The following is a 92,327-nucleotide window of genomic DNA, read 5'->3' as shown; positions in this document are numbered from 1 at the left end:
GCCCCCCCCCCCCCCCCCCCCCCCCCCCCCCGGACCGGGTGCGGTGGGTCTCTTCCCCCCCCCCCCCCCCCCCCGGTCCGCTCGCCGAACCCAAGGCGGCCGGCGGGCTCGACGGGTCCAAGGTCTGTGGGGACGGCTGCCACATGCGCGCGAAAGAGGGGAGCTGACGCGGGTCCGTCGTCGGTCGGCCGGTGGAAGGCGGGCAGCGAACACAAGTGAGCCACGGGGCGGTGGATCACCTCTCAGCTCGCCGGGAACCGCCGAGTTCCCGCAACGACCGAGGGCCCCGCGGGAAGAGCCGGCGAGGTGACCCAGACCCGCGCCCTCATCGACAACATCCCGCCACGGTCACATGCCCGGGCCGCCCACAGCGCCCCCTGCCCTGCTCGGGACACGAGCAGGCGGCATCCGCTGAACTGCGGTCGCACATTTGGTCACTTGCCCTCGGTCGGCCCGTGGCCCGTCGGATGCCCGTCCGACGAGAGTGAGGCCGCTGCGGTCGAGCGGGCGTACTCGGTGGGAGTCTGACCGTAGTGCTTCTTGAAGGTCCGGGTGAAGTGGCTGCTGTCCGCGAACTGCCAGTGTGCGGCGAGTTCCGAGATACTCAGGCGACCTGACGGCGCGGTGAGGGCGAGCCGGGCCTCGTGCAGTCGCCGGTGGCGGATGTAGGTGGTCACCTGCTCTCCCACGGCGGCGAATGCCCGGTGCAGCGTACGGACGGAGACATTGAGTTCACGAGCGAGCATCGCAGGAGAAAGTTCGGGATCAGCGAGCCGACGGTCCGCGAGGTCCTTGGCCGCCTGGGTGAGCGCGGGGGCCAGCCGGGGTTCCACATCGTCGAACCGGCCCTTCGCCACCGCCTTGGCCAGCTCGATCAGCGCGCCGTGGGCGGCTTCCACACCGACCCGGCCGAGGTCGGCCACAGTTGTCTGGATCATGCTGGCGAAGGCCGTCAGCAGGCGTATCTCGGCCGAGTCCGCCGGGCCGGTGACGGCCCGGTTCCCGAGCAGGGGTTTGAGCTCGCCGGGGGGCAGGACGAAGAACTTCGCCGTGAGGTGCGCCGTCGTCTCGAAGGCCGTCAGGCGCCCGACGTGCCGGACGAGGAACTGCCCGGCCGGTACGGTCTGCTCGCCGTAACCGGGCGGGCCGCCCAGAGTCCATGCGCCGCGCCGCACCACGTACATTGCCACCAGATCCTGATCGCCGCCCGGGGCGTCCGCGGTCCGGGTCGCCGACGCGGCGTGAAGATCGGCGATCGCCGCGCCGTGCACCTTGGCCACGCGGCCCTTGACCCGGAAGTCACCGACCGTGTCCGGGGTGAAGGCCGGCAGTTGGAAGACATCGTCGCCGACCTGCGTCTCCCACCCGCGCCGGAAGGCGTCGTGTCCCCGCGGTGCGGCGCCCGGGGCGGTCGAGTCCACCGAGAACACCCCGCGCGCGTCGTCGTCCTCCGCTCGCGTACCGTTCATCACTCTCCGATCCCCCCACGGCGTTGTTTCGACGCCATCCATCCCGCGGTGCTCGTGTTCCGTGCGGACGTCGCCGTGGTTCATGTGGGCGCTGTGCCAATCCTCCTACAATCGGCCCGCAGGGCAGCGGTCGAGGGGCACGGCTGACGCGTTGTCAGTCAGCGGGATGAGCTGATCGCCCGCGTTGGTCGCGGGCTGCTCACTCGTGAAGGCGCGAGGCTGTCGAAGGTTCGTCGGCAGTGGGCGCCGACTTGAGGGCCCCCACCGCCTAGTGCCGCGACAGGCAACGTTCGCCCCGTCGCGACGCCCGGCACGCTCCCCCACTGCCGTAAGGGCGTGGGAGGTGCCCCCACTCGCCGCACCAGCCGAAGACCCGAGTACGTCCAGTACGAGGGCCCTGGCCGGCACTCCCCCAGCCTCCGGCCGGGGGGACCCCCAGAGCACGCACCGGACGCCGCTCCTTCACGGGCAAACGTTGCCTGCCACGGCACTAGTGGTGGGGAGGCGGCGCTGTCAGACCCCTGTGCCACTCTGCGTGTCATGACCTCAGTCAAGGATCCAGAAGACTTTGTGGGTGTCACGGACCCCGTTGACACCCTGTTACGGCGATGTGTGGATCACATCAACCGCAATCGCGAGGTGTGCACGGTCAAAGCAGAATGGTTCGCCTACATAGGGGAGTTGACGCTGGATGGGACGGTTACCTGGTTCGGGATGGGGCGCGGCGGCTGGTATCACGACGGACTGCCCGCAGGACTGAGCAAGGCTCCGGTGTACGCGGGCTTCCACTGGTGCCGGGAGGACGACAAGCCTCCAGTCGCCCGGGCCGACATCGTCGTCGTGCCGCTGGCGGACGCCGCCCGTATCGCGGCGGCCGACTGGGGGGATGGATACAACGGCTACGAACCGGCCCCGCTGGACGGATACGCCGTCCTGTGCAGCGACCCGTTCGACCCGAAGCGGGCCGGCGAGGAAGGCGCCGAGGCCCATCTCCGCGACGCCAAGTGCGTCATCGCGGCCGGCGACAGGGAGGGTCGCCAAGCCAACTACGCCGAGATCATCACCGATCCGGACCGCGGAGGCAACGCCCTGTTCTTTCCTGTCGAGGGGGAGGAGAGGGACGGCTACTCGGCAGTGGAGCCGGACGGAACCGTTGTCTGCCTCGCTTTCATCGACTACGACTTCGACTAGCGGGCGGCAGGGTGACCACAGGCAGCACCGTCGTGAGTGTCTTGCTCCCACTCACGGACGGAGGCTACGGCTCTCCACCGACATCCGCGAGCGGCCCTGCACGGCTGTCGATCGTCGGCACGAGCCAGCTCCTTCGACGGACCCGAAGCCCTCGCACGCCTTCACCCGGGCAGCGCGCCGGGTGGGCTGATCCCTTCTTCCGCCCCGTCAACACCACCGACGCGGCGTCGCGGTTGACCCGATCCTGCCGCGCCCACGCCTCGGTCCGGGCGGCGAGCGCCAGGTAGTACCGGAAGTGCCCGGGCCGGCCTTGTCCAGCACTGCGGCGCGCACGGGTCGGATGCCGGGTCCGCGCACCAGTCGCGGCGCGTGGCCCAAAGCCCCCCTTGCAGCCGAGCCACACACCCCTGTTGGTACCGCCCGCCCCCTCTGTGTGGAGAGGCGGCGGTGGTCACCTGGGCACGCGCAGCCTATGCGCGCCGCCGGCCGGCCACGGTCTTGACGTCCGGACGGAGATATCGTCGACGGAATCCTCGTCACCTGTCGGATTCCGCGGAGGCCCTTCGTCGTCCTCGTGAAACACCCGAAAGGAGAACGGTCATGGAGTACGTGTTGTTCGTCGCCACCGACCCCGCCGGGGAACCGACCGACGAGAACCCCCAGGCGTGGGTCGAGCAGTGGAACGACCGCGGCATCCGTGTCGAGGGAATGCCTCTCAAGCCGGTCACCGAGACCAGGACGGTCCGCGTCCGCGGCGACCGGATGCTGGTCACCGACGGCCCGTTCGCCGAGACAGCCGAGTGGATCGCCGGATACGACCTCATTGAGGCCGCCGACCTCGACGAGGCGATCGAGGTCGCTGCGTCGCATCCGATGGCGACCGGCGGACGCATCGAGATCCGGCCGGTCGAACCGCTCGACCTCGGACCGGGCACCGAGAACGTCCCGCATGAGGGCGACGCGCCCGCCTCTCGCTTCCTCGGGATCTTCCGGACGGACCCGAGTGCGCTGTCCGATGCCCCCGACCCCGCCGCGGTGGCCGAGTGGGTCCGCGAGGGCCTCGCGTCCGGCCACTGTCTCGGCGGGCGGCACCTGCATCCCGTCGAGGACGCCACCCTCGTGCGCCGCCGCGCGGGGGAACTGCTGATCACCGATGGCGCGTACACGGACGTGCGGGAGTGGGTGTCCGGGATCGTGTTCGTCGACGGCGAGTGGGAGGAGGCGATCGACTACCTCTCCCGCTCCCCGATGGCGCGGTCCGGGATCGCCGAGTTGCGTGAGTTCTGGACGGACTTCTCGTGAAAACCGGGCCGGCGGAGGTGCGGGCGGCGCTCGCCGAGGCGTACCGCGGCGAGTGGGGCGTCGTGTTCGGCACGGTCGTGGGCATGACCGGGGACTGGGAGCTGGCTGAGGACTGCGCGCAGGACGCGTTCGCCCGCGCCCTGCCGGCCTGGGAGCGGGACGGCGTACCGCACCGGCCGGGGGCATGGCTGGTGACCGCCGCGAGGCACCGCGCCCTGGACGTGCTGCGCCGCCGGACGGCCGAGCGCGGCAAGCTTGCACAGGTCGCCGCGATCGAGGCGGTCCGCGAGCCGCAGCCGCCCGGGGACGAGCGGCTGCGGCTGGTGTTCACCTGCTGCCACCCGGCGCTCCCTCTCGAATCCCGGGTGGCACTGACCCTTCGCGCGGTCAGCGGCCTCACCACGCGCGAGATCGCCCGCGCCTTCCTGGTCGGCGAGGACACCGTGTCGCAGCGGATCCTGCGGGCGAAACGCAAGATCGCGACGGCCGGGATCCCCTACCGGGTGCCGCCGCCCGGGGCGCGCGCCGAACGGCTGGAAGGGGTTCTCGCCGTCATCTACCTCGTGTTCACCGAGGGGTACGCACCGAGCGACGGCACGACCGTCCGCGACGTGCTCGCCGAGGAGGCCGTCCGGCTCGCCCGGCTCGTCGCCGCCGAGGCGCCACAGGAGCCGGAGGCGCGGGGGCTGCTGGCGCTGCTGTTGCTCCAGCATTCGAGGCGCGCCGCCCGGCTCGACGCGGACGGCGGGCTGGTCACGCTGGAACGCCAGGACCGGATGCGCTGGGACCACGCGCTCATCGCCGAGGGCGTGGCCCTCGCCGGTGAGGCGGTCACGGCGGGCGGCCCGTACGCGCTCCAGGCCGCGATCGCCGCGCAGCACGCAATCGCCCCGGTCGCGGCCGCGACCGACTGGGTGGCGATCGTGGCGTTGTACGACCGTCTCCTCGCTCTGCGAAGCAACCCGGTCGTGGCGCTCAACCGCGCGGTCGCTGTCGGGATGCGCGACGGCCCGCAGGCGCAGCTGGACGCCGTCGAAGCCCTCGGCACGCCTAAACAGCTGGCCGGGAACCACGCGGTGGCCGCCGTCCGCGCGGACGCGCTGCGCCGCCTCGGCCGCGTCCGCGAGGCGGCGGAGGCGTACCGGGCGGCGGCGACGATCGCCCCGAGCAGGGCGATCGCTGGAGAGTACGCGCAGCGGGTCGCCGAGTTGGGGCGGGACGCTTGACGATGCTTCGGCACATGTCGCCGCGCCGTTGGCGGATGCCCGCCCCGCGCACTGCCGGGTGGAGGGGGACCCGCTCGTCGCAGGTGCGATCGTTGCCCCGCTGGTGTGCGTCACCCGCGGGCCGCGCACAGGTCGGACGGCGTCGGGGACGTAGCGTTTGTGTGCAGGGTGTGAAGGAGGCGGGTACGGCAAGAGGTTATCCGCTGCTGTGCGGGAGTGGTGGGTGGCGTCTGAGAGGGTGGTGGGTATGGACATCGATCGCAGGAACAACGTCACCGTCACCGGCAATCCGCAGGGGCGGACGGTGGTGCTGGCGCACGGGTTCGGCTGTGATCAGAACATGTGGCGGCTCACGGTGCCGGCGCTGGCCGAGGACTACCGGGTGGTGATGTTCGACTACGTGGGATCGGGCCGTTCGGATCCGGCCGCGTTCTCGGCGGAGCGTTACGCCTCTCTCGACGGCTATGCCCGGGACGTGGTCGAGGTGTGTGAAGCGCTGGACCTGCGTGACGCGGTGTTCGTGGGGCACTCGGTCAGCGCGATGATCGGGGTGCTGGCCGCCGGCCTGGCTCCGGAGCGCATCGGGGCGCTGGTGATGGTCGCTCCGTCACCGCGTTACATCGACGACGAGGGCTACCGGGGTGGATTCAGTGCGGAGGACATCGACGAGCTGCTCGGCTCACTGGAGTCCAACTATCTGGGCTGGTCGGCGGCGATGGCACCGGTGATCATGGGGAACGCGGAGCGGCCCGAGCTCGGTGACGAGCTGACGAACAGTTTCTGCGCCACCGATCCGGAGATGGCGCAGGTCTTCGCCCGGGCCACGTTCCTGTCGGATTCGAGGGACGACCTGAAGCGGGTGAGCGTGCCGACGCTCGTGCTGGAATGCACCCAGGACGCCATCGCGCCCCGGGAGGTCGGCGCCTTCGTCCACCAGGCGATCCCCGGCTCGACGCTGATCACCCTCGATGCCACCGGGCACTGCCCGCACCTGTCCGCGCCCGATGCCACCAACGGAGCGATCACCGGATTCCTGGCCGGCCTGCGCTGATGTACCCGACCGGGCAGCAACCCGACCCGCAGAGCACCGGCGACGACAAGACGGCGAATGCGGCGTTCGCCGCGCTGCTGGAGGACAGCGCCGAGGAGTTGTACGAGAGCGCGCCGTGCGGATACCTGTCCACGCTGATGGACGGCACCATAGCGAAGATCAACGGCACCCTGCTGCACTGGCTCGGTCGGGAGCGGGACGCGGTGGTGGGCAGGATGCGGTTCACCGACCTGCTGACCGTGGGCGGCAAGCTTTACCACGAGACGCACTTCGCGCCGCTGCTGCGCATGCAGGGCGAGATCGGCGGCATCGCCCTGGAGATCAGACGGGCCGACGGCGGACGCATGCCGGTACTGGTCTCCTCCATGGTCAAGCAGAGCGGCAGTGGCGAGCCGTTGCTGATCCGTACCACCCTTTTCGACGCCCGCGACCGCCGCGCTTACGAAGCCGAACTCCTGCGGGCCCGGAAGGAAGCCGAGGAAGCGCGCAGACAGGCGGAGGCCGACCGAGCCCGGCTCCAGGACGCTCTGGCCGTGCTCCAGCAGTCACTGCTGCCCGACTTCCTCCCGGTCGTGCCCGGAATGGAGACGGCCGTCCACTACCGCACCGCCTCCCCCGACCGGCTCGGCGGCGACTTCTACGACCTCTTCCCCGTCGACGGCAAACGCTTCGCCTTCTTCCTGGGCGATGTGTGCGGCAAGGGCCCCCAGGCCGCCGCCGTCACCTCGCTGACCCGCTATACGCTGCGTGCCGCAGCCCTGCACGACCCTGACCCCGTCTCCGCCCTCTCCACCCTCAACAAGGTGCTGCACGCGCGCTACACCGGTGGTGATCCGCGCTATTGCACGGTCGTCTTCGGCATCGTCGAACCCGATTCCGTGACCGGGCAGGCCGCCGTCCGCATCGCCTCGGGCGGCCACCCGTCGGCCCTCGTCCTGCGGGCCGACGGCACGGCCGACTTCCTGCCCACCCCTGGCGGCTTCCTCGTCGGCGCCCTGCCCGACGCCCGCTTCGCCACCGCGACCACCGTCCTCGCACCCGGCGACACCCTGCTGCTCTACACCGACGGCCTCACCGAGGCCCGCACCAGCGAGGACCGCGGCAGCCTGTACGGGGACGAGGCGCTGCGAGACTTCACCGCCGAACACGCCGGCCGGTCCCCGCAAGCCGTCGTCGAGGCCCTGACGGGCCTGTTGGACGACTTCGGCGACAGACTCGACGACGACACCGCCCTGCTCGCCCTCGGCGTTCCCGCCCCCGGCCCCGGGACCGGAACCGCCGAATGAGCCCGGGCTGAAGATCACCGCCCGGGACGCCACGACCGGTCCCGTCCTGGAGATCACAGGCGGAATCGACTGCACCACCGCCACCGAACCGCGGGACCGGCTGACCACGCTCACAGCCGGGCCGGCGCCACGTCCTGGCCCTGACCGGCCCGGAATGCTGCGACTCCAACGGCATCAGCGCACTGATCGCCGCCCGTGATCTCGCCCACGCCGCTCGGGCCGACCACCCGCTCGCTGTGGTGGCCGCCCACATCCTGCGCGTCGTTCCGCGGCCGGCGCTCCCAGCTGCGCGGCGGGCGGTTCCGCGCCGGGCACGGCGGAAAGGAGCGGCAGCCTCCGGGCCGCTATGAGGTCGCGCGCACCGCGGCTTCGGTCAGGGTGGTCGCCGTGTGTACGGCGCTGGCGACCGCGGTCTGTGGATCGAGCCCGCACAGGTCGGTGAGCGTGAAGAGCGCCTCCGCGCTGACGACCACGGCGAGGTCCCGCTTGAGCTGGGTGAAGCCTTCCGGATCCGTCGTTCCCAGCGTGCCTTCGAGGGGGGCGAGCGCGTGGTCGATCAGGCCGAAGCGGATCCCGGGGCGTGCGGACGCTGTCGCGGGCTGGGTGATGGTGGCCGAGATCATCGCGCGCACCGATCCCTGGCGGCCGAGTATGCCGCGGAGCAGGAACTCGCAGGCGAAGGCGACGCGTTCGACGGGGTCGGCGGAGTCCGCGACCGGCGCGAGCGCCTCGGCCGGGGCCGGCCAGACACCGGCCAGGGCCTCGCTGATCAGGGAGGGCAGATCGGGGAAGTACCGGTAGGCGGTGGCCTCCGAGACCAGGGCCGCGCGGGCGATCTCCGGCATGGTCACCTCGCCGCCCGTGTCGATGAGTTCACGGGCGGTCTGCACGATCGCCGTACGCGTGCGCTTCTTCTGGTTGGTGCGGCCGGTGTCGGTCTGCGTCGTCGCCATCGATGCGTCCTCATTTCCTGCCTGTGCACATCCCGGAACATCCCGGCACACTTTAGCACGGTCGGCCCTCGTTATGAGAGTGCACTTGCATAACGGTGGCCAACCCTCTAGTTTCGTTCCCGAGGGTTCGTGAGAGCCCGCTCTCACAAACGAAGGGCATGGCCATGAACGGCACGAGCGAGGAGCCCGCAGTGAACGAGGTATCGGTGGTCGGTCCCGACGACGGCGAGACGATCCGCCTGGGCCCGACGCAGATGCGCATCCTGGAGGACGGCAGCACCACCGGGCACCGTCTCGGCATCGGTGAGATCACCATCGCCCCGCACACCCAGGGCCCGCCCCAGCATCGGCACGCCCAGCACGACGAGGGCTTCTACGTCGTCTCCGGCACCGTGCACTTCACCGTCGGCGAGGCGACCCACGTCGCCCCGGCCGGCACGCTCGCGATGATCCCGCCCGGCGCACCGCACACGTTCGCCAATCCCGGCGACGAGCCGGCGGTGATGCTCAACACCTTCACGCCCGACCTGTACGTGCAGTACTTCCGCGACCTGCGGGACATGATCGCCGGCGGCCAGGAGCTGAACCCGGAGTCGACGATCGCGGTGATGAGCCGCTACGCCACCGTCCCCGCCACCGACTTCGCGTAACGCCCCGCCGACTACGCCGCCTTCACCCGTAGACCGCCCAACCTCCGCGCAGAACAGTTCACTTGAGGAGCACTTCCGTGATCAGCACCACGCACACCGTCACCCTCGACGAGGGCGACCTCGACATCACCGTCGACCTCCACGGCGAGAAGGGGCGCCCCTTCCTGCTCCTGCACGGCGGTGGCGGCCCCCAGACCGTCACCGCGTTCGCCGCGTTCCTGTCCGAGCAGCGGCCGGCGAGGGTCTTCGTCCCCGTCCACCCCGGCTTCGGCGCCACCGCTCGACCCGACTGGCTGACCGACGTCACCGCCCTGGCCCAGGCGTACATACGGCTGCTCGACGTGCTCGGCCTGGAGGACGTGGCCGTCGTCGGCAACTCCATCGGCGGGTGGATCACCGCCGAGATCGCCGCGCTCGGCAGCGAGCGGATCACGAGCGTCACCCTCATCAACGCGGTCGGCGTCGACGTCCCCGGCCACCCCGTCGCCGACACCTTCTCCCTCACCCCCGTCGAGCTGTCCCGGCTCTCCTTCCACGACCCCTCGAAGTTCCGCTTCGACCCCAGCTCGCTCTCCGACGAACAGCGCGCGGTCATGGCCGGCAACCGCACCGCGCTGCAGATCTACGCGGGCCCCGACAGCATGGCCGATCCCACCCTGCGCGAGCGTCTGGCCAAGGCCACGGTGCCCGCCCTGGTCGCCTGGGGAGAGAGCGACCAGGTCGTGGACGCGGACTACGGACGGGCCTACGCGGCAGCCATCCCCGGTGCCCGGTTCGAACTGCTGCCCGGCACCGGTCACATGCCCCAGGTGGAGACCCCCGAACAACTCCTGCCCGTGGTGTGGGACTTCGCGGACGCCTACGCCACCACCCGGCCCACCGACTGATCCGGGGCCACCACATGTCCGTAGCCCTGCAAGCACCCGAAGCGTCAGAACCGCCTGAACCGCCGGAGACATCCGGGCCACGCGAGCCGACCGGAGGGCACGCGTCGGCCGAACCCGCCCTCCGGCGGCGGCAGTCGATCGTTCTGGCCGTGTGCTGCCTCAGCGTGCTGCTGGTCAGCCTCGACACCACCATCCTCAACGTCGCGCTGCCCGCCATACAGCGCGACCTCGACTCCTCGGTCTCCGGCCTGCAGTGGACGCTCGACGCCTACACCATCGTGCTCGCCTCGCTCCTGACCCTGGCCGGCTCCACGGCCGACCGCGTCGGGCGACGGCGGATCTTCCGGCTCGGACTCCTCGTCTTCACCGGCGGGTCGCTGCTGTGCAGCCTGGCGCCGACGCTTGGGTGGCTGGTGGTCTTCCGGATGGTGCAGGCACTGGGCGGCTGCATGCTCACACCGGTCGCCATGGCCATCCTCACCAACTCCTTCACCCAGCCCCGCGAGCGAGCGCGCGCGATCGGTGTATGGGGCGGGGTCGTCGGCATCAGCATGGCGGCCGGACCGATCCTCGGCGGCGCGCTGGTGCAGTCGGCCGGCTGGCGGTCGGTGTTCTGGCTCAACGTGCCGATCGGCCTGGCCGCGCTGCTTCTCGCCACGCTGTACATCCCCGAGTCACGGGCGCCTCACGCCCGCCGTGCCGACCCAGTGGGCCAACTGCTGGCCATCACCTTCCTCTGCACCCTCACGTACGCCATCATCGAGGCGCCGGACCAGGGCTGGACCTCCCCGCCGATCGTGGCGTGCCTCATCACGGCCACGGGCGCGCTGGTCGGCTTCGTTCCCTACGAGAGCCGTCGCACGGAACCTCTCATCGACCCCCGCCTGTTTCGCAGCGCGTCCTTCAGCGGGGCCACCGCCACCGCGGTCCTCGCCTTCGCCGCACTCGGCGGTTTCCTGTTCGCCAACACCGTCTACCTGCAACGAGTCCTGGGCCTGAGCGCCCTGGACGCCGGCCTGCACCTGCTGCCGATGGCGGTGCCGGCCCTGGTGTGCCCGCCGCTGTCCGGGCGGATCGTGGGCAGCCGCGGCCCGCGGATCCCGCTGCTGCTCGCAGGGGCGGGCATCACCGCCAGCGGACTGCTGGCCGTGCTCGCCACCCGCTCCTCCCACCCCTCCTACACACTCCTGTCCCTGACCTACGCGCTGTTCGGCCTCGGCTTCGGCTTCGTCAACGCGCCGATCACCCATACGGCGGTCTCCGGCCTGCCGCGCGCCCAGGCCGGGGTGGCCGCCGCCATCGCCGCGACCAGCCGCCAGGTCGGCTCCTCGCTCGGCGTCGCGGTGATCGGCGCCACGATCGCCGCTGGGACACGCCCGGCGGCCTGGTGGATCATCGCCGGCTGTGGCCTGGCCATCCTGGTCCTGACCGCGCTGACACGTCCCACCGCCGGTGGCGCCGACTGACGGTGCGAAGCCCAACCGGAGGGGGCCAGCGCGGCCCCCGGCTCGCGCCGGTGCCGCGCGGCGGGGCCCGGACGGGCGCGGCGAGGGCGAGCGGCACGGGGAACCCCACCCGCCAGGGGTGACCCGGCACCGTGAATGTGTCGGGGAGGCGCAGTGCTCAAGCGCGCACGCTGTGAATCGTCGAGGAAGCATGGAAGAGCGGGGACGGCACGCTGCGGCTGATCGTCTTCCTGGGAGCGGCCACCTGCGCACTCACCCTCGGTGGTGGCGCCTGGCTCGCGGGCCCGCTGCAGCGGTGCTGAGGCGTGATCCAGATTTCTCGGAGTTCGGCGGTCTGAGGTTGTCGAGAGCGTGCCACCGGCTCCGTCCCAGGGACATCAGCGGCCACCGCCGGCCGCACGCGGAAGAAGGAGAAGCCAGCATGGCGATTCAGCGGATGGACAACGTCGGCATCGTCGTCGAGGACATGGATGCCGCCATCGCGTTCTTCGTGGAACTCGGTATGGAGCTGGAGGGCAGGGCGGAGGTCGAGGGCCTCGTCGCCGACCAGTGCACCGGACTCGACGGCGTCCGCTGTGACATCGCGATGGTCCGGACCCCGGACGGTCACAGCCGGCTCGAGCTGTCGAAGTACCGCAGCCCCGCGGCGATCAGCGCCGGGCCGCGCAACAGGCCGCACAACATCCTGGGCACGCACCGCGTCATGTTCGCCGTCGACGACATCGAGGACACCGTCGCCCGCCTGCGCCCTCACGGCGCCGAACTCGTCGGCGAGCTCGCCCGGTTCGAGGACAGCTATCTGCTCTGCTACGTCCGCGGCCCGGAGGGCATCATCGTCGGACTGGCCGAACAGCTGCGCTGAGAAGGAGAAACCGAACCGCGTGATACTCCAGCAGCGTTTCGCCATCCGGCCTGGTGTGGCGGGTCCAGGACGCCGTCTCCGCTCGGTGTCCGGGCTGGAGAGGGGCTGTCACGCTTCGGCGAGCAGTACCCGCGGGGCGACGGCGGTCTGGTCGTCGCACGCCGCGATGTGCACCACGGCCAGCCCCGGCTGGTTCACGCGCGCTTCGAGGTGAGGCGACGGCGTGCAGGACATGGCCGGCGCGGAGTCGGACGTCTGCAAGCCGTCCGGTGAGGACACCGTGCGCTGCACCTACACGGTGGCCGTCACCCGCGCCGAAGCCGACGGGTCCCCGCGCGGCCGGTGGCACCTCGCGGTCCTGGCTACCGCGCAGGACGGCGACACGACACTGGAGGCCGAGGCCGCCGACTTCACCGCCGCGTGATCCATGCGTGCAGGTGATCCTGGCACGTGGGTGCACCTGTGCACCATCGAAGGCCTCGTGCCGACGTGGAGGGAGGTCTGCGGACGGTCCGCGATCTCCGGGACCGTCAACAGTGGTTCGATGGCCGGGCAGCCATCGACGCGAACCAGCGACTGCTGGACCGTGCCCCGGCGTCGTCCTCGGGGTCCTCGCAGCCGGGAAGGTGTCCCGCACAGCACAGCACAGCACAGCACCGCCCCGGCCCGGCGCATGGAGCCGCGTCCAGTGCGGCGAACGTCCCGTTCTCGTGCCGGCCCGGCGGTTCAGGACACACTGGAGGGAGCCGACCGACGGCGACGAGGGTTTCCGAATGCTTGCTCACCTTCCCGGCACGTGACGAACTCCGCCCCGCCGTCCCGCCCCCGTGAGCCGCCAGGAGGCACCGCCCATGACCGTCCGCAGGATCGTCCCCGACATCCAGGTCGGCTCCGAGCAGGACATGTCGTCCAACCGTGACTTCTACGGCCTGCTCGGCCTCGAGGAGGTCATGAACCTGGGCTGGGTCATGACCCTCGCCTCCCCGGCCAACCCCACCGCCCAGATCAGTTTCCTCACCGGGGAACGCACGGCGCCCGTCGTCCCCGACCTGAGCGTGGAGGTCGAGGACGTCGACGCCGTGTACGCGCGGGTGCTCGCATCGGGCGCGGAGGTCCTGCGGGATCTGCGGGACGAGGAGTGGGGTGTACGACGGTTTCTCGTCCGCGATCCGAACGGGCGGGTGGTGAACGTGCTGGGCCACCGGGCCTGACCGCGCCGTCGGCTCACTGGCTGTAGAAGTACCGCGTCCCCTTCTCGAGGAAGTACGAGGCGTACACGCGGCCGAGGGCCGGCTTGCCGCGGTACATCCCCACGTACTGGCGCGCACTGTCGACCACGACGGGCCGTGTCATACAGGCGAACTTGATCCGCTGCTGCGCCTCCGCCCACTGCACGGCCGCCGGATCGACCCGGTCGCTGACCAGCAGCGGGAAGGCGCCGACGCCGTTCTGCAGGCCGACGGGCAGTCCGCCCTTGGTGTCCTTGGCGTACTTCATCACCTGGTCGGTGAAGGCGGAGACGACGGGCACCGTTATCTCCTCCACCGCCGCGGCCACGGTGAACAGATGCAGTTTCGTCGCCATCCAGCGCATCCGGAACTCGGCCCGCCGCCCGACGAGCACGGGCACCCCGGCCCAGTCCTCCCACCGCGTGGCGCATCCGTCCTCGGCCAACCTGCCCTGCACGAAGGCCAGATAGGCGCCCGGTGCCGAGTGCTGTTGCTGCTGTGCGTCCATGCGCGGATCCTAAGCGCCCATGCGGCGTGCTGAGCCGCGCGGGGGGAGGAGAGTCAGGCCCCCGTCGAGGCGTACACCCACCTAGGCCGCGGGCCCCGAACTCGCCAGGGCCTCCGACAGTTCCGAGGCCACCTGCTGCAGTACGGGGACGATCCTGTCCGTCGCCGCCTCCGTGACCCGGCCCGCCGGGCCGGAGATCGAGATGGCGGCGGCGGTGGGGGAGTCGGGCACCGAGACGGCCAGGCAGCGGACGCCGATCTCCTGTTCGTTGTCGTCGATCGCGTAGCCGGCCCGGCGCACCTCCTCCAGAGCGGCCAGGAAACCGTCGGGAGTGGTGATCGTCTTGTCCGTCGCGGCGGGCATGCCGGTCCGGGCGAGCAGGGCGCGTACCTCGTGGTCCGGGGTGTTGGCCAGCAGGGCCTTGCCGACGCCCGTGGAGTGCGGCAGCACCCGCCGGCCGACCTCGGTGAACATGCGCATCGAGTGCTTGGACGGCACCTGCGCCACGTACACGATCTCGTCGCCGTCCAGCAGGGCCATGTTCGCCGTCTCGCCGGTCTCCTCGACCAGCCGGGCCAGATAGGGGCGGGCCCAGGTGCCGAGCAGTCGGGCCGCGGACTCGCCGAGCCGGATGAGACGGGGGCCCAGCGCGTACCTGCGGTTGGTCTGCTGGCGGACGTACCCGCAGGCCACGAGGGTGCGCATGAGGCGATGGATGGTGGGCAGCGGCAGCCCGCTGCTCGCCGAGAGCTCACTCAGCCCGACCTCGCCGCCCGCGTCCGCCATCCGCTCCAGCAGGTCGAAGGCGCGCTCCAGGGACTGGACGCCCCCGCCGGCGGAGGACTTGGCGGAGTCGGTGGTGCTGGCGCTGGACGTCGGCACGGCGCGTTCCTTTCGGGCGGGCGGGAAGGGCAGAAGCCTACCCGTCGGCCGGTCTACGCCCGGTTGGACGTACCTGCGTTCTGCTTGTTGGAAGTTTAATTCCGCCTTATGGAAACGTCCAGAGTCGCCGCCGCGGGCGCACTGTGGAGAAGTGTGCCTCTTGACTGGGGTGCGGGTGGGAGTGAAGACTCCTTCAACAGAAAGTTGAATTCCGTTACGTGGAAGTTACTTCCGTTTCCCGGAAGTAACGGCGCGGCGGCGGCAGAGAGGGGTCCCGGTGTCCGACGTCAGCGGCGCAGAACTGGTGCTGCGCTCGACACGCGTCATCACCCCGGAGGGAACGCGGGCCGCCTCGGTCGCGGTCGCCGGGGGCACGATCAGGGCCGTCCTGCCGTACGACGTCCAAGTGCCGTCCGGCGCGCGCCTGGAGGACCTCGGCGACGACGTCCTGCTGCCCGGCCTGGTGGACACGCACGTGCACGTCAACGATCCCGGCCGGACCGAGTGGGAGGGCTTCTGGACCGCCACCCGCGCGGCGGCCGCCGGCGGCATCACCACCCTCGTCGACATGCCCCTCAACTCCCTGCCGCCGACCACGACGGTCGACCACCTCCGTACGAAGAGGGCCGTCGCCGAGGAGAAGGCGCACATCGACGTCGGCTTCTGGGGCGGCGCGCTGCCCGGCAACGTCGAGGACCTCCGCCCCCTGCACGAGGCGGGCGTCTTCGGCTTCAAGGCCTTCCTCTCGCCGTCCGGTGTGGACGAGTTCCCGCACCTCGACCAGGACGGCCTCGCCCGCTCACTGGCCGAGATCGCCTCCTTCGGCGGCCTGCTGATCGTGCACGCCGAGGACCCCCACCACCTGGACGCCGCCCCGCAGCGGGGCGGCCCCCGGTACGCCGACTTCCTCGCCAGCCGCCCGCGCGACGCCGAGGACACCGCGATCGCGCACCTCCTCACGCAGGCGAAGCGGCTGGGCGCGCGGGTGCACGTCCTGCACCTGTCGTCGAGTGACGCGCTGCCGCTGATCGCCGCCGCCCGGACGGAGGGCGTCCGCGTCACCGTCGAGACCTGCCCCCACTACCTCACCCTCACCGCCGAGGAAGTCCCGGACGGGGCCAGCGAGTTCAAGTGCTGTCCACCCATCCGCGAGGCGGCCAACCAGGACCTGCTGTGGCAGGCGCTCGCGGACGGCACCATCGACTGTGTGGTCACCGACCACTCGCCGTCGACCGCGGACCTCAAGACGGACGACTTCGCGACCGCCTGGGGCGGCATCTCCGGGCTCCAACTCAGCCTGTCCGCCGTGTGGACCGAGGCCCGCAGACGGGGCCACGGTCTCGAGGACGTGGTCCGCTGGATGTCCTCCCGCACGGCCGACCTGGTCGGACTGGACCGCAAGGGCGCCATCGAGGCCGGCCGTGACGCCGACTTCGCGGTCCTCGCACCCGACGAGACGTTCACCGTGGACCCGGCCGCCCTCCAGCACCGCAACCGGGTCACGGCGTACGCCGGCAAGACCCTGTACGGCGTCGTGAAGTCGACCTGGCTGCGCGGCGAACGCATCGTCGCCGACGGCGAGTTCACCGAACCGAAGGGCCGACTGCTCACCCGTACCCCCTGATCCGCCCCGCCCCCGCACCCGCAGCGGCCGACTCCCGAAAGGCAGACCTGATCACCGTGACGGCGACCGAAAGCTTCACCGGAGACGCGCACCCCTACGGAGGCGGTGACCCCTACGCCGACTACCGCACGGCGGACTTCCCCTTCACCCGGCACGCCGACCTCGCCGACCGGCGGCTGGGCGCCGGCGTCATCGCCGCCAACGACGAGTTCTTCGCCGAGCGCGAGAACCTCCTCGTGCCCGGACCGGCCGCGTTCGACCCCGAACGCTTCGGGCACAAGGGCAAGATCATGGACGGCTGGGAGACCCGGCGCCGCCGCGGGGCCTCGGCCGAACACCCCTGGCCCGCGGCCGAGGACCACGACTGGGCGCTGGTGCGCCTGGGCGCGCCCGGTGTGATCCGCGGGATCGTCGTGGACACGGCCCACTTCCGCGGCAACTACCCGCAGGCCGTGTCCGTGGAGGGCACCTCGGTACCGGGCTTCCCCTCGCCGCAGGACCTGCTGTCGGACGAGGTGAAGTGGACGACGCTGGTGCCGCGCACCCCCGTGGGCGGCCACGCGGCCAACGGGTTCGCCGTCTCGCTGGAGCAGCGCTTCACGCACGTCCGCGTCAACCAGCACCCCGACGGCGGCATCGCCCGCCTGCGGGTGTACGGCGAGATCGTTCCTGACCCCCGATGGCTGGCGGCGCTCGGCACCTTCGACGTGGTCGCTTTGGAGAACGGCGGCCGGGCCGAGGACGCCTCGAACCTCTTCTACTCCCCGGCCTCCCACACCATCCAGCCGGGCCGTTCCCACAAGATGGACGACGGCTGGGAGACCCGCCGCCGGCGCGACCACGGCAACGACTGGATCACCTACCGGCTGGTCGCGCAGGCACAGGTCCGCGCGGTCGAGATCGACACGGCGTTCCTGAAGGGCAACAGCGCGGGCTGGGCCTCGGTGTCGGTCCGGGACGGCGAGGACGGCGACTGGAGCGAGCTTCTCCCGCGCACCCGCCTCCAGCCCGACACCAACCACCGCTTCGTCCTCCCGGCCCCGGCGACCGGCACCCACGCCCGCCTGGACATCTACCCCGACGGCGGCATCTCCCGCCTCCGCCTCTTCGGCTCCCTCACCGAACAGGGCGAATCCGACCTGCGGACCCGCCACCGGGAACTGGGCGGCTGACAGCGCCTTCCACCCCGCCGGGCGTCTGAGGGAACGCAGGCGGCGCCCTCCAGTCCGTCCGGCGTCCGAGGGCGCGGCCGTCCAGGCCGCCGACGGGGGCGCGGGGGCGGAGCACCGGGGACGGGAAGGGCCGGCGGGGGGCGACCCCGCTCCCCACGCCCGTTCGGGTACCGGCACGTCCGCCCGGAACTCTTCCCTCCGCTTCGCACGTTCTCCTCTCGTGACACTTCGGCAAGAGATCGTCGGCAACGCCATGCAGATGGCGATCGTCAACCTGCACCCCGGCCAGACCGTCTACTGCGAGGCCGGCAAGTTCCTGTTCAAGACGACGAACGTGACCATGGAGACCCGCCTGTCCGGCCCGTCGAACAGCGGCGGGCAGGCGCAGGGCGGCGGCATGGGCGGCATGCTCCGCCAGGCCATGGGCACGGCCATGCAGGCCGGCCAGCGCGCCCTGGCGGGGGAGTCGCTGGCCTTCCAGTACTTCACCGCGCAGGGCGGCGAGGGCACCGTCGGCTTCGCGGGCGTGCTCCCTGGGGAGATGCGTGCCCTGGAGCTGGACGGCACGCGCGCGTGGTTCGCGGAGAAGGACGCCTTCGTGGCGGCCGAGTCCACCGTCGACTTCGGGATCGCCTTCCAGGGCGGCCGCACCGGGATGAAGGGCGGCGAGGGCTTCGTCCTGGAGAAGTTCACCGGACACGGCACGGTGATCATCGCCGGCGCCGGCAACTTCATCGACCTCGACCCGGCCGACTTCGGCGGGCGCGTCGAGGTCGACACCGGGTGCGTCGTCGCCTTCGAGGAGGGCATCCGCTACGGCGTCCAGCGCGTCGGCGGACTCAACCGCCAGGGCCTCATGAACGCCGTCTTCGGCGGCGAGGGTCTCTCCCTGGCCACCCTGGAGGGCAGCGGCAGGGTGATCCTCCAGTCCCTCACCATCGAGAGCCTCGCCAACGCCCTGCGGAAGGCGCAGGGCGGCGACAAGCAGGGACCGACCGGCGGCCTGTTCTCGACGTCCTCCGGGTGACGGACGGCGCGGGTCCGCCGACCGCCCCGCTTGACGGACGGCGCGGGTCCGCCGACCGCCCCGCTTGACGTACGGCGTGGGTCCGCCGACCGCCCCGCTGGTGGCGGCACCGTTCGCGCCACCACGGCGGAGGCGGCCGTCGGCGGCGTCCGCCGCGCCGGGCTCCCCACCCAGGCGTACGACACGCCCGCCCTGACCGGCCGCGGTGGCTGAGCCGCGGCCGGTCGGGCCGAGGCCGTCGGGAACGGCACGTCGGGCCAGGGGCGGATCCGAGGTCAGCGGGCCCCGCGGCTCTCGGCGACGGCGAACAGCGCGAACGCCAGCACCACGAGGACGAGGCTCGCGTAGACCTCGTGACCGTCGAGGAACCCGAACCGCCGCACGAGACCCAGATGCCAGTGGGTGAACGCGTCCAACAGCCCCAGCACGCCCTGCACCAGGGCGATGAATCCGAGTAGTTCCAGCAGCTGCTTCATGGACAAGACCCTCGCCCCACGGTCCCCCCGCACGCAGTACTCCGAGGGTGCGGCACGTCCGACGGACGTATCCGGGACGCCGGGGCGCTCACGCCGAAAGTCGACGGCGCCGCGACTTCGGTCGCGGATCCCGCTCACAGGGGGGTGACACGGGCCGCCACTGCATAGATTTGCCGACCGTGAGGGAAGACGAGACCACACCGTCACGGCCGGTGCCGGCGAACGCGCCGGTGCCCCTGCCGCGCGCCGAGCCGCAGCTGCGCAGCTGGCTGCTGCCCTCCGCCGTGGTGCACGCGCTCGACCCCGAGACCGCGCGGTCCGGGCGACGGCCCCGGCGCACCGCGCGGGACTGGATCGTCGACTTCTCCTGCTTCTTCCTGGCCGTCGCCATCGGCCTGGTCGCCGCCGACGCCCTGTCCGACGAGCACGGACTGTCGCCGGCGCTCGCCGTCACCGACCAGCTCGTCGGCGCCCTGGCCTGCGGCGCGGTCTGGCTGCGCCGCAGATGGCCGTTCGGCCTCGCCGTCGCCATGATCCCGGTCGGACTCGTGTCGAACACCGCGGGCGGCGCCGGCATGGTCGTCCTGTTCACGCTCGCCGTGCACCGGCCCTTCCGGTACGTGGCCTGGATCGGCGGGGTCTCCCTCGCCCTGATCCCGCTGTTCTACTGGATGCGCCCCGAACCCGACCTGCCGTACGTGGTGGCCGTCGCGCTCACCGTGCTGCTCACCCTCACGGTCATCGGCTGGGGCATGCTCGCCCGCTCGAAACGGCAGCTCATGCTGAGTCTGCGGGACCGGGCCCGGCGCGCGGAGACGGAGGCGCGGCTGCGCGCCGAGCAGGCCCAGCGGCTCGCCCGCGAGGCCATCGCCCGCGAGATGCACGACGTGCTCGCCCACCGTCTGACGCTGCTGAGCGTGCACGCGGGCGCCCTGGAGTTCCGGCCGGACGCGCCCCGCGCGGAGGTGGCCCGGGCGGCCGGAGTCATCCGGGAGAGCGCGCACGAGGCGCTCCAGGACCTGCGGGAGATCATCGGCGTCCTGCGCGCCGCCGGGGCCGACGACGCGGGCCGGCCGCAGCCGACCCTCGCCGCGCTGGACGCGCTCGCCGCCGAGTCCCGCGAGGCCGGCATGAAGGTCACCCTCGACAACCGCGTCACCGACCCGGCCGGCGTCCCGGCCTCCGTCGGCCGCACCGCCTACCGCATCGCCCAGGAGGGTCTCACCAACGCCCGCAAACACGCCCCCGGCTCGGAGGTCACGGTCCGGGTCACCGGCGCCCCGGGCGACGGGCTCGTCATGACCGTGGGGAACCCTCCGCCGGACGGCCCGGTGCCGCCCGTCCCCGGCTCCGGCCAGGGCCTGATCGGCCTGACCGAGCGGGCCACGCTGGCCGGCGGCCGGCTGGAGCACGGCCCGGACGCGGACGGGGGCTTCCGCGTGTCGGCCTGGCTGCCGTGGGGGGGAGCGGGCCGTGAGAGCGCGCCACACGCCCCAGCCGAACCCGCCGCGCACCCAACTCGCGTGCCCCGCACGTGATTACGTGGGCCCATGACTGCGATCAGGCTCCTCCTCGTCGACGACGACCCGCTGGTGAGAGCCGGCCTGTCCCTGATGCTGGGCGGCGCCGAGGACATCGAGATCGTCGGGGAGGCCGCCGACGGCGCCGAGGTCGAGGCGCTCGTCGACCGCGCCCGCCCGGACGTCGTCCTCATGGACATCCGTATGCCGTCGGTCGACGGTCTCACCGCCACCGAGCGGCTGCGCGGGCGGCCGGACGCCCCGCAGGTCGTCGTCCTCACCACGTTCCACGCCGACGAGCAGGTGCTGCGGGCGCTGCGTGCGGGCGCCGCCGGATTCGTCCTCAAGGACACCCCGCCCGCCGAGATCCTCGCCGCGGTGCGCCGGGTCGCGGCCGGTGAGCCCGTCCTGTCGCCGGCCGTCACCCGCCGGCTGATGGACCACGCGGCCGGCACCGCCGCCGACACGCGCCGCGCGCGGGCGCGGGAGCGCGTCGCCGCCCTCAACGACCGCGAGACCGAGGTCGCCGTCGCGGTCGGCTGGGGGCTGCCCAACGCGGAGATCGCCGGCACGCTCTTCATGAGCGTCGCCACCGTCAAGACTCACGTCTCCCGCATCCTGGCCAAGCTCCACCTCAACAACCGGGTGCAGATCGCCCTGTTGGCCTACGACGCGGGACTGCTGGAGGAGACCGGGGGTGAGCCGTCGTAGGACCGGTCCACCGCACTTCGGCACGGGGCGACTTCCCTGGCGAGCAGGGAAGTCGGGGAGTCGGGCCCGCCGCCCGTCAGCTCCCGTCCGGGAGTTCCGCCGGCCGTACGGGTCTGCGTTCACGGCGGGAGACCTCGCAGGCCTCGGCGATCCGCAGCGCCTGGAGGGCCTCGCGGCCGTCGCAGGGGTTGGCCCGCTCACCCCTCACCACCTCGACGAACGCGTCGAGTTCGGCCTCGTAGGCGGGTCCGAAACGCTCCAGGAACCCGGTCCACGGCTTGTCGGCGGCGGGCGGGCCGGTCGGCTCGGTGGACGCGATCGGCGTCCGGTCGTCCAGGCCGACCACGATCTGGTCCAGCTCCCCGGCCAGCTCCATGCGGACGTCGTAGCCCGCGCCGTTCAGCCGGGTCGCCGTCGCGGTGGCGAGCGTGCCGTCGTCCAGGGTGAGGACCGCCGCGGCCGTGCCGACGTCCCCCAGCTCACGGAAGAGCGCGGGCCCCGCGTCGGACCCGGCCGCGTACACGTCGACGACCTCGCGGCCGGTCACCCAGCGGATCACGTCGAAGTCGTGGATCAGGGTGTCCCGGTACAGGCCGCCGGACGCGGACAGATAGGGGGCCGGGGGCGGCGCCTGGTCCGAGGTCATCGCCCGGAGCGTGTGCAGCCGGCCGAGCCGCCCCGAGGCCACGGCCTCCCGGGCGCCGGTGTACCCGGCGTCGAAGCGGCGCTGGAAACCCATCTGGAGGACGGTTCCCGCGCTCTCGACCTCGGCGATCGCCTGCAGCGTGCCGGGCAGGTCCAGCGCGATGGGCTTCTCGCAGAACACCGGCAGCCCCGAGCGTGCTGCCCGACCGATCAGTTCGGCGTGCGCCGACGTGGCCGTCGTGATCACCACCGCGTCCACACCCCACCGGAAGATCTCGTCGATGCCCGGCGCCGCCGTCTCGCCGAGCCGATGGGCGAGTTCCTGGGCCCGCGAGGGGGCCGCGTCGGTGAGGATCAGGGAGCCGACCTCACGGTTGCGGCTGAGATTGTTCGCATGGATGGTGCCGATCCGGCCCGTTCCGATGACTCCGATGCGCATGGGACCAAAGTGCGGGCCGACCCGCCACGCTGTCAATGCGTATGTCCTGACAATCGGACTACACGACTTCCCGTCAACCAACCGCGCGGCTACGCTCGGCCCGTGCCGAAACCACAAGTGGACCCGACCGTGACGCTCGAACTCTCTGTGGACCGCAGCAGCCCGGTGCCGTTGTACTTCCAGTTGTCCCAGCAGCTGGAGGCCGCGATCGAGCACGGAAAGCTGACCCCCGGCAGCCTTCTGGGCAACGAGATCGAGCTCGCGGCGCGGCTCGGTCTGTCCCGGCCCACCGTCCGCCAGGCCATCCAGTCGCTCGTCGACAAGGGCCTGCTCGTACGCCGCCGCGGTGTCGGCACGCAGGTCGTGCACAGCCAGGTCAAGCGCCCGCTGGAGCTCAGCAGCCTCTTCGACGACCTGGAGGCGGCGGGCCAGCGTCCCGCGACGAAGGTCCTGGTCAACACGGTGGTGGCGGCGACCGCGGAGATCGCCGCGGCCCTCGGTGTGGCCGAGGACAGCGAGGTGCACCGGGTGGAGCGGCTGCGGCTCTCGCACGGCGAGCCGATGGCGTACCTGTGCAACCACCTGCCGCCCGGACTGCTCGACCTGCACACCGCGCAGCTGGAGGCGACCGGCCTGTACCGGCTGATGCGCGGCGCGGGCATCACACTGCACAGCGCCCGCCAGTCCATCGGCGCCCGGGCGGCGACCGCGGCCGAGGCCGAGCGGCTCGCCGAGCAGGAGGGCGCCCCGCTGCTCACCATGCAGCGCACGACCTTCGACGACACCGGCCGCGCGGTCGAGTTCGGCTCCCACACCTACCGTCCCTCGCGCTACTCCTTCGAGTTCCAGCTGCTCGTACGGCCCTGACCGCGTCGCCGTGCGGCCCTGGGGGCGTCTTGCGCGTGCGGCCCCGACGGCTCCGCCGTACCGCCCTGAGCGTCTTGCGCGCACGCCCCTGACCGCGTCGCCGTACCGCCTTGGCCGCTTCGCGTGCGGCCCCGACCGCTCCGCCTCCACGGCCGCGAGGACCATTCGCCCCGACCGGGTTCGTCGCAATGTCCGGACAATGCGCCCGAAGTGCCGCCGACGCGCACGGTTCACGCCGGTTCGCCCGGGCGGGGGGCCCGGCCGGTGGGCGGAAACCAGCCGGACGACCCCGGTCACGAGTTGAACACCACAGGCCGGGGCGCCCGCAACCGCGCCACCAGCCACAACACCCCCACCGCCCACGGACATCCCGTGCCCGCCTTCGCTCCCCGGCACGGCACCCCCCACGCGCGTGAGGCAGAATCGGGCCTGATGAGCACCTACGGCAACTTCAGCGCCCCCATCGGCTCCCGCCGCGCGACAGCGCTCCGCACGGTCGGCACCCGGGAACGCCGCTCCCACCTGACGGCACCCCGCGTGCCCACCGTCGGCATCGACATCGGCGGTACGAAGGTGATGGCGGGCGTCGTCGACGCCGACGGGAACATCCTGGAGAAGCTCCGCGCGGAGACCCCGGACAAGTCGAAGAGCCCCAAGGTCGTCGAGGACACCATCGTCGAACTGGTCCTGGACCTGTCCGACCGGCACGACGTGCACGCCGTGGGCATCGGCGCGGCCGGCTGGGTCGACGCCGACCGCAACCGCGTCCTGTTCGCACCCCACCTGTCCTGGCGCAACGAGCCGCTGAGGGACCGCATCTCCGCCCGGCTGGCCGTCCCCGTGCTCGTCGACAACGACGCCAACACCGCCGCCTGGGCCGAGTGGCGCTTCGGCGCCGGCCGCGGCGAGGACCACCTCGTCATGATCACGCTGGGCACCGGCATCGGCGGCGCGATCCTGGAGGACGGCCAGGTCAAGCGCGGCAAGTACGGCGTCGCCGGCGAGTTCGGCCACATGCAGGTCGTACCCGGCGGCCACCGCTGCCCGTGCGGCAACCGCGGCTGCTGGGAGCAGTACAGCTCCGGCAACGCCCTGGTCAGGGAGGCGCGGGAGCTGGCCGCCGCCGACTCCCCGGTCGCCTACGGGATCATCGAACACGTCAAGGGCAACATCGGCGACATCACCGGCCCGATGATCACCGAGCTGGCCCGCGAGGGCGACGCCATGTGCATCGAGCTGCTCCAGGACATCGGGCAGTGGCTCGGCGTCGGCATCGCCAACCTGGCCGCCGCCCTCGACCCGTCCTGCTTCGTGATCGGTGGCGGCGTCAGCGCGGCCGACGACCTGCTCATCGGCCCCGCCCGTGACGCCTTCAAGCGCCAGCTCACCGGCCGCGGCTACCGCCCCGAGGCCCGCATCGCCCGCGCCCAGCTCGGCCCCGAGGCCGGCATGGTCGGCGCCGCGGACCTGGCCCGGCTGGTCGCCCGCCGCTTCCGGCGCGCCAAGCGGCGCCGGGTGGAGCGCTCCGAGCGCTACGAGCGGTACACGGAGGCCCGCCGCACCACCCAGGAGTCGCTGTGACGGCCTCGCTGCCCCGCCAGGCGGCGCCCCCGAGCGAGCCGCCCCGGCCGGAGGGCCACCGGCACATGATCCGACGTCGGGCGATCACGCTGCTCATCATCGGGCTGCTGATCGGCGTCCCGGCCGGCTACCTGCTGATCTCCGCCGAACAGAGCCGGGACAGCGGCAAGGCCAAGCAGGACAAGTACGCGGCGACCGGCCTCACCCCGGCCTGGCCCTCCAAGGTGCAGCGCCGCCTCTACCAGGTGCCGATCCCGCATCCGGCGGACATGGTCGCCTACTACGAGACCAACAACTGGAAGACCAGCCGTCTCTACGTCCAGTTCCGCACCACCAACGCGGGCCTGGACGCCTTCCTGACCGGCATGGGCGCGCGCCGCGCGGACCTCCGGCGGGACAAGATCACCATCGGCGCCCGCGACCGGAGCGTCAGCGGCTGGTCCTTCACCGGCCCCGGCCGGTGGTGGGGCCTGGTCCACGCCCAGAAGAACCCGGCACCCACCCAGGACGTCATCCTGAACCTGGCCAACCCGACGTACCCGATGGTGTACGTCGTCTCCCGCACGGTCCCCTGACCGGTGGCCCCCGCTCGTCGCCGGAGCCGATTGTCAGACCCCGCCCGTAGAGTCGAAGACGTCTGATGCGATCGGCGTGCGGGAGGTGACAGGGCGTATGAACGACGGGGCGGTGGCCGACGAGACGTCCGTTCCCGTGCGCCTCGCGGCGGTCTTCCTGCCCGCGCCCCTGCCGCGCGAGGGACGCGTGGTGTTCTGGGACCCCGAGGGCGGACCGCTGCCCGGTGACGGCACGGAGCACACGCGGCTCACCGTCGTACGCCGGCACGGCACGGCGGTCCGGCGCGGGCCGGCGCCCGCCCTCACGCTCGGCATCGAGGAGGCGCTGCCCCTGCTCGTGCGCGCCCGCCGCGACCGGTCCGCCCACCCCGCCACCGCCTGCTGGGGCGCGGCCGCCCTGCACGCGCTGCGGCTCGCCGCGCGCGGCCGGCTGCTGCCCGGACTGACGGCCACCGGTCACGACGCCTGGCGGGCCGGCCCGCTGGACCCCGACGACATCGCGCACCTGCGGGCGGTCGCCGCCGCGCTGCCCCCCGAGGGCCATGCCGTCCCGCTGCCCGGCCCGGGACCGCTGCGGCTGCCCGAACCCGTCGCGCTGATGCGGTCCTTCCTGGACGCCGTCGCGGACACCCTGCCCCGCACCCCCGCCGCGCCGCACGCCTCCGGCCGGCCCTTCGCGGACCGCCGACCGCAGCGCCTGCCCGATGCCCAGGACTGGGCCGCGGAGGTCGCCGCCGGCATGGACGCGGGCGTACGGATCTCGCTCCGCCTGGACCTCGCGGCGCACGAGCTGTTCGACGGCGGGGACCGCGGCGACGGCGGCGAGGGCGTCCGCAGCGCGGGCGCCGCGATCGTCCAGGTGCACAGCCTCGCCGACCCCACCCTGGTGGCCGACGCGGCCGCGCTGTGGAGCGGCTCGGCCGACGCCGCGTTCGGCCCGCGCGCCCGCGTGGACGCGGCCCTCGCGGTGCGCCGCGCGGCCCGCGTGTGGCCCCCGCTCGACCGGCTAGGCGAACTGGACGTACCCGACGTACTGGCGTTGTCCGAGGAGGAGTTGGGCGACCTCCTCGGCGTCGCGGCCACCCGGCTCGCCGCCGCCGGGGTCGCCGTGCACTGGCCCCGGGACCTCGCGCAGGACCTGACCGCGACCGCGGTGGTGCGGGCCGCGCCGGGCTCCGCGACCGACGGCACGGGATTCTTCGAGAGCGAGGAACTCCTCCAGTTCCGCTGGCAGCTGGCCCTCGGCGGCGACCCGCTCACCGAGGGCGAGATGGACGAACTCGCCGAGGCCCACCGTCCCGTCGTCCGGCTGCGGGACCAGTGGGTCCTGGTCGACCCCGCCCTCGTCCGCAAGGCCCGCAAACGCGAACTCGGCCTGCTGGACCCGGTCGACGCCCTGTCCGTCGCCCTCACCGGCAGCGCGGAGGTCGACGGGGAGACGGTGGAGGCGGTACCCGTCGGCGCGCTCGCCGTCCTGCGCGACCGGCTCACGGCCGGCGTCCGGCCCGCCGCACCGCCGCCGGGCCTGAACGCCACCCTGCGCGACTACCAACTCCGCGGCCTGGCCTGGCTGGACCTCATGACCTCCCTCGGCCTCGGCGGCTGCCTCGCCGACGACATGGGACTCGGCAAGACGATCACCCTCATCGCGCTGCACCTGCGCCGGGCCCGCCGGGAGCCCACACTGGTGGTCTGCCCGGCCTCGCTGCTGGGCAACTGGCAGCGGGAGATCACCCGGTTCGCGCCCGGTGTCCCCGTCCGCCGCTTCCACGGCCCGGACCGCACCCTGGAGGACCTCGCCGGAGGCTTCGTCCTCACGACCTACGGCACCATGCGGTCGGCGGCGGTCACGCTGGCCGGGCACGACTGGGGCATGGTCGTCGCCGACGAGGCACAGCACGTCAAGAACCCGTACTCGGCGACCGCGAAGGCGCTGCGCACCATCCCGTCCCCCGCGCGCGTGGCCCTCACCGGCACACCCGTCGAGAACAACCTCTCGGAACTCTGGGCCCTGCTCGACTGGACGACCCCGGGACTGCTCGGCCCGCTGAAGTCGTTCCGTGCCCGGCACGCACGCGCCGTGGAGAACGGCGAGGACGAGGAGGCGGTCACCCGGCTGGCCCGCCTCGTCCGCCCGTTCCTGCTGCGCCGCAAGAAGTCCGACCCCGGCATCGTGCCCGAGCTGCCGCCCAAGACGGAGACCGACCACCCGGTCCCGCTCACCCGCGAACAGGCCGCGCTCTACGAGGCGGTGGTGCGCGAGTCGCTGCTGGCCATCGAGACGGCCCAGGGCATCGGCCGCCGGGGCCTGGTGCTGAAGCTCCTCACGTCCCTCAAACAGATCTGCGACCATCCCGCGCTGTACCTGAAGGAGGAGGACAGCGCGGCGCGCGGCGACAGCCTCGCCGCCCGCTCCGGCAAACTCGCCCTTCTCGACGAGCTGTTGGACACCCTGTTGGCGGAGGACGGCTCGGCACTCGTCTTCACGCAGTACGTCGGGATGGCCCGTCTGATCACCTCCCACCTCGCCACCCGGGCGGTCCCGGTGGACCTCCTGCACGGCGGGACCCCGGTACCGGAACGCGAACGCATGGTGGACCGCTTCCAGGCCGGCGCCACGCCGGTGCTGGTGCTCTCCCTCAAGGCGGCCGGCACCGGCCTGAACCTCACCCGCGCGGGGCACGTCGTCCACTTCGACCGCTGGTGGAACCCGGCCGTCGAGGAACAGGCCACCGACCGCGCGTACCGCATCGGCCAGACCCAGCCCGTGCAGGTCCACCGGCTCATCACGGAGGGCACCGTCGAGGACCGGATCGCCGAGATGCTGGAGGCCAAGCGCGCCCTGGCCGACGCGATCCTCGGCTCCGGCGAGTCCGCCCTCACCGAACTCACCGACCGTGAACTCACCGACCTCGTCTCGCTGCGGAGGGACGCCTGATGTCCGGGCCGGCCGACGAGGCACGCAGGGCGCTGCAGGCCGCGCGCGAGCGCGGCGACCGGGCGGTGGACGCGGACACGGACACCGCCGGCGCCGACCGCCCGGCCGGCGCTCCCGTCCCGCACGAGGGCGACCCGCCGCGCCCCACCGAGCATGAGCCCGCCCGGCCGGGCGACGCGGCCCGTGCCGCGCTGCGGAGGGCCGTCACCGCCAGACGGGAGGCGGCGGCGAGCGGAGACCCTGCGCGGGACGCGCCCGCCGTCACCACGGGTACTCCCGGCGCCGAGCCGGACCGGTCGGGCGCGACGCCGGGAGCCGCCATTCCGGCCGCACCCGCCACTTCAGCCGCACCCGCCATTCCGGCCGCACCCGCCACTCCGGCCGCAGCAGCCACACCGGACACCGGTGTCGGCCGCCCGGGGGAGCGCCCCGCGGACGTGGCCCGCGAGGCTCTGCGCGCGGCACGCGGCGAGAGCCGGGCGGCACGACGGGCCGGGGAGCGCCCCGCGGGCGCGGGGGAGGTGGGCACCGGGAGTGCGCGCGGGGGACCGGGCTCATGGACGGAGGCGGATGCCGACGTGCCTGCCAGGGCTGTTGGGGCAGGGGGCGGCGAGGCCGTCGAACGTGATGGCGGCGGCCGGAGTGCCGGTGGGGAGCAACGTCCGGTCCGGCCCGCTGCCCGGCCGCGCGGGGGTGCGCGCCGGACGCGGGGCCGTACGGCCGACGTCCGGGGCCGCGCGGTACGGGAGTTGCTCGGGGACGCGTTCCGCATGCCCGACGACGAGGGCGAGACGGGGGAGGGGTTCGCGGGGGTGGGAGGTGCCGGTGGCGCCGGACACGCGAGCCGTGAACCGGGCACCGATGAGCCGACCGGCTCCGGCGCGCCGATCACGCCGGCGCCTGCCGCGCCTGCCGGTACGCGTGGTCCGTCCGCCTCGGCGACGCCTGACCCGGGAGGACCGGAACCGACGGCCACCGGCGCGCGGGTCGGAGCCAACTCGCCCGCCGCGCCAGCCACCCCGGCCGGGACCGGCGCCACCGTCGCACCGGACACCCCGGCCGGGGCCGGCGCCTCTGCCGCGCCCGTGTCCCCGTCCGTCGCGGTGGACGCCGCTCACGCTGGACATGACGTACCGGCCGCCGACCCGGCCGCGCCGGAGACACCCACAGCCACGGCACCCCACGTGAGCGCTGTGACGACTGCCGCCGCTGAGCCCCCCGCATCGACAGCTGCCGCCCCCACCCCACTTCCCGCCCCGCAGTCCATGGCCGCCCCCGGCCGGGACGGTGAACTGCGCCGCACCTTCGCCGCGTTGCCGGGCGGGCCCGTGCCGGGTGGGCGGTTCGCGGAGACGTGGTGGGGGAACGCGTGGGTGGCGGCGTTGGAGGAAGGCGCACTGGACGTCAAGCGGCTGGTGCGCGGCCGGACGTACGCGGAGCAGGGACACGTGGACGCGATCACGGTGACGCCGGGACTCGTGCTCGCCTACGTACGGGGCAGCCGTCCGAGGCCGTACCGCGTGCAGGTGCGGCTGCGCACCCTGGGGGACGCCGGCTGGGAGCGCTTCCTGGATGCCGCCGCCGACCGGCCCGGGCACATCGCCGCGCTCCTCGACAAGGAGCTGCCGCCCTCCCTGGCCGACTGCGGGGCACCGCTGCTCCCCGGCCCGGGCGATCTCGAACCCCGGTGCAGCTGCCCCGACTCAGGGCACCCCTGCAAGCACGCGGCGGCCCTCTGCTACCAGACCGCGCGCCTGCTCGACGCCGATCCCTTCGTGCTGCTCCTCCTGCGCGGGCGCGGGGAACGCGACCTGCTCGACGCGCTGTCCCGGCGGAGCGCCACCCGTGCGGCCCGCGCCGCCCAGGAGCAGGAACCCGCCCCGCTCCCCGGCGTCCGGGCCACCGACGCGCTCGCGCCACGGCAACTCCCGCCTCTGCCGAATCCGTTGGCCATGCCCGTACACCCCGGACAGCCTCCGGTGTACCCGGCGGCCCCCGGCGGCCCGGACCCCTTCGCGCTGGACCAGTTGGCGACCGACGCGGCCGCCCGTGCCCACGCCCTGCTCGTCACCGGCCGCGACCCGGTGGGGGAACTGACGCTGTGGCAGGACGCGGTACGACTCGCCGCGGCCCGCCCCGGTTCGGGCCTCACCGCCGGCTCCCGCGCCCTCTACTCCTCGCTCGCCTCCGCAGCCGGCCGCACCCCGGCCGAGCTGGCGCGGGCGGTCGCCGCCTGGCGGCAGGGCGGTCTGGAGGGCCTCGACGTCCTCGACGAACCGTGGGACCCGCCGGCCGGACGCTTCGACCGGGCGCGCCCGCTTCTCTTGGCCGCCGACCTCCCCGCCTTCCGCCCGTGGCGCAACCACCTGACCCACCCGCGCGGCCATGTCCAACTCCGCCTGGGCCGCGACGGCCTGTGGTACGCCTACGAGTCCGAGCCGGGCCGCGACGACTGGTGGCCCCGTGGCTCACCCGACCTGGACCCCGTCGGCGCGCTGACGGGCCTTGGCGCGGCGAACGACCTCTGAGACGGGCCCCGGCCACGAACCCGGTTCCGTCATTCACCCCACCGACATCAGGCGGCGAGAGGGCACGTCGGTGAGGCCGGAGGCCCGCAGGCCCGGGCACGAGTCGCCGCGCAGTCGACGCGCCAGGAGAACAGGCGGACAGGAGGCCAGGGAGGGCCGGGGAGTCAGGGAGCTCGGGAGGCAGGAAGCCGGCGGCCAGGAAACTGGGGACGCCCAGGAGGGGGGCGGTCGTCGCGTGATCACCGGCGGTGAGCAGAGCGCCCCGCGCCACCGCCCGGCACCCGCCGTTCCCCCGGTCCGCTGCCCGCCGGGCGGTCGGGAAGCGATCGTATACTCGCCTCGGAGGTGCTGTGGTGCGGCATGCAGGTGACGGTGACCCGGGGGTGGAGGCGGCGGTGACGCCGGTGACACGGGCCGAGGAGACCGCCGAGGTGCCCGGTGTGCTGCCCGAGTCGCTCACCCACTTCATCGGCTACCTCCTGCGCCGGGTCTACGCGCAGTTCTCCGCCTCCGGCGACTCGGGCGAGAGCGACTCTCGTGACTTCCTCGTCCTCGACGCCCTCACCGGGCAGGACTGGGCGTCCCAGCTCGACCTGGCCGAACGCCTGGGCATCAACCGCACGATCATGGTGTCCGTCATCGACCGGCTGGAGGCCCGGGGCGAGGTGCGCCGCACCCGCAACCCGGACAACCGCCGCCAGTACGTACTGTCCCTCACCGACGAGGGCCGCGGCGCCGTCGAGGCCAGCCGCCGGGCGGTCGCCGAACGCGACGCGCGGCTGACGTCCGTCCTGACACCCGAGAAGACGGCCCGCCTCGACGAACTGCTGGCACGGCTGCTGCCCGAGTCGGCGCAGCCCTTCGTCCAGGGCACCGAGTACCTGGTCGCGCAGGCCCACCTCCGGTTGCGCCGGCTCGGCGACGACAAGCTGGCCGGCACCGGGCTGCGGGTGCGCCACTACGGTCCACTGTCGGCGCTGGAGACACAGGGCCCCTGCGCCCAGCAGCGCCTCGCGGAACTCCTCGCGATCTCCGGGCCCGCCGCCTCGCAGCTCGTCGACGACCTGGTCAAGCAGGGGCTGGTGCGCCGCGGACGCGATCCGTACGACCGCCGCAGGTACGCGCTGGAGATGACCGACACCGGGCGCGAGGCGCTCGCCGTCGTCGCCCGGGCCGTCGACGGGCTGGCGGCCGACGTGGCGGACATGCTGGGCCCCGGCGGCGAGCCGGAACTGCGTGCCCTGCTGCTGGAACTTCTCGGTACGACCCACTCCGGAGCGGCGTTCACCGAGCGGCCGGAGGCCGCCACCCGCTAGGGTCTCTCGTTCCGATCAGGCCGTGATCGCGGGCCCCGGTGCCTGATCCAGCCTGATCCAAACGAAAAACCACTGGCCGCGGGCTCGACACCGGGTGGCGGGGTGGAACGCCGGTCGCGCGTGGCGGGGGCGGTACCGGGTGGCGGGGTGGAACGGACCGGCCAGGCCCTTCGGTACGGCCGTGAAAGCCGATCCACCCCCGGGCGACCGGGTGGATCAGTTCTTCACGGCGACCGCGGCGAATCCGGCGGTGTCCTCCCGGTTGGTCTGGTAGTCCGCGTCGGCCGCCCGCTCCTCCTCCGTCTCCCACTCGTTGACGGACACCACGCCGGGTTCGAGTACCGTCCAGCCCTCGGTGGCGACGAACCGGGCGATCTCCGAGCGGGAACGGGAGGCCAGGTCGACCCGCAGGTTGGTGTACAGCTCGTCGACCGCGGCCCGCACCGGTGCGGAGACGTAGTCGGGGCTGGAGTGGGTGAGTGCGACCAGGCTGCCCGGGGCCAGGGCCTGCTTGTAGCGTTCGACGGCGCCGTAGGGGTCGTCGGCGTCCACCACGAAGTGCAGCAGCGCGCCGAACAGCACCGCGACCGGCTGGGAGAGGTCCAGCAGTTCCTTGGTGGCCGGGGCGGACAGTACGGCCTCCAGGTCGCGGAAGTCCGCGTCGACGTACGCCGTGCGGCCGTCGGAGACCTCGCCCAGGATGCGGCGGGCGATGTCCCCGACGACCGGGTCGTTGTCGACGTAGACGACCTTCGCCCCGGGCGCGACCTCGTGTGTGGCGGCGGCGGCCGGGATGCCGCTGCCGATGTCCAGGAACTGGCCGATGCCGCGCAGGGTGGCGGTGCGCACCGCCCGGTTGAGGAAGCGTCGGTTGGCGCGCGCCCCCAGCGGGCCGCCGGGCAGCAGCTTCACGATGCCGTCGGCGGCGGCGCGGTCCACGGGGAGGTTCTCGGAACCTCCCAGGAAGTAGTCCATGATCCGCGCGGCGTGCGGAATCTGTGCGGGGGTCTGGGTCTCGGGCATGTCGACACGTCCTTGGTGAGGGGTCGGGGAGTTCCAGCCGGGATGTCGGGCGGGGAGCCCGCGACCGGGTGGAGCGGAGCACGGCACACAGAAAAAGCGACATCCGACCGGTGATCACCGGTGGACATCGCCTGGGTCGTGCTGTGTCAGGGCAGAAGGGCTCCGGGAAAAGCGTGACATGTACATGGAGTCGGTGTCAACGGACGCTCTCCGTCCGCCTGGAGGTGCCCCTGCCGTTGCCCGTCGGGCGAGCCCGGCCCAGGTGCTTCGTCGCCGGCCGCTCGACCAGCGCGTACAGCAGGTAGGCGAGGGCGGTGGTGACGGCCCACGCCAGCAGGCACAGCCCGAGGGTCTCGGCGAATCCGTAGGGGCGGTGTCCGGCGAGGTAGGTGCCGCCGCCGATCAGCACGGTGGCCTGCAACAGGTAGAACGCGAACGACACCTCGCCGAGCCACTTCGTGACCGGTCCGCGGAACGGCGAGCGCTCGCCGCGCACGTCGGCGACCGCGGCGGCGGCGATGAGCAGACCGAGCGGAGCCGCCCAGACCGCGGACAGGGCGTACAGGTAGGGCACTTCGAGTGCCACGCCGTACGCGACGAAGCACAGCGGCACCGCCTGCCACAGGCGCACGCCCACCCACCGGTCGGTCAGCACGATCCGGGCGAGCAGCATGCCGAGCACGAACTCCAGCATCCGTACCGGCGGCAGCTGGTACACGAACCAGTTCTGGATCTCGCTCGCCTGCCAGCCGGGGACGCGTATCTCGCCGGGCAGCACGGCGTAGGCGAAGGCGGGTACCGCGGCGACGGCGGCCAGGAACAGCACGGTCACCGTCCACAGCCGCCCGGGGGAGATCGTCTTCACCGCGCGGTGCAGCAGCGGGAAGCACAGGTAGAACAGGAGCTCGCAACCGAGCGACCAGCTGGGGGTGTTGACGCTGAACGACACCGCGGGGTCCCAGGACCAGGTCTGCACGAGCAGCAGGTTCGGCAGCCAGTGCTGCCAGGCGGTGGTGGCCGCGCCGGCGAAGACCACCAACGACACCGCGAAGGTGACCAGGTGGTTGGGGTACAGCTTGGCCAGGCGCCTGCGCATGAACCGGCCCGGGGTGTCCTCGGGGCGGGCCGACCAGGTGAGGATGAACCCACTGAGGATGAAGAAGAACGACACCCCGAGACCGCCCGCGACGCCGAACAGCCGGGCCGCGTGCTGCGCGGCCCGCCCGCTGAAGGGGCTGAGCTGGGGACTGGTGACGTGGTACAGGAACACGGCCGTCGCCGCGTAGAACCGGAGCCCCGTCAGCGACGGAAGCCCGGCGAGTGACGGCGCCCGCCCGAACCGGCCGGGCGTCACCGCTTGGGGGACCTGGGTGGAGCTGGTCATGAGTCTCTCCTTCGTACGACACGCAGGGCGCAGGACATGCAGGGCAGGACACGCAGGACATGGAGAAGCCGCTTCCACGGAACGGGGAGCACCGCACGGCAGGCCGGAAAGCCTGCCGTGCGGTGTCGAGGCCACAAGGCGGCACCAGACGTCACAAGACAGCGCAAGACGTCACAAGGAAGCGCAAGGCGTCACGGTACTGATCAAGGCGAGGCGCGGTAAGGCGAGTTGGTGCGAGGGCGCGGAAAGGGAAGCACCGAGAAGCGACAGCGGGCGACGAGAGCGAAGAGAGCTGTGACGGACGGCGAGACGTCCCGGCCGGCCCCGGCAGAAGGGGGAGGCATGCGGCGGGGCACACATCGATCGCCGCAATGAGCGTGACAGCCCCCCTTCACGGAAGTCAACCCGTCGCGGGGGCCGCCCGGTTACGCTTACGCGGCCACCGCCGGGCGCCGTCCGTGAAGCAGATGGCGGAGGATCTTCGCGGCCCCCCCCCACACCCTGGGACGGTAATACCGCGTCGACGGCCGGAACAGGCTCCTGCTGGTGCATCAGCGGAGCGCGGACCTGACGCCGACTCAGCAGAGGTGAAGCCGGAGCCGGTGAGCACCCCTGACGACTCACCGCCCCCCTGCACGGGCTCGTTAGCATGACCGCATGGTTGCCAGTGACGCCCACAAGCCCGGGGGAGGACGACAAGCTGTGTCCCGCGACGCCGCTGAAGTCGAATATGGTCACGTCGCGTCAGCGCGTGGAGAACGCCGTGCGGACGGGCTACCCGACGTATCACCGGGCGACCACGCGGGGGAGGGGGCTCACTCGGTTTCCGCTCTGGTGGAGCGGGTGGCCGACCTGGCCGAGCCGATCAAGCCGAGGTTGCGCGGCTGGCTCCATGCCGGAATGGTGCCCACCGCACTGATCGCAGGCATCGTGCTCGTCTGCCTGGCCCGTACCCCGCAGGCGGTCCTGGCCTGCGCCGTGTACTCGGTCACCGCCTGGCTGCTGTTCGCGACGAGCGCCATCTACCACCGCGGCACCTGGGGACCGCTCGGCGAGGCTCTTCTGCGACGTCTCGACCACGCCAACATCTTCCTGATCATCGCCGGCACCTGCACGCCCCTGGCCGTGCTCCTCCTTCCGCCGGACCAGCGGTCCGTGCTGCTGTGGATCGTGTGGACGGGCGCCTTCGCCGGCATCGCGTTCCGGGTCCTGTGGGTCGGAGCTCCGCGCTGGCTGTACACACCCTGCTACCTGGCCCTGGGGTGGGCGCCGGTGCGCTACCTGCCCGACTTCCTGCACACGGGCGGAGCGGCCGTGGTCGTCCTGATCGTGGCCGGCGGTCTTCTCTACAGTGCGGGTGCCGTGGTCTACGCCCTCAAGCGGCCCAACCCCTCGCCCCGCTGGTTCGGCTTCCACGAGGTCTTCCACGCGCTGACCGTGGCGGCCTTCACGGCGCACTACACCGCCATCTCCCTCGCCGCCTACTGACCCCGCGAGGTGTTCCGGCCCGCGCCGCTCATCGCCCACGTCGCCGCGCACCGGCCCGCGACCGGCCGGGCGGTCGCCGAGGCATCGCCCCGCGCGCGACAGCCGTCCGCCGTCCGGCAGGCGAGTTGGCTGCTTTCCTGGGGTGTGACGTCACCACCGCGACGGGCCGTGGCGACGCCACCTTCCGTGACGTGGAACGCCGACCGGCCCGGCGCGTGGAACGCCACACCTCGCGGCGGCTCACCGTGGTGGGCATCGGTCCGGACACCGCCGCCGCTTTGCCGATCCCAGTCGGCGACAACCCGCAACGCCTGGGCAGTGAGACGTCCTTCGCCCCGCCGTGCGGGGTCAGCCCTGTCGCGGTCGTTCACCTTCGGTCGGCGGTCGTCCATGAGGCGTTCATGGCCGCCCTCTCACTTGCCGACAATCAGGCGGCTGACGTCACCGTCCCGAGCGGTAGCGCTGAGGACGTCGTGCAGGCACCGCCCTCGTACTCCCAAGCCTGGCCCGGATCGAGTGGTTTGTCGGCCGTGGAGACCGCGCGCCCGGCTCGGTCCGCGGCGATGAGCACGCTCGCGGTCAGCGGCGGGGCGTCGTAGTCGGATGCGGCCGCCATCAGACGGGCCGCCGCCTCCGCCCCGGTTTCGGGCGGAACGACGAGCAGATCCCAGCGTCCGGTGCCGTAGGAGAGCAGCAGCAGTTTGTTCGGGTCGATCTCCGGCGTGAACCAACCGACCTTCACGACATGGCCGTTCACGGGCACCTTGTGCGGGATGACCGGCCAGTGCTCGGGGTTGACGGCGATCCGGGTGATGCGGCCCCACACGGGGTCCAGCGCATCGGTCAGTGCGGGCAGTTCGCGCAGCAGGTCGCGCGAGCGCGGCCACCAAGCGCCGTCCAGGAGTCCACGGGAGGGGCCGTCCGTCTTCAGCGCGAGACGGACGGGAAGGGCTACGACGGGTGCGAGCCGCGGCAGGGTTGCTTCGAAGGTCGCGGTCATGATGCGGACCCGTCTCCGGGCCGCCCCTGGGGTCACGGCCCGGGTTTCATCTCTCGCCGAGGACGACCCGGCGTGGAAGCCGGTGTGCGAAGTGCCCTCGGTGTATCCACCCTACTCCCCCCGCCACTCGCCACGGTGCCGTCGTACGGCGGGAGTGGACCGACGGGAACCACGGGCCGTCGTGGGCGATCAGACCGGTCCGGCCACACGCCCCGAGTGCCAGGGGCCGCCCGCCGATCGCACCCACCAGGGCCAACTGGCGGCCCCGCCGCACACCTGCGTCGGCGCGGCCACTCCCTCTCAGTGGGACTCCCCGGGCTGCCGGACGACAGACGGGAAGGTGACCGGTGCGACTGGCAGCGGCGTCACTTCGTCGTCCCGGGAGCTGTTCACGATCGACCGGACCGTCATCCAGGCATCGGGGGCCGGCCGGTGTCTCGGCGGCCACCGCACACTGCTCGGATGCGCTGGAGCGGCTGTGCCGAGCGGCAGGAGTAGGCTCAAGACGTCGAGGGCACGTCGTACGCCGGTGTCCGCACCGGCCTCGTCCTCGTCGCAGGAGAGATGTGGACCGCTCAGGTCCGGTCCGGGGTCCGCTCATGACATCGAAAGCCCCACATCGCCCACCCCGTCCCGAGGCCGCGCACGAGCCGAGCGGGCAGGGGCAGGTGGAGGTCCGCCTGGTCTCCGCGGACCCCGAAGCGGCCCGACGGGTCGCGGAGGCGCTCCGGCTGATGTTCACCGGAGATGAGCAGCGCAGCTACCCCGCGGGCCCCTCGGGGACGGGCACGCGACTGCACCTCACACTGGACGCCTCGCGCGCCGCCGGTCCGCTCAGCTCCTGGCTCGACTCCAGCAGACCGCCCGTCGATCGCGCCCACCTGGGCGAGACCGTCTGACGGCCCCGCCGCCCGCCCTCCACGCTCCAGCCGGCGCCAAGCCCCTGTAACCCCCGTATCCGCCGCCCGCGCGACGCGCATCAGTTCTCAGCGATGCCGGACGCACTCACCGCCGAAGACGCAGCCCAAGACCCCGGCCGCACCGACGTCACCGAGGTCAAGGACCGCGCATGTCCCTCCATACCCTCCGCATTCTCCGGCCCCGCCCCCCGTCCGCCGTTCTGCCGGAAGGCACCACACCGTCCCCGGAGTACGACGGGAGGGCAGCCTTCCCGCGCTTCCCGCGCTTCCGGCGCGAGGGGACGGCTGGCGAACTCGCCGTCGGCGAGCGGCGGCCCCCGGCGATCACGGCGTTGATCGTCTTCCTGCCCTTCCCGGCACTCGGTCCGGCCGTCCGGCGGCTGTGGGGGCGTCTGATCCGTCCCGCGGAGGGCGTGCCCGGCGCGGTGCCCCACACCGTCACGGGTCTCGGCGTCAGGGTCGGCTTCCGCCGGCGCCACGCCGACCTTCGGTGCCGGGTACGGCGTCGACCGGGTCCGGCTCGACCCGTCCGCCGTCGTGATCCGCCCCTCCGGCCGCCTCTGCCGGGTCAGGGACGTGCGCTGACCCACCCCCAAACGTGTCCCCGCCCGCCGTGTGAACCCGAGCGACCGCATCCCCTCCAGGAGTTCCCATGACACTCGCCCCTCCGCCCCTGCTCTCCTCGTCGTCCGCCGTACGCCTGCGCCTGGTACCCCAGTCGGTACAGCTCCGCATGCCCAGGCGCATCGACGGTGCCTGGTGGCCCCGCTCGTCCGACCTGGCGTCCGAACTGCCCGGGCTGCTGGGCGGACTGCCGCACGACTGGGGACAGATCGCCAGCGTCCTCGTGGACGAGGCCGTATGGTCCCCGTTCCCGGGCCGGCTGCTCGTCGCCAACCAGGTGGTACGCCTGCGCCGGACGACGACCCAGCGCTCCCCGTCCACCATCTGCCTGCTGGCGCCCGGCCGGGGCCGGTGGGACCTGCTGGTGGTGCCGCCCGCGGCCTCGGACGCGGAGGCCGGGCGGCTCATGGAAGGTATGGCCACCGCTTTGAAGGAAGGCGTGGGGTCGGGAGTCACAGTCCGTTGACGGTGGCCGCCGGACCCCCGGGTCCGCGGCCCTCCCGGCGCGGGTCCGGGGGTGTCGTCACCGGACCCTGCTGGGCGGGCGTCCCGCGCCCGGTCCTGGCGGGCTCCACGTGCCGGGTCCTGGCGGGCTCCATGTGCCCGATCCTGGGCCGGCCGCACCGCCGGGCGTGGAGTCCGTTCGGACCGTCGGCGGAGTACGCTGGTGTTACCGAGGGTATTTCGTGCATCGGCTTCCACGTCGTTGTCACTTTCGGCGAATTGATCACGCCGGGCCGGTTCCGACCGGCCCGGAGCAGGGTTCGCGTCATGACTACGACCGTTTCCCTCACGCCGATCCTCGGAAGTACGCCCGCCTTCACGTCACCGCGGACCCCTTCCGCGCTCCTCGGGTCCTCGCCGACGGCCGTGCTCGGTCCGCCGCGCTTGCGGACCACCGGGGGCCCTACGAACCGCCCGGACCGGCGGGCCGCCCCGGGTGCAGTGCCCTGCGGCGGGCAGGCGCAGCCGACGCCCGTCCTGGCCCGTCGGCTGATGGCCGCCGGCGGAGACTGTGGGCGAACCTCGCACGCGGACCGGCTGATGAGGGACGCGGCGCGCCTGCGCACGGTGCCGGAGACCGGCCCGGCCGTCCGGGCGACCTGGGACTCCGAGGAAGACCACGAAGTCCGCGGTCCGGCAGCCCGCCCGCAGATCCCGGCCGTTCACGTTCCACCGACGGCACGGTGAGAGCCGTGGGAACCCCGGCGGCCACCACGGCCGCAGTCGGCAGAGGAAGGGTCGGCGCACCCGCGAGCGAGGGAGAAGGAGTCGCCATGAACACCGTAAGGCTCCTTGCGGACACCAGCAGCGAGCCGGTGCTTCCCGGCACCGCGGTCCTGCGGATGGAGACGACAGCGAAGCGCACGGGGACGTTCGACGGCGCGTGGTGGCCGCGGACACGCGATTCCAGGAGCCAGTTGTCGGGTCTCCTCAGCGCGCTGACGGCTCGCCTCGGCCTCATCGCCCGCGTGGGCCTCGACGCGAGCGACTGGGACGAGACGCCGGGCCATCTGTTCGTCGACGGGCACATGGTGCGCATCGACTGGTCCGCCGTGAGCGACAACACCATGATCGTCACCCGTGGGGACCAGGACCACTTCCTGTTCCTGGTGATCCCACCGGGGGCCCGTCCCGGGCCCGCGCACGCCGCGATGGAGATGGCCGTACAGGAAGACAACGCCGTCTCGGCCGAGCGGATTCTGGCCGCCACCGGCATCACCCGGGCCGACCGGACCGGCGTACCGCAGCGTTCTCCCGGCTGAGCCGGGCCGACACACCAGAGCCTCAACAGCAGCCCCAGACCCCGGCCGCGCCTCAGACGACAGGCCGGGGTCCTCCCGTGCCGTGTGCTTCCCGGACCGCTCGGGTCCGGGACCGTCATCGACAGAAGGAAAGTGAGAACCATGGGTGTTCTGATCACCGTGCTGGCGGTGTGCGCCGTGGCCGGGTTCGTCCTGCTCGCCCTGAGCCTGCGCAACGTCCAGCAGTACGAGAAGGGCGTCGTGTTCCGCTTCGGGCGGCTGCTGCCGGACATCCGCGGGCCGGGCCTGCGCGTCATCCGGCCGATCGGGGACCGGATGCGGAAGGTGTCCGTACAGACCGAGGTCCTCGGCATCCCGCCGCAGGGGTCCATCACCGCCGACAACGTGACGCTCACCGTCGACGCGGTCGTCTACTTCAAGGTCATCGACCCCGTCAAGGCCCTGGTGAACGTGCGCAACTACCCTGCCGCCGTCTCCCAGATCGCCCAGACGTCGCTCCGCTCGGTCATCGGCAGGGCCGACCTGGACACGCTGCTCTCCGACCGTGACCACATCAACGCGGAGCTCAAGAAGGTGATGGACGCCCCCACCGAGGAGCCCTGGGGGCTGCGCATCGAGCGCGTCGAGATCAAGGACATCGCCCTTCCGGAGTCGATGATGCGCTCGATGTCGAAGCAGGCCGAGGCCGAGCGGGAGCGCCGTGCACGGGTCATCGCCGCCGACGGAGAGTTCCAGGCGTCCCAGCGGCTGACCGACGCCGCCGCGACCATGGCCGACACCCCCGGAGCACTCCAACTGCGCCTGTTGCAGACCGTGGTGGACGTCTCCGCCGAGAAGAACAGCACCCTCGTGATGCCGTTCCCGGTGGAGATGCTCCGCTTCTTCGAGCACCAGAGCAGGGACGGTGACGGCGAGTCCGACGGACGGCGCGTGCGCCGGAGCGACGGGCACGCGGCGCTCTCCGCGGGGGCCGTGATCCCGGAGCCCGCCATGCCCGTACCGGCCCTCGCCCCGTCGGTCTCGCTGCCCCAAGAGCGGGCCGGCGGCCGCGCGCAGGTGGCACGGGAGCGGCGGGACAACTGGCCGACGCGCCGGGACGCCGAGGAAGCCCTGAGCGGTTGACCGTTCCGGGCCGCCCGGGGTGACGCGATCGTCCGGTGCGGTGCGGTGCGGTGCCGCTGATGGCCCCGGTGACAGCTGTCACCGGGGTCGCAGCGGTCCGGGGTGGCTGAAGCGGCCGGCCCGCCGTTGGATGCGGTGCCGGCGGGTGCGGCGGCGTACCGGTGGATGTGCGGCTCGCGCGTCGGCGCGGGCGTAGAAGACGTGTTTCGCGCCCTCGATCAGCACCAGGTAGAGCACGACCATCAGGGCCAGGGTGAGGAGGAGTCCGAGCGGCAGGGACTGGAAACCGAGCGGCCCCGCGAGCGGGGACATCGGCAGCGCGACGGCGACGGCGACGACACCGATGGCGCTGAACAGCAGGGGGCGGCTGGGCCGGCTGCGGTAGAACGGCACCCGGCGGGTGCGGATGGCGAAGACGACCAGCGCCTGCGTGGCGAGGGACTCCACGAACCAGCCGGAGCGGAACAGTTCGGCACCGGTGTGGAAGACCTGGATCATGATTGCGAAGGTGAGGAAGTCGAAGAGGGAGCTGACGGGTCCGAAGAAGAGCATGAAACGCCGGATGAAGGCGATGTCCCAGTGCGAGGGCGCGCGCAGTTGCTCCGGGTCGACGTGGTCGGTGGGGATGGTCAACTGCCCCGCGTCGTAAAGAAGGTTGTTGAGCAGGATCTGCGAGGGCAGCATCGGCAGGAACGGCAGCACCAGGGAGGCTCCGGCCGCGCTGAACATGTTGCCGAAGTTGCTTGAGGTGCCCATCAGGACGTACTTGATGGTGTTGGCGAAGATCCGGCGGCCCTCGGCGACGCCGTCGGCGAGTACGCCGAGGTCCTTCTCCAGGAGCAGGACGTCGGCCGCGTCCTTGGCCACGTCGGTCGCGGTGTCCACGGACACCCCCACGTCGGCGGCGTGCAGGGCCAGCGCGTCGTTCACGCCGTCGCCCAGGAACCCGATGTCCCGGCCACGGCGCCGCAGCGCCCGTACGACCCGTGCCTTGTCCTGGGGCGAGACGCGGGCGAAGACGGTGGTGGTCTCGGCCGCCCTGGTCAGCTGGTCGTCGTCCAGCTCCCCGATGTCCCGGCCGGTCAGGGCCCGGCCGGGCGGCAGCCCGAGGTCGACGCAGACCTTCTGGGCGACGAGCGCGTTGTCGCCCGTACAGATCTTGACGGTGACGCCGAGGTCGGCGAGGCGGCGCAGTGAGGCGGCGGCACCGGTCTTGGGCGGGTCGAGGAAGACCAGGAAGCCGGCCAGGCACAGCCGGTGCTCGTCGGCGGCCGTGAGGGACGTCTGCCCGTCCGCGTCCCTGGTGGCCACGGCGACCACCCGGCTGCCGGCCGCGAAGTGCTCCTGGAGGACCGCCGCCGCCTTGTCCGGTACGTCGCCGCAGTGGGCCAGGACCGCCTCGGGCGAGCCCTTGGTGACGAGCAGGCGGCTGCCGTCCGGACGCTCGACGAGCGCGGAGCCCAGCTGCCGGTCGTGGTCGAAGGGCAGCAGCGCGAGCCGGTGGTGACCGGCCGGGGGCGTGCCCGTGGCCTGCCACAGCGCGACGTCCAGCGCGTTGCCGCCCACCTGGTCGAGGTCGCCCTCGGTGGCCAGCAGACCAAGCTTCAGCACCGTGTCGGAGAGTGCGCCGGCCGGGTCGAGGGCCGCCTCGAAACGGATGCGGCCCTCGGTGAGCGTGCCGGTCTTGTCGGTGACCAGGACGTCCATGTCGCCCAGGTCCTCGATGCACACCAGCCGCTTCACGAGCACCTTGCGCCGAGCCAGCTGCCGTGAGCCGGTGGCCAGGCCGGTGCTCACCACGGCGGGCAGCAGTTGCGGGGTGATGCCCACCGCGATGGCCAGCGAGAAGAGCAGCGCGTCGAGCAGCGGCCGGTGCAGCAGGACGTTGATGACGAAGATCCCCGTGGTGAGGGCGGCGGCGACCTTGAGGAGCAGCATGGAGAAGCGGCGCAGCCCCGCCTGGAAGTCGGTCTCCGGCTGCCGTTCGCCCAGCCCCAGCGCGATCCGCCCGAACTCGGCACGGCCCCCGGTGGCGACCACCACTCCGGTTGCGCTGCCCCCGTGCACCACCGTCCCCATCAGCGCGCAGGAGGTCAGCTCGGCCAGTGCCGCCCCCGCGGCGACCGGCTCCGGGCTCTTCTCGGCGGGGGCGGACTCCCCGGTGAGGACGCTCTCGTCGCAGGCGAACGCCGTGCACTCCAGCAGGCGCAGGTCCGCGGGGACCACCTGCCCCAGCGTCAGCCGTACGACTTCGCCCGGCACGAGGCCGGTCACGTCGACCTCGGTGGCCGCGCCGCCGCGGATCACCACGGCCGTGTGCCGCACCCGCGAGTGCAGGGCCTGTGCCGCCTTCTCCGCCCGGTACTCGTTGACGAAGCCCAGCGCCACGCTCAGCACCAGAATCCCCGCGATGATGATCGCGCCGGTCCGCTCGCCGAAGAAGTACGAGACCCCGGCCGTCACCGCCAGCAGGATCAGCAGGGCGCTGCGCAACTGCCGCCCGAGGACCGCCAGGACGCGGACGTGGTGCGTGCGTACGGCGTTCGGCCCGACGGCCGCGAGCCGCTCGGCCACCTCGCCCCCCGACAGGCCGTCGGGGCTGCTGACGAGCGCGGCCAGCACGGCCTTCGCGTCCTCGGCGGCGGCGTCCCCCAGCCGCAGCTCCGCCGCACGGGTGGTCACTGACTCCAGTTCCATTCGGCGACCTCCGGCAGGTCAGCCCCGTGGACGCGGATCCAGTCGTGATGGCGGTAGCGGACATCGACCATCCGCTGCCGCAGCGCCGCCGCGCGGACGGCGAGACCGGGCACCCGGTCGATGACGTCCATGACCAGCCGGTAGCGGTCGAGGTCGTTGCGGACGACCATGTCGAACGGGGTCGTGGTGGTGCCCTCCTCCTTGTAGCCGCGCACGTGCAGGTGCGGGTGGTTGGTGCGGCGGTAGGCGAGCCGGTGGATCAGCCACGGATAGCCGTGGTAGGCGAAGACGACGGGCTTGTCGGGGGTGAACAGTGCGTCGTACTCACTGTCGGGCATGCCGTGCGGATGTTCCTCCGCGGGCAACAGCCGGGCGATGTCCACGACGTTGACCACCCGTACCGCGAGTTCGGGCAGGTGGCGGCGGAGCAGCGAGGCCGCGGCCAGTACTTCCAGGGTGGGTACGTCGCCCGCGCAGGCGAGTACCACGTCGGGCTCGCCGGGCTCGGACTCGGTGCCGGCCCAGTCCCAGATCCCGGCGCCGCGGGCGCAGTGCGCGCGGGCGGTGTCGAGGTCGAGCCAGTCGAAGCACGGCTGCTTGCCCGCGACGACGACGTTGACGTAGTCGCGGCTGCGCAGCACGTGATCCGCCACGCACAGCAGGGTGTTGGCGTCCGGCGGATAGTAGACCCGCACGACTTCCGGCGACTTGTTGAGTACGTGGTCGACGAAACCGGGGTCCTGGTGTGAGAAGCCGTTGTTGTCCTGGCGCCACACGTGCGAGGTGAGCAGGTAGTTGAGGGAGGCGATCGGGCGGCGCCAGGGGAGTCGGCGGGCGACGCGCAGCCACTTGATGTGCTGGTTCGCCATGGAGTCGACGATGTGGACGAAGGCTTCGTAGCAGGAGAACAGGCCGTGCCGGCCGGTGAGGAGATAGCCCTCCAGCCAGCCCTGGCAGGTGTGTTCGGAGAGGATCTCCATCACCCGTCCGCCGCGCTCCAGGTGCTCGTCAGTGGGCAGTACCTCGGCCTCCCACGCCTTGCCGCTCGCCTCGTAGACGGCCTGGAGGCGGTTGGACGCCGTCTCGTCCGGGCCGACCAGCCGGAAGTCGCGCCGTTCGCCGGAGTCGGCCATCACCTGCGCCAGCAGGTCGCCGAGGACACGGGTCGGCTCGTGCGCCGTCGTGCCGGGCTTGTCGACCGGGACGGCGAACCGCTCCAGGGGCGGCAGGGACAGGTCGTGCAGCAGCAGACCGCCGTTGGTGTGCGGGTTGGCGCCCAGCCGGTGCGCGCCGTCGGGGACACAGGCCAGGACCTGTTCGCGGGGGCGTCCGTGCTCGTCGAACAGGTCCTCGGGCCGGTAGGAGCGCAGCCACCTCTCCAACTGCCGCAGGTGATCCGGGTTCTCGCGTACGGCTGGCAGCGGCACCTGGTGCGCTCGCCAGGTGCCCTCCACCGCGACGCCGTCGACCTCGGCGGGCCCGGTCCAGCCCTTGGGCGTGCGCAGGACGATCACCGGCCAGCGCGGACGTTCGGTGGCGCCCTCCGTGCGGGCGGCGCGCTGGAAGGCGGCGATGCGGTCCAGGGCCTCGTCCATGGCGCGGGCCATCGCCTGGTGGACGGCGCGGGGGTCGTCCCCGGTCACGTGGAGGGGCTCGTGGCCGTATCCCCTGAGCAGGGCGTCGAGTTCGGGCTCCGGTATCCGGGCCAGGACCGTCGGGTTGGCGATCTTGTAGCCGTTGAGGTGCAGGATCGGCAGGACGGCACCGTCGCGTACCGGGTCGAGGAACTTGTTCGCGTGCCAGGAGGCGGCCAGCGGGCCCGTCTCGGCCTCACCGTCGCCGATCACGCAGGCCACCAGAAGTCCCGGATTGTCGAACGCGGCCCCGTAGGCGTGCGAGAGGGAGTAGCCCAGCTCGCCGCCCTCGTGGATCGATCCGGGGGTCTCGGGTGCGACATGGCTGGGGATGCCGCCCGGGAAGGAGAACTGCCGGAAGAGGCGGGCCATGCCGGCCGCGTCCCGCGTGATGTCCGGGTACGTCTCGGTGTAGCTGCCCTCCAGCCAGGAGTTCGCCACCACGGCGGGCCCGCCGTGACCGGGCCCCCAGACACAGATCGCGTCCAGGTCTCTTGCCTTGACGACCCGGTTGAGATGGGTGTGGACCAGGTTCAGTCCCGGCGAGGTACCCCAGTGCCCGAGCAGCCGCGGTTTGACGTGCTCACGCGCCAACGGCTCGGTCAGCAGCGGGTTGGACATGAGGTAGATCTGCCCGACGGCCAGGTAGTTCGCCGCCCGCCAGTGGGCGTCCAGAGCGCTCAGCTCCTCCTCGTCGAGGCGGTCCGGGCAAGCGGCGGTGCCGGGAGTGTCCAGGGAGCTCTCGGGAGGAGGACCAAGTGGCATGACGAACCTTCTTGTAGGTGCCTGATCAGGAACTTCCGGAACTGAGACCGGGAAGGTGCTCTGTTTCGTCGATGAAGGCGCGGGCGACATCGGCCAGTCGGCGGTTGTGGGAGCGGGCGTAGGCGCGCAGCGTCGTGAAGGCCCGTTCCATGTCCGTGTGGCGGCGTTCGGCGAGCTTTCCCTTGGCCTGTTCGATCAGGACGCGGCTGTTGAGGGCGGTCTGCAACTGCTCGTTGAGGAGCGTGTCGCGCTGGGTGGTGCGTTGTTGCAGCAGGCTGATGGTGGCGACGTCGGCGAGGGCCTGGGCGAAGGGGGTGGCGGCGGGGCTGATGGGCGCCGGGGTGGTGTGGAAGAGGTTGAGGGCGCCGACGACCTCGTCGCGCAGGCGCAAGGGCAGCGCCTGGACGGCGGTGAAGCCGCCGCGTTGGGCCTGGGCGGTGAACAGGGGCCAGCGGGCGGTCTCGTCGCGCAGGTCGGGAACGGAGACCGCGACTCCGGTGTGGAAGCAGTCCAGGCAGGGTCCTTCCTGGTTCTGGAGCTGGAAGAGTTCCAGGAGGCGCACCCGTTCGTCGGAGGCGGCCATGACGCGCAGCACTCCGTCGCGGTCGGCGAGCAGGACGCCCGCCGCGCTCGCGTCGAGCAGGTCGACGCAGCGGTCGGTGAGCATGCGCAGGAAGTCCATGAGGTCGAAGTCGGCGACGAGACTGTCCGCCAGCTCGACGAACGTCCGGGCCATCAGCTGTTCCTTCATCGTGCACACCTCTGTGTGTGGGGCGTGAGCATCAGGGCTCCTCGTCGGGGGGTCCCGCGTCCGGCGGTCGGATGTCGGGCGGTGTCGTGTCCGGGGGGATGCGGAGCCGGTGGGCGACCACGTCGGCGGCGACCACCGAGATCGGCGTCCCGTGGGCGTAGGCGTGGGCGCGCAGCCGGATGAACGCCTCCTCGACGCCGAGGCCGAGCTGGACCATGAGGATGCCGGTGGCCTGGTCGATCTCGGCCCGGTGACCGCCCAGGTCGTCGATGGACGCGGCGTCCGGCCGGTCCGTGTCGGCCACGTCGGTGGTGAACGCGCCGCTGTCGGGCAGGACGCCCGTCTCGCTGATCCGGGCGTCGAGCAGGAGCAGCGTGGCAGTGTCGGCGAAGGCCATCGCGTCGGCCACCTCGTCCGCGTCCAGCTCGACCGAGCTGCTGGAGTACAGGTCGAGTACGCCGGGGCTGATGGCCCCGGTCTGCAGAGGGAAAGCGAAGACGGCCCTGGCTCCGGCTTCCAGGGCCGCGTCGGCGAACACCGTCCAGTTCCGCTGGAGTTCACCGGCCAACAGGTCGGGGCACAGGACCGTCGAGCCGAGGACATAGGCATCCACGCAGGGTCCCTCGCCCAGGGTGAGCTGGAGTTCTTCCAGCTGCTGACTGACGGAGTCGGTGCTGCACAGCGGATGACTCGCCCGCCCGCGGGACATCGCGGACACTCCGGCCCCGCCGACCGGCAGCGCCGCCACCGCCGCCGTACACACGTCGAGGACGCCGGCCCGGGCGCCGCGCAGGGCCGCCTGCTCGGCCACGAGAGCCTGGATCCGCGCCGACCGGCTGCCGGGGATCACGGTGACCACCGGATCAGGAGGGGAACCAGCGCCAGGAACACGGCGCCCTCGGCCGGCTCGCGGACGTTTCCGGCGTCCTTCCGGCGCCAGAAGCGCGGGGAGGCCACGATCGGCTCGTCGCCCCGGTCCGCCAAGGCGGCGCCAGGTGATGCCTGGCGCTCGGAGAGGAGTGGTTCCCGCAACCGTCGGGCCTCTTCCCGGTGCCGCCCGTCCGGGTGAACCTGCGGCCCGGCGAAGGCGCAGCCGCCGGAGATCCGGCCGACGGCGGGCGAGAACGCTGCGTCGAATCCCGGCCACCCCAGGCCGCCTCGGCGCAGGCCACGGGGCGCTGGGGCGGTTCGGCGGAGCGGCCGGTGCCACCGTCCCGGGGAAGATCCGCGTCCGCAGACCTCCACGGCCGCGGTCTCCGCGGTCACCATGGCGAATCCGGGCTGCTGCACGGCGACGGCGAGACGTCCCAAACCTTCCGGGCTCCGCTCGCGAGCCTCTTCGCCGAAGGCCGCGGCGCGGGACTCCGCGACGGACGCACGACATCCCGGCGGGAACCGACGGCCTGCCCGTGGCAGGGCCGGCGCAGGCACATCGCTTCCACGGCCCGTTGCCCGCCGTCTTCCCAGCTCGACGGCTGACCGCGGGCCGGCGGGGCCGTCACGGCGCCACCGCCCGCCACAGGGGACGAGAGCGGCGCGAGCGGACGCGAGCCCTGTCGGCGGATGGACAGCCGCAGAGTGAGCATGACACCTCTGTTCCAGCCGTTCATGTGTTCTCGGGACCGCTACCGGGCACCGAACGCGGTGCGCCCGGGCTTTCCACCCGGCGGGGTGCGACCGAGGTCGGGGCGTACGAGGACGTGAGTGGGTCACCAGGTCGGGGTTCCGCGCTCCTGGGCTCGGAGCCCGACAGGGATCTCCTCGAAGATGCGACGGGTCCGGACGGGAATCCACTCCCGTGGCATCGTGGTCAGCAGGCCGTGCGTCCACCGGGGTCCTGGGCGTCCGCTCACCAGCATAGTCCCCGGCCCTTCGCCGCGGTGGGTCCGAACGGGCCGGAATCCGGCAACCGGGCGGCCGAGGAATGGCGTGGGAGACATCCGGGGCGAGCAAAAGGTGACATCTGGTCCTGGTGGGGGGGCCGGGCAGGGCGGCGCCCGCCCGGGCAGCCTCCCGGCGCCCTGTTCCCGCGTGCGGATGAAGCCCCCAGCCCCGCAACCATGGCACGGGCCCGCCTCCGGGCGCCGGCACGGTCCCCCGGCCGCCCCCACGGCGGCGACCCGTCGCGGTCAGCTGAGGGGGGAGGAGGCCGGCAGGTCCTGGTCGGCGGCCCAGGAGGCCAGGATGCGCAGCCGCTCGTGGGTGGGGGAGCCGGGGGCGGCGGTCCAGACGGTCAGGTTCTGGTCCGGGTCGGTGTTGGCGGTGAGGGTGTCCCAGTCCAGGACGAGTTCGCCGACGACCGGATGGTTGAGGGTCTTCGTGCCCACGGTGCGGGCGGCGACGTGGTGTTCGCCCCACCAGCGGGCGAACTGCTTGTCCCGCATGGACAGTTCACCGACCAGCTCGATCAGCCGGGGGTCCTCGGGATACTGGGCCGCCTCCATCCGCAGCTGGGCGACGGCGATGTGGGCGGAGGCGTTCCAGTCGGCGTACAGGGTGCGCATGGCCGGATCCGTGAAGATGATCCTCGGGTAGTTGCGGTGCTTTTCCGGGACGCGGGAGAAGTCGGTGACCAGGGCGGCGGCCAGCGCGTTCCAGGCCAGGATGTCACCGCGCCGGCCCTGCACGACGGCGGGCGTGGCGGTGAGGTCGTCCAGGACCCGCTGCAGTTGCGGCTGGACCTTCTGGCGGCCGCGCCGCCGGGCGCGGGTGGTGGTCTTGCCGGCGAGCTGGAAGAGGTAGCCCCGCTCGTCGTCGTCCAGATGGAGCACGCGGGCGAGGACGTCCAGCACGGGCGCCGATGCCTGCATACGGCCCTGTTCGAGCCGGGTGTAGTAGTCGGTGCTGATGCTGGCGAGCTGGGCGACCTCCTCGCGGCGCAGTCCTTCCACCCGGCGGGGCCGGTCGGTCTCGGGCAGTCCGACGGTGCGCGGGCTCAGCTCGGAGCGGCGCTTCCTGAGGAATTCTCCCAGCTCGTTGAGGGGGATGTTGGCGGTCATGCTGCCCAGCATGGCATTGATTCCACCGGGGGAAGGGGGGAGGAATCACTCCCAGGATGTTCCCCTCCCGGGATGAATTCCTCCGCTTTTCGCGCTTGCCCTCGCGTGTGAGGCTCGATGTCGAGCAGCCGGTCCCGACCCGGCTGCGGCACACCGATCCCCGCACCGAAGGAAGCACCCCATGCGCGGAGCAGTCATCTACGCCCCCGGCGACGTGCGCTTCGAGAACCTCGACGACCCGAAGATCATCAATCCGACCGACGCGGTGATCCGCACGGTCGCCACCTGTGTGTGCGGCTCGGACCTGTGGCCGTACCGCGGCGCGGAACCCATCGGTGACCCGCACCCGATGGGGCACGAGTACGTCGGCATCGTCGAGGAGGTCGGCGGCGAGGTCACCAACGTCAGGCCGGGCCAGTTCGTCGTCGGCTCCTTCGCCACCTCGGACAACACCTGCGCGAACTGTCGTAACGGCTGGCAGTCCAACTGCCTGCACCGCGAGTTCATGAGCACCTGCCAGGCCGACTACGTGCGCATCCCCAACGCCCACGGCACCCTGGTCGCCACCGACGAGCACCCGGACGCCGCGTTCGTGCCCGGCCTGCTCGCCGTCTCCGACGTGATGGGCACCGGCTGGTACGCCGCCCTCGCCGCAGAGGTCAAGCCCGGCTCCACCGCCGTGGTGGTCGGCGACGGCGCGGTCGGCCTGTGCGGCGTCATCGCCGCGCGCGAGCTCGGCGCGGAGCGGATCATCGCCATGAGCCGCCACGCCTCCCGGCAGAAGCTCGCCCTGGAGTTCGGCGCCACCGACGTCGTCAGCGAGCGGGGCGAGGAGGGCGTCGCCCGCGTCAAGGACCTCACGGGCGGCATCGGCGCCGACTCCGTGCTGGAGTGCGTGGGCACCGCCGAGTCGATGCGGCAGGCCCTGCACGCCACCCGCCCCGGCGGCAACGTCGGCTTCGTCGGCGTCCCCCACGACGTGCAGGTCGACGGCCAGGAACTGTTCTTCTCCCACGTCGGCCTGCGCGGCGGCCCCGCACCCGTACGCCGCTACCTGCCCGACCTCATCGACCGCGTCCTGTCCGGCCGCATCAACCCCGGCAAGGTCTTCGACCTCACCCTCCCCCTCGACCAGGTCGCCGAAGGCTACAAGGCCATGGACGAACGCCGCGCCGTCAAGACTCTCCTCACGCCCTGACCCCACCCCCTGTGACCGGCCGCGCCTGTCCCGCCCACAGAAGTGAGACGAGAAATGCCTGTAGCAGACAACTACATTTTCGACCTGGACGAGAACGTCACCCGCAAGGCGGTGTCGTACGAGAACAGGTACGGGATCACCATCTCCGCGGACCTCTACCGGCCGAAGGGCTTCGACTCCTCCCGGGAACACCCCGCGATCATCGTCGGCGCGCCGTACGGTGGCGTGAAGGAGCAGGGCCCGGGCATATACGCCCAGAGCCTGGCCAAGCGCGGCTTCGTGGCCCTCGCCTTCGACCCCTCCTACAACGGCTACAGCGGCGGCGACCCGCGACACGTCTCCTCCGCCGACATCTTCACCGAGGACTTCCATGCGGCCGTCGACTACCTGGGCACCCGTGACTTCGTGGACCGGGACCGTGTCGGCGTGATCGGCATCTGCGGCAGCGGCGGCTTCGCACTCAGCGCCGCCCAGGTCGACCGGCGCATCCAGGCGGTCGCCACGGTCGTCATGTACGACATCGCCCGGATCGCCTCGGAGGGCTGGCAGGGCTCCCTCACCGCGGAGGAGCGAGGCGCCATGCTCGACGCGATCGCCGAGCAGCGGTACGCGGACTTCGAGGCCCACGCCCCCGCCCTGACCCCGCGCGGCGCGCCCATCGGATTCGACGAGAACACCAACCCGGTCGGCCGTGAGTTCGGTGAGTTCTACTCCACCCCGCGTGGCTACCACCCCAACTCCATCACCCAGTTCACGCTGACCAGCGGCATGTCGCTGATGAACTTCCCGCTGCTGTCGAAGATCGAGTGGATCTCGCCGCGGCCCATCCTGTTCGTCGTCGGCGAGAACGCCCACTCGCGGTACTTCAGCGAGGACGCCTACGAACTCGCGGCTGAACCCAAGGAGGTCCACGTCGTCCCGAACGCCGGCCACGTCGATCTGTACGACAGGACGGATCTGATCCCGTTCGACAAGCTGGAGGAGTTCTTCAGCAAGAACCTGGCCTGACCGCACGCCGCCCACCGCCGCACCGGACGGCGCGGGGCGCACACCGTCACCGGCCCTCGGCCCCCTCCCGCCCCCACACCGCCGGGCCGCATCACCGGCAGCGCGGACGCGGGCGCGAGCCACCGCCTCACGCAAGGAACGACGAACCCCATGACGACCTTCGCGCTCATCGGCGCCGGCCCCGGCCTCGGGCTGGCCACCGCCCGCCGCTTCGGCGTCGCCGGCCACGCCGTCGCCCTCATCGCACGCAACGCCGAGCGCCTGGAGGAGATGACCGCCGAGCTGGCCCGCGACGGCATCCGCGCCCGCGGTTTCACCGCCGACGTGCTCGACACCGCGTCCCTGACCACGGCCCTGCGCGCGGTCGCGGCCGACCTGGGGCCCATCGAGATCCTGCAGTACAGCCCGGTGCCCCGCGCCGACTTCATGAAGCCGGTCCTCGACACCGGCGCCGACGACCTCGACGCGCCCCTCGCCTTCTCCGTCAAGGCCCCTGTCACCTGCGTGAACGCCGTCCTGCCCGGCATGCGCGAACTCGGCCGCGGCACCCTGCTGTTCGTCAACGGCTCCAGCGCCGTACGACCCAACCCGAAGGTCGCCGGCACCTCGGTCGCGTTCGCCGCCGAGAGCGCCTACGCCCGCATGCTGCACGACGCGCTCGCCCCGGAGAACATCCACGCCGCCCAGCTGATCATCCCGGGCGCGATCCGGCCCGACGCCGAGAACAGCAGCCCCGAGGTGCTGGCGCGGCGTCTGTACGACATCCACCAGCAGCGTGACGGCTTCCGTCACTACTCCGAGCCCCTGCCCGACTAGTCACCGGACGACGCCGTGAACCTGGCACCCCTTCGCGTTCTCGCGCGCGTGGTCCCGGCCGCCGCCCTGCTGCTTGTGGCCACCGCCTGCACCAGCGGTTCCCCTTCCTCCTCCTCTCCTTCCGAGCCCGCGTCGCCGCAGACTTCGACAGCTCCGGCCGCCATCGCCTCACCCGGCAGGACAACCGCCATGAACATCCGCCTCACGCTCAACGGCCACCACGTCGCGGCCACCCTGAACGACAGCGCCACCGCCCGCGACCTCGCCGCCCAGCTCCCGCTCACCCTGCCCCTGCGTGACTTCCACCAGGCTGAGAAGACCGCCGACCTGCCGCGGAAGCTGTCCACCTCCGGCGCCCCGGAAGGCGCCGACCCCAGGGTCGGTGACCTGGCGTACTACGCCCCCTGGAACCAGCTCGCCACCTACTACCGCGACGCCCCCCACGCGGCCGGCCTGGTCCCCCTCGGGCGCATGGCAGACGGCGGCGCCGAGCAGCTCGCCACCGCTGACGAGATCACCATCGAAGCCGCGCCCTGACGCGCACCACCGCTCGCGCCGCACGGGAGGCCCCGCAAGAAGGTGGGAGGAGATCCTCCCCTTTTCGCACAGTTCGGTCCGTGGCACCGTCGAAGACGTGGCCGCGCCGTCCGCAGTCAGCGGCAACAGCTTCCGCGGCCCCCTGATCCGCCGATTTCCACGCAAGGAGAGACCACACGTATGCCTTCCGCGTCCGGGACCACTCCCGGCAAGCTCCCCTTCGTCGTCTGGGTGCTCGCCGCCGGCACGTTCCTGATGGGGACCACCGAGTTCGTCGTCGCCGGCCTGCTGCCGGAACTGGCCGGTGACCTCGGAGTCAGCGTCTCCCACGCCGGCCTGCTGATCACCGCCTTCGCCATCGGCATGATCGTCGGTGCGCCGACCATGGCCATGGCGACACTGCGCCTTCCCCAGCGCCGGACACTGATCCTTGCCCTGTCCGTGTTCTGCCTCGGACATCTCGTCGCCGCCCTCAGCACGTCCTTCGCGATCGTCCTCCTCGCCCGCGTCGTCACCGCCCTGGCCACCGGAGCGTTCTGGTCGGTCGGCTTCGTCGTCGCCACCACCGCCGCAGGACCGCGCAACGCGACCCGCGCCACGAGTGTCATGATCGGCGGGCTGACCCTGGCCAACGTCGTCGGCGTGCCGATCGGCTCCTTCGCCGGCCAGTTCACCGGCTGGCGCGGCCCCTTCTGGGCCCTGGCCGTCCTCTCCGGGCTCGCCGCCGTGTTCATCGGCCGCTTCATCCCGGCCCAGGAGCAGCGCGTCGAGGTGTCCCTCCGGGCCGAGGTCCGGGCTCTGCGGCAGGGCCGGCTGTGGCTGGCGCTCGGCGCCGCGATGCTGATCATGGGCGGTGTCCTGGCGACGTACACCTATGTCACGCCGCTGCTGACCGACCGCGCCGGCATCCCCGCGGACGCCGTCCCGCTCGTCCTCATCGCCTTCGGCGTGGGCGCCCTGGGCGGCACCACCGTGGGAGGCCGCCTGGGCGACCGACGCCCGATGGTCACCACCATCACGGCCGCCGCGGCCACCGCCCTGGTCCTGCTCCTGATGATCCCGCTGTCCGGCAACCCGGTGACGGCCACCCTCCTCGTCTTCCTCATGGGTCTGACCGGCTTCACGGTCAACCCGGTGGTCACCGCCCTCGCCATGCGCTTCGCGGGCGACGCCCCCACTCTCACGTCGGCGTTGACGACCTCCGCCTTCAACACCGGCATCGCAGCCGGCTCGGCGATCGCCGCCACGGCCCTGGACTCCTCCCTCGGCCTGACCGGGCCGCCCCTGGTCGGCACCGTCATCGCGGCCCTGACGCTGCTGCCCCTGATCGCCCTCGCCGTCCACGGCTCTTCCCGCAAGGGCCGGATCGTGGCCCGGAGCAGCGTTCCCACGCACACGCGACACGACGAGCCCTCCCAGGTGCCGGCGCGGCACTGACTCAAGCCCGGATCCGCGTACCGCCGACACGTACCCGACGACGTACCAGCGAGCGAGAGGACTCATCCCATGACCACGAGCAACGCGGCCTTCACCGGCAAGGTGGCCTTCGTGACCGGAGCCGGCTCCGGCATCGGCCGCTCCACCGCCGTCGCCTTCGCCCGCGCGGGCGCCCGCGTCGCCCTCGCCGACCGGTCCCCGGACGGCCTGCGGGAGACCGCACGGCTCGTCGAGGAAGCGGGCGGGCAGGCTCTGGCCCTCACCTGTGACGTCACCAGCGAGGCCGACGTGCGATCCGCGCTGGACGAGACCATTCAGGCGTTCGGACGACTGGACGCCGCCTTCAACAACGCCGGTGTCGAGCAGCCGGTCAAGCCGGCCGCGGACATCGCGAAGGACGAGTGGGACCGCGTCATCGGGGTCAGCCTGACCGGGATGTTCCTGTGCATGAAGCACCAGATCCCCCTGATGCTCCAGCAGGGAGGCGGCGCCATCGTCAACGCCTCGTCGGGCGCCGGCGTCAAGGGCTTCAAGGGACAGGCCGCCTACGCCGCGGCCAAGCACGGAGTCATCGGCCTGACCCGCTCGACCGCCCTCGACTACGCGGCGTCCAACGTCCGGGTCAACGCCGTCTGCCCCGGCATCATCGACACCGAGATGATCCAGCGCTTCGCCGAAAGCACACCCGGAGGACGGGACGCCCTGATCGCGGACGAGCCGGTCGGACGCCTCGGCACGCCGGAGGAGATCGCCGGCGCCGTGCTCTGGCTCTGCTCGGACGCCGCCTCCTTCACCACCGGCCACGCCCTGGTCGTCGACGGCGGCCAAACCGTCTGACGACGGTTCCTGGCAGGGCGCCAGTGCCGCCGCGGCCCATCCGGGCAGCCCGACCCCACTGGCGCCGCCACGCCTGTGCACGCGAACGGAGACCACGACGTGAACCCCGCATACGACTTCACCGGCCAGGCCGCCCTCGTCACCGGAGCGGGCGCCGGCATGGGCCTGGCGACCGCCCGCGCGTTCGCCGCGTCCGGAGCCGCCGTCGCCCTCACCGACGTCGACGAAGCGGCCCTGGACGCAGCCGCGAAGGAACTCACCGACGCCGGCCACCGAGTCCTCGCCCTCACCTGCGACGTCAGCGACGAGGACCAGGTCGCCGCCGCCGTCGACCGCACCGTGGAGACCTTCGGCCGCCTGGACCTGGCCTACAACAACGCCGGCATCCAGATCCCGCCCAGCGACGCGGCCGAGGAACCCGCCGAACGGTTCGACCGCGTCAACGCCATCAACCTCCGCGGCGTCTGGGCCTGCATGAAACACGAGCTGCGGCACATGCGCGCCCAGGGCAGCGGAGCCATCGTCAACTGCTCCTCCCTCGGCGGCCTGGTCGGCCTCCCCGGCCGGGCCTCGTACCACGCCTCGAAACACGGGGTCATCGGCCTGACCGCCAGCGCCGCCCTCGAATACGCCCCACGCGGCATCCGCATCAACGCCGTCTGCCCCGGCACCATCGACACCCCCATGGTCAGCGACATGATCGCCAAGGGGGAACTCGACCGCGCCGAGGCCGAGGCCAACCAGCCGATCAACCGGCTCGGCACCGCCGAGGAGATCGCCCAGGCGGTCCTGTGGCTGTGCAGCCCCGGAGCCGGTTTCGTCGTCGGTGTCGCCCTTCCCGTGGACGGCGGCTACGTCGCCCGCTAGGCAGTACAACGGCCCCCGCACCCGCGAGCGGTAGCCCCGGCAAGGGGGGGAGGAAAGTCTCCCTGCCACGAGTGTTGCCGGTGGTGCAAGACTTCCCGCGAGACCGGCCCCCTGTCGAGGTGAGCGGTCACCGATGCCCGTGGTGGCGACGATCCGCCTGCTGTCCCTCTGTTGGTGGCGACCATCCGCCTGCTGTCCCTCTGTCGTGCACGACAAGTCCGTCCGTGATGCGAAGGCGTACGTATGTCTGCTGAACTGCCTGAATTCGACGCTCCTCCCCCCACCGGAGCCGGCACGTCCTCATCGGCGCCGACTCGGCGCACCTTCATCGCCACCAGCAGCGCAGTCGGCGGTGCCGTGGTCGCAGGCGGTGTGATCGGCGGGACGGTCCTCGCCGACGCGGAGGAGGCGAGCGCCGCGCAGGCGCCGCCCTCCAGCCGCGTCTCCCTGACGGTCAACGGCACCCGCAGGACCGTGACGGTCGACAACCGCACCTCGCTGCTGGATCTGCTGCGTGAGCACCTCGGCCTGACCGGCTCGAAGAAGGGCTGCAACGCCGGAGCGTGCGGGGCGTGCACGGTACTCGTCGACGGGCAGCGGCACAACGCCTGTCTGACGCTGGCCGTCCGTCTGGAGGGCGCCGAGGTCACCACCATCGAGGGACTGGCCGACGGCGGCGAACTCCACCCGCTGCAAAAGGCGTTCATCGATCAGGACGCCTTCCAGTGCGGCTACTGCACCCCGGGTCAGATCGTCTCCGGGGTGGGTTGCATCCAGGAGGGTCACACCGGTTCGCCGGGGGAGATCCGGGAGTGGATGAGCGGCAACATCTGCCGCTGCGGCTGCTACGTCAAGATCGTGCGCGCGGTCGAACAGACCGCGGGCCGGAACTAGGGAGCGGCCGCCATGCATCCCTTCTCCTACATCCGGGTCTCCGACACCGGTGAGGCCCTCGAAGCCGGTCACGCAGGCGGGCGTTACATCGCCGGGGGCACCACCCTGGTCGACCTGATGCGCGAGACCGTCGAACGCCCCCACAGCCTGGTCGACCTCAGCGGCCTGCCCTTGCGCGAGGTCACGGTGACCGAGCGCGGGGGACTGCGCATCGGCGCTCTGGTGACCATGTCCGAGGCCGCCGCCCACGCGAAGGTGCGCACCCTGTATCCCGTCGTCTCCGAGGCGCTGGAGCTGAGTGCCTCGGCTCAACTGCGGAACATGGCGACCATCGGCGGCAACATCATGCAGCGCACCCGGTGCACCTACTTCCGCGATGTGACCGCCGACTGCAACAAGCGCGAGCCCGGCTCCGGTTGTGCCGCGCTGCACGGCGTCAACCGCACCCACGCCATCCTCGGGACCTCCGCGTCCTGCGTGGCCGCGCACCCGTCCGACGCCGCCGTGGCCTTCGCCGCCCTGGAGGCCCGGGTGCACCTGCTGGGCCGGGACGGGGCACGCCAAGTCCCCTTCCCCGACTTCCTGTTGCGGCCCGGCCGCACCCCGCAACTCGAACAGGCGCTGCGTAAGGGTGAGTTGATCACCGCCGTGGAGATCCCCGCTCTTCCGCGCCCGCTCAGGTCCGGCTACCTGAAGGTGCGTGACCGGCAGTCCTACGAGTTCGCCCTGACCTCGGCGGCCGTCGCGCTGCACGTACGCGGCGGGGTGATCCGCGAGGCCAGGGTCGCCGCCGGGGGAGTGGGAACCGTGCCCTGGAAGCTGCCCGCCGTCGAGCGGCACCTCGTCGGTGAACGCCCCTCGCAGGCCCTTTGGCGGGCCGCTGCCGCGAAGGCGGCGGACGGCGCCCGTCCCCTCCAGCACAACCGGTTCAAGGTCGAGTTGCTCAAGCGCACTGTCGAACGCCAGCTGCGCGTCGTAGGAGGTACCGAGTGAGCCCCCAGCCGCAGGCAGCCGTGGGTGCGCCGCTGTCCCGGGTGGACGGCCGGCTCAAGGTCACCGGACAGGCGTTGTACGCCGCCGAGCACGACGTCGACGGAGCCGTGCACGCCGTCATCGTCGACGCCGCCGTGGGCCGGGGCCGGATCACCGGCATCGACACCCGCGCCGCACAAGCCCAGCAGGGCGTGCTGAAGGTGATCCACCACCGCAACGCGCCGAAGCTGCCGTACCGCGACAACGCGGGGTCGAACAACCCCGAGGGCCGGCGACTCCGCGTCTTCCAGGACGACCGGGTCCGCTTCCACGGTCAGCCGGTCGCCGTCGTGGTGGCCACCACCCTGGAGGCCGCGCAGCACGGCGCGAGCCTGGTCAAGGTCCGCTACGACGCCGAGCAGCCTTCGACCGACCTCACCGAGGCCGAGCCGGACAAGCCGACGAACTACGCGCGCGGCGACGCCGAAGCGGCCCTGCGCTCGGCCGCCGTACGACTGGACCTGACCTACCGCACGGCGCGCAACCACCACAATCCGATGGAGCCGCACGCCACCATCGCCCGCTGGGACGGCGGCAGGCTGACCGTGTGGGACAAGACGCAGTGGGTGGTGGGCACGCAGACCGAACTCGCGGCGGTGTTCGGCATGGAGACGGACGCGGTGCGCGTCATCTCGCCGTTCGTCGGAGGCGGTTTCGGCACGGCGCTGCGCTGCTGGCCGCACGTGGTCGTCGCCGCGCTGGCCGCCCGGGAGACGAAGCGTCCGGTCAAGCTCGTGCTGAGCCGCAAACAGATGTACCTCGGCACCGGGTTCCGGCCCTCGTACGAATACCGCCTGCGTCTCGGCAGTGACCGGCGCGGCCGTCTGACCGCCGCGGTGCACGAGCTGGACGCCGAGACGTCGTCGTACGAGAAGTTCACCGAGTCCATCCTGGCGGCCGGACAGATGCTCTACAGCATGCCCAACGTGACCCAGCGGTACCGGACGGTGCCGCTGGATCTGCCCACGCCGTTGTACATGCGCGGTCCCGGCTTCCAGACGGCCTCCTTCGTCATCGAGTCGGCCATGGACGAACTCGCCCACAGGCTCGGCGTCGACCCGATCGAGCTGCGCCGGCGCAACGAGCCGGCGGAGGACGAGTCGTCCGGGCTGCCGTTCTCCACCCGCCGGCTGCGCGAGTGCTACACCGTCGGCGCCCGCGAGTTCGGCTGGCACCGCCGCGATCCCGAGCCCCGCTCGACGCGTGAGGGCGACTGGCTGATCGGCAGGGGCATGGCCGCCGGCGTATACGACACAGCGCGTGCCCCGGCCCAGGCCCGGGCCCGCCTCGACGCCGACGGCACCGCACTGGTCGAGGCCGCCGCCACCGACATGGGCCCCGGCACGTACACCTCCCAGACCCAGGTCGCCGCCGACGCCCTCGGACTGACCGTGCGCACGGTCACCTTCCGGCTCGGGGACTCCCTCTACCCGCCGACCCCACCGCACGGCGGCTCGATGACCATGGCCAGCGTCGGCTCCGCCACCCTCGACGCCTGCGACAAGGTCCGCCGCCAGGCGATCGAACTGGCCGTGGGGGACCGGGAATCACCGCTGTACGGCGTGCCGGCCGACGCTGTCGTGGTCCGCAACGGCCGACTGCACGAGAAGAACAATCCGGCCCGCGGTGAGACGTACCGGCGGCTGCTGGCCCGCAACGACCGCCCCCACCTGGAGGCGCACGGCTCCTTCGCGCCACCGTCGGGACCGGAGCGGCACTCCTTCTACGCCTACAACGCCACCTTCGCCGAGGTGGCCGTCGACGCGACCCTCGGTCTGGTGCGGGTCCGGCGGGTGCTCGGCGTGTACGACGCGGGCCGCATCATCAGCCCCAAGCTCGCCGACAGCCAGGCCCTCGGCGGCATGGTCGGCGGCATCGGCACCGCCCTGCTGGAACACACGCTCACCGACCACCGCGACGGCCGGATCGTCAACGCCAACCTCGCCGACTACCTCGTGCCCGTCAACGCCGACATCCCCGACCTGAAGGCGATCTACCTGGACGGCGAGGACCGCGAGGCCGACCCGCTCGGCGTCAAGGGACTCGGAGAGCTCGTGATGATCGGGGTGGCGCCCGCCATCGCCAACGCGGTCTTCAACGCCACCGGCCGCCGCATCCGCGAACTGCCCATCACCGCCGAGGCGTTGCTCTGATCCCTGGACCTCGGTCCGGCGCAGTGCACACCGCTCGTCCGGCAGTCTGCCCCCCGTCCGGCTGCCGGACCGCCCAGGGCCGCCGCCGCGTGACGTCTCCCCGGCGTCGTGGCGGCGGCCCGCTCACCTTCCGCCCCTGGTCCCGCCGTGGAGAACTGCCATGCTGAACATCGCGGACACACTGCACCGATGGTGCCGCGAGGCGCGCCCCTTCGCCCTGGCCACCGTCGTCGGGTCGCGCGGCAGTGCCCCGCTGCCGGTCGGTACGTCGGTCGCGGTGGACGAGGACGGCCACGCGGCCGGCAGCATCTCCGGCGGCTGCGTCGAAGCAGCGGTCTACGAACTGTGCCGACAGGTGCTCCGCGGCCGGGGCGCTCCGCAGCGAGCCTGGTTCGGCTACTCCGACGACGACGCCTTCGCCGTAGGACTGACCTGCGGAGGCGAACTCGACGTCTTCGTCCAGCGCGTCGACCCCACGGCGCAGCCGCATCTCGGCGACGCGCTCGACGAGGTCATACAGGGCCGGCCGGCCGCCGTGGCACAGGTCGTGGACGGCCCGAAGCACCTCCTGGGCTCCACGCTGAGCGTGCTCGGCGGTGACCACGCCGCCCACGGGCGCGTGGACGGCGGCCCGGCGGACCGGGCGCTGGCCGACCAGGCCGGGGCTCTGCTGCGGGCCGGCCGCACCGCCCGCGTCGACATCGGCGGGGAGGCGGACGGATGCCCCGAACGGCTGTCCGTTCTCGTCCACGTCCAGGCGTCCCGGCCGCGCCTGCTGGTCTTCGGCGCCGTCGACTTCGCCGCCGCCCTCAGCCGGGCCGGCCGCTTCCTCGGCTACCGGGTCACCGTCTGCGACGCCCGCCCCGTGTTCGCCACCGCGGCGCGTTTCCCGCACGCCGACGAAGTGGTGGTCGACTGGCCCCACCGCCACCTGGAACGCACCAGCGTGGACGAGCGCACCGCCGTGTGCGTCCTCACCCATGACGCCAGGTTCGACATCCCCCTGCTGCGCCTGGCCCTCGACCTGCCCGTGGCCTACGTGGGGGCCATGGGTTCCCGGCGCACCCACGAGGAGCGCCTGCGGCTGCTGCGCGAGGAGGGCGTCACGGAGGACGGGCTGGCCCGGCTGCGTTCCCCGATCGGCCTCGACCTCGGAGCCCGCACGCCCGAGGAGACGGCCGTCTCCATCACCGCGGAGATCATCGCCCAGGCCAACCAGGGCACGGGCCGGCCCCTGACCCGGCTCACCGGCCCGATCCACCGGCCACCGAGGTCGACGAGCCTCCGGTAGGCCGGCCCCCGGACTCCGCGTTCGTTTCACATCGGGCCCCGGTGGTGCCGCACCATCCGTATCAGGCCCATGCCGAACAGCCTGCGCGGCGAGTCGGGCGGCATGGCCTGGGGTACGACCGCGTCACCACCGGCGAGCCAGGCTGCCGGCGCCGGGGCCGAGCCGGGCGGTCCGAAACGTCGTCCTGATCCGCGCGGTGTCCCGGCTCGAAGTGGTGTGCGGACGGCCGCTTCCCTGGCGTGCGGGCGACTTACGGGACCGGTGTGACGCAGGACACTGGAACTCGCCGGCACTCGCGGGCAGTTCAAGACGTGACCACAGATATGCGAACCCGGGTGCGAACCGGAGATCCGGACGCCTTTGCGGAACTCTTCGACGCATACGCCCGCGCGGTGTACAACCACGCTTTCCGGCTGACCGTCGACTGGTCAGCGGCCGAGGACGTCATGTCGGCGACGTTCATGGAGGCGTGGCGGCGCCGTGCGTCGATCGAGACCGAAGGGGGCTCGCTGCGACCGTGGTTGCTGGGCATCGCGACCAACGTCGCCCGCTCCCAGTACCGCAGCAACCGGCGCTACCGGAACGCGGCCGAGGCGGCGGCAGCCGCGGGCGCCGCCAACGAGCAGGTCGAGGACCACGCCGAGGAGACCGCCGCACGGCTTGACGACCGGCGCCGGATCGCCGCCACGCTCACCGCGCTCAGCCTGCTCAGACGCCCCGAACGCGAGGTCCTGACGCTGTGTCTGTGGGAGGGCATGGAGTACGCCGAGGCCGCCCGCGCCCTCGGCATCCCCCTCGGCACCGTCCGTTCCCGGCTGTCCCGCGCCCGAGGCAGGCTCCGCAGGCTCTCCGACGCGGAACTGCTCAGAGAAGAACGGGAACTCACCACCGCGAACCGGCAGACAACAGGTGATCGCGAATACGTGATCCGGTCCGCACAGGAAGGAAACCGATGAACGCCAGCCCCTCCCAGCCGCACCCGGCTGAGTGGACGGAGACCCAGGGACTCCTGCCCTCCGTCGAGCGGGATCTGCCGGCGGGCCGCCACCAGTTCCACAAGGAGCAGATGATGGCCCAGATCCACGAAGACCTCCGCACCGACCGCACCCCCGCCCGCCCGGCCCTCGCCCCGCGGCGCCGCAACCCGTTCCTGCGCCGCGCGATCCTGCTGCCCGCCGGTGCCTTCGCCCTGGCCGGCGCGGTCGTGGCCGGCGTCGCCCTGTCCGGCGGCAACGGGGGCGGCGGCAAGACCGCTCTGGCCACCGGTCCCGCGCTGACCACCCGGATCGGCGCCGTCGACGCCAAGGGCGCCCCCCACCTGCTCGACCGCATCTCCCTGGCCGCCGCCGACGTCTCCGGGCCCACCCCGCACGACGGCCAGTTCGTCTACATCGCCTCGAAGGTGGCCGACACCTACCCGCAGACCATCGACGACAAGACCACGGTGGTCAGCCGGGGGCTGCACTCCCGTCAGGTCTGGAACTCCCTCGACGGCAAGGACGGCTGGCTGATCGAAGCGGGCGAGACGAGCGACAAGGGCAGCACCCTGGCCGGCGACATCCCGCTCAACTCGGCCTACGACGACCTGGTCAAGCTGCCCACCGACCCCACCATGCTGTTGCGGCGGATCTACCGGGACTCCGACGCCGTCCGGGACCACGAAGTGCCCCGCGACCAGGCGGCCTTCGTCGCCATCGGTGATCTGCTGACCGAGAGCTATCCGCCGGCCGATGTCGCCGCCGCCCTCTACAAGGCCGCGGCCAAGATCCCCGGGGTGGTGGCGGTGGACGACGCGGTCGACGCCGTGGGCCGTCACGGGGTGGCGATCGCGCGGCAGAACGACGCAGCCGGCGAGCGCACCGAGTGGATCTTCGACAAGAAGACCCTGGCGTTCCTCGGCGAGCGCACCGTGGTGGTCGGGAAGGTGGCGGACAGCCCGTTCAAGGTCGGCACCGTCACGTTCACCAGCGCTATCACGAAGCGCGCGGTCGTCGACGCCGCCCAGCAGGTTCCGGGGCGGGTCGGCTGATGCGCATCGGTTCCTCATCGGCGGCGCTGGCCGCCCTGCTGGTCGCGGGAGTGATGACGGGCGTCTCGGTGGCGGACACCGGCACGGGGCTCGGGTCGCGGACCGCGGACACCGCGCCCGCCGCCGGTACGGGACGGGGTGTGCGGACCGTCGGCGCGGCCACCGCCGCGGGGGCGGGCGCCGGATCCCCGGCCCGGTTCGTCACCCTGATCACCGGGGACCGCGTCCAGCTGGACGCCCGGGGCCGGGTGACCGGCCTGCAGCAGGCACCGGGACGCGAGGACGTCCCGGTGTCCGTCCGGCGCTTCGGCGGCGAGCAGTACGTCGTGCCGGCCGACGCCGCCGCCCGTATCGGCCAGGGCATCCTGGACAAGCGGCTGTTCGACGTCAGCGCCCTGTTACGCGCCGGGTACGACGACGCCCGGCGCGGCACGCTCCCGCTCATCGTGTCGTACGACGGGAAGGGCGCCCGGCGCGGAGACACCCAGAAGGCGCTGGTGGCGGACGCTGACGTCAGCGTCCGCCGGGAACTGCCCAGCGTGGGTGGCGCCGCGCTCACCGTGCCCAAGGCCGGGGCCGACGACGCCTGGCATGTCCTCACCTCCGCCTCGGGAGTCGCCCGGGTCTGGCTGGACGGCCGGTTCGCGGCACGGGCGGCGCAGGGGGAGGCCGGCGGGAACGTCACGCAGATCGGCGCGCCGGACGCCTGGGCAGCCGGTTACGACGGCAAGGGCGTCAAGGTCGCCGTCCTGGACACGGGCGTCGACACCACGCACCCGGACCTCGCCTCGGTGGTCACGGAGTCGAAGGACTTCAGCGGCACCGGCGGTACGGACGACCGTACCGGCCACGGCACGCATGTCGCGGCGACCGTCGCCGGCTCGGGGGCCGGGTCCGGCGGCCTGTACAGGGGCGTCGCGCCCGGCGCCGAGATCCTCGACGCCAAGGTGCTCGACGACAGCGGCGAGGGCAGCGACTCCGACATCATCGCCGGCCTGGAGTGGGCCGCCGCGCGGGGCGCGAAGGTGGCCAACCTCAGCCTCGGCCAGAGCGACACCCCGGGGGAGGACCCGGTCGAGAGGGCCGTGAACGCCCTCTCCGAGAGCACCGGCATGCTCACCGTCGCCGCGGCAGGCAACGACGGCCCGGGGCCCGGGACTCTCAGCTCCCCGGGCACGGCGCAGTCCGCGCTCGCGGTGGGTGCGGTCGACGGCAAGGACCGTATCGCCGACTTCTCCAGCACCGGCCCGACCGCCGACAGCGCGCTGAAGCCGGACCTCACCGCCCCGGGCGTGGACATCGTCTCGGCGAAGGCGGCCCACGGCGAACTGGGCGACCCGGCGGCGGACGGCTATGTCTCCATGTCCGGTACGTCGATGGCGACGCCGCATGTCGCGGGGGCCGCCGCGATCCTGGCACAGCGGCACCCCGACTGGACGGGAGAGCGGATCAAGCAGGCCCTGACCGCCTCCGCCGCCCCGACGGCCGGCGTGACCGGCTACCAGCAGGGGGCCGGCCGGGTCGCCGTGGCGCGGGCGCTCACACAGACCGTGGTGAGCGAGCAGACCTCGGTGTCCTTCGGCGAGCAGCTGTGGCCCCACTCCGACGACCAGCCGGTCACCCGGCGCGTCACCTACCGCAACGACGGCGACGGCCCGGTCACCCTGGACCTCGCCGCCACCGCGACCGGCCCGTCCGGACAGACCGCGCCCGAGGGCATGTTCGGGCTCAGCGCCTCGCGGCTCACCGTCCCCGCGGGCGGCACCGGGAGCGTCGACCTCACCGCGGACACCCGCACCGAGGCGGCGGACGGCGCGTACTCGGGCACGGTCCTCGCCACCGAGCAGGGCGCCGACACGACCGTACGGACAGCTTTCGGCGTCGTACGCGAGGCCGAGGCACACGATGTGACCCTGAAGTTCCTGGACCGCGGCGGAAAGCCCGTCAGCTCGCCGCTGACCGAGATCTTCGGCCACTCGGGCGACTACTGGACCACGACCCTGGGCGACTCGCAGCAGATCGCCAAGGGCGTCTACAAGGTGCGCGTCCCACGCGGTGACTACGTCGTCGACACGGTGATGTCCCCAGCCGGAGGCGGAACCCGAGCCGAGGGCACCACGGCGCTCGTCCGGCCGAAACTCTCGATCACCAGGAACACGACGGTCACCTTCGACGCCCGTAAGGCCGAGCCGGTCGAGATCACCCCGCCGAGGGGCGGCGGGAAGATGCTGGACGGCTTCCTGAACTTCGGCGTGGGCGCCGGAGGCGACGCGCACAACTCGACCCTGTTCTGGGGCTCGTTCAGGAACCTGCGCACCGCGACGCTGGGGCCGGCCGCCGCGCCCGGGAAGCTCAGTACGCAGATCAGCGGCCTGTGGCAGAAGGGCAGCACCACCTACAACCTCCTCTACAACCTGCCCGACCGCTTCCCCACCGGCTATCGGCACACGGCACGGATGAGCGAACTCGCCCTGTTGAAGCGGAACTTCGGCTCCTCCGTCGCACACCGCAAGGGCATCGTCAACGCCCTGTGGCACGGACCCACCCTGGCGCTGGGCACCGTGAGCGCCCCGTTCCCGCTTCCGGCGACGGCGAAGACGTACGTCACCACGCCGAAGGGCTTCCCCTGGACGGTCGGCCTCGGCCAGCAGAACGCCTCCGGGGACGACACCGACGTGTTCTACTACGAGGAGCGCCCGGTGTCCTACCGCCCGGCCCGGACGTACGGGTCGACGTACAACGTAGGCGTCTTCAGCCCCCTCGTCGGCGGGAGCCGTGGCGCGCGGCGGAGCGGCGACACACTCGACATGTGCGTCCCCGACCTGGCCGACGGCGCCGGCCACCCGGCGTCCTCCGTGGCCGCACGGCACACGACGGTCACGGCGGGCGGCAGCACCCTCCTCGACAACGACGGCGACCTCTGCCAGACCGTCGACAAGCTCCCGGCCGGTCCGACCCGGTACACGATCCGCACGGACCTGACCCGCCCCGCAACGGTGGCCGGCACCAGCAGCCGCCTGACCGTGGCCTGGACCTTCACCTCGCAACGCACGTCACGACACCCGGACACCTCCACCCTCCTCCCCCTCTCCACCGTCCGCTTCCATCCCACCCTCACCCCCACCGGCACGGCCGCCTCAGGCCGCCGCGCCACGGTCCCGCTCTCCGTCGAGGGGCCGGCCGCCCAGCACCTGAAGTCCCTGGTGGTGAAGGTCTCCTACGACGCCGGAGCGACCTGGTCCGCCGTCGGCGTGACCACCGCCCACGGTACGAAGACCGTTGCCCTGGCCCATCCGGCCACGGCCCACTCGGTCTCCTTCAGGACAACCCTGACCGACACCGCGGGCAACACCTACTCGGCGACGATCCTGAGGGCGTACCTCCTCACCTGACCCACAGGGCGCCACCCCCGAAACACTCCTCAGCTCTCTTCAACTCCCTTCCACACTCGGGCGTACGGGGCTGAGGAGTGTGTCGGGCGTTCGTGCCTCGCTGCACCGGGCACGAGGCGTTTGATCCGCCGCGCCGACCGTGCTGACGCCGACCGTGCTTGCCCGCGGCGCAGGAGTGGGCTCCCCCTGGCAGGAGGAGCCCACTTCATGGGATGCGTGAGGGGTTATTCCGTGCGCAGGCCCGCTGGGCGCATCATGCGCAGCAGCGGCGGCAGGCTGAGCAGCGTGACCACGCCGACCACGGCCGCGCCCACGCCGGTCATGGTGAGCACGCTCGCCCAGTCCATGGTCACCGGGGTGCGGGTCATCTTCAGCAGTACCGCGCCGAGGGTGACGCCCACCATCGTGGCCAGTACGAGACCGAGTCCGACCGGGAGGGCCGTCTGCCACAGGACGGACAGGCTGAGTGTGCGGCGCCGGGTGCCGAAGGCGACCAGTGCGGAGAGCAGCTTCCTGCGTTCGCGCAGCTGTTCCAGCTGGGAGACCAGCAGGCTCGCTCCGATCAGGGCCAGCACGAAGGCGGAGCCGACGAACAGGCCGGTGCGGATGGAGGTGTACTTGGCGTCCTCCTGGGACGCCGACCAGCTGAAGGTTTGTGCCAGGGGGTCGATGCGGGCGGCGACGTTGCGTACGTACTCCCGTGAGTCCGGCACCGACGGGTCCAGACGCAGAAAGACACCGTCCGAGAACACCGCGGGCGCGGCCCTGCGGGGCAGGGCGGCGGGGGTGACCAGCAGACTGGTGTAGTCCTGCAGTGAGTCCTTGCGGGCGTTCACCTCCCGAAGGTTCGCCGGAACGGTCCAGGGCACCTCGAGGCCACGTTCGGCGCCGTCGTACGACGGGTCGATGTAGAGCTGCCGGCCGGGCTTCACCAGGGCGATCTCGGATGCGTTGCTGGGGTCCGAGTAGCCGCTCCGCGTCCGCGTGATGAACACGTCACCGTCCTTGCAGGAGGGCAGCGTGGCGAGTTCGCGCAGGGCTGCGCAGTTGCCCACGGTCAGGCCGTTGCTGTTCTCCGGGTTGCGACGTGAGTCCCCGTACTGGGAGCGGGCCAGGGCCACCGCGGCCCGGACACCCTTTTTGCCGGTGAATTCGCGCTCGACGCCGGACAGCGGCTTGGGGCCGCTGAAGTCGACCTGCATCTGGACCCGGCTGGGGTCCTTGCCGGTGCTCTCGGTGTACTGGCTCTGCGTTCCCGTGAAGAGCATCTGCAGCGCGATGGCCCCGGCCACCGCCACAGCGATGCCGTTGACCATGCGGGCGGCAGTGCCGCTACTCAGCTGCAGCCGTCGCACGGCCAGCTGCCAGGACAGCCAGCCCTTGCCGAGCCGGACGACGACCGCCTCCACGGCCCAGGGCAGCAGTGCGGTGATGCCGATCAGCAACATCAGGACGCCGCCGATGACGAGGTACTGGTTGAAGTTCCCGTTCTTGTGACCTTGGCCGATCATCGGGTAGAGCATCCCGAGGCCGGCCAGAGTCGGCAGCAGTCGCCACCACAGCCGGCGGCGGCTCTGCTTGGCCGCGCGCACGACACCGAGGGGTTCGACGACCACGCCGCGCATCGCGAGCAGCGTGACCAGCACCGCGGCGACCGGCACCGCCACCGCCACCAGCGCGGCAAGCGCGGGAGTGGGGTCGAGGTAGTCGGGCCAGACGCTCACGCCCAGCAACTCGCCGCCGCCCAGCTTCTGGCGGCCGAGCACGAAGAAGCCGGTGCCCACGGCCAGGCCGAGCAGGGCTCCGGCCAGCGCCTCGCCCGCCGCGATCCGCCGGGTCATCCCCCGGTCGGAGCCGACCAGGCGCAGCGCGGCGAGGCGGCGGTCGCGGCGTTCGCCGCCGAAGCGGACGGCGGCGGCGATGAACACGGCGACCGGCGTCAGCAGCACCACGAACACGACCAGGACCATGAGCAGCAGCACCGGGTCGGTCTTCTCGGGCGTCGCGTCCGGTTTGCCGAACTTGGTCAGCCGCGTCACCAGGGAGGTGTCCGCGAGCTTCAGTCCCGAGGCGCCCGCGTAGTAAGCCAGTTCGTGCGAGCCGATCAGCCCGCTCTCGCCGATCGTGCCGGTGATCTTGTACGGCAGCCGCTCCCGCAGCAGTCTCGCGTCGTCCGAGTCCAGCAGGTCCTTGAGCGCGGGGGAGACCACCATCTCGCCCTTGCCCGGGAAGCTGTCGACCCCCGGGGGCAGCGGCGCCCGCCTGCCCTCGGGCTCGACGATCCGGCCCCGGATGTCGTCGTCGTGCCAGGTGGTGTCGGCGTCGGCGATCAGGAGGGTGTTGTCGGCCTTGGGCGGGACCGTCCGGGAGTACACGTCGGCGTAGCGGGCGTCCTCCACCTTGCTGCGGGAGGCCAACACGTTGGGCATCGCGGTGCACAACAGGAGCAGGGCCACGCCGAGGCCGACGCCGACCGCTGTCAGCGTCATTCGGACCCAGCCCTCGCGGCCGCCGGTGAGGGCGAACCGGGCTCCCATGGCCAGGTCTCTGGATCTGCCCCACGCTCGGCTTCTCCCCCACTCCCGGCTTCGCTCAAGCGGGGGGATCCCCACGCGTGGGAGGTGCTTCCGACGCGGGCTCATACGGCGCGCTCCACTTCTCGGGACTTGCCGTCGCGTACGACGATCTCGCGGTCGGAGTAGGAGGCCACCCGTGCCTCGTGGGTGACGAGGACGACGGCCGCGTTGGTGGAGCGGGCCGCGTCGGTGAGCAGTTCCATCACGCGCTCACCGTTGTGGGAGTCGAGCGCGCCGGTCGGTTCGTCGGCGAACAGCACCCGGGGGCCGGTGACCAGCGCGCGGGCCACGGCGACGCGCTGGCCCTGGCCGCCGGAGACCTCGCCGGGCCGCTTGCCCTCCAGGTCGTCGACCTCCAGGCGTTCCATCCAGCCGAGCGCGGCCCGTTCGGCTTCCTTGCGGGAGGTGCCGTTCAGCCTGAGCGGCAGGGCGACGTTCTCCACGCAGGTCAGTTCCGGCACGAGCTGCCCGAACTGGAACACGAAGCCGAACTCGGAGCGGCGCAACGCGCTGCGCTGGGCGTCGCTCAGCGTCGTCACCTCGCGCCCGTCGTAGGTGATCGACCCGGAGTCGGGCGGCAGGATGCCGGCGAGGCAGTGCAGCAGCGTCGACTTGCCGGAGCCGGACGGGCCCATGACGGCGACGACCTCGCCGGGGAGGATGGAGAACTCGGCGCCGTCGAGGGCGTGGGTGTGCCCGTAGGTCTTGCGCAGGTCCTGCGCGGTGAGCAGGGAACCGGGGGGAGAAGTGGTCATCGGGCTACAGCCTCACGGAGTGTGTCGAGTCGGGCGGCGGTCAGCTCCAGCCGGCGCGGGTCCGCCTCCAGGCCGGACTCCAGGAGTCCCAAAAGGGTGTGACCGATGGACATGAGCACACTATACACATCGTGTATACGCCGCATGTATACGCTGAGTGTGTAGGTCATGGCGGAGTGTCCAGCCGCGCAGGTGAGGGAGGGGAGCCTCCCCTTGTCACGACTCCGAAACGGGCCGATCCCGACCCGCCCGACCCACGGCAGGGCGCAGCAGCCGGGCACGACCCGGCCCCGCACGGCAGAGAAGGCGCCTCCATCCCATCGCCCCGCAGGCCGCGCCGCCGAAGGGCCAGGCTTCCGAAGTTCCGTCAGCTCGGAACATGCCCTTGAGGGAGGGGGTCGGCAATGCGGTCGCCGACCCGGGGGGTGGGAAGGGGTGACCGCGCCGTCTCACGTCGGAGTGCGCGGGTGATGGCGCGCGCCTCGATGCCCGCCTGGCGAAGGACACCCGTGAGGGGATTGGTGTACCCGGCGAAGTACAGACGCGGGGCTTCGGCATGGGTTCGTGCCCCGACGGTGAGGGGGTGCCCGGCCTCGTCGAGTACGCCCAGGGACCCGACCAGGTCGTGCAGGTTGGGCCGGTACCCGGTGGCGGCGATGACCGTGTCGGGTCGCAGCCGGGTGCCGTCGGCCAGTACCACGTCGGGGCCGTCGAACGCCTGGACGGCCGCGACCGGCTCGATCCCCCCGGACCGGACGGCGTCCACGAAGCCGTGGTCGAGCACCGGGTTGACCCCTTCGCGGACATTGCGGGTGTACAGGCCCGTGCGGGGCCGCGGCAGTCCCCGTGATGTCAGGTCGGGCACCGCGAGTCGTTGGGTGAGCAGGGAGGTGCGGTCGCGCCACGCGAGCGGGAGGGCCCCCGTCAGCCGGCCGACCGCGTGCCATCGGGCGCTGGAGCGGGGCAGGATGTTGGGTGGGGTGCGGACTGCGATCCTTACCCGTTCGACTCCGGCTCCGGCCAGGACGCTCGCGATCTCGGTACCGCTGTTACCGGCGCCGACCACCAGGACGTGCTGCCCGCGGTAGGGGGCCGGAGAGCGGTAGTGGGCCGAGTGCAGCAGCGTGCCGGTGAAGGTCGAACGCCCGGGCCAGTGGGGGAGGTTCGGGGTGTGGCAGCGGCCGGCGGCCACCACGACCGCACCGGTGGGCACCGGGCCGTCGGGGGTGTGGACCAGCCACTGTGCGCCCGAACCTGGCTCGGCCCGTTCGACGCGCCGCACCGGGGCTGCCACCCGCACGTCGAGTCGGTGATGGGCGACGTAGCGCTCCAGGTATCGCACGTAGTCGTCCCGGCTCACCCACGGGCCCGCCTGGCGCGGCACCGACAGGCCGGGGAGTTTCGAGGCGCCGGGGGTGGTGTGCAGGCGCAGATGGTCATAGCGCTGCTCCCAGCTCGCCCCCACTCGGTCCGACCGTTCCAGGATCACCGCCGGCACTCCGGAGCGGCGCAGTAGTGCGGCGGCCGCCAGGCCGTGTGGACCGGCTCCGATCACGATCGTGGGAGCGCTGAGGTCTCGCTGTGGTGTCGGGGGCATCGCCTCCTACAACGGCAGACCGCGGCTCACGTCACGCTCAACGGGGAGGCGCTGCCTGGGGAGTGGCGGTGCCGGCTGTTCACCGGAACAGCGGGTGGCTGCCGTTACACCGGCGGTACGGGCTCGTTGACACCGGGCAGTAGTGCGCCGCCCCGCGCAGGGCATCGGTCCGCCCGGGGCCGGACCGTCCGGGCCAGGCGCGGCTGGGCGGCCAGGAGCCGGACGGGTCAGGGGACATGAGCCTGTGCGGCCCGCGCTCTGTGGCGGCCCTGTCCCCGGGTGCCGCCCGCCACACCTGTCCGATCTTTCGAGGGGCTCATGTGCAGGCAGTAACGACGTGCCACCGGCCACGGCTACGGATCAGCGGAGTCCGCAAGGAGTACGGCGGCAGGCAGGTCCTGCGCGGCGTCGACCTTGACGTGCCCGCCGGGACGCTGGTGGGAGTCGTCGGCGAGAACGGGGCGGGGAAGAGCACTCTGCTGCAGATCGCCGTAGGACAACTCGCCCCCGACCGCGGAACGGTGACACGGACCGGGGCGGTGGGGTACTGCCCGCAGCGAGCGGTACTGAACGACGCGTTCACCGTCGGACAGCATCTGCGGCTGTTCCAGATGGCCTACCGGCTGCCGACCCTGGAGCGCGCCGGCGAACTGATGGAGCTGCTGGCACTGACCGACTGCCGGCGACAGCAGGCCGGCGAGCTCAGTGGCGGAACGCGACAGAAGCTGAACCTGCTGATCGCTCTCATGCACGATCCTCAGTTGCTGGTCCTGGACGAGCCCTACCAGGGCTTCGACTGGGACACCCATCAGCGGTTCTGGGCCCTGGCCGCCGATCTGCGGGATCAGGGCCGGTCGATCATCGTGGTCTCGCACCTGCTGCACGACCTGCACCACTTCGACGCGATCGCTCATCTGCACCAGGGGCGTCTGCACTTCGAGGAGACCGACCGTTGAAGCTCTCCTGGACGGCATTCACCGAACTGCTGCGCTCCACTCTGCTGGGCCACCTGCGCAACCGGCTGGCCCTGGTCCTGGCGGTCGCGTTCATCCCCATCTGGATCGCTGTGGCACGCCTGTGCACCTCCGACCAGGTGGTGCGCGTCCGGCTGGACGCCGTCAGCGCACCCGTCTCCGCTCCGGCCAGCCAGGTGGGCCAGGTGGCCAGCGCGCTGGGCGCCATCACCATGGTCGCCGGTTTCACCACCTTCAGCGAGACCTTCCAGTCCCGGCAGATGGACCGCCGTCTGCTGCTGGCCGGCTACCCCCGGCTGCCGATGCTGCTGGCGAAACTCGCCGCCGTCGCCCTCACCGCCGCCCTGCTGGCCTGCTACACCACGATCCTGCTGTGGATCTCCCTGCCCGTACGCCACGCAGGCCCCCTGGCGCTGGCCCTCGCGGGCGCCGGCCTCGCCTACGGCGGCATCGGCCTTCTGCTCGGTTCCATGGTCCGCGGCGAGCTGGAGGGCTTCTTCCTCATCATCATGCTCAGCCTGGTCGACACCGGCCTGCAGAACCCCGTTTTCAACACACTCATGGACGTGGCGGGCGTGTCCGCGCTTCCTCTGTACGGCGTGACCCAGCTGGCGCTGGGCTCAGCCCTCACCCCACACATCCCCTGGTCCCACGGCCTGCTCTCCCTCACCTGGTCCGCGGCGACCGGCGCCCTGGCGCTGCTCGTCCTCCACACCCACCGCCCTTCCCGCTCCCCGTGGTCCCGGAGGACGAGGGCCCGGGCGGGGTGATCAGGGTGAGGACGGCCCTCCGAACCCGCTCGACGGACGCGGTCTCGTGTGGGGCACGAGACCTGTCGGGGGGATAGCTGCCGTAGTCGGGGAATGCCGGCCGGCGGTCGTGAGCGTCGCGGACCATGGCCCTTTCCCTCTAGAGACTTTGACCAGTCCTCGGCTCTGTAACGCCTGGCAGCTGAGCAGCAGACCCCGCAGGGTCCCGATGGCTGGCGTGAAGGGCTGGTACTCGGCGAGGGGGTGAGGATCTTTTCCCTGAGCAGTGCCTTGCGGGCTCGGACCTGGCGCCTTGCCAGTTCGTCCAGCTCATGCTCGCGCCGACACGGGGTGCTGCGGTTTCACCGCGGACGGTGTCGTTGCGAGCACGCGCCGGACGCTCTCGGTGCGCCCGAGCGCTGGTTGGCGGCTGAGGCCGCGATAAGAGCAACCTGTCAACGAGCCCAGCAAATCCACCGAACATGCGATGCAAGCCACCCAAAGGGGACGGGGCCGAAGACGCGGGCATTGAGTCGTCAACAATATTGCTGATAGTTCTCTCATCCATCACGCGCGTGTCCTCAGCGGTGTGCCGGCAGAGCCGGTACCCCGCTCCCACCCTTGTCTTCAGGGAGTTGTTCGTGAGTAAAGAGAGAACACGTCGGGCTCGTAGCCGACGGACTTGGCGGGGCATAGCCGGCGTGGCCGCCGGCGTCGTCCTTGTCGGAGGCGGTTTCGCGGCGGCCAATGCCGCGACGTCCACGGGCGAGGCGAAGAAGGCCGGCGTCCACTACCCGGTCAACAAGAAGGCCGACGGTGTCGCGGCAGTGGTCAGCGCCGCCAACGCGTTCCTGAACACACTGGACTCCGACCAGCAGGCGTCGACGGTCCTGGACTTCTCCCAGGCGAACGCGACCGCCTGGTCGAACCTGCCGTGTGGGTCCACCTGCCGCCCCGGGATCCAGTTCGGTTCGCTGAGCGACGAGCAACTGGCCGCGGCGGACAACGTGTTGAAGGTGGCACTGGGTTCCGGCAAGGGCACCGGCTACGAGCACGTCCTTGAGACCCTCAAGGCCGACGACGTGCTCGCCTCGGCGCAGGGCACCGGCTCCGCCGCGCCGACCGACGGCGCCTCCAGCGCCCCCTCGGCCGACGCCTCCGCCTCGGCTTCGGCTTCGGCTTCGGCTTCGGCGGACCCGAGTGCCACGCCCACCGACGTCCCGACAGGCGCCCCGCCGTCGGGCGGCCCCGGTGGCGGCGGCGGTGGCCTCGGCGGTTACGGCAGCGGTGTCTACTTCCTGGCGTTCCTGGGCACCCCGTCGGCGCACGGCACCTGGCAGCTGCACTTCGGCGGCCACCACCTCGCCGTCAACGTCACCTACAAGGACGGCAAGGTGGCCGGCGCCAGCCCGTTCTTCACCGGCGTCGAGCCGACCAGCTGGACCGACGACGACGGCACCACGCACGCGCCGATGGCGAAGTTCCGCGACGGCCTGCTGAAGCTGACCGGCAGCCTGAGCACCGCTCAGCTGGCCAAGGCCAAGCTGTCCCAGTCGTTCGGCGACGTGCTGCTCGGCCCGGGCGAGGACGGCCAGTTCCCCGCCACGAAGGAAGGCATCAAGGCCAGCGAGCTGTCGGCCAGGCAGAAGAAGCTGGTCCTGGAGGCGATCCACCCGTGGGTCGCCGACGTCGACGACGCCACCGCCAAGCAACTCATGAAGACCTACGCGAAGGAGCTCGACCAGACCTACGTCGCCTACTCCGGCGGCACGGGCCTGGACACCCAGGGCGACTACGTCCGTATCGACGGCCCCAGCGTGTGGATCGAGTTCGTCTGCCAGAACGGCGTCGTGTACCGGGACCAGGTCCACTACCACACCGTGTACCGGGACCACACCCGCGACTACGGCAGCGAGTTCTCCTTCTCATGACCCGACCGCGAAACTGGCTGACCACAGCATTGCGCCTGGTGGCCGGGATCGCGATCGCGGTACCGGCGGCGCTCCTCACGGGGGCGTCGCCGGCCGCCGCGCATCCGATGTCGCACTCGGTGGTGCAGCTCGACGTGTACCAGGCGTCCGTCACCGCACGGCTTGAACTGCCGGTCGGCGACCTCTCCCGGGCCAGTGGGATCGATCTGAGCGACACCACACGGACCACCCTGTCCGCGAAGGCCAAAGCCATTCGGGCCTACCTCGGCAACCACATCCACCCGGCCACCACCCAGGGCGAGACCTGGCAGGTCGCCATCGGTGCCCTGAGTCTGAGCAGCACCGAGCAGAGCTCCACCGGCCCCTACCGCGAGCTGGTCGCCGAGGCCGTGCTCACCCCGCCGGCCGGCGCCGACACACGCCACTTCACCTTCCGCTACGACGTCATCGTGCATCAAGTCGTCACCCACACAGCTCTAGTGACGGTCCGTCAGGACTGGGCCGCCGGTCAGGTCGACGGCGAGGGCACCACCCAGGTCGGCACCATCGGGATCAACACCCGGACCATGACGGTCCCGGCCCTGAAGGTCGACCTCGGCGGCGGCAGCGCCTGGCGTGGTTTCCTCGCCATGGTGAAGCTGGGCGGCGACCACATCCTCACCGGCACCGACCACCTGCTCTTCCTCTTGATCCTGCTCCTCCCCGCGCCCCTCGCGGCCACCGCAGGTCGCTGGAACGGCCTGGTCGGTGCCCGGTCCGCGCTCGGCCGCATCGGCCGCATCACGCTCGCCTTCACCGCGGGGCACTCCGTCGCGCTGGCCGCCACGGCACTCGGCCGCCTGGACATCCCCGGTCGGCCGGTGGAGGCGTTCATCGCCGCCAGCATCCTGGTCGGCGCGATCCACGCCGTCCGCCCCCTCTTCCCGGGCAGGGAAGCGCTCGTGGCCGGGGTCTTCGGGCTCGGCCACGGCATGGCCTTCTCCTTCGTCCTGGCGGAGATGCATCTGTCCACCGGCCAGCTCGTGACCAGCCTGTTCGGCTTCAACCTCGGCATCGAACTGGTTCAGCTCCTGCTGGTCTGCCTCACCCTGCCCTCCCTGCTGGTGCTGGCCCGGCTGCGGATGCAGTCCGCGCTGCGGCTGACCGGCGCCCTGCTCACGGGCACTGCGGCCCTCGGCTGGCTGGCCGACCGCCTCGGTCTTCCCAACGCCGTCGCCCGGGCGGCCGACAGCGCCGGATCCCACACCACGCCGATGCTGGCCGCCCTCACGGTGACCGCACTCACCGCCACCGCCTGGACCCTGACCACCCGCCGTCACCCACGACTCGAACCGGCCGAACCCCCGGCAGCCACATGCCCCGAGCCTGGGGAGCCACACGCAGCCACGACGTGTGAGCCGTACGACCGCGACGAGGCGGTGGACGTCGCCGACTCAGCGGCGAGATGCGGGTCCGTCCGGCCGGCTTGCCGGTCTTCTTCGTGTGCATGGTCGAAGAACAGCGAACCGACCTGATCGGTTCGCTAATTGCGTCCCACCATTGCGTCCCACCCCGATGCATGGGCTCGCGGCCTTCTCTTGGACGCTCGGGAGCGGCCGGGGTGGCGGGCGCCTGGACCGGGACCGTCTCCCTCCGGGCGTCAGGGCGTCCGGGCGGCGGCCGGGCCGGTGATGTTCCCGGAACCGGCTCGGCCAGGATGTCGTCGGCGCCGCTGCGTAAGGAGGCCGGCGAGGTCGTCGCATCGGCGGTGTGGTCGGACCGTCCGTCGTGGCCGGCTGGTGGGGCGGGGCCAGCGTCGTGCCCTGCGTTCGCGGGCAGGGGCGGCTGAGGACGCGGAGGGTGCGGAGAGTCGTCGGCGGGGTCGTCGAGGAGATACCGGCTTGGTCCAGGGAGGCGCCTCGGGCCTGCCGGGGGATCACTACCGTGGCGTTCATGCACCGATCGCGAATGTACGCCCTGATCGTGGACGCCCCCGAACCGGAGGCTTCGGCGGCAGCCCGGTTCTGGTCGGCCGCTCTGGGGGTGCCGGCCCGTGTCGACTCGGCAGAGCCCCAGTTCACGGCACTGGTCGGTGTGGTGGAGGGGCTGGCGACTGTGGTCCAGGCGGTTGATGATGTGCCGCGTATGCACATCGACATCGAGACCGACGATGTCGGTGCCGAAGTCGACCGCCTTGTACGGCTCGGCGCCACCGAGGTGTCCCGTTGGCTCCAGTGCCACGTACTGCGGGCGCCGGGTGGACACCTGGTGTGTGTCATCCCCGTGCACAGCGATCCGGATCTTTTCGCTGCGACCGCGCGGACCTGGAGCTGACAGCACAACGCACCGATGCGAGCCCGGCGTCGGACGGGCCGTCATCGAGCGAGGTGACGGTCGGGGCGTCATCGGGTCTGCCATCCGCCGTCCCGCTCGGACCACGACCATCAGACGTGCCACGCCGTGTCGGGCGGGTGTGGATGCGTACGAGGTCGGCGAGGGAGTGAACCAGCAGCAGGCGCCGGCCGCCGAGCTGGTCACGTGCGGGTGGGCTGCGTCCGCCGAGCGGATCGTTCAGGTGGCCGTGGTCGCGCGCCTCGCACACCACCTGGCCGCCGTCGCCCAACTCCGCGCCGAGGGCCACGAAATCCGGGACGAGGACATCGCCCGGCTCTCCCCGCTCAAGCACAAGAACCTGAACCTGCTCGGCCGCTACAGCTTCACCGCCGGCGTCCCGGCCGCCGGCGCCCTGCTCCCGCTGCGCGACCCGGACGCGGCCGGACTCGATGACGACGAGGACGGCGCGGAGAACTGACGGCGTCAGACGCCGACCAGGCGCGCCGGTCAGCTTGTGGGCCGCCGCGCTTGGTCAGCCGCTTCGCGGCCGTGGCGGTCTGCTCCTCAGCGGCCCCGAGGCCACCACGGCGTGGCTGCAGCCGTTGACGGGAGGCATGGCTCGGGCGTACGAGGAGGCGCATCGTCACGTCCTACTCATCCGGGTCCCAGGCGCTGAGCTGGTCGAAGAGACGTCGGTCGCCGTCGAACTTCAGGGAGTTGATCGGGATACGGTCGTGCAGGCTGAGGACCAGCTCGTCGGCCGTGCCCCAGGCGGAGGCGTTGCCCGCGTCCGGGTCCTGGTCGGCAGCGGTGGCCGATATGCCGCCGGGCCCGGGGAGACGGGTGGTCCGTGCGCCGTCGGCGGAGAGCGAGAGGCGCCAGGAGCGGCCCTCGGAGGCGTGGAAGTCGATGACAGCGGGCTTGTGTGGCCACGCACTCGGCGTTGCGACGCAGGTGGACAGGAACTCGTCGACACCGTCGAGTGCCACCTCGGCCGGCAGCGGCTGCGGGGCACCCACGGTGATCTGGGCGTCGTACGTGTGCACCGCCATCTGCTGGAGCTGGTGCCGAGCTACGGCACCGGAGGTCTGCGGCGACTGCGACGTCTCCCACCACGTCCAGCAACCGCGATCCGGGCCGGCCTTGCGCAGTGCGTCCAGCAGTTGCTCCGTGGACTCCGCCAACCAGGCCAGCAGGGCCTCGCGCTCCCGAGGCGCAGCCGGGGCGCCCTCCGCTGCGGACTTGGCCGGAGCAGGCCCTGCGGCGACGGTGGCGGCCCAGTCGCGGCGCCCCTCGCCGATGTGCTGCGCCAGATCGAACAGCGTCCACTCGGGGCAGGTCGGCACCTGTACGTCAAGGCTGGGCGCGGAGGCGACCGCGGCGCGGAAGGCGGTCGACCGTTCGTCGATCAGTCGCAGCAGAACGGGGAACTCGAGAGTCATTGTCACCCTGAATCTCTATCACTGCGTTCCGGTAATCGGACAGCGATTTTCACAGCCGCCATCGCGGGCGGACCCTCACCACCGCGGAGAAATGATGGAGGACCTCTCGGCCGCCGACCGTGCGTCACACACGGTCCTTCTCATAAGCGTTCATCTGCGAGAGTTCTGCGAGAGCCCCCAGGGTGATCACGTTTCCGCTGTGCCGCTGTGCTGCTGTGCCCCAAGGCCGTCATCGCCCGGGCCATCGTGATCCACGCCACCGGCCCCCAGGCCGTCTGCGGAGGGTGTCGACGGGCTGCCCACCTGGTGGGCACCGGCGAGGCGGTGGACGCCCCGGTGGAGGTGGTGACGGATCGGTCCCGCATCGCGACCGTCGCGGCGTTCGGACGCGGGGGGGGGGGGGGGGGGGGGGGGGGGGGGGGGGGGGGGGGGGGGGGGGGGGGGGGGAGGGGGGGAGGGGGGGGGGGGGGGGGAGGGGGTGGCCTGGGGGGGGGTTGGGCGGAGTTGTTCCTACGTCGGCACTTTCGCGTTTTTGGAATCGGGGGAGCTCCCGGCTGCGGCGCCGCAGCCGGGAGCTCCCCGCTGGCGGCCGGCGCACAATGTGCCGGGACCGTCCGGGAGGAGCCGGCGTGGCGCCGTGCCAGGGCCCCGTCGCCCAAGCGTGGCCGGTCGGCTGGCTCAGGCGTTGCGCACTGTCTTGCTCACCTGGTCGAGCAGTGTCCGCAGCTGCGCGCTCTCCGCCGGTCCCAGTCCCTCGGTGATGTGGCGCTCGATGTCGGCGATCACCTGGTCGGCCGCGCGCAGCGCTTCCCGTCCGGCGTCGGTGAGGTGCAGTTCCTGCACGTGGCGGTGGCGCGGATGCTCGCGCCTCTCCAGCTGCCCGCGGCCTTCCAGGCGGGCCACCAGCGAGGCGACCGCCTGCGGAGTCACGTTGAGGCGGCGGGCCAACTCGGCTCCGGCCAGCCCTGGTTCGCTGTGCACCGACATCAGCAGGGTGTAGTGCGCGGCGGCCATCCTCAGCGGGCGCAGCCGCTGTTCCTTGAGTGTCTGCACCGCCAGTTCCGCGCGGCGCAACGCCCAGGACACCCGGTCAAGCGCGCCGAGCCCCACAGGCTCCTCGTCTTCGCGTATCACCCGCCAAGGGTACGACAGTTTACGAGTATCAAGGGTTTGACATTGGGCTAACGCTTGACGCAGGCTCGGGGTATGACTCGTACGATCGCTCTCATCACCGGAGCCTCCTCCGGCATCGGCGCCGAATACGCCCGCCTCCTGGCGGACGACCACGACCTCGTCCTGGTGGCGCGCCGCGCGGACCGGCTCGGCGACTTCGCCGGGGAACTTCGTGCCCGGGGTGCGGCCGTGGAGGTGCTGCCCGCCGATCTCGGCACCCATGAGGGCATCGCCGCTGTCGCCGGCCGCCTCGCCGCGGGGGACGTGCGCCTGCTGGTCAGCAACGCGGGCGCCGGCGGCTACGCCCCGCTCGTCGACGTCGACCCCACGGACATCGACCGCCTGCTCACCCTCAACGCCGTGGCCCCCGTTCAGCTGGTCCGGGCCGCGCTTCCCGGAATGCTCGCCGCCGGAGACGGCGCGATCATCACGGTGGCCTCGCTGCTGGCCTTCAGCGGGGGCCTCACCGATGCACGCGCACCCCGACGCACTCTCTACGCGGCGGCGAAGGCCGCCACCGTCGCCTTCACCCGGACCCTCGCAGGTGAGCTCGCCGACACGCCCATCCGTACGCAGGTGCTGCTGCCCGGCGTCGTGGCCACGGAGTGGAACGAGGGCGTCGGCCGCGACATCCCCTGGGCGATGACCCCGCAGGACGTCGCCTCGGCCAGCCTTGCCGGCCTGCGCCTGGGGGAGACCGTGTGCACCCCTGGTCTGGAGGACCAGGCCGCAGCCCTTGACGCCCTGCTGGCCGCGGAGTCCGCTCTGCTCACCGGCGGCAACCAGCCCACCCCGGCGGCTCGCTACCGCAACCCGCAGGCGTAGCAGCGGGTACCTCCTCGGTACTGGTTCGACCCGGTCGGGGGGCGGCTGCCGACCGCTGTGATGCATCCGCCCGCCGAGGGCGCTTCCGGCGCCCGCGCCTCGTCGGAGTCTCCTTCGCCCTCACCCCGGCCGCCGAGCCCGGCGCCGTCATCGCCGCGGCGGGCGAGCGCCTGCCGGCCGCCGTCGCGGACGGCCGGGTCCGGCCCCTGATCGACACCACCCTGTCCTTCGACATGGCCGACAAGGCCGCCGAACGGCTCCGCTCCCACCAGGCTCACGGAAGGATCAGTCGCCAGGCCGATGCTGGGAGACCGTCGCTACCACCGGTCGCAAGCTGCTGACCAGTGCATCGGCCACTGTGTTCAGGTCGCGTTCAGGTCCGTCTGAGCCTCGGGCAACTCCCGCACCAGAAGCCCCAAAACTCTGGCAAAGGGGTCTGGGGCAACCGCCGGTCACCGTGCCATGGTGCCGCCATGTCGACTGATCACCTCACTCCCAACAGGCCCGCGGGCCACATGCGTCACGCGGCGAGCAAGGTGCCGGAGGTGACCGTCTACTTCTGGATCATCAAGGTGCTGACGACCGGGATGGGCGAGACGGCGTCCGACTTTCTGGCTCACCTGCTCGGCCCGATCCCCGCTGTCGGCCTCGGTGGTATCGCCCTGGTGGCCGCTCTGGCCGTGCAGTTCACCGTCCGGCGGTATGTGGCCTGGGTCTACTGGACGGCGATCGTCATGGTGAGCGTGTTCGGCACGATGGCCGCCGACGTCCTGCACGTCGGCCTCGGCGTTCCGTACACGCTCTCGACTCCGTTCTTCATGGCCGCTCTGGCCGCCGTCTTCGCCCTCTGGTACCGCAGCGAACGCACCCTGTCCATCCACAGCATTCACACCCGGCGCCGGGAGACCTTCTACTGGGCCGCCGTGCTGGCCACGTTCGCGCTGGGCACCGCCGCCGGCGACCTCACCGCCACGATCGGACTCGGCTACCTGGGCTCCGCCGTCCTGTACGCCGCCGCGATCGCCGTTCCGGCCGTCGCTCACCGGTGGGGGAGCCTGAACGCGGTGGCCGCGTTCTGGGCCGCGTACGTCATCACCCGACCGCTCGGCGCCTCGGTCGCCGACTGGATGGCCGTCGGCCACGGCAGGGGCGGACTCGACCTGGGCCTGGGGCCGGTCACGCTGTCCTGGACAGTGGCCATCCTCGGCTTCGTCGGCTACCTGGCCACCTCCCGCAAGGACGTCCAGCGCGACACCGCACAGTGATACGCCGACAAGCGCCGAGCGGCGCCCCAGTCACCCGGCAGGCAGGCTGACCACGAACCGTGCCCCGGGGGTGTGTCCGGGGTCGTACGTCACCTCGCCGCCGGCGGAGCGGGCCAGGCGTCGCGCCAGCGGCAGTCCCAGGCCCGCTCCGCCGTGTCCGTCGCCGGGATCGGCGCGTTGACCGGGTTCGAAGAGCTGTCCGGCGAACGGGGGCGGTACGCCGGGCCCGTCGTCGATGACTTCGATGCGTACGCCGTCGGGTGCGCGGTACGCGCGGACGGCGACGGTGGAGTGGGCGTAGCGGCAGGCGTTGGTCAGCAGCGGGCTGATGATGCGTTCGAGGAGGGCGGGTGGGACTCCGGCCTCCACATGTGGGCCGTCGGCGGTGACCGTCAAGTGGCCTGGCACGTCCGGCAGTTCGCTGAGTCGTCGTAGCGCGGGCAACACCTCGGCGGTGCCCGGCGCGGTGAGTGTCCCTCCGCGGGCGTCGTCCAGCAGGGTGTCGCAGATGGTGCGCATGGACTGGGCGGCTTCCGCGATGACCTCGTGGGTGGCGTGGGTCTGGTCGGCGGTGCGGGGGCGGGTCTGCCACCAGTCGAGTTCGGCGATGATCCGGCTCAGGGGCGTACGCAGCTCGTGCGAGAGTTCCCCGGTGAGCTGCCGCTCGTGGCGCAGGAGGGTGCGGATGCGGTCCAGTATGGCGTCCAACGACGTACCCAGGCGGGTGAGTTCGACGGGGTGGCGCATATGGCCGAAGCGTTCTTCGGAGGCCACGGCGCTCCACTGGGTGGCCTGGTCGGTCATCGTGCGGACGGGGCGCAGCGCGCGGCCGACCGCCAGCCGGGTCAGGGCGTAGGTGCACGCGAGCATCACGACGTCCAGGGCGAGCGATCCCAGGAGCAGGGTGTCGGCCGAACTGCGGTACGGGGAGAGGTCGAGCGCCGTGACCACCGTGGCCTCGCTCCTCTCTCCGGACACCGGCTGCGAGCACAGCCGGAGGGGGCCGTCGACGTCGGCGGTGACGCACCGCCGGCCGCCGCGCTCGGCGAGTGCGTCGGCGACGCGGGTCAGGCGGCCGGGGTTCGGCGGCTCTTCCAGCAGGTGTCGGCCGGCATAGATCCACACGTTGGCGTCGAGGAGTTCGTCGTGGGAGGTCTCCAGGACGCGTACGGTCGTGCCGCTGGTGTCGACGGTCGTCGCGACGGCGGCGGCGCGGGTGCGCAGCTCGTCGTCCGCCTGGTGCTGGAGGCGGTGCTGGGCGACGGCGTTGAAGGCGACGGTGAGGACCAGCATCAGCAGCGCGGCCGTGGTGAGGGCCACGAGGGAGAGCCGGCCGCGCAGAGTGCGGGGCGCCAGACGCTGGAGGGAGGCGGTCACGACGGGCCGCAGCCGGTGGCGGATCCCGCTCATGACAGACGGTGACCGATCCCGCGGGCCGTGCCGATCGTCCGGTCGCTCCCCGCCTCGCGCAGCTTGCGGCGCAGCCGGGTCAGATACTGGTCGAGGGTGTTGTCGTGTACCTGGGCGCCCTCGTGCCAGCCTGCCCGGAGCAGGTCGCGGCGGCGCACGATGCCGCCGGAAGCCGCCATCAGCGCGGCCAGGAGACGGAACTCGGTCGGTGTCAGATCGACTCGAACGCCTCGGACGCTGACCACGTGCCGGACGGCGTCCAGTGCCAGGTCTCCCGCTGTGGAAGCGGGAGGCGGCGCGGCCCGTTTGAGGGCTGCCCGCAGGCGGGCGGCGAGTTCGGCGAGATGGAACGGCTTGGGCAGGTAGTCGTCGCCTCCGGCCGAGAACCCGGACAGCCGGTCGCTCAGCCGGTGATGGGCGGTCAGGAAGATGACGGGGGAGAGGAATCCGTTCGCGCGCATCGCCTGGCACACGTCCCGCCCGTCGGCGTCGGGCAGCCCGATGTCGAGCACGGCGGCGGAGATGCCGGCGGTGGCCAGGCGCAGGGCGGTGGCGCCGTCCGGCGCGGGCACGGTGTCGAAGTCCTCGTCGCGCAGCCCGCGCATCAGCACGTCACGCAGGGCGTGATCGTCCTCGACGACCAGGATCGTCTGGCGCATGGTCCTCCCTCTGCTCTCGTGCCACGTCCGTCTGTTCCGATGCCGTGTCCGTGCGGCAGTCCGCTGTGCTGCCCATCGGTCCTGTCGTCCTGCCGTGCTGCCGTCCTGCGCGCCGAGTCCGAGTCCGAGTCCGTGTCCGTCGTGCCGGGGATCCATGGGTGGGGGAGCCGGCGGGCCACGGTGCCCAGGCACAGGCCCAGCCGGCCGAGGGCGAACAGCCGGCCGCCGACGACATCGGTGAACCAGTGCACTGCGAGGTGGACGCGGGTCAGGCCGACCGACGCGCCCCAGCCGCCGATGACCAGGGTGAGCGGGGTCGTGCCGCGCGGGCCGCGCACGCGGACGGTGATGATCAGCAGCCCGGCGGCGAGGGCCGCCGTGGTGGTGTGACCGGACGGGAACGCCCATCCCGAGGCATGCGTCGACCAGTCCGTCAGGGGCGGCCGGGGCCGGGTGACGAGCGCCATCACCGCATACCGCAGCGCCTCGCCCGCCCCGAGGCAGCCCAGACAGAGCGCGACGGCCGGCGCGCGCTGCCGCGGGGTGCGCCCCGCGACGACCCCGGCCGGCGCTGCCGGCGCGTAGGGGACGACACCGGTCCCGGTGGCCGTCACCGCGCGGGCGAGCGCCACCGCCACGTCGGGCCGGTGGGCGGCGCACCAGGAGAGGAGGTCGGCGTCGGCGAACAGCGGCGCGCCGTCGTGGCCCGCCATGACCATGGTGAGCACGCCGAAGGCCGTCCAGGCGCCGAGGCCGCAGCTGTCGGCCGGTTCGGCGACCTCGCCGCGCTTCACGAAACCACCAGGAGCGGACGCAGACGGGTGGCCGCGAGCCGCAGCGCCACGTGCTCCGCACGCGCGCGCAGTGCCGACATGGCGAGCAGGGCGGCCACAGCACCCACCACGACACCCGCCAGCACGTCGTGGGGGTAGTGCGCGCCCACCCAGACACGCGAGAGCGCCATCGCGCAGGCAGCCACCGCGGCCACCGCGCCGAGGCGGCGGGAGACGAACAGCAGGGCGACGGCAGCCGCGGCGGCGATGGCCGCGTGGTTGCTCGGGAAGGACCAGTCGCCGGGCGCCGGGCACGCCTCCAGCGTGGTCACCCGCAGGCTCTGACAGGGCCGGTCCTCGCGCACCAGCAGTTTCAGTATCGCGTCCAGCCCGTACCCGGCGACCACGACGAACGGCACGGCGAGGGCCGTCACCGACGCCACGGCGTCCACACGCCGAGCGCGCCACCAGCCGACGGCCATGAGGACCGCGAACAGGGCGAGGCCATACGTCGACCACGCCGACACCGTGTCGTCCAGCCACGCGGGAGCGTGCCCGGCGAGGTCCACCACGTCGGTGTAGGCCGAGCCGTCGACCGATGAGCCGTCGAGGGCGATGATCATCCGCGCGCCTCCTCCGCCTTCGCCTTCGCCTTGGCGGCCCGGCGCGTGCGGTGCACCTCGGAGGCGACCGGAATCAGCGACAGGGCCACGATCACCGCGACCATCGGCAGCAGATAGCGGTCCACGTTCGGCACGGAGGAGCCCAGCGCGTATCCCGCCAGCGTCAGGCCCAGACTCCACACCAGCCCGCCCGCCACCTGCCACACGGTGAAGGTCCGCACCGGCACCCGCAGGGCGCCCGCCATCGGGTTCAGGACCGTGCGCACCACCGGAACGAAACGGGCCAGCACGATCGCCTTCGCGTACCCGTAGCGCTCCAGCAGCTCCTCCGCGCGTTTCGCCCCCTCGTGCAGGCGGGGCGAGCGGCTTCGGGCGAGTAGGGTGCCGCCCGCTCTTCGGCCCAGGAGGTATCCGCACTGCGCGCCCGCCAGCGCGCCCACCGCCGCAGCGACCAGGAGCGGGGCGAGCGACAGCTTCAGGCCGCTGTCGGCGGTGCCGGTGCACAGCAGACCGGCCGTGAACAGCAGGGAATCGCCCGGCAGGAAGAAGCCGACCAGCAGCCCGGTCTCGGCGAACAGGACCACGCCCACGCCCAGCACACCGAAGGCGGCCAGCAGCGACCGGGCGTCCAGTACATTGACGGCGAGCTGCGACGACAGGTGTACGGCTGTGGTCATCGCCGGGATACCCCTTCATCTTCGTCAGGACCGTCGGATGCGATGAGAACGCCGGTGCGGTGACACCCGACGACTGACTACAATCTTGTAGACGGTCTACTGAACTGTAGACGATGGCGGAGTGAGGAACGTTCCCATGCCGGACGCGAGGAACGAGAGGCGGCCGGCAGGCGAGCTCGAAGCCGCTGTCCTGGCGGCGCTGTGGGCCGCCGGCGCCCCGCTCACCCCCGCGCGGATGCAGACCGGGCTCGGCTCCGGACTGGCCCGGACGACGGTGGCGACGACACTGACCCGGCTGCACGGGATGGTGCCGCCGCCGTCCAGGTCGGCTGTGACCGTGTGGTGGACGGACTCCGGCGTCGCGCGTGCGGCCCATCCACCGTCGAGATCCACGTCGGGCGCGTCCGTGCCGAGAGCGGCGCCCGCGACCGCGTCCAGGCCGTGATCTTCGCCCACGAACACGGCTCGCCCGGCCCGGCGCGGACTGAACCGAGGCGGCCGGGCAGTCCGGCGGCGCCCGTCAGAGTTCCAGGCGGTAGCCGTGCCCCCGCAGGGTGGTGATGAGGGGCAGGCCGGCGGGACGGACCGAGGCGTCGGCGGCCTGTGCGAGGCGGCGGCGCAGGCCGGCCATGGTGACGTCCAGGGTCTTGGTGGAGCCGAACCAGTTCTCGTCCCAGACCTCGGCCATCAGCGTCTCCCGGGAGACGGCCTCCCCCGCGTGCCGGGACAGGACGGCGAGCAGATCGAACTCCTTGGGACGCAGCTCGACGGCCTCGTCGTGCAGTGTGCAGCGGCGCGCCACGACGTCGAGGACCAGGTCGGCCAGACGGACGGGTTGCTGCGGCGTCGTGGCGACGACCCGGCGGCGGAGATGGGCGCGGAGCCGGGCGAGCAGCACGGTCAGGCTGAACGGCTTGACGAGGTAGTCGTCGGCCCCCGCGTCCAGCCCGGCGATGACGTCGATGTCGTCCGTGCGGGCCGTCAGGATGACGATCAGCACGTCCGGGTGCCGGGCGCGCACGGCGCGCGCGACGTCCAGACCGTCCACGTCGGGCAGCCCCAGGTCGAGTAGCAGCACGTCGTACGGGGTGCGCGCGGCCTCTGCCAGAGCGGCGGAACCCGTCCGGCTCCAGGTCGGTGTGTAGCCGTTGCCGCGCAGGCCGGTCTCCAGATGGCGGCCGATGGTGTCGTCGTCCTCGACCACGAGGACGCGGTGGCGGCTGGGGTCGGCGGTCGCGTGCGTGCGCATGCTGGACAGCGTAGGAGCGGGCGGGGCGCTCGGCCCGCCCGCTCCCGGCCGCTCACAGGTCACGCAGTTCCTCCACGGCGGGTCGGCCCGCGCTGCGGATGCCGTTCAGCGCGGCGGCCAGTACGGCGACGACGGCCGCGCCCGCGGTCAGGGACAGGTAGCCGCCCGGCACCGACAGGCGCGCGGGCGGCGGATCGAAGACGCCCGTCAGGACCTTCACGAGCATCTCGGACAGCGCCCACCCGATGAGGGCGCCCCCGGCCAGACCGCCGGTGGCCAGCAGCAGGGCCTCGGTGAGGACCATGCCGCGCAACTGGCCGCTCCTGGCACCGAGGACGGTGGCGATGGCGAACGTGCGGCGGCGTTCGGCGAGTCCCAGGGCCAGGACCAGACCGCCGGCCCCGGCGGCCAGCAGGACGGCGAAGGCGAGTTCGACGCGGGTGAGACCGGCCAGATCGACGGACGTGAGGCTGGTGCCCACGGTGCCGCGGGTCTGGGCCAGGTCCGTGACCGTGGCGCCGGTGCCCAGCTGCTTGCGCAGATGTGCGGCGATCTGCTGCTGGTGGCTGCCGCCCGTGTCGAGCAGGAAGGCGCCGACCGCGTCGCTGCCGGTCGCCTTCGCCACGTAGGAGGCGTTGGCGACGAAGAAGCTGTCCTTCGGCGCGGTCGGGAACTCCTTGACGATCCCGGCGTAGTGGAAGGGCGCGGTGCGCAGCCCCTTTGTGCGGGCGTCCTGCACGCGGAGGTTGACCGTGTCGCCGGGGGAGAGCTGGAAGTCGTGCACGGTCTCCGCGCTGACCAGCAGGTTGTCGGGGCGCTGGGCGAGCCGCCCCATCAGCTGTCCGGCCGTGCCGCCCGAGAAGTAGGCGTCCTGGAGCGAGGTCGCGTCCGCGACGGTCGCGGGCCGGACGCCGTAGAGGTCCTGGAGGTCGGAGCCGACATAGGCGTAGCGGTGCTGGAGGGGTTCGACGTGCCGGACGCCGGAGACCTTCAACGTGACTGCCGCGCTCGGCGGGACCTGGGCGCCGGGCGGTTCGGTGACGGTGACGTCCGCGCCGTTGGTGAGCCGGGCGTCGACCTCGGACTGCTGCCGGTAGGTGGAGTTGAAGACGGCCGTGGAGATCGCGAACGACACGGCGAGGGCGAGCAGCACCACCGAGCGGGCCAGCGGACGCCGGCGTCGGGACAGTACGGCCGCCGTGGTTCCGGAGAGGGTAGCGGTCAGCGGCCGGGCGAGGCGGGCCAGCGCCGGGCGGCCGTGGGCGAGGGCCAGCAGGGTCAGCCGCCAGAGCAGCAGGGCCGCGCCGAGCCACAGCAGGGCCGGCCCGAGGAACGCCCAGTACGAGACGGAGACGCTGGGCACGCCCTCCGGGGCGAGGACGAGGGCGTACTGGTTGCCGGAGGAGGCGCGGAAGACCAGCCAGGAGCCGATCAGCAGCGCGAAGTCCAGGCCGTACCGCAGCCACCAGGGCGGACGTGACCCGCGCGGCTCCCGCCTGGTGTCGGCGACGGTCACCGTGCGCAGATCCCGCAGGGCGGGCACGAGCACGGCGCCGGCGGCCACGGCCACGCCGAGGAGGAACGCGATGGCGTACCAGGCCGCCCAGGTGCCCGCGCTCGCCCCGAAGGAGGTGGCGCCGAAGGCGAGGCGTCCGGTCAGCGCGGCGAGCCCGAGCCCCGCCAGGCCGCCGCCGACGCCGACCAGCACGGCCTCCAGGCCCGCGAGCGCGGTGATCTGACGGGGCTGCAGCCCGCGCAGCCGCAGCAGGCCCTGCTCCCGCCGGCGCCGTTCGCCGCCGGCCGAGGCGACCGCCACGGTCAGGGCGGCGGCCAGGGCGGCGCCGGGGAAGCCGAGGAAAAGGAAGAGGATCTGGGCGTAGAGGGCGTCCTGGCGGGCGGAGTCGAGTGCCGCGCCGAGGTTGTCGCCCACGAGCGCGGTGCCGGCGGACCTGGCCTCCAGGTGGTGTGCGGCGCCGGTGACCGAGGTGAAGGCGGCGGCCGGGTCGGACGGCAGCTTCGCGTCACGGGCCACATGGATCTGCGTGGTGACGTCGGAGGCTCCCCGGGTGAGGGACGTGAAACGGGAGGCGGGCAGGAGAACCACGTTGTCCGGGGGAGCGGCCGGCTGGGACTGCGTGGGCGCGCCGACCTTCTGGAACAGCGAGTCGGCCTGGGGCAGGTCGACCACGCCGTCCACCCGCACCTGCCGCAGCCCGGCGCCGGGCAGCCGTAGGCCGATGGTGTCGCCGGGGGCCGCGTGCAGGTTGGAGGCGGTCTGCTGGGCGAGCAGGACGCCGGTGCCGGAGCCGGAGAGCGTGCGCAGCTCGCCGGGGAAGAAGCCGCGGTAGCCGGCCGGTAGGCCCAGTGCCACGCCTGGGCCGGTGGTCTGGGTGCTGCCCCCCACGGTGGCGGTGAAGCCGGTGGTGCGGGCGAAACCGACGGGCAGCGCCGCCCGGGTGCCAGGGGTGGATCGCACCAGTGACCCGACGGCGTTCGGGTCGGCGCCCGGCTGCACCTCGACCTGCCAGTCCACGGCGACCGAGCGGACCGCGCGCTGGGTCATCGTCGCCTTGGACGCGGTGAGGAAGGAACCGAGCGCGGCGACCAGGGCGACGGCGAGCGCGATCCCGGCGACAGCGCCGAGGAGCCGTCCGATGCGCTGCCTGGCCAGTCCCCCCGCCCATGCGGTGATCATGACAGGCTCCCTCGTGGGTCCGGCGCGTCCGCTGCTTCGGGTGCGAGCAGCCGGCCGTCGCGCATGCCCCGCCGCACGGTGAGCCGGGCGGCGACGGCCGGGTCGTGGGTGGTGACGACAAGGGCGGCGCCCGTCCGGTCGGCCGCCGCCAGCAGGGCGTCCAGGACCCGGGCGCCGGTGGCGTGGTCGAGGCGGCCGGTGGGCTCGTCCGCGAGGATCAGCCGCGGCGCCTGCGCCAGCACGCGGGCCACGGCCACCCGCTGGGCCTGACCTCCGGAGATCTCGTCGGGCAGCCGGTCGGCCAGCCCCGCCGCGCCGACCACGCCGAGCGCCTCGGCGACCGGCCGACTCCTCTCCGTCTCCGGCCGGCCGGCCAGGACGAGCGGCAGCGCGGTGTTCTCCCTGACGTCCAGAGTGGGGATGAGGCTGTCGGCCTGGAAGACCAGCCCGATGTCCCGTGGTCCGTCCAGTCCGGGCCGGGTGATCGTGCCACCGGTGGGGCGTTCGAGCCCGGCCAGCAGATGCAGCAGGGACGACTTCCCCGACCCCGACGGGCCCACGACCGCAAGCCGGTCCCCGGAGCGGATGTCCAGGTC

78 protein-coding genes and 2 pseudogenes (1 of these 80 cut by a window edge) are annotated in these 92,327 nt (G+C 72.3%); 50 read left to right on the top strand and 30 right to left on the bottom strand.

The window, feature by feature from the left end; genetic code table 11:
• Nucleotides 1-434: 434 nt before the first annotated feature.
• Complete coding sequence (locus AC07AZ_RS01390; protein WP_478842551.1) at nt 435-1,469, bottom strand: helix-turn-helix domain-containing protein; 1,035 nt, start codon at nt 1,467-1,469, stop codon at nt 435-437.
• A 540-nt stretch (nt 1,470-2,009) separates the two neighbouring features.
• On the opposite strand from AC07AZ_RS01390, the gene AC07AZ_RS01385 reads away from it, so the two are divergent.
• The 5 genes from AC07AZ_RS01385 (at nt 2,010) to AC07AZ_RS01365 (ending at nt 7,525) form a co-directional block, all read left to right on the top strand.
• Complete coding sequence (locus tag AC07AZ_RS01385; RefSeq protein ID WP_478842549.1) at nt 2,010-2,660, top strand: hypothetical protein; 651 nt, start codon at nt 2,010-2,012, stop codon at nt 2,658-2,660.
• A 600-nt stretch (nt 2,661-3,260) separates the two neighbouring features.
• Nucleotides 3,261-3,962 (top strand): YciI family protein, encoded by a 702-nt coding sequence (locus AC07AZ_RS01380; protein ID WP_478842547.1) that lies wholly within the window; start codon nt 3,261-3,263, stop codon nt 3,960-3,962.
• Nucleotides 3,959-5,188 carry an RNA polymerase sigma factor gene (locus AC07AZ_RS01375; RefSeq protein ID WP_478842545.1) on the top strand — a complete coding sequence of 410 codons (1,230 nt, stop codon included), beginning with the start codon at nt 3,959-3,961 and terminating at the stop codon, nt 5,186-5,188. Before AC07AZ_RS01380 ends, AC07AZ_RS01375 begins: the two co-directional genes overlap by 4 nt.
• Before the next feature lie 247 nt (nt 5,189-5,435).
• On the top strand, nt 5,436-6,239 hold the full coding sequence (locus tag AC07AZ_RS01370) for an alpha/beta fold hydrolase (protein ID WP_478842543.1): 804 nt from the start codon (nt 5,436-5,438) through the stop codon (nt 6,237-6,239).
• The gene (locus AC07AZ_RS01365) at nt 6,239-7,525 is read left to right on the top strand and encodes a PP2C family protein-serine/threonine phosphatase (protein WP_478842541.1); all 1,287 of its coding nucleotides are present in this window, start codon (nt 6,239-6,241) and stop codon (nt 7,523-7,525) included. The genes AC07AZ_RS01370 and AC07AZ_RS01365 overlap by 1 nt, the downstream gene beginning before the upstream one ends.
• Nucleotides 7,526-7,869: 344 nt before the next feature.
• Here AC07AZ_RS01365 and AC07AZ_RS01360 read toward each other — a convergent pair whose 3' ends face one another.
• The gene (locus AC07AZ_RS01360; RefSeq protein WP_478842539.1) at nt 7,870-8,478 is read right to left on the bottom strand and encodes a TetR/AcrR family transcriptional regulator; all 609 of its coding nucleotides are present in this window, start codon (nt 8,476-8,478) and stop codon (nt 7,870-7,872) included.
• Between the two features lie 191 nt (nt 8,479-8,669).
• Between AC07AZ_RS01360 and AC07AZ_RS01355 the strand changes: the two genes are divergently transcribed.
• The 4 genes from AC07AZ_RS01355 to AC07AZ_RS01340 all read left to right on the top strand — a co-directional run bounded on the left by AC07AZ_RS01355 (nt 8,670) and on the right by AC07AZ_RS01340 (nt 12,343).
• Nucleotides 8,670-9,128, top strand: a complete 459-nt coding sequence (locus AC07AZ_RS01355) for a cupin domain-containing protein (protein ID WP_478842537.1) — start codon at nt 8,670-8,672, stop codon at nt 9,126-9,128.
• A gap of 77 nt (nt 9,129-9,205) precedes the next feature.
• Entirely contained in the window at nt 9,206-10,015 is an 810-nt protein-coding gene (locus AC07AZ_RS01350; protein ID WP_478842535.1) for an alpha/beta fold hydrolase, read from the top strand.
• Between the two features lie 149 nt (nt 10,016-10,164).
• Nucleotides 10,165-11,481 (top strand): DHA2 family efflux MFS transporter permease subunit, encoded by a 1,317-nt coding sequence (locus tag AC07AZ_RS01345; protein ID WP_478842533.1) that lies wholly within the window; start codon nt 10,165-10,167, stop codon nt 11,479-11,481.
• Between the two features lie 421 nt (nt 11,482-11,902).
• On the top strand, nt 11,903-12,343 hold the full coding sequence (locus tag AC07AZ_RS01340; protein WP_478842531.1) for a VOC family protein: 441 nt from the start codon (nt 11,903-11,905) through the stop codon (nt 12,341-12,343).
• A 108-nt stretch (nt 12,344-12,451) separates the two neighbouring features.
• Here the strand turns inward: AC07AZ_RS01340 and AC07AZ_RS01335 are convergent, their stop codons facing one another.
• Nucleotides 12,452-12,541 carry a DUF6207 family protein gene (locus AC07AZ_RS01335; protein WP_478842529.1) on the bottom strand — a complete coding sequence of 30 codons (90 nt, stop codon included), beginning with the start codon at nt 12,539-12,541 and terminating at the stop codon, nt 12,452-12,454.
• Between the two features lie 34 nt (nt 12,542-12,575).
• On the opposite strand from AC07AZ_RS01335, the gene AC07AZ_RS01330 reads away from it, so the two are divergent.
• Together AC07AZ_RS01330 and AC07AZ_RS01325 are read left to right on the top strand one after the other, a co-directional pair.
• A complete protein-coding gene (locus AC07AZ_RS01330) occupies nt 12,576-12,767 on the top strand; it encodes a DUF5707 domain-containing protein (protein WP_478843411.1) in 192 nt (63 codons plus the stop codon).
• 427 nt (nt 12,768-13,194) lie between these two features.
• A complete protein-coding gene (locus AC07AZ_RS01325; RefSeq protein ID WP_478842527.1) occupies nt 13,195-13,554 on the top strand; it encodes a VOC family protein in 360 nt (119 codons plus the stop codon).
• Between the two features lie 13 nt (nt 13,555-13,567).
• On the opposite strand, the gene AC07AZ_RS01320 is transcribed toward AC07AZ_RS01325, so the two are convergent.
• Together AC07AZ_RS01320 and AC07AZ_RS01315 are read right to left on the bottom strand one after the other, a co-directional pair.
• Nucleotides 13,568-14,080, bottom strand: a complete 513-nt coding sequence (locus AC07AZ_RS01320) for a levansucrase (protein ID WP_478842525.1) — start codon at nt 14,078-14,080, stop codon at nt 13,568-13,570.
• A gap of 81 nt (nt 14,081-14,161) precedes the next feature.
• On the bottom strand, nt 14,162-14,962 hold the full coding sequence (locus AC07AZ_RS01315) for an IclR family transcriptional regulator (protein WP_478842523.1): 801 nt from the start codon (nt 14,960-14,962) through the stop codon (nt 14,162-14,164).
• A 277-nt stretch (nt 14,963-15,239) separates the two neighbouring features.
• Between AC07AZ_RS01315 and allB the strand changes: the two genes are divergently transcribed.
• The 3 genes from allB to AC07AZ_RS01300 all read left to right on the top strand — a co-directional run bounded on the left by allB (nt 15,240) and on the right by AC07AZ_RS01300 (nt 18,785).
• A complete protein-coding gene (gene allB, locus AC07AZ_RS01310; RefSeq protein WP_478842521.1) occupies nt 15,240-16,586 on the top strand; it encodes an allantoinase AllB in 1,347 nt (448 codons plus the stop codon).
• Between the two features lie 56 nt (nt 16,587-16,642).
• Complete coding sequence (gene alc / locus AC07AZ_RS01305) at nt 16,643-17,758, top strand: allantoicase (protein ID WP_478842519.1); 1,116 nt, start codon at nt 16,643-16,645, stop codon at nt 17,756-17,758.
• 220 nt (nt 17,759-17,978) lie between these two features.
• Entirely contained in the window at nt 17,979-18,785 is an 807-nt protein-coding gene (locus AC07AZ_RS01300) for an AIM24 family protein (RefSeq protein ID WP_478842517.1), read from the top strand.
• A gap of 275 nt (nt 18,786-19,060) precedes the next feature.
• Here AC07AZ_RS01300 and AC07AZ_RS01295 read toward each other — a convergent pair whose 3' ends face one another.
• A complete protein-coding gene (locus AC07AZ_RS01295) occupies nt 19,061-19,261 on the bottom strand; it encodes a hypothetical protein (RefSeq protein ID WP_478842515.1) in 201 nt (66 codons plus the stop codon).
• A 212-nt stretch (nt 19,262-19,473) separates the two neighbouring features.
• Here AC07AZ_RS01295 and AC07AZ_RS01290 point away from each other — a divergent pair, with 212 nt between their 5' ends.
• Together AC07AZ_RS01290 and AC07AZ_RS01285 are read left to right on the top strand one after the other, a co-directional pair.
• Complete coding sequence (locus AC07AZ_RS01290) at nt 19,474-20,799, top strand: sensor histidine kinase (RefSeq protein ID WP_478843409.1); 1,326 nt, start codon at nt 19,474-19,476, stop codon at nt 20,797-20,799.
• Nucleotides 20,800-20,811: 12 nt separating this feature from the next.
• Nucleotides 20,812-21,492, top strand: coding sequence for a response regulator transcription factor (locus AC07AZ_RS01285; RefSeq protein WP_478842513.1), 681 nt, complete (start codon nt 20,812-20,814; stop codon nt 21,490-21,492).
• Between the two features lie 76 nt (nt 21,493-21,568).
• Here the strand turns inward: AC07AZ_RS01285 and AC07AZ_RS01280 are convergent, their stop codons facing one another.
• Nucleotides 21,569-22,576: a Gfo/Idh/MocA family protein gene (locus AC07AZ_RS01280; RefSeq protein ID WP_478842511.1), complete on the bottom strand. Its 1,008-nt coding sequence runs from the start codon at nt 22,574-22,576 to the stop codon at nt 21,569-21,571.
• 129 nt (nt 22,577-22,705) lie between these two features.
• Between AC07AZ_RS01280 and AC07AZ_RS01275 the strand changes: the two genes are divergently transcribed.
• From AC07AZ_RS01275 to AC07AZ_RS01260, 4 genes are all read left to right on the top strand, one after another.
• Complete coding sequence (locus AC07AZ_RS01275) at nt 22,706-23,443, top strand: GntR family transcriptional regulator (protein ID WP_478843407.1); 738 nt, start codon at nt 22,706-22,708, stop codon at nt 23,441-23,443.
• Nucleotides 23,444-23,875: 432 nt separating this feature from the next.
• Nucleotides 23,876-25,024, top strand: coding sequence for an ROK family glucokinase (locus AC07AZ_RS01270; protein WP_478843405.1), 1,149 nt, complete (start codon nt 23,876-23,878; stop codon nt 25,022-25,024).
• On the top strand, nt 25,021-25,599 hold the full coding sequence (locus AC07AZ_RS01265; RefSeq protein WP_478842509.1) for a sugar kinase: 579 nt from the start codon (nt 25,021-25,023) through the stop codon (nt 25,597-25,599). Before AC07AZ_RS01270 ends, AC07AZ_RS01265 begins: the two co-directional genes overlap by 4 nt.
• A 97-nt stretch (nt 25,600-25,696) precedes the next feature.
• A complete protein-coding gene (locus AC07AZ_RS01260) occupies nt 25,697-28,537 on the top strand; it encodes a DEAD/DEAH box helicase (protein ID WP_478842507.1) in 2,841 nt (946 codons plus the stop codon).
• 554 nt (nt 28,538-29,091) lie between these two features.
• On the opposite strand, the gene AC07AZ_RS01255 is transcribed toward AC07AZ_RS01260, so the two are convergent.
• Complete coding sequence (locus tag AC07AZ_RS01255) at nt 29,092-29,376, bottom strand: hypothetical protein (RefSeq protein WP_478842505.1); 285 nt, start codon at nt 29,374-29,376, stop codon at nt 29,092-29,094.
• 417 nt (nt 29,377-29,793) lie between these two features.
• Here AC07AZ_RS01255 and AC07AZ_RS01250 point away from each other — a divergent pair.
• Nucleotides 29,794-31,065, top strand: a pseudogene (locus tag AC07AZ_RS01250) (SWIM zinc finger family protein); the annotation flags it as partial.
• Nucleotides 31,066-31,418: 353 nt separating this feature from the next.
• Nucleotides 31,419-32,381, top strand: a complete 963-nt coding sequence (locus tag AC07AZ_RS01245; protein ID WP_478842503.1) for a MarR family winged helix-turn-helix transcriptional regulator — start codon at nt 31,419-31,421, stop codon at nt 32,379-32,381.
• A gap of 216 nt (nt 32,382-32,597) precedes the next feature.
• On the opposite strand, the gene AC07AZ_RS01240 is transcribed toward AC07AZ_RS01245, so the two are convergent.
• Nucleotides 32,598-33,404 carry an SAM-dependent methyltransferase gene (locus AC07AZ_RS01240; RefSeq protein ID WP_478842501.1) on the bottom strand — a complete coding sequence of 269 codons (807 nt, stop codon included), beginning with the start codon at nt 33,402-33,404 and terminating at the stop codon, nt 32,598-32,600.
• 196 nt (nt 33,405-33,600) lie between these two features.
• On the bottom strand, nt 33,601-34,788 hold the full coding sequence (locus AC07AZ_RS01235; RefSeq protein WP_478842499.1) for an acyltransferase family protein: 1,188 nt from the start codon (nt 34,786-34,788) through the stop codon (nt 33,601-33,603).
• A gap of 702 nt (nt 34,789-35,490) precedes the next feature.
• Here AC07AZ_RS01235 and trhA point away from each other — a divergent pair.
• Nucleotides 35,491-36,276 carry a PAQR family membrane homeostasis protein TrhA gene (gene trhA, locus AC07AZ_RS01230; RefSeq protein WP_478842497.1) on the top strand — a complete coding sequence of 262 codons (786 nt, stop codon included), beginning with the start codon at nt 35,491-35,493 and terminating at the stop codon, nt 36,274-36,276.
• Nucleotides 36,277-36,703: 427 nt separating this feature from the next.
• Here the strand turns inward: trhA and AC07AZ_RS01225 are convergent, their stop codons facing one another.
• The gene (locus tag AC07AZ_RS01225; protein WP_478842495.1) at nt 36,704-37,276 is read right to left on the bottom strand and encodes a DUF5994 family protein; all 573 of its coding nucleotides are present in this window, start codon (nt 37,274-37,276) and stop codon (nt 36,704-36,706) included.
• A gap of 599 nt (nt 37,277-37,875) precedes the next feature.
• Here AC07AZ_RS01225 and AC07AZ_RS01220 point away from each other — a divergent pair.
• The 4 genes from AC07AZ_RS01220 (at nt 37,876) to AC07AZ_RS01205 (ending at nt 41,708) form a co-directional block, all read left to right on the top strand.
• Complete coding sequence (locus AC07AZ_RS01220) at nt 37,876-38,175, top strand: hypothetical protein (protein ID WP_478842493.1); 300 nt, start codon at nt 37,876-37,878, stop codon at nt 38,173-38,175.
• A gap of 673 nt (nt 38,176-38,848) precedes the next feature.
• Nucleotides 38,849-39,286 (top strand): DUF5994 family protein, encoded by a 438-nt coding sequence (locus tag AC07AZ_RS01215; protein WP_478842491.1) that lies wholly within the window; start codon nt 38,849-38,851, stop codon nt 39,284-39,286.
• Nucleotides 39,287-40,097: 811 nt separating this feature from the next.
• Complete coding sequence (locus AC07AZ_RS01210; RefSeq protein WP_478842489.1) at nt 40,098-40,586, top strand: DUF5994 family protein; 489 nt, start codon at nt 40,098-40,100, stop codon at nt 40,584-40,586.
• Nucleotides 40,587-40,727: 141 nt separating this feature from the next.
• The gene (locus AC07AZ_RS01205; RefSeq protein ID WP_478842487.1) at nt 40,728-41,708 is read left to right on the top strand and encodes a slipin family protein; all 981 of its coding nucleotides are present in this window, start codon (nt 40,728-40,730) and stop codon (nt 41,706-41,708) included.
• A 78-nt stretch (nt 41,709-41,786) separates the two neighbouring features.
• Here AC07AZ_RS01205 and mgtA read toward each other — a convergent pair whose 3' ends face one another.
• The 6 genes from mgtA to AC07AZ_RS01175 all read right to left on the bottom strand — a co-directional run bounded on the left by mgtA (nt 41,787) and on the right by AC07AZ_RS01175 (nt 50,566).
• Nucleotides 41,787-44,405, bottom strand: coding sequence for a magnesium-translocating P-type ATPase (mgtA, locus tag AC07AZ_RS01200; protein ID WP_478842485.1), 2,619 nt, complete (start codon nt 44,403-44,405; stop codon nt 41,787-41,789).
• Nucleotides 44,387-46,804, bottom strand: coding sequence for a phosphoketolase family protein (locus tag AC07AZ_RS01195; protein WP_478842483.1), 2,418 nt, complete (start codon nt 46,802-46,804; stop codon nt 44,387-44,389). The genes mgtA and AC07AZ_RS01195 overlap by 19 nt, the downstream gene beginning before the upstream one ends.
• Before the next feature lie 25 nt (nt 46,805-46,829).
• A complete protein-coding gene (locus AC07AZ_RS01190) occupies nt 46,830-47,555 on the bottom strand; it encodes a GAF and ANTAR domain-containing protein (protein ID WP_478842481.1) in 726 nt (241 codons plus the stop codon).
• Nucleotides 47,556-47,586: 31 nt separating this feature from the next.
• Nucleotides 47,587-48,405, bottom strand: a complete 819-nt coding sequence (locus AC07AZ_RS01185; protein WP_478842479.1) for an ANTAR domain-containing protein — start codon at nt 48,403-48,405, stop codon at nt 47,587-47,589.
• Nucleotides 48,402-48,587 (bottom strand): hypothetical protein, encoded by a 186-nt coding sequence (locus AC07AZ_RS01180; protein ID WP_478842477.1) that lies wholly within the window; start codon nt 48,585-48,587, stop codon nt 48,402-48,404. The genes AC07AZ_RS01185 and AC07AZ_RS01180 overlap by 4 nt, the downstream gene beginning before the upstream one ends.
• A gap of 1,097 nt (nt 48,588-49,684) precedes the next feature.
• Nucleotides 49,685-50,566: a helix-turn-helix transcriptional regulator gene (locus AC07AZ_RS01175; protein WP_478842475.1), complete on the bottom strand. Its 882-nt coding sequence runs from the start codon at nt 50,564-50,566 to the stop codon at nt 49,685-49,687.
• Between the two features lie 169 nt (nt 50,567-50,735).
• On the opposite strand from AC07AZ_RS01175, the gene AC07AZ_RS01170 reads away from it, so the two are divergent.
• From AC07AZ_RS01170 to AC07AZ_RS01105, 14 genes are all read left to right on the top strand, one after another.
• Nucleotides 50,736-51,752, top strand: a complete 1,017-nt coding sequence (locus tag AC07AZ_RS01170) for a zinc-dependent alcohol dehydrogenase family protein (RefSeq protein WP_478842473.1) — start codon at nt 50,736-50,738, stop codon at nt 51,750-51,752.
• A gap of 54 nt (nt 51,753-51,806) precedes the next feature.
• A complete protein-coding gene (locus AC07AZ_RS01165) occupies nt 51,807-52,760 on the top strand; it encodes an alpha/beta hydrolase (RefSeq protein WP_478842471.1) in 954 nt (317 codons plus the stop codon).
• A gap of 150 nt (nt 52,761-52,910) precedes the next feature.
• A complete protein-coding gene (locus tag AC07AZ_RS01160) occupies nt 52,911-53,576 on the top strand; it encodes an SDR family NAD(P)-dependent oxidoreductase (RefSeq protein ID WP_478842469.1) in 666 nt (221 codons plus the stop codon).
• A gap of 189 nt (nt 53,577-53,765) precedes the next feature.
• Complete coding sequence (locus tag AC07AZ_RS01155) at nt 53,766-54,113, top strand: cyclophilin-like fold protein (RefSeq protein ID WP_478842467.1); 348 nt, start codon at nt 53,766-53,768, stop codon at nt 54,111-54,113.
• A gap of 180 nt (nt 54,114-54,293) precedes the next feature.
• Nucleotides 54,294-55,550, top strand: coding sequence for an MFS transporter (locus AC07AZ_RS01150; RefSeq protein WP_478842465.1), 1,257 nt, complete (start codon nt 54,294-54,296; stop codon nt 55,548-55,550).
• Between the two features lie 69 nt (nt 55,551-55,619).
• Complete coding sequence (locus AC07AZ_RS01145) at nt 55,620-56,387, top strand: SDR family oxidoreductase (protein WP_478842463.1); 768 nt, start codon at nt 55,620-55,622, stop codon at nt 56,385-56,387.
• A 99-nt stretch (nt 56,388-56,486) separates the two neighbouring features.
• The gene (locus AC07AZ_RS01140) at nt 56,487-57,254 is read left to right on the top strand and encodes a glucose 1-dehydrogenase (protein ID WP_478842461.1); all 768 of its coding nucleotides are present in this window, start codon (nt 56,487-56,489) and stop codon (nt 57,252-57,254) included.
• Nucleotides 57,255-57,497: 243 nt separating this feature from the next.
• Entirely contained in the window at nt 57,498-58,148 is a 651-nt protein-coding gene (locus AC07AZ_RS01135) for a (2Fe-2S)-binding protein (protein WP_478842459.1), read from the top strand.
• 12 nt (nt 58,149-58,160) lie between these two features.
• The gene (locus tag AC07AZ_RS01130; protein ID WP_478842457.1) at nt 58,161-59,141 is read left to right on the top strand and encodes an FAD binding domain-containing protein; all 981 of its coding nucleotides are present in this window, start codon (nt 58,161-58,163) and stop codon (nt 59,139-59,141) included.
• A complete protein-coding gene (locus tag AC07AZ_RS01125; protein WP_478842455.1) occupies nt 59,138-61,333 on the top strand; it encodes a xanthine dehydrogenase family protein molybdopterin-binding subunit in 2,196 nt (731 codons plus the stop codon). Before AC07AZ_RS01130 ends, AC07AZ_RS01125 begins: the two co-directional genes overlap by 4 nt.
• A gap of 160 nt (nt 61,334-61,493) precedes the next feature.
• Nucleotides 61,494-62,624: an XdhC family protein gene (locus AC07AZ_RS01120; protein ID WP_478842453.1), complete on the top strand. Its 1,131-nt coding sequence runs from the start codon at nt 61,494-61,496 to the stop codon at nt 62,622-62,624.
• A 311-nt stretch (nt 62,625-62,935) separates the two neighbouring features.
• Complete coding sequence (locus tag AC07AZ_RS01115) at nt 62,936-63,580, top strand: RNA polymerase sigma factor (protein ID WP_478842451.1); 645 nt, start codon at nt 62,936-62,938, stop codon at nt 63,578-63,580.
• A complete protein-coding gene (locus AC07AZ_RS01110; RefSeq protein WP_478842449.1) occupies nt 63,577-64,653 on the top strand; it encodes a CU044_5270 family protein in 1,077 nt (358 codons plus the stop codon). Before AC07AZ_RS01115 ends, AC07AZ_RS01110 begins: the two co-directional genes overlap by 4 nt.
• Nucleotides 64,653-68,045 (top strand): S8 family peptidase, encoded by a 3,393-nt coding sequence (locus AC07AZ_RS01105; protein ID WP_478842447.1) that lies wholly within the window; start codon nt 64,653-64,655, stop codon nt 68,043-68,045. Before AC07AZ_RS01110 ends, AC07AZ_RS01105 begins: the two co-directional genes overlap by 1 nt.
• Nucleotides 68,046-68,269: 224 nt before the next feature.
• Here AC07AZ_RS01105 and AC07AZ_RS01100 read toward each other — a convergent pair whose 3' ends face one another.
• From AC07AZ_RS01100 to AC07AZ_RS01090, 3 genes are all read right to left on the bottom strand, one after another.
• Complete coding sequence (locus AC07AZ_RS01100; protein ID WP_478842445.1) at nt 68,270-70,582, bottom strand: ABC transporter permease; 2,313 nt, start codon at nt 70,580-70,582, stop codon at nt 68,270-68,272.
• 101 nt (nt 70,583-70,683) lie between these two features.
• Complete coding sequence (locus AC07AZ_RS01095) at nt 70,684-71,376, bottom strand: ABC transporter ATP-binding protein (RefSeq protein ID WP_478842443.1); 693 nt, start codon at nt 71,374-71,376, stop codon at nt 70,684-70,686.
• A 367-nt stretch (nt 71,377-71,743) separates the two neighbouring features.
• Nucleotides 71,744-72,973, bottom strand: a complete 1,230-nt coding sequence (locus AC07AZ_RS01090) for a flavin-containing monooxygenase (protein WP_478842441.1) — start codon at nt 72,971-72,973, stop codon at nt 71,744-71,746.
• Between the two features lie 320 nt (nt 72,974-73,293).
• Here AC07AZ_RS01090 and AC07AZ_RS01085 point away from each other — a divergent pair, with 320 nt between their 5' ends.
• From AC07AZ_RS01085 to AC07AZ_RS01060, 6 genes and pseudogenes are all read left to right on the top strand, one after another.
• Entirely contained in the window at nt 73,294-73,929 is a 636-nt protein-coding gene (locus tag AC07AZ_RS01085) for an ABC transporter ATP-binding protein (RefSeq protein ID WP_478842439.1), read from the top strand.
• Entirely contained in the window at nt 73,926-74,717 is a 792-nt protein-coding gene (locus AC07AZ_RS01080; RefSeq protein WP_478842436.1) for a hypothetical protein, read from the top strand. Before AC07AZ_RS01085 ends, AC07AZ_RS01080 begins: the two co-directional genes overlap by 4 nt.
• A gap of 680 nt (nt 74,718-75,397) precedes the next feature.
• A complete protein-coding gene (locus AC07AZ_RS01075) occupies nt 75,398-76,627 on the top strand; it encodes a DUF3500 domain-containing protein (RefSeq protein ID WP_478842434.1) in 1,230 nt (409 codons plus the stop codon).
• A complete protein-coding gene (locus AC07AZ_RS01070) occupies nt 76,624-78,141 on the top strand; it encodes a HupE/UreJ family protein (protein ID WP_478842432.1) in 1,518 nt (505 codons plus the stop codon). The genes AC07AZ_RS01075 and AC07AZ_RS01070 overlap by 4 nt, the downstream gene beginning before the upstream one ends.
• Before the next feature lie 418 nt (nt 78,142-78,559).
• Complete coding sequence (locus AC07AZ_RS01065) at nt 78,560-78,940, top strand: VOC family protein (protein ID WP_478842430.1); 381 nt, start codon at nt 78,560-78,562, stop codon at nt 78,938-78,940.
• Nucleotides 78,941-79,214: 274 nt separating this feature from the next.
• A pseudogene (locus AC07AZ_RS01060) lies at nt 79,215-79,418 on the top strand (Tn3 family transposase); the annotation flags it as partial.
• A 172-nt stretch (nt 79,419-79,590) separates the two neighbouring features.
• On the opposite strand, the gene AC07AZ_RS01055 reads toward AC07AZ_RS01060, so the two are convergent.
• Complete coding sequence (locus AC07AZ_RS01055) at nt 79,591-80,388, bottom strand: maleylpyruvate isomerase family mycothiol-dependent enzyme (RefSeq protein WP_478842428.1); 798 nt, start codon at nt 80,386-80,388, stop codon at nt 79,591-79,593.
• 672 nt (nt 80,389-81,060) lie between these two features.
• Nucleotides 81,061-81,516 carry a MarR family winged helix-turn-helix transcriptional regulator gene (locus tag AC07AZ_RS01050; protein ID WP_478842426.1) on the bottom strand — a complete coding sequence of 152 codons (456 nt, stop codon included), beginning with the start codon at nt 81,514-81,516 and terminating at the stop codon, nt 81,061-81,063.
• Nucleotides 81,517-81,588: 72 nt separating this feature from the next.
• Between AC07AZ_RS01050 and AC07AZ_RS01045 the strand changes: the two genes are divergently transcribed.
• Both AC07AZ_RS01045 and AC07AZ_RS01040 read left to right on the top strand, forming a co-directional pair.
• Complete coding sequence (locus AC07AZ_RS01045) at nt 81,589-82,380, top strand: SDR family NAD(P)-dependent oxidoreductase (protein ID WP_478842424.1); 792 nt, start codon at nt 81,589-81,591, stop codon at nt 82,378-82,380.
• A gap of 473 nt (nt 82,381-82,853) precedes the next feature.
• Nucleotides 82,854-83,645, top strand: coding sequence for a COG4705 family protein (locus AC07AZ_RS01040; protein WP_478842422.1), 792 nt, complete (start codon nt 82,854-82,856; stop codon nt 83,643-83,645).
• A gap of 30 nt (nt 83,646-83,675) precedes the next feature.
• On the opposite strand, the gene AC07AZ_RS01035 is transcribed toward AC07AZ_RS01040, so the two are convergent.
• The 5 genes from AC07AZ_RS01035 to AC07AZ_RS01015 are packed head-to-tail and all read right to left on the bottom strand — an operon-like array spanning nt 83,676 to nt 87,787.
• Nucleotides 83,676-85,055, bottom strand: a complete 1,380-nt coding sequence (locus AC07AZ_RS01035; protein ID WP_478842420.1) for a sensor histidine kinase — start codon at nt 85,053-85,055, stop codon at nt 83,676-83,678.
• Complete coding sequence (locus AC07AZ_RS01030) at nt 85,052-85,714, bottom strand: response regulator transcription factor (RefSeq protein WP_478842418.1); 663 nt, start codon at nt 85,712-85,714, stop codon at nt 85,052-85,054. Before AC07AZ_RS01030 ends, AC07AZ_RS01035 begins: the two co-directional genes overlap by 4 nt.
• Nucleotides 85,660-86,508 carry a phosphatase PAP2 family protein gene (locus AC07AZ_RS01025; protein WP_478842416.1) on the bottom strand — a complete coding sequence of 283 codons (849 nt, stop codon included), beginning with the start codon at nt 86,506-86,508 and terminating at the stop codon, nt 85,660-85,662. Before AC07AZ_RS01025 ends, AC07AZ_RS01030 begins: the two co-directional genes overlap by 55 nt.
• Nucleotides 86,505-87,110, bottom strand: a complete 606-nt coding sequence (locus AC07AZ_RS01020) for a phosphatase PAP2 family protein (RefSeq protein WP_478842414.1) — start codon at nt 87,108-87,110, stop codon at nt 86,505-86,507. Before AC07AZ_RS01020 ends, AC07AZ_RS01025 begins: the two co-directional genes overlap by 4 nt.
• Complete coding sequence (locus AC07AZ_RS01015) at nt 87,107-87,787, bottom strand: DedA family protein (protein WP_478842412.1); 681 nt, start codon at nt 87,785-87,787, stop codon at nt 87,107-87,109. Before AC07AZ_RS01015 ends, AC07AZ_RS01020 begins: the two co-directional genes overlap by 4 nt.
• 136 nt (nt 87,788-87,923) lie before the next feature.
• Between AC07AZ_RS01015 and AC07AZ_RS01010 the strand changes: the two genes are divergently transcribed.
• The gene (locus AC07AZ_RS01010; protein WP_478842410.1) at nt 87,924-88,232 is read left to right on the top strand and encodes a BlaI/MecI/CopY family transcriptional regulator; all 309 of its coding nucleotides are present in this window, start codon (nt 87,924-87,926) and stop codon (nt 88,230-88,232) included.
• A 75-nt stretch (nt 88,233-88,307) separates the two neighbouring features.
• On the opposite strand, the gene AC07AZ_RS01005 is transcribed toward AC07AZ_RS01010, so the two are convergent.
• The 3 genes in view from AC07AZ_RS01005 to AC07AZ_RS00995 are tightly spaced (at most 52 nt apart) and all read right to left on the bottom strand, a layout consistent with a single transcriptional unit that may run on beyond the window.
• Nucleotides 88,308-89,036 (bottom strand): response regulator transcription factor, encoded by a 729-nt coding sequence (locus AC07AZ_RS01005; RefSeq protein WP_478842408.1) that lies wholly within the window; start codon nt 89,034-89,036, stop codon nt 88,308-88,310.
• A 52-nt stretch (nt 89,037-89,088) separates the two neighbouring features.
• Nucleotides 89,089-91,731 carry an ABC transporter permease gene (locus tag AC07AZ_RS01000; RefSeq protein WP_478842406.1) on the bottom strand — a complete coding sequence of 881 codons (2,643 nt, stop codon included), beginning with the start codon at nt 91,729-91,731 and terminating at the stop codon, nt 89,089-89,091.
• On the bottom strand, nt 91,728-92,327 hold the 3' portion of the coding sequence (locus AC07AZ_RS00995) for an ABC transporter ATP-binding protein (protein WP_478842404.1). It continues 90 nt past the right edge of the window; only the last 600 of its 690 coding nucleotides appear in the window; its start codon lies beyond the right edge, outside the window; its stop codon occupies nt 91,728-91,730. Before AC07AZ_RS00995 ends, AC07AZ_RS01000 begins: the two co-directional genes overlap by 4 nt.

The organism is Streptomyces sp. NPDC043878 (assembly GCF_056435735.1).
Note: the sequence above shows the minus strand (reverse complement) of the source record. Positions and strands in the feature narration are given on the sequence as shown.

What these genes read in the sequence shown, in the direction of transcription:
- AC07AZ_RS01260 (WP_478842507.1), top strand. Translation starts at nt 25,697, where the DNA reads ATGAACGACGGGGCGGTGGCCGACGAGACGTCCGTTCCCGTGCGCCTC.
- AC07AZ_RS01110 (WP_478842449.1), top strand. Translation starts at nt 63,577, where the DNA reads ATGAACGCCAGCCCCTCCCAGCCGCACCCGGCTGAGTGGACGGAGACC.
- AC07AZ_RS01190 (WP_478842481.1), bottom strand. Translation starts at nt 47,555, where the DNA reads ATGAAGGAACAGCTGATGGCCCGGACGTTCGTCGAGCTGGCGGACAGT.
- AC07AZ_RS01285 (WP_478842513.1), top strand. Translation starts at nt 20,812, where the DNA reads ATGACTGCGATCAGGCTCCTCCTCGTCGACGACGACCCGCTGGTGAGA.
- AC07AZ_RS01095 (WP_478842443.1), bottom strand. Translation starts at nt 71,376, where the DNA reads ATGACCACTTCTCCCCCCGGTTCCCTGCTCACCGCGCAGGACCTGCGC.
- AC07AZ_RS01030 (WP_478842418.1), bottom strand. Translation starts at nt 85,714, where the DNA reads ATGCGCCAGACGATCCTGGTCGTCGAGGACGATCACGCCCTGCGTGAC.
- AC07AZ_RS01160 (WP_478842469.1), top strand. Translation starts at nt 52,911, where the DNA reads ATGACGACCTTCGCGCTCATCGGCGCCGGCCCCGGCCTCGGGCTGGCC.
- AC07AZ_RS01040 (WP_478842422.1), top strand. Translation starts at nt 82,854, where the DNA reads ATGTCGACTGATCACCTCACTCCCAACAGGCCCGCGGGCCACATGCGT.
- AC07AZ_RS01175 (WP_478842475.1), bottom strand. Translation starts at nt 50,566, where the DNA reads ATGCTGGGCAGCATGACCGCCAACATCCCCCTCAACGAGCTGGGAGAA.
- AC07AZ_RS01235 (WP_478842499.1), bottom strand. Translation starts at nt 34,788, where the DNA reads ATGACCAGCTCCACCCAGGTCCCCCAAGCGGTGACGCCCGGCCGGTTC.
- AC07AZ_RS01145 (WP_478842463.1), top strand. Translation starts at nt 55,620, where the DNA reads ATGACCACGAGCAACGCGGCCTTCACCGGCAAGGTGGCCTTCGTGACC.
- AC07AZ_RS01000 (WP_478842406.1), bottom strand. Translation starts at nt 91,731, where the DNA reads ATGATCACCGCATGGGCGGGGGGACTGGCCAGGCAGCGCATCGGACGG.
- AC07AZ_RS01170 (WP_478842473.1), top strand. Translation starts at nt 50,736, where the DNA reads ATGCGCGGAGCAGTCATCTACGCCCCCGGCGACGTGCGCTTCGAGAAC.
- AC07AZ_RS01035 (WP_478842420.1), bottom strand. Translation starts at nt 85,055, where the DNA reads ATGAGCGGGATCCGCCACCGGCTGCGGCCCGTCGTGACCGCCTCCCTC.
- AC07AZ_RS01270 (WP_478843405.1), top strand. Translation starts at nt 23,876, where the DNA reads ATGAGCACCTACGGCAACTTCAGCGCCCCCATCGGCTCCCGCCGCGCG.
- AC07AZ_RS01295 (WP_478842515.1), bottom strand. Translation starts at nt 19,261, where the DNA reads ATGAAGCAGCTGCTGGAACTACTCGGATTCATCGCCCTGGTGCAGGGC.
- AC07AZ_RS01010 (WP_478842410.1), top strand. Translation starts at nt 87,924, where the DNA reads ATGCCGGACGCGAGGAACGAGAGGCGGCCGGCAGGCGAGCTCGAAGCC.
- AC07AZ_RS01280 (WP_478842511.1), bottom strand. Translation starts at nt 22,576, where the DNA reads ATGCGCATCGGAGTCATCGGAACGGGCCGGATCGGCACCATCCATGCG.
- AC07AZ_RS01005 (WP_478842408.1), bottom strand. Translation starts at nt 89,036, where the DNA reads ATGCGCACGCACGCGACCGCCGACCCCAGCCGCCACCGCGTCCTCGTG.
- AC07AZ_RS01070 (WP_478842432.1), top strand. Translation starts at nt 76,624, where the DNA reads ATGACCCGACCGCGAAACTGGCTGACCACAGCATTGCGCCTGGTGGCC.
- AC07AZ_RS01015 (WP_478842412.1), bottom strand. Translation starts at nt 87,787, where the DNA reads ATGACCACAGCCGTACACCTGTCGTCGCAGCTCGCCGTCAATGTACTG.
- AC07AZ_RS01195 (WP_478842483.1), bottom strand. Translation starts at nt 46,804, where the DNA reads ATGCCACTTGGTCCTCCTCCCGAGAGCTCCCTGGACACTCCCGGCACC.
- AC07AZ_RS01205 (WP_478842487.1), top strand. Translation starts at nt 40,728, where the DNA reads ATGGGTGTTCTGATCACCGTGCTGGCGGTGTGCGCCGTGGCCGGGTTC.
- AC07AZ_RS01385 (WP_478842549.1), top strand. Translation starts at nt 2,010, where the DNA reads ATGACCTCAGTCAAGGATCCAGAAGACTTTGTGGGTGTCACGGACCCC.
- AC07AZ_RS01325 (WP_478842527.1), top strand. Translation starts at nt 13,195, where the DNA reads ATGACCGTCCGCAGGATCGTCCCCGACATCCAGGTCGGCTCCGAGCAG.
- AC07AZ_RS01220 (WP_478842493.1), top strand. Translation starts at nt 37,876, where the DNA reads ATGACATCGAAAGCCCCACATCGCCCACCCCGTCCCGAGGCCGCGCAC.
- AC07AZ_RS01065 (WP_478842430.1), top strand. Translation starts at nt 78,560, where the DNA reads ATGCACCGATCGCGAATGTACGCCCTGATCGTGGACGCCCCCGAACCG.
- AC07AZ_RS01210 (WP_478842489.1), top strand. Translation starts at nt 40,098, where the DNA reads ATGAACACCGTAAGGCTCCTTGCGGACACCAGCAGCGAGCCGGTGCTT.
- AC07AZ_RS01100 (WP_478842445.1), bottom strand. Translation starts at nt 70,582, where the DNA reads ATGGGAGCCCGGTTCGCCCTCACCGGCGGCCGCGAGGGCTGGGTCCGA.
- AC07AZ_RS01320 (WP_478842525.1), bottom strand. Translation starts at nt 14,080, where the DNA reads ATGGACGCACAGCAGCAACAGCACTCGGCACCGGGCGCCTATCTGGCC.
- AC07AZ_RS01045 (WP_478842424.1), top strand. Translation starts at nt 81,589, where the DNA reads ATGACTCGTACGATCGCTCTCATCACCGGAGCCTCCTCCGGCATCGGC.
- AC07AZ_RS01360 (WP_478842539.1), bottom strand. Translation starts at nt 8,478, where the DNA reads ATGGCGACGACGCAGACCGACACCGGCCGCACCAACCAGAAGAAGCGC.
- AC07AZ_RS01240 (WP_478842501.1), bottom strand. Translation starts at nt 33,404, where the DNA reads ATGCCCGAGACCCAGACCCCCGCACAGATTCCGCACGCCGCGCGGATC.
- AC07AZ_RS01390 (WP_478842551.1), bottom strand. Translation starts at nt 1,469, where the DNA reads ATGAACGGTACGCGAGCGGAGGACGACGACGCGCGCGGGGTGTTCTCG.
- AC07AZ_RS01365 (WP_478842541.1), top strand. Translation starts at nt 6,239, where the DNA reads ATGTACCCGACCGGGCAGCAACCCGACCCGCAGAGCACCGGCGACGAC.
- AC07AZ_RS01380 (WP_478842547.1), top strand. Translation starts at nt 3,261, where the DNA reads ATGGAGTACGTGTTGTTCGTCGCCACCGACCCCGCCGGGGAACCGACC.
- AC07AZ_RS01135 (WP_478842459.1), top strand. Translation starts at nt 57,498, where the DNA reads ATGTCTGCTGAACTGCCTGAATTCGACGCTCCTCCCCCCACCGGAGCC.
- AC07AZ_RS01215 (WP_478842491.1), top strand. Translation starts at nt 38,849, where the DNA reads ATGACACTCGCCCCTCCGCCCCTGCTCTCCTCGTCGTCCGCCGTACGC.
- AC07AZ_RS01225 (WP_478842495.1), bottom strand. Translation starts at nt 37,276, where the DNA reads ATGACCGCGACCTTCGAAGCAACCCTGCCGCGGCTCGCACCCGTCGTA.
- AC07AZ_RS01165 (WP_478842471.1), top strand. Translation starts at nt 51,807, where the DNA reads ATGCCTGTAGCAGACAACTACATTTTCGACCTGGACGAGAACGTCACC.
- AC07AZ_RS01370 (WP_478842543.1), top strand. Translation starts at nt 5,436, where the DNA reads ATGGACATCGATCGCAGGAACAACGTCACCGTCACCGGCAATCCGCAG.
- AC07AZ_RS01340 (WP_478842531.1), top strand. Translation starts at nt 11,903, where the DNA reads ATGGCGATTCAGCGGATGGACAACGTCGGCATCGTCGTCGAGGACATG.
- mgtA (WP_478842485.1), bottom strand. Translation starts at nt 44,405, where the DNA reads ATGGAACTGGAGTCAGTGACCACCCGTGCGGCGGAGCTGCGGCTGGGG.
- AC07AZ_RS01130 (WP_478842457.1), top strand. Translation starts at nt 58,161, where the DNA reads ATGCATCCCTTCTCCTACATCCGGGTCTCCGACACCGGTGAGGCCCTC.
- AC07AZ_RS01155 (WP_478842467.1), top strand. Translation starts at nt 53,766, where the DNA reads ATGAACATCCGCCTCACGCTCAACGGCCACCACGTCGCGGCCACCCTG.
- AC07AZ_RS01120 (WP_478842453.1), top strand. Translation starts at nt 61,494, where the DNA reads ATGCTGAACATCGCGGACACACTGCACCGATGGTGCCGCGAGGCGCGC.
- AC07AZ_RS01105 (WP_478842447.1), top strand. Translation starts at nt 64,653, where the DNA reads ATGCGCATCGGTTCCTCATCGGCGGCGCTGGCCGCCCTGCTGGTCGCG.
- AC07AZ_RS01330 (WP_478843411.1), top strand. Translation starts at nt 12,576, where the DNA reads ATGGCCGGCGCGGAGTCGGACGTCTGCAAGCCGTCCGGTGAGGACACC.
- AC07AZ_RS01020 (WP_478842414.1), bottom strand. Translation starts at nt 87,110, where the DNA reads ATGATCATCGCCCTCGACGGCTCATCGGTCGACGGCTCGGCCTACACC.
- AC07AZ_RS01150 (WP_478842465.1), top strand. Translation starts at nt 54,294, where the DNA reads ATGCCTTCCGCGTCCGGGACCACTCCCGGCAAGCTCCCCTTCGTCGTC.
- AC07AZ_RS01090 (WP_478842441.1), bottom strand. Translation starts at nt 72,973, where the DNA reads ATGCCCCCGACACCACAGCGAGACCTCAGCGCTCCCACGATCGTGATC.